The sequence below is a fragment of the Prochlorococcus marinus XMU1419 genome, assembly GCF_017695955.1.
Classification (GTDB): domain Bacteria; phylum Cyanobacteriota; class Cyanobacteriia; order PCC-6307; family Cyanobiaceae; genus Prochlorococcus_A; species Prochlorococcus_A marinus_AD.
Map to the genome: position 1 here is coordinate 227642 of NZ_JAAORO010000003.1, position 112019 is coordinate 339660.

Annotated in this window: 142 protein-coding genes, 2 tRNA genes and 1 pseudogene (2 of these 145 running past the window's edge); 75 read left to right on the forward strand and 70 right to left on the reverse strand. The window is 30.8% G+C overall.

From position 1 onward, the window contains the following. Window positions 1-146, forward strand: the 3' portion of a protein-coding gene (locus tag HA151_RS07280; protein WP_209106813.1) for a hypothetical protein. 67 nt of this gene lie to the left of the window's left edge; the window shows 146 of its 213 coding nt (coding positions 68-213); its start codon lies beyond the left edge, outside the window; its stop codon occupies window positions 144-146. On the opposite strand, the gene HA151_RS07285 is transcribed toward HA151_RS07280, so the two are convergent. From HA151_RS07285 to HA151_RS07300, 4 genes are all read right to left on the reverse strand, one after another. Then, window positions 141-398: a hypothetical protein gene (locus tag HA151_RS07285; RefSeq protein WP_209106814.1), complete on the reverse strand. Its 258-nt coding sequence runs from the start codon at window positions 396-398 to the stop codon at window positions 141-143. The two genes, HA151_RS07280 and HA151_RS07285, sit on opposite strands and share 6 nt — an antisense overlap. A 56-nt stretch (window positions 399-454) precedes the next feature. Next, complete coding sequence (locus HA151_RS07290) at window positions 455-700, reverse strand: hypothetical protein (protein WP_209106815.1); 246 nt, start codon at window positions 698-700, stop codon at window positions 455-457. A 54-nt stretch (window positions 701-754) separates the two neighbouring features. After that, the gene (locus HA151_RS07295; protein WP_245151629.1) at window positions 755-1012 is read right to left on the reverse strand and encodes a hypothetical protein; all 258 of its coding nucleotides are present in this window, start codon (window positions 1010-1012) and stop codon (window positions 755-757) included. A gap of 193 nt (window positions 1013-1205) precedes the next feature. Then, on the reverse strand, window positions 1206-1481 hold the full coding sequence (locus HA151_RS07300; protein WP_011132955.1) for an HU family DNA-binding protein: 276 nt from the start codon (window positions 1479-1481) through the stop codon (window positions 1206-1208). A gap of 627 nt (window positions 1482-2108) precedes the next feature. Between HA151_RS07300 and HA151_RS07305 the strand changes: the two genes are divergently transcribed. Next, window positions 2109-4145 (forward strand): glycogen debranching protein, encoded by a 2037-nt coding sequence (locus tag HA151_RS07305; RefSeq protein ID WP_209106817.1) that lies wholly within the window; start codon window positions 2109-2111, stop codon window positions 4143-4145. Here HA151_RS07305 and HA151_RS07310 read toward each other — a convergent pair. Next, window positions 4146-4216: transfer RNA gene (locus HA151_RS07310), tRNA-Gly, on the reverse strand. Between the two features lie 112 nt (window positions 4217-4328). On the opposite strand from HA151_RS07310, the gene HA151_RS07315 reads away from it, so the two are divergent. Genes HA151_RS07315 through plsY form a run of 5 tightly spaced genes read left to right on the forward strand, consistent with a single transcriptional unit; the run spans window position 4329 to window position 8494 of the window. Next, window positions 4329-5675, forward strand: a complete 1347-nt coding sequence (locus tag HA151_RS07315) for an MFS transporter (protein WP_209107151.1) — start codon at window positions 4329-4331, stop codon at window positions 5673-5675. Between the two features lie 9 nt (window positions 5676-5684). Beyond that, window positions 5685-6440, forward strand: a complete 756-nt coding sequence (locus HA151_RS07320) for an MlaE family ABC transporter permease (protein WP_209106818.1) — start codon at window positions 5685-5687, stop codon at window positions 6438-6440. Window positions 6441-6444: 4 nt separating this feature from the next. Further along, window positions 6445-6849, forward strand: coding sequence for a DUF3119 family protein (locus HA151_RS07325; protein ID WP_209106819.1), 405 nt, complete (start codon window positions 6445-6447; stop codon window positions 6847-6849). 35 nt (window positions 6850-6884) lie between these two features. After that, a complete protein-coding gene (locus tag HA151_RS07330; RefSeq protein ID WP_209106820.1) occupies window positions 6885-7895 on the forward strand; it encodes a DUF3086 domain-containing protein in 1011 nt (336 codons plus the stop codon). 5 nt (window positions 7896-7900) lie between these two features. Next, entirely contained in the window at window positions 7901-8494 is a 594-nt protein-coding gene (gene plsY, locus HA151_RS07335; RefSeq protein ID WP_209106821.1) for a glycerol-3-phosphate 1-O-acyltransferase PlsY, read from the forward strand. Here plsY and pyrF read toward each other — a convergent pair. Genes pyrF through HA151_RS07350 form a run of 3 tightly spaced genes read right to left on the reverse strand, consistent with a single transcriptional unit; the run spans window position 8478 to window position 10794 of the window. Further along, window positions 8478-9206: an orotidine-5'-phosphate decarboxylase gene (pyrF, locus tag HA151_RS07340; RefSeq protein WP_209106822.1), complete on the reverse strand. Its 729-nt coding sequence runs from the start codon at window positions 9204-9206 to the stop codon at window positions 8478-8480. The two genes, plsY and pyrF, sit on opposite strands and share 17 nt — an antisense overlap. Window positions 9207-9212: 6 nt before the next feature. Continuing rightward, window positions 9213-10451 carry a tyrosine--tRNA ligase gene (tyrS, locus tag HA151_RS07345; RefSeq protein WP_209106823.1) on the reverse strand — a complete coding sequence of 413 codons (1239 nt, stop codon included), beginning with the start codon at window positions 10449-10451 and terminating at the stop codon, window positions 9213-9215. 19 nt (window positions 10452-10470) lie between these two features. Further along, window positions 10471-10794, reverse strand: coding sequence for a DUF1825 family protein (locus HA151_RS07350; RefSeq protein ID WP_011376972.1), 324 nt, complete (start codon window positions 10792-10794; stop codon window positions 10471-10473). A gap of 150 nt (window positions 10795-10944) precedes the next feature. Here HA151_RS07350 and HA151_RS07355 point away from each other — a divergent pair, with 150 nt between their 5' ends. Beyond that, the gene (locus HA151_RS07355; RefSeq protein ID WP_209106824.1) at window positions 10945-11556 is read left to right on the forward strand and encodes a hypothetical protein; all 612 of its coding nucleotides are present in this window, start codon (window positions 10945-10947) and stop codon (window positions 11554-11556) included. Window positions 11557-11580: 24 nt separating this feature from the next. After that, window positions 11581-13053, forward strand: a complete 1473-nt coding sequence (locus HA151_RS07360) for a leucyl aminopeptidase (protein WP_209106825.1) — start codon at window positions 11581-11583, stop codon at window positions 13051-13053. Between the two features lie 11 nt (window positions 13054-13064). Here HA151_RS07360 and msrA read toward each other — a convergent pair whose 3' ends face one another. The 7 genes from msrA to purC are packed head-to-tail and all read right to left on the reverse strand — an operon-like array spanning window position 13065 to window position 19917. Then, window positions 13065-13667: a peptide-methionine (S)-S-oxide reductase MsrA gene (msrA, locus tag HA151_RS07365; protein ID WP_209106826.1), complete on the reverse strand. Its 603-nt coding sequence runs from the start codon at window positions 13665-13667 to the stop codon at window positions 13065-13067. 16 nt (window positions 13668-13683) lie between these two features. After that, complete coding sequence (gene lpxB / locus HA151_RS07370) at window positions 13684-14862, reverse strand: lipid-A-disaccharide synthase (RefSeq protein ID WP_209106827.1); 1179 nt, start codon at window positions 14860-14862, stop codon at window positions 13684-13686. After that, complete coding sequence (lpxA, locus tag HA151_RS07375) at window positions 14859-15695, reverse strand: acyl-ACP--UDP-N-acetylglucosamine O-acyltransferase (RefSeq protein WP_209106828.1); 837 nt, start codon at window positions 15693-15695, stop codon at window positions 14859-14861. Before lpxA ends, lpxB begins: the two co-directional genes overlap by 4 nt. 4 nt (window positions 15696-15699) lie before the next feature. Further along, window positions 15700-16158, reverse strand: coding sequence for a 3-hydroxyacyl-ACP dehydratase FabZ (gene fabZ / locus HA151_RS07380; protein ID WP_209106829.1), 459 nt, complete (start codon window positions 16156-16158; stop codon window positions 15700-15702). 17 nt (window positions 16159-16175) lie between these two features. Further along, a complete protein-coding gene (lpxC, locus tag HA151_RS07385; RefSeq protein ID WP_209106830.1) occupies window positions 16176-17012 on the reverse strand; it encodes a UDP-3-O-acyl-N-acetylglucosamine deacetylase in 837 nt (278 codons plus the stop codon). After that, complete coding sequence (locus HA151_RS07390) at window positions 17013-19142, reverse strand: BamA/TamA family outer membrane protein (RefSeq protein WP_209106831.1); 2130 nt, start codon at window positions 19140-19142, stop codon at window positions 17013-17015. It lies immediately after the preceding gene. A 46-nt stretch (window positions 19143-19188) separates the two neighbouring features. Continuing rightward, the gene (gene purC, locus HA151_RS07395) at window positions 19189-19917 is read right to left on the reverse strand and encodes a phosphoribosylaminoimidazolesuccinocarboxamide synthase (protein WP_209106832.1); all 729 of its coding nucleotides are present in this window, start codon (window positions 19915-19917) and stop codon (window positions 19189-19191) included. A 136-nt stretch (window positions 19918-20053) separates the two neighbouring features. Between purC and purD the strand changes: the two genes are divergently transcribed. Further along, window positions 20054-21385: a phosphoribosylamine--glycine ligase gene (gene purD, locus HA151_RS07400; protein ID WP_209106833.1), complete on the forward strand. Its 1332-nt coding sequence runs from the start codon at window positions 20054-20056 to the stop codon at window positions 21383-21385. 4 nt (window positions 21386-21389) lie between these two features. Continuing rightward, window positions 21390-23456, forward strand: a complete 2067-nt coding sequence (locus HA151_RS07405; RefSeq protein WP_209106834.1) for a HAMP domain-containing sensor histidine kinase — start codon at window positions 21390-21392, stop codon at window positions 23454-23456. Here HA151_RS07405 and kaiC read toward each other — a convergent pair. Continuing rightward, a complete protein-coding gene (gene kaiC, locus HA151_RS07410) occupies window positions 23453-24982 on the reverse strand; it encodes a circadian clock protein KaiC (RefSeq protein WP_209106835.1) in 1530 nt (509 codons plus the stop codon). The genes HA151_RS07405 and kaiC overlap by 4 nt on opposite strands. 71 nt (window positions 24983-25053) lie before the next feature. Then, window positions 25054-25371 carry a circadian clock protein KaiB gene (gene kaiB, locus HA151_RS07415; protein ID WP_011376985.1) on the reverse strand — a complete coding sequence of 106 codons (318 nt, stop codon included), beginning with the start codon at window positions 25369-25371 and terminating at the stop codon, window positions 25054-25056. Between the two features lie 145 nt (window positions 25372-25516). Between kaiB and rplU the strand changes: the two genes are divergently transcribed. Both rplU and rpmA read left to right on the forward strand, forming a co-directional pair. Continuing rightward, the gene (gene rplU, locus HA151_RS07420) at window positions 25517-25957 is read left to right on the forward strand and encodes a 50S ribosomal protein L21 (protein ID WP_209106836.1); all 441 of its coding nucleotides are present in this window, start codon (window positions 25517-25519) and stop codon (window positions 25955-25957) included. A gap of 9 nt (window positions 25958-25966) precedes the next feature. Next, window positions 25967-26227, forward strand: a complete 261-nt coding sequence (gene rpmA, locus HA151_RS07425) for a 50S ribosomal protein L27 (RefSeq protein WP_209106837.1) — start codon at window positions 25967-25969, stop codon at window positions 26225-26227. Here rpmA and HA151_RS07430 read toward each other — a convergent pair. Then, entirely contained in the window at window positions 26211-26894 is a 684-nt protein-coding gene (locus tag HA151_RS07430) for a class I SAM-dependent methyltransferase (protein ID WP_209106838.1), read from the reverse strand. The genes rpmA and HA151_RS07430 overlap by 17 nt on opposite strands. A 142-nt stretch (window positions 26895-27036) precedes the next feature. Here HA151_RS07430 and truB point away from each other — a divergent pair, with 142 nt between their 5' ends. Then, window positions 27037-27954 carry a tRNA pseudouridine(55) synthase TruB gene (gene truB / locus HA151_RS07435; RefSeq protein ID WP_209106839.1) on the forward strand — a complete coding sequence of 306 codons (918 nt, stop codon included), beginning with the start codon at window positions 27037-27039 and terminating at the stop codon, window positions 27952-27954. Window positions 27955-27958: 4 nt separating this feature from the next. Here truB and HA151_RS07440 read toward each other — a convergent pair whose 3' ends face one another. Further along, entirely contained in the window at window positions 27959-29344 is a 1386-nt protein-coding gene (locus tag HA151_RS07440; RefSeq protein WP_209106840.1) for a SpoIID/LytB domain-containing protein, read from the reverse strand. 88 nt (window positions 29345-29432) lie between these two features. On the opposite strand from HA151_RS07440, the gene rnz reads away from it, so the two are divergent. Continuing rightward, window positions 29433-30371 (forward strand): ribonuclease Z, encoded by a 939-nt coding sequence (gene rnz, locus HA151_RS07445; protein ID WP_209106841.1) that lies wholly within the window; start codon window positions 29433-29435, stop codon window positions 30369-30371. Between the two features lie 74 nt (window positions 30372-30445). Further along, complete coding sequence (locus HA151_RS07450) at window positions 30446-31006, forward strand: pentapeptide repeat-containing protein (RefSeq protein WP_209107152.1); 561 nt, start codon at window positions 30446-30448, stop codon at window positions 31004-31006. A gap of 9 nt (window positions 31007-31015) precedes the next feature. On the opposite strand, the gene HA151_RS07455 is transcribed toward HA151_RS07450, so the two are convergent. The 4 genes from HA151_RS07455 to serA form a co-directional block, all read right to left on the reverse strand. After that, window positions 31016-31384, reverse strand: a complete 369-nt coding sequence (locus tag HA151_RS07455; RefSeq protein ID WP_209106842.1) for a hypothetical protein — start codon at window positions 31382-31384, stop codon at window positions 31016-31018. A gap of 78 nt (window positions 31385-31462) precedes the next feature. Further along, window positions 31463-31762, reverse strand: a complete 300-nt coding sequence (locus HA151_RS07460; protein WP_209106843.1) for a ferredoxin — start codon at window positions 31760-31762, stop codon at window positions 31463-31465. Window positions 31763-31896: 134 nt separating this feature from the next. Beyond that, window positions 31897-32808 (reverse strand): 50S ribosomal protein L11 methyltransferase, encoded by a 912-nt coding sequence (prmA, locus tag HA151_RS07465; RefSeq protein ID WP_209106844.1) that lies wholly within the window; start codon window positions 32806-32808, stop codon window positions 31897-31899. 18 nt (window positions 32809-32826) lie between these two features. After that, window positions 32827-34413, reverse strand: coding sequence for a phosphoglycerate dehydrogenase (gene serA / locus HA151_RS07470; protein ID WP_209106845.1), 1587 nt, complete (start codon window positions 34411-34413; stop codon window positions 32827-32829). Window positions 34414-34512: 99 nt separating this feature from the next. On the opposite strand from serA, the gene HA151_RS07475 reads away from it, so the two are divergent. From HA151_RS07475 to HA151_RS07495, 5 genes are all read left to right on the forward strand, one after another. Next, window positions 34513-35079: a hypothetical protein gene (locus HA151_RS07475; protein WP_209106846.1), complete on the forward strand. Its 567-nt coding sequence runs from the start codon at window positions 34513-34515 to the stop codon at window positions 35077-35079. After that, window positions 35080-35871, forward strand: a complete 792-nt coding sequence (locus HA151_RS07480) for a photosystem II S4 domain protein (protein ID WP_209106847.1) — start codon at window positions 35080-35082, stop codon at window positions 35869-35871. A 49-nt stretch (window positions 35872-35920) separates the two neighbouring features. Further along, a tRNA-Val gene (locus tag HA151_RS07485) sits at window positions 35921-35992 on the forward strand. A gap of 67 nt (window positions 35993-36059) precedes the next feature. Continuing rightward, window positions 36060-36677: a methyltransferase family protein gene (locus HA151_RS07490; RefSeq protein WP_209106848.1), complete on the forward strand. Its 618-nt coding sequence runs from the start codon at window positions 36060-36062 to the stop codon at window positions 36675-36677. Beyond that, the gene (locus HA151_RS07495) at window positions 36670-37221 is read left to right on the forward strand and encodes a pyridoxamine 5'-phosphate oxidase family protein (RefSeq protein WP_209106849.1); all 552 of its coding nucleotides are present in this window, start codon (window positions 36670-36672) and stop codon (window positions 37219-37221) included. The genes HA151_RS07490 and HA151_RS07495 overlap by 8 nt, the downstream gene beginning before the upstream one ends. 239 nt (window positions 37222-37460) lie before the next feature. Here the strand turns inward: HA151_RS07495 and HA151_RS07500 are convergent, their stop codons facing one another. Continuing rightward, entirely contained in the window at window positions 37461-38012 is a 552-nt protein-coding gene (locus HA151_RS07500; RefSeq protein WP_209106850.1) for a DoxX family protein, read from the reverse strand. A gap of 136 nt (window positions 38013-38148) precedes the next feature. Further along, on the reverse strand, window positions 38149-39303 hold the full coding sequence (locus HA151_RS07505) for an FAD-binding domain-containing protein (protein ID WP_209106851.1): 1155 nt from the start codon (window positions 39301-39303) through the stop codon (window positions 38149-38151). Window positions 39304-39579: 276 nt separating this feature from the next. Between HA151_RS07505 and HA151_RS07510 the strand changes: the two genes are divergently transcribed. Together HA151_RS07510 and HA151_RS07515 are read left to right on the forward strand one after the other, a co-directional pair. Further along, window positions 39580-40329 (forward strand): NAD-dependent DNA ligase, encoded by a 750-nt coding sequence (locus tag HA151_RS07510; RefSeq protein WP_209106852.1) that lies wholly within the window; start codon window positions 39580-39582, stop codon window positions 40327-40329. Window positions 40330-40436: 107 nt separating this feature from the next. Then, window positions 40437-41366: an oxidoreductase gene (locus tag HA151_RS07515; protein WP_209106853.1), complete on the forward strand. Its 930-nt coding sequence runs from the start codon at window positions 40437-40439 to the stop codon at window positions 41364-41366. Here the strand turns inward: HA151_RS07515 and HA151_RS07520 are convergent. Continuing rightward, window positions 41361-41627 carry a hypothetical protein gene (locus HA151_RS07520; RefSeq protein WP_209106854.1) on the reverse strand — a complete coding sequence of 89 codons (267 nt, stop codon included), beginning with the start codon at window positions 41625-41627 and terminating at the stop codon, window positions 41361-41363. The two genes, HA151_RS07515 and HA151_RS07520, sit on opposite strands and share 6 nt — an antisense overlap. Window positions 41628-41725: 98 nt before the next feature. On the opposite strand from HA151_RS07520, the gene murD reads away from it, so the two are divergent. Next, a complete protein-coding gene (murD, locus tag HA151_RS07525; RefSeq protein WP_209106855.1) occupies window positions 41726-43126 on the forward strand; it encodes a UDP-N-acetylmuramoyl-L-alanine--D-glutamate ligase in 1401 nt (466 codons plus the stop codon). A 116-nt stretch (window positions 43127-43242) separates the two neighbouring features. Then, window positions 43243-43557 (forward strand): MATH domain-containing protein, encoded by a 315-nt coding sequence (locus HA151_RS07530; RefSeq protein WP_209106856.1) that lies wholly within the window; start codon window positions 43243-43245, stop codon window positions 43555-43557. Between the two features lie 13 nt (window positions 43558-43570). Here the strand turns inward: HA151_RS07530 and HA151_RS07535 are convergent, their stop codons facing one another. From HA151_RS07535 to HA151_RS07555, 6 genes are all read right to left on the reverse strand, one after another. Further along, the gene (locus HA151_RS07535; RefSeq protein WP_209106857.1) at window positions 43571-44302 is read right to left on the reverse strand and encodes a pirin family protein; all 732 of its coding nucleotides are present in this window, start codon (window positions 44300-44302) and stop codon (window positions 43571-43573) included. 87 nt (window positions 44303-44389) lie between these two features. Further along, window positions 44390-44518 carry a hypothetical protein gene (locus tag HA151_RS09355; protein WP_011863480.1) on the reverse strand — a complete coding sequence of 43 codons (129 nt, stop codon included), beginning with the start codon at window positions 44516-44518 and terminating at the stop codon, window positions 44390-44392. Window positions 44519-44600: 82 nt separating this feature from the next. Beyond that, window positions 44601-45137, reverse strand: coding sequence for a DUF1643 domain-containing protein (locus HA151_RS07540; RefSeq protein WP_209106858.1), 537 nt, complete (start codon window positions 45135-45137; stop codon window positions 44601-44603). Then, window positions 45134-45619, reverse strand: coding sequence for a DUF2214 family protein (locus HA151_RS07545; protein WP_209106859.1), 486 nt, complete (start codon window positions 45617-45619; stop codon window positions 45134-45136). The genes HA151_RS07540 and HA151_RS07545 overlap by 4 nt, the downstream gene beginning before the upstream one ends. Before the next feature lie 88 nt (window positions 45620-45707). Further along, on the reverse strand, window positions 45708-46457 hold the full coding sequence (locus HA151_RS07550; protein WP_209106860.1) for a GAF domain-containing protein: 750 nt from the start codon (window positions 46455-46457) through the stop codon (window positions 45708-45710). Window positions 46458-46576: 119 nt separating this feature from the next. Further along, on the reverse strand, window positions 46577-47821 hold the full coding sequence (locus HA151_RS07555; RefSeq protein ID WP_209106861.1) for an NAD(P)/FAD-dependent oxidoreductase: 1245 nt from the start codon (window positions 47819-47821) through the stop codon (window positions 46577-46579). Window positions 47822-48006: 185 nt separating this feature from the next. On the opposite strand from HA151_RS07555, the gene HA151_RS07560 reads away from it, so the two are divergent. Next, window positions 48007-48243: a hypothetical protein gene (locus HA151_RS07560; RefSeq protein WP_025954851.1), complete on the forward strand. Its 237-nt coding sequence runs from the start codon at window positions 48007-48009 to the stop codon at window positions 48241-48243. A gap of 138 nt (window positions 48244-48381) precedes the next feature. Then, window positions 48382-49254, forward strand: coding sequence for an EamA family transporter (locus tag HA151_RS07565; RefSeq protein WP_209106862.1), 873 nt, complete (start codon window positions 48382-48384; stop codon window positions 49252-49254). 196 nt (window positions 49255-49450) lie between these two features. Here the strand turns inward: HA151_RS07565 and HA151_RS09360 are convergent, their stop codons facing one another. Further along, a complete protein-coding gene (locus HA151_RS09360; RefSeq protein ID WP_012008254.1) occupies window positions 49451-49585 on the reverse strand; it encodes a hypothetical protein in 135 nt (44 codons plus the stop codon). A gap of 118 nt (window positions 49586-49703) precedes the next feature. Between HA151_RS09360 and HA151_RS07570 the strand changes: the two genes are divergently transcribed. Both HA151_RS07570 and HA151_RS07575 read left to right on the forward strand, forming a co-directional pair. Then, the gene (locus HA151_RS07570; RefSeq protein WP_209106863.1) at window positions 49704-49979 is read left to right on the forward strand and encodes a cupin domain-containing protein; all 276 of its coding nucleotides are present in this window, start codon (window positions 49704-49706) and stop codon (window positions 49977-49979) included. Between the two features lie 91 nt (window positions 49980-50070). Then, a complete protein-coding gene (locus tag HA151_RS07575; protein ID WP_209106864.1) occupies window positions 50071-50241 on the forward strand; it encodes a hypothetical protein in 171 nt (56 codons plus the stop codon). 63 nt (window positions 50242-50304) lie between these two features. Here HA151_RS07575 and HA151_RS09365 read toward each other — a convergent pair whose 3' ends face one another. Next, on the reverse strand, window positions 50305-50436 hold the full coding sequence (locus HA151_RS09365) for a hypothetical protein (protein WP_257008698.1): 132 nt from the start codon (window positions 50434-50436) through the stop codon (window positions 50305-50307). 284 nt (window positions 50437-50720) lie between these two features. On the opposite strand from HA151_RS09365, the gene HA151_RS07585 reads away from it, so the two are divergent. The 3 genes from HA151_RS07585 to HA151_RS07595 all read left to right on the forward strand — a co-directional run bounded on the left by HA151_RS07585 (window position 50721) and on the right by HA151_RS07595 (window position 52066). Then, entirely contained in the window at window positions 50721-50903 is a 183-nt protein-coding gene (locus tag HA151_RS07585) for a hypothetical protein (protein ID WP_209107153.1), read from the forward strand. Between the two features lie 593 nt (window positions 50904-51496). Then, the gene (locus tag HA151_RS07590; RefSeq protein WP_209106865.1) at window positions 51497-51661 is read left to right on the forward strand and encodes a hypothetical protein; all 165 of its coding nucleotides are present in this window, start codon (window positions 51497-51499) and stop codon (window positions 51659-51661) included. A 69-nt stretch (window positions 51662-51730) separates the two neighbouring features. Beyond that, window positions 51731-52066, forward strand: a complete 336-nt coding sequence (locus tag HA151_RS07595) for a DUF805 domain-containing protein (RefSeq protein WP_209106866.1) — start codon at window positions 51731-51733, stop codon at window positions 52064-52066. A 3-nt stretch (window positions 52067-52069) separates the two neighbouring features. Here the strand turns inward: HA151_RS07595 and HA151_RS07600 are convergent, their stop codons facing one another. Continuing rightward, a complete protein-coding gene (locus HA151_RS07600; RefSeq protein WP_209106867.1) occupies window positions 52070-52396 on the reverse strand; it encodes a restriction endonuclease subunit S in 327 nt (108 codons plus the stop codon). A gap of 210 nt (window positions 52397-52606) precedes the next feature. Between HA151_RS07600 and HA151_RS07605 the strand changes: the two genes are divergently transcribed. From HA151_RS07605 to HA151_RS07615, 3 genes are all read left to right on the forward strand, one after another. Next, window positions 52607-52825, forward strand: a complete 219-nt coding sequence (locus HA151_RS07605; RefSeq protein WP_209106868.1) for a M protein — start codon at window positions 52607-52609, stop codon at window positions 52823-52825. A gap of 85 nt (window positions 52826-52910) precedes the next feature. After that, entirely contained in the window at window positions 52911-53066 is a 156-nt protein-coding gene (locus HA151_RS07610) for a hypothetical protein (RefSeq protein ID WP_209106869.1), read from the forward strand. 81 nt (window positions 53067-53147) lie between these two features. Beyond that, window positions 53148-54254 (forward strand): fatty acid desaturase, encoded by a 1107-nt coding sequence (locus HA151_RS07615; protein WP_209106870.1) that lies wholly within the window; start codon window positions 53148-53150, stop codon window positions 54252-54254. Between the two features lie 3 nt (window positions 54255-54257). Here HA151_RS07615 and HA151_RS07620 read toward each other — a convergent pair whose 3' ends face one another. Next, entirely contained in the window at window positions 54258-54410 is a 153-nt protein-coding gene (locus HA151_RS07620; protein ID WP_209106871.1) for a hypothetical protein, read from the reverse strand. 237 nt (window positions 54411-54647) lie between these two features. Between HA151_RS07620 and HA151_RS07625 the strand changes: the two genes are divergently transcribed. Continuing rightward, the gene (locus tag HA151_RS07625; RefSeq protein WP_146629779.1) at window positions 54648-54857 is read left to right on the forward strand and encodes a hypothetical protein; all 210 of its coding nucleotides are present in this window, start codon (window positions 54648-54650) and stop codon (window positions 54855-54857) included. After that, window positions 54850-55002: a hypothetical protein gene (locus HA151_RS07630; protein WP_209106872.1), complete on the forward strand. Its 153-nt coding sequence runs from the start codon at window positions 54850-54852 to the stop codon at window positions 55000-55002. The genes HA151_RS07625 and HA151_RS07630 overlap by 8 nt, the downstream gene beginning before the upstream one ends. A gap of 127 nt (window positions 55003-55129) precedes the next feature. Here HA151_RS07630 and HA151_RS07635 read toward each other — a convergent pair whose 3' ends face one another. Beyond that, complete coding sequence (locus HA151_RS07635) at window positions 55130-55282, reverse strand: hypothetical protein (RefSeq protein WP_209106873.1); 153 nt, start codon at window positions 55280-55282, stop codon at window positions 55130-55132. 187 nt (window positions 55283-55469) lie between these two features. On the opposite strand from HA151_RS07635, the gene HA151_RS09370 reads away from it, so the two are divergent. The 3 genes from HA151_RS09370 (at window position 55470) to HA151_RS07645 (ending at window position 57291) form a co-directional block, all read left to right on the forward strand. Further along, a complete protein-coding gene (locus HA151_RS09370) occupies window positions 55470-55601 on the forward strand; it encodes a hypothetical protein (RefSeq protein WP_257008834.1) in 132 nt (43 codons plus the stop codon). Between the two features lie 243 nt (window positions 55602-55844). Next, window positions 55845-57011, forward strand: a complete 1167-nt coding sequence (locus tag HA151_RS07640) for a fatty acid desaturase (RefSeq protein WP_209106874.1) — start codon at window positions 55845-55847, stop codon at window positions 57009-57011. Between the two features lie 118 nt (window positions 57012-57129). Next, window positions 57130-57291, forward strand: coding sequence for a hypothetical protein (locus HA151_RS07645; protein ID WP_187149184.1), 162 nt, complete (start codon window positions 57130-57132; stop codon window positions 57289-57291). A gap of 51 nt (window positions 57292-57342) precedes the next feature. Here the strand turns inward: HA151_RS07645 and HA151_RS07650 are convergent, their stop codons facing one another. Next, window positions 57343-57960 (reverse strand): DUF938 domain-containing protein, encoded by a 618-nt coding sequence (locus HA151_RS07650; RefSeq protein WP_209106875.1) that lies wholly within the window; start codon window positions 57958-57960, stop codon window positions 57343-57345. Between the two features lie 583 nt (window positions 57961-58543). Between HA151_RS07650 and HA151_RS07655 the strand changes: the two genes are divergently transcribed. After that, window positions 58544-58651, forward strand: a complete 108-nt coding sequence (locus HA151_RS07655) for a high light inducible protein (RefSeq protein ID WP_011132751.1) — start codon at window positions 58544-58546, stop codon at window positions 58649-58651. Continuing rightward, window positions 58651-58791, forward strand: coding sequence for a high light inducible protein (locus HA151_RS07660; RefSeq protein ID WP_025952053.1), 141 nt, complete (start codon window positions 58651-58653; stop codon window positions 58789-58791). The genes HA151_RS07655 and HA151_RS07660 overlap by 1 nt, the downstream gene beginning before the upstream one ends. A 601-nt stretch (window positions 58792-59392) precedes the next feature. Here the strand turns inward: HA151_RS07660 and HA151_RS07665 are convergent. Further along, window positions 59393-59599 carry a high light inducible protein gene (locus HA151_RS07665; RefSeq protein WP_209106876.1) on the reverse strand — a complete coding sequence of 69 codons (207 nt, stop codon included), beginning with the start codon at window positions 59597-59599 and terminating at the stop codon, window positions 59393-59395. A gap of 991 nt (window positions 59600-60590) precedes the next feature. On the opposite strand from HA151_RS07665, the gene HA151_RS07670 reads away from it, so the two are divergent. After that, window positions 60591-61796 carry an LptF/LptG family permease gene (locus tag HA151_RS07670; RefSeq protein ID WP_209106877.1) on the forward strand — a complete coding sequence of 402 codons (1206 nt, stop codon included), beginning with the start codon at window positions 60591-60593 and terminating at the stop codon, window positions 61794-61796. 432 nt (window positions 61797-62228) lie between these two features. On the opposite strand, the gene HA151_RS07675 is transcribed toward HA151_RS07670, so the two are convergent. Continuing rightward, window positions 62229-62372: a hypothetical protein gene (locus HA151_RS07675; RefSeq protein WP_209106878.1), complete on the reverse strand. Its 144-nt coding sequence runs from the start codon at window positions 62370-62372 to the stop codon at window positions 62229-62231. Between the two features lie 330 nt (window positions 62373-62702). Here HA151_RS07675 and HA151_RS07680 point away from each other — a divergent pair, with 330 nt between their 5' ends. Further along, window positions 62703-62861, forward strand: coding sequence for a hypothetical protein (locus tag HA151_RS07680; protein ID WP_209106879.1), 159 nt, complete (start codon window positions 62703-62705; stop codon window positions 62859-62861). 74 nt (window positions 62862-62935) lie between these two features. On the opposite strand, the gene HA151_RS07685 is transcribed toward HA151_RS07680, so the two are convergent. Next, window positions 62936-63412, reverse strand: a complete 477-nt coding sequence (locus HA151_RS07685) for a carbon storage regulator CsrA (protein ID WP_209106880.1) — start codon at window positions 63410-63412, stop codon at window positions 62936-62938. A 197-nt stretch (window positions 63413-63609) separates the two neighbouring features. On the opposite strand from HA151_RS07685, the gene HA151_RS07690 reads away from it, so the two are divergent. Next, complete coding sequence (locus HA151_RS07690; protein WP_209106881.1) at window positions 63610-63987, forward strand: DoxX family protein; 378 nt, start codon at window positions 63610-63612, stop codon at window positions 63985-63987. 32 nt (window positions 63988-64019) lie between these two features. Here the strand turns inward: HA151_RS07690 and HA151_RS07695 are convergent, their stop codons facing one another. After that, on the reverse strand, window positions 64020-64178 hold the full coding sequence (locus HA151_RS07695; RefSeq protein ID WP_245151630.1) for a 3-phosphoshikimate 1-carboxyvinyltransferase: 159 nt from the start codon (window positions 64176-64178) through the stop codon (window positions 64020-64022). 2838 nt (window positions 64179-67016) lie between these two features. Between HA151_RS07695 and HA151_RS07700 the strand changes: the two genes are divergently transcribed. The 3 genes from HA151_RS07700 to HA151_RS07710 all read left to right on the forward strand — a co-directional run bounded on the left by HA151_RS07700 (window position 67017) and on the right by HA151_RS07710 (window position 67812). Further along, the gene (locus HA151_RS07700) at window positions 67017-67187 is read left to right on the forward strand and encodes a hypothetical protein (protein WP_209106883.1); all 171 of its coding nucleotides are present in this window, start codon (window positions 67017-67019) and stop codon (window positions 67185-67187) included. 205 nt (window positions 67188-67392) lie between these two features. Beyond that, on the forward strand, window positions 67393-67557 hold the full coding sequence (locus HA151_RS07705) for a hypothetical protein (RefSeq protein WP_209106884.1): 165 nt from the start codon (window positions 67393-67395) through the stop codon (window positions 67555-67557). Between the two features lie 114 nt (window positions 67558-67671). Beyond that, the gene (locus HA151_RS07710; RefSeq protein WP_209106885.1) at window positions 67672-67812 is read left to right on the forward strand and encodes a hypothetical protein; all 141 of its coding nucleotides are present in this window, start codon (window positions 67672-67674) and stop codon (window positions 67810-67812) included. Between the two features lie 124 nt (window positions 67813-67936). On the opposite strand, the gene HA151_RS07715 is transcribed toward HA151_RS07710, so the two are convergent. Continuing rightward, window positions 67937-68206 carry a hypothetical protein gene (locus HA151_RS07715; RefSeq protein ID WP_209106886.1) on the reverse strand — a complete coding sequence of 90 codons (270 nt, stop codon included), beginning with the start codon at window positions 68204-68206 and terminating at the stop codon, window positions 67937-67939. Window positions 68207-68544: 338 nt separating this feature from the next. On the opposite strand from HA151_RS07715, the gene HA151_RS07720 reads away from it, so the two are divergent. The 8 genes from HA151_RS07720 (at window position 68545) to HA151_RS07755 (ending at window position 72775) form a co-directional block, all read left to right on the forward strand. After that, a complete protein-coding gene (locus HA151_RS07720; protein ID WP_209107171.1) occupies window positions 68545-68802 on the forward strand; it encodes a hypothetical protein in 258 nt (85 codons plus the stop codon). A 420-nt stretch (window positions 68803-69222) separates the two neighbouring features. Then, on the forward strand, window positions 69223-69741 hold the full coding sequence (locus tag HA151_RS07725) for a hemagglutinin (RefSeq protein ID WP_209107154.1): 519 nt from the start codon (window positions 69223-69225) through the stop codon (window positions 69739-69741). 1 nt (window position 69742) lies between these two features. After that, on the forward strand, window positions 69743-70603 hold the full coding sequence (locus HA151_RS07730) for an LOG family protein (RefSeq protein WP_209106887.1): 861 nt from the start codon (window positions 69743-69745) through the stop codon (window positions 70601-70603). Between the two features lie 253 nt (window positions 70604-70856). After that, complete coding sequence (locus HA151_RS09380) at window positions 70857-70988, forward strand: hypothetical protein (protein WP_306822734.1); 132 nt, start codon at window positions 70857-70859, stop codon at window positions 70986-70988. A 148-nt stretch (window positions 70989-71136) separates the two neighbouring features. Next, a complete protein-coding gene (locus tag HA151_RS07740) occupies window positions 71137-71292 on the forward strand; it encodes a hypothetical protein (protein ID WP_209106888.1) in 156 nt (51 codons plus the stop codon). A gap of 146 nt (window positions 71293-71438) precedes the next feature. Next, window positions 71439-71729 carry an inward rectifier potassium channel gene (locus HA151_RS07745; RefSeq protein WP_209106889.1) on the forward strand — a complete coding sequence of 97 codons (291 nt, stop codon included), beginning with the start codon at window positions 71439-71441 and terminating at the stop codon, window positions 71727-71729. Between the two features lie 15 nt (window positions 71730-71744). Further along, a complete protein-coding gene (locus tag HA151_RS07750) occupies window positions 71745-72041 on the forward strand; it encodes a heat-labile enterotoxin alpha chain (RefSeq protein ID WP_209106890.1) in 297 nt (98 codons plus the stop codon). After that, window positions 72038-72775, forward strand: coding sequence for a type 1 glutamine amidotransferase (locus tag HA151_RS07755; RefSeq protein WP_209106891.1), 738 nt, complete (start codon window positions 72038-72040; stop codon window positions 72773-72775). Before HA151_RS07750 ends, HA151_RS07755 begins: the two co-directional genes overlap by 4 nt. A 63-nt stretch (window positions 72776-72838) precedes the next feature. On the opposite strand, the gene HA151_RS07760 is transcribed toward HA151_RS07755, so the two are convergent. The 3 genes from HA151_RS07760 to HA151_RS07770 form a co-directional block, all read right to left on the reverse strand. After that, window positions 72839-72946 (reverse strand): high light inducible protein, encoded by a 108-nt coding sequence (locus tag HA151_RS07760; RefSeq protein WP_025890855.1) that lies wholly within the window; start codon window positions 72944-72946, stop codon window positions 72839-72841. Window positions 72947-73119: 173 nt separating this feature from the next. Then, window positions 73120-74514, reverse strand: a complete 1395-nt coding sequence (locus HA151_RS07765) for an autotransporter outer membrane beta-barrel domain-containing protein (protein ID WP_209106892.1) — start codon at window positions 74512-74514, stop codon at window positions 73120-73122. Between the two features lie 389 nt (window positions 74515-74903). Continuing rightward, window positions 74904-75281, reverse strand: coding sequence for a DsrE family protein (locus HA151_RS07770; protein ID WP_209106893.1), 378 nt, complete (start codon window positions 75279-75281; stop codon window positions 74904-74906). 300 nt (window positions 75282-75581) lie between these two features. Here HA151_RS07770 and HA151_RS07775 point away from each other — a divergent pair, with 300 nt between their 5' ends. After that, a complete protein-coding gene (locus HA151_RS07775; protein ID WP_209106894.1) occupies window positions 75582-75851 on the forward strand; it encodes a hypothetical protein in 270 nt (89 codons plus the stop codon). 504 nt (window positions 75852-76355) lie between these two features. Further along, complete coding sequence (locus HA151_RS07780; protein ID WP_209106895.1) at window positions 76356-76505, forward strand: hypothetical protein; 150 nt, start codon at window positions 76356-76358, stop codon at window positions 76503-76505. A gap of 316 nt (window positions 76506-76821) precedes the next feature. On the opposite strand, the gene HA151_RS07785 is transcribed toward HA151_RS07780, so the two are convergent. Further along, window positions 76822-77403, reverse strand: coding sequence for a hypothetical protein (locus tag HA151_RS07785; RefSeq protein ID WP_209106896.1), 582 nt, complete (start codon window positions 77401-77403; stop codon window positions 76822-76824). 308 nt (window positions 77404-77711) lie between these two features. Here HA151_RS07785 and HA151_RS07790 point away from each other — a divergent pair, with 308 nt between their 5' ends. After that, the gene (locus HA151_RS07790) at window positions 77712-78170 is read left to right on the forward strand and encodes an EVE domain-containing protein (protein ID WP_209106897.1); all 459 of its coding nucleotides are present in this window, start codon (window positions 77712-77714) and stop codon (window positions 78168-78170) included. A gap of 6 nt (window positions 78171-78176) precedes the next feature. On the opposite strand, the gene HA151_RS07795 is transcribed toward HA151_RS07790, so the two are convergent. From HA151_RS07795 to HA151_RS07805, 3 genes are all read right to left on the reverse strand, one after another. Next, window positions 78177-78428, reverse strand: coding sequence for a DUF2811 domain-containing protein (locus HA151_RS07795; protein WP_209106898.1), 252 nt, complete (start codon window positions 78426-78428; stop codon window positions 78177-78179). Window positions 78429-78738: 310 nt separating this feature from the next. After that, window positions 78739-79110 carry a DUF1818 family protein gene (locus HA151_RS07800; protein WP_209106899.1) on the reverse strand — a complete coding sequence of 124 codons (372 nt, stop codon included), beginning with the start codon at window positions 79108-79110 and terminating at the stop codon, window positions 78739-78741. A gap of 2 nt (window positions 79111-79112) precedes the next feature. Beyond that, on the reverse strand, window positions 79113-79349 hold the full coding sequence (locus HA151_RS07805; protein ID WP_209106900.1) for a DNA-directed RNA polymerase subunit omega: 237 nt from the start codon (window positions 79347-79349) through the stop codon (window positions 79113-79115). A 98-nt stretch (window positions 79350-79447) separates the two neighbouring features. Here HA151_RS07805 and HA151_RS07810 point away from each other — a divergent pair, with 98 nt between their 5' ends. Beyond that, a complete protein-coding gene (locus HA151_RS07810; RefSeq protein ID WP_209106901.1) occupies window positions 79448-81016 on the forward strand; it encodes an Hsp70 family protein in 1569 nt (522 codons plus the stop codon). Window positions 81017-81041: 25 nt separating this feature from the next. On the opposite strand, the pseudogene pyrR reads toward HA151_RS07810, so the two are convergent. Then, window positions 81042-81560, reverse strand: a pseudogene (pyrR, locus tag HA151_RS07815) (bifunctional pyr operon transcriptional regulator/uracil phosphoribosyltransferase PyrR). A 138-nt stretch (window positions 81561-81698) separates the two neighbouring features. On the opposite strand from pyrR, the gene gpmI reads away from it, so the two are divergent. Continuing rightward, window positions 81699-83321, forward strand: coding sequence for a 2,3-bisphosphoglycerate-independent phosphoglycerate mutase (gpmI, locus tag HA151_RS07820; protein ID WP_209106902.1), 1623 nt, complete (start codon window positions 81699-81701; stop codon window positions 83319-83321). A 24-nt stretch (window positions 83322-83345) separates the two neighbouring features. Further along, window positions 83346-83573 carry a preprotein translocase subunit SecG gene (gene secG / locus HA151_RS07825; RefSeq protein ID WP_209106903.1) on the forward strand — a complete coding sequence of 76 codons (228 nt, stop codon included), beginning with the start codon at window positions 83346-83348 and terminating at the stop codon, window positions 83571-83573. 71 nt (window positions 83574-83644) lie between these two features. Here secG and groL read toward each other — a convergent pair whose 3' ends face one another. Together groL and groES are read right to left on the reverse strand one after the other, a co-directional pair. Further along, the gene (gene groL / locus HA151_RS07830) at window positions 83645-85282 is read right to left on the reverse strand and encodes a chaperonin GroEL (RefSeq protein WP_209106904.1); all 1638 of its coding nucleotides are present in this window, start codon (window positions 85280-85282) and stop codon (window positions 83645-83647) included. A gap of 51 nt (window positions 85283-85333) precedes the next feature. Further along, a complete protein-coding gene (gene groES, locus HA151_RS07835) occupies window positions 85334-85645 on the reverse strand; it encodes a co-chaperone GroES (protein ID WP_209106905.1) in 312 nt (103 codons plus the stop codon). Between the two features lie 219 nt (window positions 85646-85864). On the opposite strand from groES, the gene atpD reads away from it, so the two are divergent. Further along, complete coding sequence (atpD, locus tag HA151_RS07840; RefSeq protein ID WP_209106906.1) at window positions 85865-87325, forward strand: F0F1 ATP synthase subunit beta; 1461 nt, start codon at window positions 85865-85867, stop codon at window positions 87323-87325. Between the two features lie 41 nt (window positions 87326-87366). Continuing rightward, window positions 87367-87771 (forward strand): ATP synthase F1 subunit epsilon, encoded by a 405-nt coding sequence (gene atpC, locus HA151_RS07845; RefSeq protein WP_209106907.1) that lies wholly within the window; start codon window positions 87367-87369, stop codon window positions 87769-87771. A gap of 2 nt (window positions 87772-87773) precedes the next feature. On the opposite strand, the gene HA151_RS07850 is transcribed toward atpC, so the two are convergent. The 3 genes from HA151_RS07850 to HA151_RS07860 form a co-directional block, all read right to left on the reverse strand. Then, window positions 87774-88241: a 30S ribosomal protein PSRP-3 gene (locus HA151_RS07850; protein ID WP_209106908.1), complete on the reverse strand. Its 468-nt coding sequence runs from the start codon at window positions 88239-88241 to the stop codon at window positions 87774-87776. A 107-nt stretch (window positions 88242-88348) separates the two neighbouring features. Continuing rightward, window positions 88349-88507 carry a hypothetical protein gene (locus HA151_RS07855; RefSeq protein ID WP_209106909.1) on the reverse strand — a complete coding sequence of 53 codons (159 nt, stop codon included), beginning with the start codon at window positions 88505-88507 and terminating at the stop codon, window positions 88349-88351. A gap of 60 nt (window positions 88508-88567) precedes the next feature. After that, window positions 88568-89893, reverse strand: coding sequence for an aminopeptidase P N-terminal domain-containing protein (locus HA151_RS07860; RefSeq protein WP_209106910.1), 1326 nt, complete (start codon window positions 89891-89893; stop codon window positions 88568-88570). Window positions 89894-89967: 74 nt separating this feature from the next. On the opposite strand from HA151_RS07860, the gene HA151_RS07865 reads away from it, so the two are divergent. The 4 genes from HA151_RS07865 to HA151_RS07880 are packed head-to-tail and all read left to right on the forward strand — an operon-like array spanning window position 89968 to window position 94469. Continuing rightward, window positions 89968-90945, forward strand: coding sequence for a CNNM domain-containing protein (locus HA151_RS07865; RefSeq protein WP_209106911.1), 978 nt, complete (start codon window positions 89968-89970; stop codon window positions 90943-90945). Between the two features lie 3 nt (window positions 90946-90948). Beyond that, a complete protein-coding gene (locus HA151_RS07870) occupies window positions 90949-92190 on the forward strand; it encodes a GTP-binding protein (RefSeq protein WP_209106912.1) in 1242 nt (413 codons plus the stop codon). Between the two features lie 6 nt (window positions 92191-92196). Further along, window positions 92197-92775 carry a nicotinate-nucleotide adenylyltransferase gene (locus HA151_RS07875; RefSeq protein ID WP_209106913.1) on the forward strand — a complete coding sequence of 193 codons (579 nt, stop codon included), beginning with the start codon at window positions 92197-92199 and terminating at the stop codon, window positions 92773-92775. Next, the gene (locus HA151_RS07880; RefSeq protein WP_209106914.1) at window positions 92772-94469 is read left to right on the forward strand and encodes an NAD+ synthase; all 1698 of its coding nucleotides are present in this window, start codon (window positions 92772-92774) and stop codon (window positions 94467-94469) included. Before HA151_RS07875 ends, HA151_RS07880 begins: the two co-directional genes overlap by 4 nt. 5 nt (window positions 94470-94474) lie before the next feature. Here HA151_RS07880 and HA151_RS07885 read toward each other — a convergent pair whose 3' ends face one another. From HA151_RS07885 to HA151_RS07935, 11 genes are all read right to left on the reverse strand, one after another. Next, entirely contained in the window at window positions 94475-95524 is a 1050-nt protein-coding gene (locus HA151_RS07885) for a DUF3326 domain-containing protein (protein WP_209106915.1), read from the reverse strand. Between the two features lie 27 nt (window positions 95525-95551). Further along, entirely contained in the window at window positions 95552-95743 is a 192-nt protein-coding gene (locus HA151_RS07890) for a hypothetical protein (RefSeq protein WP_209106916.1), read from the reverse strand. Beyond that, complete coding sequence (locus HA151_RS07895) at window positions 95740-96066, reverse strand: 2Fe-2S iron-sulfur cluster-binding protein (RefSeq protein WP_011819064.1); 327 nt, start codon at window positions 96064-96066, stop codon at window positions 95740-95742. Before HA151_RS07895 ends, HA151_RS07890 begins: the two co-directional genes overlap by 4 nt. Window positions 96067-96082: 16 nt before the next feature. Continuing rightward, on the reverse strand, window positions 96083-97033 hold the full coding sequence (locus tag HA151_RS07900; RefSeq protein ID WP_209106917.1) for a F0F1 ATP synthase subunit gamma: 951 nt from the start codon (window positions 97031-97033) through the stop codon (window positions 96083-96085). 18 nt (window positions 97034-97051) lie between these two features. Continuing rightward, the gene (atpA, locus tag HA151_RS07905) at window positions 97052-98569 is read right to left on the reverse strand and encodes a F0F1 ATP synthase subunit alpha (protein WP_011863563.1); all 1518 of its coding nucleotides are present in this window, start codon (window positions 98567-98569) and stop codon (window positions 97052-97054) included. A 30-nt stretch (window positions 98570-98599) separates the two neighbouring features. After that, a complete protein-coding gene (gene atpH, locus HA151_RS07910) occupies window positions 98600-99142 on the reverse strand; it encodes an ATP synthase F1 subunit delta (protein ID WP_025915067.1) in 543 nt (180 codons plus the stop codon). After that, on the reverse strand, window positions 99142-99654 hold the full coding sequence (locus HA151_RS07915) for a F0F1 ATP synthase subunit B (protein WP_025882323.1): 513 nt from the start codon (window positions 99652-99654) through the stop codon (window positions 99142-99144). The genes atpH and HA151_RS07915 overlap by 1 nt, the downstream gene beginning before the upstream one ends. Beyond that, a complete protein-coding gene (locus HA151_RS07920; RefSeq protein WP_209106918.1) occupies window positions 99651-100112 on the reverse strand; it encodes a F0F1 ATP synthase subunit B' in 462 nt (153 codons plus the stop codon). The genes HA151_RS07915 and HA151_RS07920 overlap by 4 nt, the downstream gene beginning before the upstream one ends. Before the next feature lie 68 nt (window positions 100113-100180). Further along, entirely contained in the window at window positions 100181-100426 is a 246-nt protein-coding gene (atpE, locus tag HA151_RS07925) for an ATP synthase F0 subunit C (protein WP_002805169.1), read from the reverse strand. A 164-nt stretch (window positions 100427-100590) separates the two neighbouring features. Next, window positions 100591-101316 (reverse strand): F0F1 ATP synthase subunit A, encoded by a 726-nt coding sequence (gene atpB, locus HA151_RS07930; RefSeq protein ID WP_209106919.1) that lies wholly within the window; start codon window positions 101314-101316, stop codon window positions 100591-100593. Window positions 101317-101339: 23 nt separating this feature from the next. Next, entirely contained in the window at window positions 101340-101816 is a 477-nt protein-coding gene (locus tag HA151_RS07935) for a hypothetical protein (protein WP_209106920.1), read from the reverse strand. Between the two features lie 267 nt (window positions 101817-102083). On the opposite strand from HA151_RS07935, the gene HA151_RS07940 reads away from it, so the two are divergent. The 3 genes from HA151_RS07940 (at window position 102084) to HA151_RS07950 (ending at window position 105336) form a co-directional block, all read left to right on the forward strand. Beyond that, window positions 102084-103310: an FtsW/RodA/SpoVE family cell cycle protein gene (locus tag HA151_RS07940; protein ID WP_209106921.1), complete on the forward strand. Its 1227-nt coding sequence runs from the start codon at window positions 102084-102086 to the stop codon at window positions 103308-103310. A gap of 82 nt (window positions 103311-103392) precedes the next feature. Then, on the forward strand, window positions 103393-104049 hold the full coding sequence (locus HA151_RS07945) for a cytochrome c biogenesis CcdA family protein (RefSeq protein WP_209106922.1): 657 nt from the start codon (window positions 103393-103395) through the stop codon (window positions 104047-104049). Then, a complete protein-coding gene (locus tag HA151_RS07950; RefSeq protein WP_209106923.1) occupies window positions 104050-105336 on the forward strand; it encodes a cytochrome c biogenesis protein ResB in 1287 nt (428 codons plus the stop codon). On the opposite strand, the gene queF is transcribed toward HA151_RS07950, so the two are convergent. After that, on the reverse strand, window positions 105333-105743 hold the full coding sequence (queF, locus tag HA151_RS07955; RefSeq protein WP_209106924.1) for a preQ(1) synthase: 411 nt from the start codon (window positions 105741-105743) through the stop codon (window positions 105333-105335). The genes HA151_RS07950 and queF overlap by 4 nt on opposite strands. A gap of 177 nt (window positions 105744-105920) precedes the next feature. On the opposite strand from queF, the gene HA151_RS07960 reads away from it, so the two are divergent. After that, a complete protein-coding gene (locus tag HA151_RS07960; protein ID WP_209106925.1) occupies window positions 105921-106166 on the forward strand; it encodes a hypothetical protein in 246 nt (81 codons plus the stop codon). A 24-nt stretch (window positions 106167-106190) separates the two neighbouring features. Next, complete coding sequence (locus HA151_RS07965; RefSeq protein WP_011377098.1) at window positions 106191-106529, forward strand: P-II family nitrogen regulator; 339 nt, start codon at window positions 106191-106193, stop codon at window positions 106527-106529. 1 nt (window position 106530) lies between these two features. Here HA151_RS07965 and HA151_RS07970 read toward each other — a convergent pair whose 3' ends face one another. Beyond that, window positions 106531-107343, reverse strand: a complete 813-nt coding sequence (locus HA151_RS07970) for a TlyA family RNA methyltransferase (RefSeq protein WP_209106926.1) — start codon at window positions 107341-107343, stop codon at window positions 106531-106533. A 283-nt stretch (window positions 107344-107626) separates the two neighbouring features. On the opposite strand from HA151_RS07970, the gene purB reads away from it, so the two are divergent. After that, on the forward strand, window positions 107627-108922 hold the full coding sequence (purB, locus tag HA151_RS07975; RefSeq protein ID WP_209106927.1) for an adenylosuccinate lyase: 1296 nt from the start codon (window positions 107627-107629) through the stop codon (window positions 108920-108922). 49 nt (window positions 108923-108971) lie between these two features. Continuing rightward, entirely contained in the window at window positions 108972-110357 is a 1386-nt protein-coding gene (locus tag HA151_RS07980) for a class II fumarate hydratase (RefSeq protein ID WP_209106928.1), read from the forward strand. An 11-nt stretch (window positions 110358-110368) separates the two neighbouring features. On the opposite strand, the gene HA151_RS07985 is transcribed toward HA151_RS07980, so the two are convergent. Beyond that, window positions 110369-112019, reverse strand: partial view of a DEAD/DEAH box helicase gene (locus HA151_RS07985; RefSeq protein WP_209106929.1) — the 3' portion only. It continues 1073 nt past the right edge of the window; the window shows 1651 of its 2724 coding nt (coding positions 1074-2724); its start codon lies off the right edge, out of view — the gene reads right to left on this strand; it ends in the stop codon at window positions 110369-110371.

Here is a 112019-nt window from a genome sequence, read left to right on the forward strand (position 1 = left end):
GAACATTAGGCTCTTTCATTGATTATCCTCTGTATAAAAATAAAATTTACTTAGAAGGAAGTATATATCAGTATCTTACTTTCACAATTACAGCGATAATATCAATAATAAGTGCAAAGTTTTTTTATAAAAAATTTGAATTATAAAAATTTGTACCTAAATTTCTTAATAATTTTTGCTTGCTCTTTTTTGTCATTTGATTCGTATAGTATCCACTGATGTGTCTCAGTATCATGATCACAACCATAATTTCCAGATATGTTATCGTAACTTGAAAGATATGAATGACAATTTTGGTCTGCCTCAAAAGCAGAGTCATAACCTGTGAGAAAGTATATTAAAAAGAGAAGTATTACTAACAAAAAAAATACTTGGAAAACTAAATTTACTACCTTCATAAGATATTCTAAAATTTTAATATATCATTTAAAAAATTTTTTCGATCTAAAAATATTTAACGACCAACATTAAAAACAAAGTCATGAAATTCTTGATTCTTTAAGTAAAGGATGACTAGCAATATTAAAATCAAATTTAAGCCTAATACTATTGATCCAAAAATATTTATTTGTTTTTTACCTGGCAAAGTATAAGTAAATTTCTTGCCTTTAAGAAAAGCTGCTAAGCCTTTTTTTTCTTTTTTTGATTCTTTTATTTCAGCATCATTTTTTACTTCATTATCAGAGAAACCTTTTACCATTAATACTTAAAATCCAAATTTATAATATTCCAAAAAAATAAAATTTTTTAATAATTAACAATTTTTAATCACATATGGGATCGTAAATGAAATTCTTTCATTTGAGAAATTTTTTAAAAAATAAGCTTCTATAATTGCTGACTGCATCCCCAATAAACTTGATTGACATTTGAATCTATTTTGGTCAAATACAAGTAATTGCAGTTTTTCTATTTCAAATATTAACTCTTTACAAACTTGGGCTTGATAATCTCTAATACAATAACTTGCTTCCTTAAAAATCTTGGACTTTGTTGGAATTGTTTCTGCCATAACAAAACCAGATAAGAACAAAAAATTTAGGGAAAGAATAGTTAAACATTTCATCACATATAAAGACTTCAAAATTTGGGATACTTGGTTAAGAGTTTTGAAAATTCAACTAATATAATTCTATTGAGATTTTAAAAAAAAAGATGCCCTAAAAGAGCACCTTTGCATTTAAGGAAGAAATAGACTAAAAAGATTAACCTTGAACTCTATCCTTAAAAAGTTTACCTGCTGAGAATGTTGGAACTCTTTTAGCAGGAATTGCTATTTTTTCGCCTGTCTTAGGGTTTAATCCCTGTCTTGCAGAACGATCTCTTGGCTCGAAAGAACCAAATCCTAGTATGGAGACTTTTTTGCCTTCCACTACTGAATCAACAATAGTTTCAATAGCTGCATCAACAACTAAAGAAACATCCGTTTTTGTGAGCTCTGTACGAGCAGCAACAAGATTTACTAAATCAGCTTTGTTCATTGAATTGTTTGTAAAGCAGAGATTCAAAAGACATGAGTTTTAATCAAGTCAAAAAAACCTCGAACTTGCACATCATATGGAGCAAATACGAATACGGCAACCGAAAATGCCGGCGGCGCAAAGCTTTATACAAATTTTAGGGACATTTTTATCGCAATTATTTATTTTTTTGCCGCAAATTTTTCTTATTTTTAAAAAAACTTCTTTAACCAGCAAACACCTAAACCCATTGGCAGCACTGGACTTATCCTTAAGTAACCTAACTTCATTCATCAAAGGGAATAATTTCAAAGGGCAATTAAATTAAGAATTTGCTCTTTATATTATGTTTTATTAATTTTCAGATATATTTCCTTCTCATCACATGAAACAGCATAATTTGTATTTTGAAATCAAGAAAAATCTAGTTAAATCAATATTAAACTTTCTCTCTAAATCGTTTTATGGACTGAGCAAAAGGATGGATGATTTGTAATTATTTAGAAAATTAATACTCTAAAAGTCCCTATCAAGTTGATTAGTTAAACCTTAAATTTAAGTTTTTTTTTTGATTTTGCATCTATTATTCAAATATCAGTAATTCAAATGATTTATCTCTATATTTAACTAATCAATGATAAGGATAAAGTGACTCATATCAATAAAGGTAAACCATTCCCTCTCGGAAGCTCTTTAACTTCAAAAGGGGTTAATTTTTCACTAATTGCCACAAATGCAGAATATGTAGAAATCCTATTGTTTGAAAAAGAGGACTCTATTACACCAAAAAGTATATTTAAACTAGATCAGAAGAATCATAATACTGGTCCCTACTGGTATGCAGAAATAAAAAATCTAGATCAAGGTTGTATTTATGCCTTTAGAGTAAAACAAAAAAATAATACGATCAACAGTAACTATGAAAAAAAAGTATTACTCGATCCATGTTCAAGGGGTATAACTGGGTGGGGAAGATATAAAAGAGAAAATGCATTAAAAACGCAAGAAAATACTGATAGTTGTCTTAAAAGCGTTGTTTGCGATAGAAAATTATTTAATTTTAAGGATTTTCCAAGACCGAATCATTCTTGGGAAGAAACAATTATTTACGAACTCCATATCAAATCCTTCACTGAACCAAATGATAAAACTGAAAGTTGTTTCAAGAAATTTTTAAAAAAAATTCCATATCTCAAAGAACTGGGAATCACCTCAATCGAATTACTGCCAATTTTTTGTTTTGATCCAACTGATGCACCAAATGGTTTAAAAAATTTTTGGGGTTATAGTCCAATTAATTGGTTTACGCCCCATTATGAATACCTTTCGAATGAATCACCTGAAAAGAATAGGGAGGAATTTAGAAAATTAGTAGAGGAGTGTCATAAGGCAGACATTGAAGTTATTTTAGATGTCGTATACAATCACACTTCTGAAGGCGATGACAAAGGACCTGCGATAAGTTGGAAAGGTATAGATGAAAACCTTTATTACTTTATTGGGAAAGATAAAAATTATCAGGATGTATCTGGTTGTGGGAATACTATTGCAGCAAACAGAGGATTGGTTAGAAAACTAATAATTGAATCATTAAAGTGTTGGGCGAGTGAATTTGGAGTAGATGGTTTTAGATTTGATTTAGGTATTGCCTTATCAAGAGGAGAAAATCTCTCGCCACTCGATAATCCTCCAATTTTTGATGATATAGAATGTGAACCAGAACTTGTTGATATAAAGTTTATAAGTGAGCCATGGGATTGTGGTGGTTTATATAAATTAGGTGATTTCCCATCAAAGAATATTTTTACTTGGAATGGTCATTTTAGAGATGATTTGAGAAGATTTTGGAAGGGGGATAAAGATACAGCTTGGAATATGAGCGATAAAATCAAAGGTACTCCATCGATTTATAAAGACGATACTATTTTCCCAAAATCAATAAACTTTATTACTTCACATGATGGATTCACTCTAAAAGATTTAGTAACTTTCAATAGAAAACATAATTTTGCCAACAGAGAGCAAAACAGAGATGGTGATAACCATAATAATTCTTGGAATCATGGTATTGAGGGACCAACTACAAACTTATTAATTAATGATTTAAGAAAAAGACAACAAAAAAATCTTATTCTTAATTTACTTATCTCTAAAGGTGTTCCAATGATACTTATGGGTGATGAGATAGGAAGATCGCAAGGCGGTAACAATAATTCTTGGTGCCAAAATAATTTATTAGGCTGGATGAATTGGGAACATGGTCAACAAGATTTGGAATTATTAAAATATTTTAAATACGTAATAAAAATCAGAAAAAAACTAATAAACATTTTTAATCCATCATTCTTCCCAAATAATCAAACCAATGAAAATATTCCAACTTATCATTGGCATGGAACAAAGTTAGATAATCCCGATTGGAGTAGTTGGTCTCACACAGTTGCTTTTAGCATTAACAAAGGTAATTCTAATCCGCTGGTCTGGATAGGTTTAAATGCATATTCAAAAAGTATCGATTTCCCCTTGCCAAAATGTAAATATAATTGGTTAAAAGTTATTGACACTAGCATGTCTGAGATTTTTGAACCCATAACTATCAATGAAAAATCTGTTTCAATAAAGAGTAGAAGCTCTTTATTAATCATTTCAAAAGAAGTATTTGGGGCAAAAAATAATTTATTCTAAAGCGGGCGGCGGGAATCGAACCCGCATCTTCAGCTTGGAAGGCTGAGGTTTTACCACTAAACCACGCCCGCATTAAGTAATAGAATTACCATTGCAATAATACATTATCAAACAATCAACAAATCAAAAAGATTGGAAAATTCACACTCGAAAAAAAATATTACTAAGTCAACAACAAGATTAATGTTCTCTTATGGGCTAGGAGATGCAGGCACAGGTTTAGTAGCGACGCAATTTGGTTTTTTTCTGTTCAAATTCTTTATTTCTGCTGGTTTGCCAGTAATAATTGCAGGTTCATTATTAATGTTAATAAAGATATGGGATGCAGTAAATGATCCGTTAATTGGATGGTTAAGTGATCGTACAAAATCAAGATGGGGGCCTAGAATCCCTTGGATGGTAGTAGCATCTGTTCCTCTTGGTTTCTCTTTAGCTGCGATATGGTGGACACCCACTGGTTCCATGCTAACCAAGACTTTTTACTATGCCATAATTTCTATAATCGTAATGACTGCTTATACAAGTATTAATCTTCCTTTTGCAGCTTTATCTACTGAAATTTCTGAAAAAACAGAAATAAGAACAAGACTAAACGCTTCTAGATTTACTGGCTCAATAATTGCAGGACTAACTGGTTTAATAATTGCTGGAATTGTATTGGGTTCTGAAGGATCCGCAAATAATGACTATTTTTTAATGGGTAAAATAAGCGGATGTATTGCAGTTGCTGCGACATTAATTTCTTGTTGGGGATTGGCTCCATTTGCAAAAATAGCAAGAAGGCCTTCTGGAAAAGCTGAAGCTATAACACTTCAATTCAAAAGGATCTTCAGAAATAAAAAATTTCTAAAAGTTATTACGCTTTATATTCTTCTCTGGTGCGCACTACAATTGATGCAAACAGTAGCGTTAATTTATGTAGAGGATGTATTGAATGTACCAACATATATAGCTAAGTGGATCCCGATACCTTTCCAAATTAGCGCTTTAGTGGGTTTACAAATATGGACAAGAGTATCAAATAAATTGAACAGGATTTCAGCTTTAAACTATGGAGCGATTATGTGGATTATTTCATGTACTGCAACTTTATTTTTACCTTCATTATCCAAAATTTCAGGAGTTGGAGATAGTTTATTTCTAAATGCCAGCAACATATTTCTCTTCATCCTCTTAATTTTCATAATCTGTCTTATTGGAATTGGAGCTTCAACCGCTTTTCTTATCCCTTGGTCACTACTTCCTGATGCAATAGACGAAGACCCAGAGAAACCGGCAGGATTATATACTGCTTGGATGGTACTTATTCAGAAGATTGGCATCGCTTTTAGTGTTCAATTATTAGGATTTTTATTGTATTTATCAGGATATCAATCATGCTTTGTTGATAAAGATGGTCTAAATATTATTGAACAATGCTACTCAGCACAATTAACTATTAGATTATGTATTGGTTTTATACCCTCAATACTCGTAATAATTGGTCTTTTAATCATGAGAAAATGGGATCGAAAATTAATTACAAACTAATATAATGTTATGTATTATCCTAATTTTCTCAAAAGACTTCTAAGCAGCTTAATCATTGGAGGGCAAGCAATGAATTTTATCTTTAGAGGTAAAATTTCCAAAAATGATCTCTTTGACCAACTTATGGAGTCAGGTCCTGGAAGTTTATTAATTGTATTAATTACAGGAATTGCCGCAGGGACAGTTTTTAATATTCAAGTCGCATCACAACTCACAAGTATGGGGGTTTCAAGTGAAATTGGAGGCTTATTAGCAGTAGGCATGGCAAGAGAAATGGCTCCCCTTCTAACTGCTACTTTAATGACTGGAAAGGTTGCCACTGCATATGCTGCTCAACTGGGTACTATGAAAGTCACAGAACAAATTGAGGCAATAACCATGTTAAGGACCGAACCAGTCCAATATTTGGTAGTCCCAAGGTTACTATCGATGGTAATAATGTCTCCAATACAGTGTCTTTTATTTTTATCTGTAGCTTTATGGAGCGGACAAATTTGGAGCACAATTTTTTATAAGGTTCCTCCAATAGTTTTTTGGACATCTGTAAGATCAGGTAATGTGAGTTTAACCAGTACAGACTTAACTTCAATGTTAATAAAATCTGTAGTGTTCGGATTACTTATTTCAATAATTGCTTGTGGATATGGACTCACAACTAAAGGTGGTCCAAAAGAAGTTGGAACAAGTACAACAGGCGCAGTTGTAATGACTCTCGTTACTGTATCTTTAATGGATGTATTTCTAACACAAATTTTATTTGGATGATCCAATGTTTAACACTAAATCAAAAAAAGAGGAGCCAGTAATAATATCTCCATCATTTCAGTTGCCAATCATTTTAATAATTTTAAGTTTTATGCTTTTGTTTTTGAATATCGGTTCTTTGCCAACGATAGTTTTTGCTTCTTTTAGCTTTTTTTTATTACTTCAATCATTCACCTTAAGAATAAAAATAACAAATGATGATTTTATCGTTTTACAATTAGGTAAAGAGATTAGAACTTTTCCATTCAAGAACTGGATATCATGGAAATTCTTTTTCCCTATAATCCCTGGTATTTTTTATTTTAGAGAAAAGTCGAGTCCTCATTTATTACCAATTTTATTTAATCCAAAGCAATTAAAAGATGAGCTCATAAAAAAAGTTGACTCCCTGGAAATTAAAAATTCTTAAAATTCAGACTTAGCTTATTCATCAAAATTATTTAAATGACTAATAAAGAAATTTCCGACAATAATCCTGAAAAGGAATTAATAATAGATAAGTCAATTTCAGATGATAAAACCAATCAAATTAGTAAAAAAAATATAACGCAAAATAAAGAAATTACACCAAAAAAAGACAAATCAACTAAATCTTTTGATGAAATTTCTAATGAAATTTTTAGAGATCTCGTTTCAAAAAAAGACTCTTTAGTAAAAGAAATAAAAGAATTAGAAACCAAAAAACATGAAATAGAAAAAGATATTGAGTCAAATTTTAAAGGACAGTCAGATAATATTGCCAAAAGAGTTAAAGGCTTTCAAGAGTACTTAACTGGAGCTTTGCAGAATCTTTCACAAAATGTAGAGAAACTTGAATTAGTTTCTGAACCAATAATCGTAAAGCCTTCTCCCCTTGATGAGAAAAAGCAAAACAATAGCACAAATAATATAATTAATGTTCCCGCTCTTTCTGAAACATTTAAGCCAGATGAAGATATTATAAAAAGTTGCTTTTCAAGTTTTACAGAACAACCTGACTTTTATGCAGAACCTTGGAAATTAAGACGGAGTCTTGATTCATCAGATATTGAAATTATGGATGATTGGTTCTTTAACATGGGCGGAAGAGGTTCTCTTGAAAGTAGAGGATCTCGACAAAAAAATGCCTTGTTATCAGCAGGTTTAATATCGATTCTTGGCGAATTATATGGAGATCAGTTTCAGACTCTTATTTTAGCTTCGGAGCCTGAAAGATTAGGTGAATGGAGAAGAATTCTTCAAGATTCGCTTGGTCTCACAAGGGATGACTTTGGACCTAGTAGTGGTATTGTTCTTTTTGAAAGGCCTGAAGGTGTTATCGAGAGAGCTGATAGATTAGAAGCGAATGAAGAATTGCCATTTATTATCATTGATGCAGCAGAAACATCTGTTGAAATTCCAATACTTCAATTCCCATTATGGGTTGCATTTGCTGGCTCAGATAATGAAATTTACGATGATCTTGAATTAAACTAAGCTTTATGACTATATTAATAATTTTTATAAGCTATCTTTTAGGATCACTTCCGACAGGTTTTTTAATTGGAAAATATCTCAAAAATATAGATTTAAGAACTATAGGTTCTGGATCTACAGGTGCCACAAATGTCTTAAGAAATGTTGGGAAATGGCCAGCACTTTTTGTATTTATCATTGACGTTGGGAAAGGCCTTATTGCAGTAAAAATTGCTCAAAATTACACAGATCAAGGATTAATAGAAGTTATAGCAGGGATATCAGCCATCTCAGGACATATTTGGCCAATATGGCTTAGAGGTAAAGGAGGGAAAGCTGTTGCAACTGGATTAGGTATGTTTTTAGCTATTTCTTGGAAAGTTGGACTCGCATCTCTTGGTATTTTTTTAATAGTCCTAACAAAAACTAAATTTGTTTCTTTATCCAGTATTTCAGCGGCAATCTTACTTCCTATTTTTATGTTTTTTTACCTAGGTAAATTTATGCACTCATATTTTTTTATAAGTTTAATTGTGGCATTATTAGTAATCTGGAAACATAGAACAAACATAACAAGATTGCTTAATGGAGAAGAATCCAAAATTAATCAGAATCAATAGATTTAAATATTTCTATTAGAGCTTTATTAGGATCTATAGCTTTTGATATTGATCTACCAATTACTAACTTAGAAGCGCCATTATCTAAAGCTTCATAGGGAGTCATAATTCTATTTTGATCATTTTTATTGTCAATATTAAGTCTGATGCCTGGTGTAATAAGTTCAAAATTATCCTTATAAATTGATCTCAACATTTTTACCTCCCAAGGGGAACAAACACATCCATCTAATCCGGCATCAAAAGACAATTTTGCAAGTCTCAATACATTTTCTTCAATTGTATTATTTCTATCAAGATCAGTTTGAAAATCTTTAAGAGAAAAGCTTGTTAAAACAGTTATTCCTACAACAAACGGAGGATTAACACTGACAGAGGAGGCTCCTTCCAAAGATGCTTTCTTCGAATCCCTTAGAGCTTTTAGACCTGCTGAAGCATGAATTGAAATTATATCAACCCCTAATTTTGAAACTTGGAAACATGCTGAACGCATGGTATTAGGGATATCATGAAATTTTAAGTCTAAAAAAATTTTTTTATTTAAACCTTTTAATACTTCAATAACTCTTGGACCTTCCCTCACAAAAAGCTCTAAACCAACTTTCACCCACTTAATATTAGGACATTTTTTCAAAAGTAATTTTGCTTGACTTACATCTAATCCATCAATTGCCAATATTATTTTATCTTCTGAATTAAATCTTTTATTCATAAATTTTCAGTTTTCAAACCTCTTAATTATTTTTTTTCCAATTTGCAAAATTTTCCCTTCCAAATCATTTTTTGAATTAAAAACTAAATCAGGATTTATTAATTTCTGACTATCAATTTTTACACCCCCACCTTTAATCGATCTTTTGGATTCGCTGCTAGATTTAAAAAGTTTTAGAGCACTCAACAAGTAAAAAAACTTTACTGGGAAAATTACTTCTTTTAAAGAAATATTTGGAATTTCTCCAACTTTTTCTTTCTGTCCAAGGAATAATTTTTCACAGTTTGATTGCGCCTTTAATGCTTCTTCAGGCCCATGGAATAAGGTAGTAACTTCTAAAGCCATTCTTCTTTGTAATTCACGAGGATTTGAGTTTTCAAGAAAACTTAAATCTACTTCAGTAAGTAATTCAAAATAGGTAGGTATTATGTTATCGGGTACTTTTTCTAATTTTGAATACATTGAAAGAGCATCTTCAGTTAAACCTACAGTATTAAATTCAGATTTACTCATCTTCTTAATTCCATCTAAACCTGTCAAAATTGGTAACAGAACACCAAATTGAGGCTCTTGTTTAAAATGCCTTTGAAGATCCCTTCCTATTGCAATATTAAATTTCTGATCTGTACCTCCCAGCTCAATATCTGATTGAACAACAACCGAATCATAACCTTGTAATAGCGGATATAAAAATTCATGCAAAGAAATTGGAACTTGTGAAGTATATCTTTTATTAAATTCCTCTTTAGCTAACATTTGACTAACTGTTGCACTCCCCATTAATTCAATTATCGAATTCAGATTTAATCCTTTTAACCATTTACTATTGTATCTAATTTCTATTTTATCTTTTGAATCAAAATCTAAAATAGATTCATTAGCTGGCTTGCCCATTCCTAGTTGGGTTAGATATGTTTTTGCATTATCTTTAACTTGTTTTTCGGATAACTGCACTCTTGTTTTATTTTTTCCAGTTGGGTCACCTATTTGAGCAGTAAAATCACCAATAATTAAAACTGCAATATGTCCATTATCTTGGAATGCCCTAAGTTTTTTAAATAAAATGCTGTGCCCAAGGTGAATATCGGTTCCAGTTGGATCGATACCTAGTTTAACCCTTAATTTTTTATTATTCTTTTTCGCATTATTAATTATCTCTGAAAAAGTTTTATCTATTCCCTTAATTGGAAAGTACTCGTCTATTCCTCTTGACAGCCATGATGGCAATATTGATTTATCAGACATAAAGCTTTAACAGTTAAGTTTAAGAAGTTTTATCAAGTTCATCCTTCATTCTTATTAAGGTTTTGTTCATCTGATCAAACATCTGATCAGGAGTAATCCCAAACTGACTTAACTGTGTCTTTAATTGCTCCACTGTCATTTTTGCTTGAAAATCTTCGGACAATTCAAATCTCTTCATAAAAACTTTATAACGATCCATAAGAGATTCCATTTTTTTTATAAACATTTTTTTCCCCTCTCTATCAAATTTTCCGTAATCAGATCCAAGCTTCATGAGGTCTTGGTAATCAGTAAAAAGCTTTTTAGCTTCTTCTTGTACTATGTCTGACTCAAAAAATCCCATTTCTATTTTAACTTCACAAGATTTAGGCTCAATTACAACATAACAAGAATCTTATGAATTGATTAGAACATTAATAAAATTTTAGTTTATAAATAATTCTATGATTTATTTATATTCAGAATTAAATTTAAAAAACATGTCTCGAGATTTTTGGAAAACTTCAACTTGAATAATATTTCAAACCAAAATAGACAAATTGAATTATTTGGTTCAAATGTAAGTACATCAGCAACTTTTCAACACACAAAAAATCTAAAAATCAAAAGCGAAATCCTAACTGAATGGAGAAATAAAATATATAATCACCAATTCAAAATTTCAAAAGATACTCACAATAAAACTTTTCACCAAACAAGTCTTTCTATAAATAATATTTCAAAAGAAAGAAAAATTGATCCGTTTTCCCTGCAGCCATTATCATTGAACTTCTGGAGAACCAATCAATATATACACACTGGTCCAGCAATGTATTTCGTAGTTGACTCGATGGAGAGTTCTAAAATAATCTTATATATAGGAGAAACAAATTCAGCTAATAAAAGATGGAAGGGAGAACATGACTGCAAAAATTATCTCATGAACTATAAAGAAGCCCTGGCTCATAACAAACTCTCAAGTCGCCAAGATATTCGTTTCTTCTTAGATGTACCTAAAGACGTAAAATTAAGACGTAAATTAGAACAGCAACTGATATATTTATGGTTACCACCTTTTAATAAAGAAACTCGAGATAGGTGGGCTACTACTTTCACAAACAACTAAAAGTTAATTAAATCTATTTTACAAATGCAATTTTCCACATTCCAAAACAATCTTGATAACTGGCAAGGTGCTTTATTAATTTTTGGAGTTTTAGAGGAAGAAATTGCAAGCCAACTTGAAAACATAAAATTTGTTATTGACCCAAAATTATTACTAAAAAAAGTTACTCAAAAAAAATTCAAAGGAGAAAAAGGGAAAACTTTAAGTTTTGAATTTTTAGATCAAAAATTAGAAACTTTAATCATAGTTGGTCTTGGCAAATCAAAAGACCTAAATAAAAGTGATATAGAAAACTCTATAGGAAAACTAGTTAGGGAAACTGTTGATAAAAATGAAAAAGTCAGTATCTTACTACCTTGGGAATTAATAAATCCACAATTAACAATAAATCAATTAGCAGAGTCAGCTAGATTATCCGCCTATAAAGACAATAGATTCAATAAGAAAAAAGATGATAAGAAAGTTCTTAAAGAAATAGAGTTTTTGAATTTAAAAAAATTTGAGAATATTAGCTTTGAAGAGACAGCACAAATATGTGAAGGTGTAGAACTAGCTAGAAGACTTGTAGCCGCCCCTCCAAATAGTCTTACCCCTCAGGAAATGTCTATACAAGCTTCTCAAATTGCTAAAGATCATGGTTTGGAAGTAAAAATTCTAGAAGCAAAAGATTGTGAAGATTTAGGAATGGGTGCATATTTAGCTGTAGCAAAAGGGTCTGATCTAGATCCTAAATTTATACATCTTACTTTAAAATCAGAGGGTCCCATAAAAGAAAAGATTGCGCTTGTTGGTAAGGGTTTAACCTTTGATTCTGGAGGATACAATCTGAAAGTAGGAGCCTCTCAAATTGAAATGATGAAATATGATATGGGCGGAAGCGCTGCAGTTTTAGGAGCAGCAAAAGCAATTGGAGCAATCAAACCAAAAGGATTAGAAATTCATTTTATTGTTGCATCTTGCGAAAACATGATAAATGGATCTGCAGTACACCCTGGAGATGTAGTTAAGGCATCTAATGGTAAGACAATTGAAATAAATAACACTGATGCAGAGGGTAGACTGACATTAGCTGATGCTTTAACTTACGCATCCAATTTAAAACCGGATTCAATAATAGATCTTGCAACTTTAACAGGAGCTATTGTTGTTGCATTAGGGAATGATGTAGCTGGATTCTGGAGCAATAATGATGATTTGGCAAATGACCTAAAAGCTGCATCAGTCCAGTCTGGAGAAGAATTATGGCAAATGCCTTTACAAAAATCTTATAAAGAAGGGTTAAAGTCTCATATAGCAGACATGAAAAATACAGGTCCAAGAGCAGGCGGATCAATAACTGCTGCTTTGTTCTTAGAGGAATTCTTCGATAAAAAAATTAGATGGGCTCATATTGATATTGCTGGGACTTGTTGGACTGATAAGAATAAAGGAATTAATCCATCAGGTGCAACCGGTTTTGGAGTTAAAACTCTTGTTCAATGGATTAAAAATAAATAACTATATTTAAATCATTCATTCCAAAGATTTGTTGATCTAGCGTTATCACCCCATAATTTATCCAACCTCTGATCTCTCCCACATGAGAATCTATAGAACTTATATTTTAATTCATTTCTCTCAGCAAAATCCTGATGATATTCTTCAGCCAACCAAAATTGATCTTTTGATTTTAGTTCTACAGATATTTTTTCTAATGGTACACGCAATTCTTTAGAAGCGGAAAAAATTGCATTTATAGCATCACTTTCCTCAGTTGCACCTTTGAAAAAGATCACTGGCCTATAAGAATCTCCACGATCACAAAATTGACCCTTGCCATCCAGAGGATCAATATTTCTGAAATAGAGCCTAAGTATATCGGGTAAAGTTACCAACTTGGGATCATAATTAACCAAAACAACTTCTTGATGCCCATCATGATTTTCGTATGTAGGATTTTGAAGATTTCCTCCTGAGTAGCCACTTTGCACAAAATTTATCCCCTTTAAAGACTCTAAATCATGTTCTAAACACCAAAAACAACCTCCTGCAAGAATCAATTCTTCTGCAAGTGTATTAAGAGGGTTAATGAAAATTGAAAAGGCAATTATTAAAGGTAAGAAATATTTCATTCATTTATTATAGAGTTCAAATAATAGAATTAATAATCTCTTTAGCAGCTCTTTCGACTACACCCTCTTCTCCTAATTCTTTCTTTAGGAGAGCATAACCTTTTTTGATTTTTACTTTTTCTGATGTCAGATCTAGATATCTGCAAGCTTGGTGAAAAACTTTCTTTTCATTAAAATTTTTCTGGACGAACTCAGGTATTACTAATTTCTTTAATAGAAGATTCACAGGTGAAATAAATCTCACCTTGAAATTAAGAATTTTTCTTGCGATAAAGGCAGTAACTCTACTAACCTTATATCCAACAATCTGTGGTATGCCATATAAAGCCAATTCCATATTCACTGTGCCTGATTTACATAAAGCTAGTTTTGTTAATGAATAAATATAAGGCTTCAATTCAGAATCATCCTGCTGAGAAATAACTTTGCCTTTAATTTCATATTTTTCTAAACCCTTTCTAAATTGTTCATCAAAAACCCTCCTACAGGATGGAATATAAACGACAAGACTTGGGTATTTTAGTTGCAATTTTTTTGCAGTTTTCAAGAAAGTGGGCAAGATGTATTTTAACTCTTGAGATCTTGATGCTGGCATTAAAAGTAAGATATTCTGGTTTCCTCGAAGTTTGAGAATTGTTCTAGAGTCTTTCTTGGAAGGCAACCTTCTTGCTAAATCAATCATTGGGTGACCCACCCAAAAAACATTTCCGCCTCTTCTTCTATAAAACTTTGCCTCCTGTTTAAAAATTGCAAAAATTTTATCTGAAAATTTAATTAAATTTGTGGTGCTATTATTGCCAACTCTCCATGCCCATTCTTGAGGAGCAATATAATAGTATATTGGAATATCACTTCTTGATCTTTTTAATTTAGTCCCAATTTTAATATTAGGTCCCATGTAGTCGATCAAAATCAAGCAATCTGGAGGATATTTCTTTAGTAATTTATAAAATTTTTTTTGAATTCTTAATGTTGGGAGAATAAGAGGTAAAGCCTCCCAAATTCCTATTGCACTAATTGAAGTAGTATCTTGAAGAATTTTTACACCTTCCTTCTTCATTCTTTCACCACCTAATCCACAAATTTCTAAATCTATAGATTTTTTTCTGGCTTCATCAAATAAAGCTTTTGATAACAAACTTCCGTGCAAATCTCCAGAAACTTCTCCAGTACTTATAAAAATCTTTTTATTCATAAATTCACTAAAGGCATTGGACCGCGCCTATTCTTAGATATTGATTCTTTTAAAAAAATACATAATTTTGAAGATGAAAGATCTAATTCTCCTTTCATTATATTTTCTAAAGAATTAGAAATTGGATCATCAGATTTAAAAAGAAGATTCCAAGTACTTTGAAGTAATTTCAAGTTAAAATTTTTGTTTTCCATCAAACCACTTCTTTTGATTCCAATTCTATTCAAACCTCTTAATCTACCTGGATGACCTTCGGCCAAACAGAAAGGAGGTACGTCCCTATCTACTCTAGTCATTCCTCCGATCATCGCTAAATATCCTATATGGACAAATTGATGTATACCTAAGCACCCACCAATAATAGCTTTATCTTCTACCTTTACATGCCCAGCGACTTGGACACTATTTGACAAAACAATTCCATTGCCAAGCTCGCAATTATGGCCTATGTGACTGTAAGCCATTAACAAATTATTGCTCCCAATAATAGTTTTTTCCCCTTCATCAGTTGCCTTATTGATAGTTACACATTCTCTGAAAGTATTGTTATCCCCAATAATAACTTCAGAATCTGCACCTTTATATTTAAGATCTTGGGGATCAAGTCCAATAAATACATTAGGAAAAACTTTATTATTACATCCAATCTGAGTTCTCCCAGTAATAACTGCATTTGAGCCTACCTCGGTTCCCTTCCCGATAGTCACATTCGGACCGATAGTAGCTCCTTGAGAAACAATCACACCTTCGTGCAATTTAGCACTTGGATCAACAAAAGCATTTGGGTGCACTTTTACACCACTAAAACTTGAATTAAATTGAGTATTTTCCATATCTCTAATCCACTAATGAAAACATTAAATCTCCAGAACAAACCAACTTTCCATCAACATGAGCCTCTCCTTTCACTTTGCCAAATCTTTTTCTTTTAATACTCAATAACTCGCAAGAAATTAGCAGTTGATCTCCAGGCACAACAGGTTTTCTGAATTTAACATTATTTATTCCAGCAAAAACAAAAAGTCCTTTAGGAAGATCAGGCATTTGCGTAACTATTATTCCCCCAACTTGAGCCATTGATTCAACTATAAGTACTCCTGGCATTAAGGGCCTTTCGGGGAAATGTCCTTGAAATTGAGGCTCATTTATAGTTACATTCTTTACTGCAACAGCCCGCTCTCCAGGAATATGCTCTATTACTTTATCCACAAGAGCAAAAGGATATCTATGGGGTAAAAGCCCTAAAATATTCTCAGAAGAGAGTTGATTTTTTTCAATAGATGATTTCTTTTCCAAAACAATTAAATTAAAAGTTAATTTTTTAGTGATGAGGCCAATAAAGCATTTAAAGAATGTGATCCTTTGTAAACCAAAATTTGGGCCTTAGGTAACCCTACCAAAGCCAAGTCCCCAATGAGATCTAAAATTTTATGTCTTATTGGTTCATTATCAAATCTTAATGGGGGATTAACCCATCCATCTCCATCACAAACAAGTGCATTTTCTAAACTTCCACCTTTTATTAATCCGAGTTCACTTAACTCCTGAAATTGATCCTTAAAACCAAATGTTCTTGCTGGAGCAACCATTTCAACGAAACTTTTTGGATTTAAGTCAATTACAAAAGTTTGATTACCAATTGCTCTGTAAGGGAAGCTTATGGTCGATATGATTGTAGTTTTTTGACATGGGGTAGCAGCTATTATTGAATCATCTTTATTTAAAATTATTGATTTATTAATCTCCCTAAAGAAATTATTTGGTTTAGGTGCTTTTTTAATACCCACCTCTTCAAAAGCTTTTACCCACTGAATTGCTGAGCCATCTAAAAGTGGGATTTCCTTTCCATCAACTTCAATATGTATATAACTTAAGCCGCAACCCGAGAGTGAAGACAATAAATGTTCAATTGTATATAGATTTCTTCCACCTAATTTAATTGCCGTACAAAGCATCGTACTTCCAATTAAATCTTGAGTTAGTTTGAAAATCTCGTTGGGTTGATCCCTGAAAGAAATATAATATCCCTCTTTTTCATAGGAAGAAATTTTAACTCTTGTTTTTTCTCCACTATGAAGTCCTATACCTTCTCTGGAGACAACCCCAGATAATGTATAGCAAGAATCATAATTAGTTGGCCAAGAAAACACTTAAAACTTCCATCCAACTCCAAGTGTATATCGCCAATCTCCACTTAATTCCTTACTTGCAACATCTAATCTTAAGGGACCAATTGGCGTTTTCACTCCAACTCCACCTCCAATCGAATAACCAGAACCTGATTTCTGCAATAATTTACCAGGCCTTCCAGGGACATCCTCTTGAGAGCCCAAGTCACTTCCAGCATCTACGAATAAGGCTCCTGAAATCATTCTCCAAACAGGGAATCTATATTCTATTGAGCCCTCAACAAAACTTTTACTAACAGCTAAATCACAAGATCCCCAACCTCTTACAGATGAAGTTCCGCCAAGACAGAATGCTTCATAAGGAGGTAATTCTCCAATTATAGTTCCTGCTGTTAATTGAAAACCTATTGCTTGAGGACAATCCTTGCTTGAAGAATTACTAGACTTACATGCTTTGGTTAAATTTATCAATTTTGTTGGTATGAAAAATGAATATTTGGCTCTCGTTCTATTAAAAGTTGGAGAGTTTTCCCCCACAGAAACAAACTGCTCAGTCCCAAAACTAAATTTATTTCCTGAAGTTGGGTTTGCAAAATCATTCAAATTATTTCTAGTTGTACTAGCGATTACACTTACCAATGTATTTTCCTCAGGACATAGTCCATCATTGGAAGTAAACCCAATACAAATAATATCGTTTATGTTGCCTGTAGTTGGTGTCATATCTCCATATGGTCTTATATTCCCACTACCATCAATCATCTTTACTTTCTTAAAATTCATCCCTGCAAGAACTTTCCATTTAGAAACTTTAAATGGGTCCCCACCATTAAGAGGCCTTGAGAAAGAAAATCCACCTCCTGTTTTCTCTAAAACTATTGTTGAAAAAGTATCATTGTTTGTAGTATTAGTATCATCAACAGCGTATATTTTATTGTTTTCACCAATAAATTCTTGTGGATAATCCCTACTCAGAAAAATATTTGTTCTAAAAGAAGTTTTATGTTTATCTCCTTTAATCCATGGGTCAGATATAGAAAAATTGTAAGTCGTTGAATATTCTCCAAAATTTAGATTTAAATTAGTAGACCAGGCTCTACCTAAAGTATTTGTTTCCTGCAAGCCAACTGTGGCAAAAATACCTGAACCATTACTGTAACCAAGACCACCAGTCAATGATCCTGTTCTTTGCTCGCTCAAGTCTAAAAAGATAACGACTTGGCCAGGATTTAAATTATCAGGACCAAGAGATACTTTGACATCATCAAATAATGATGTTGCATAAAGTCGACGTATATCAGCCTCTAAAGTTTTTCTATTAAAAATGGTTCCTGGTTGTGATTTCAATTCTCTTTTTATGACCCAGTCTTTTGTTTTCCCTTTTCTAGGTTTGCCATCGATGACAGATTCACCATCAGATCCTGGAAATCTTAATTTGATATCAGATATAATTCCTTCAGACAATTTTAATGTTACTATTCCATTTTGTGAGATTCTATCTGGGCCAAAAATTCTAACTAAAGAGTAGCCCTCATTTTCATAACGTTTTTTTATTATTTCTATCTTGCTTTGAAGTTCTTTTAGATTAAGAGTGGTTCCGTAGTAATTATTAAAAATACTATCTAAATACTTATCAGAGATTAAAGAGTTTACAGGTTTAATTTCAACTTTCTTCAAAATTGGATTTGGTACTACACTTACAATTAACCTCACTCCTAATGGACCATCTTGGGACTTTATTTTAACGTCTGAAAACCAACCACTAGCGTATATTGAATTAAGATCTTGATTTAAAATTTGATTATTAACAATACTTCCTGGCTTTATACTCATAGAATCATATGCAGCCAATTCTAGTTTTCTGCCCTCGGGATGATTTTCCCAACCTTCGATAATTATTTCTGAAATGAGGACACTCTCCTGATTAATATTTTTTTTATTCTCTGCAATAATGAGATTTTTCTCTTTTTTAGTTTTAAGTCCTTGAAACAAATCAAAGTTTTTGTTAATTTTCTCGAGATTTGATATTGATTGATTAAAGTCATTTGGCAAAAACTTAGCTGCCAATTCTGAATTATTAGCTATCAAAATCAAAGGTGGGCAAGCAATATTTGTAAAAACCTTTCTGAATTTTAAAAAATGTTTTTGCATAGTCTTTTTTTAATATGGCGAAAGAAGCATTATTCTTTAAATTGAGTTAAATGAAATTGTTTATTCTTCGGTTAATTTCACTATAAGCTTCAATAAAACCGCCTAAGTCATTTCTAAATCTATCTTTGTCTAGGCTTACAATCATATCATTTTTTTGATCGAGATCCCACAATCTACAATTATCGGGACTTATTTCATCCCCAAGAAGTATATTGTTCTTTAAATCATAACCAAATTCCAACTTGAAATCTACGAGATTTAGCTGAATGTTTCTAAAAAAACTCTTGAGGATTTTATTAATTTTTAAGGTTAAATTTATTACGTAATCTAAATCTTTAGCGCTTAATATGTTCATTAATTGAATCCTGTCTTTTGTGATTAGCGGATCATTAAGTGCATCATTTTTAAGGTAGATATCAATTAATGGCTTTTCTAGTACAGTGCCTGGTTTAATATTTGTTTGTTTACATAAAGATCCATAAGCTGTATTTCTCAGAACAATTTCTAAGGGAATTACTTTTATTTTTTGTGCAATCATTGTATTTTCATTTTTAAGTTTAATAAAATGAGTAGGGATATTTTTCTTGATTAGAAGTTCAAAAATTCTTGCACTTATTTGACAATTAAGCCTTCCTTTACCTTCAAATTTAGCTTTTTTCAATGCATTAAATGCTGTAGCATCGTCCTTAAATTCAATTATTACTTTATCTGAATCATCATGAGTAAAAACTTTTTTTGCTTTGCCTTCATAAATAAGTTCATATTTATTATTCATAAATTTAGGGCCTCATTTTATTACTAAAATTTAAATTTGTAATTAACATATTTATTAGAGATCAATTTTTCAGATTAGTTTATTACATTTTAACTGATTATTCATCGAAACCTCATAACCTTCAAAATACAAACTTATGAGTATTAATTCAACAAGTTCTAAGAGTTTAAATAGACTTGAAAATGTTTTAATAATTGGAAATGGAGGAAGAGAAAACTCTTTGGCTTGGGCTATTCAAAAAAATGATTTAGTCAAAAAAGTTTATTTAATCCCAGGAAATGCTGGATCAGAAAGAATTGATAAATGTGAAAGATTAAAAATTGATATTAATAAACAAAATGAATTAGTTGAAAAGCTTTATTTTTTGAAAATAGATTTGATTGTAATTGGACCAGAAATCCCTCTTGCAAACGGACTAGCCGATTATCTCCGCGAAAAAGACTTTAAAGTATTTGGCCCTGGCAGAGATGGAGCAAAATTGGAATATAGCAAATCTTGGGCCAAGGAGTTTATGCAAGACGCAAATATTCCGACTGCAAAATTTTGGAAAGTAAATTCTTTTGAGGAAGCAAAAAAAATTATCTATTCATCCTCTATACCACTTGTAGTGAAAGTGGATGGATTAGCTTCAGGAAAGGGTGTTTTTATTCCCGAATCAACAAAAGAGTGTCTTGAAGCAGCAGAATCAATCTTCAACGGTAAATTTGGTAACACCAATAATTTAGTAGTCTTAGAGGAAAAAATTAAAGGTCCGGAAGTTTCAGTTTTTGCGCTATGCGATGGGAAGAAATACGTAATACTTCCGTCCGCACAAGATCATAAACGTCTAAATGAGAAAGACAAAGGTCCAAATACAGGAGGGATGGGAGCATATTCCCCAGCTCCTCTCTTAACAGATTTTTACCTTGATAAAATAATTAAAGAGATAATTGAACCAACAATAGAAGAATTAAATAAAAAAAATATTGACTATAGAGGAGTAATTTATTTTGGATTAATGATCACAGAATCTGGGCCCAAAGTTATAGAATATAACTGTAGATTTGGAGATCCAGAATGCCAAACAATAATGCCTTTGATGGATCAAAATTTTGTATTTCTTCTAGAAAAATGCTCGATGGGAAATTTAAGTAATGATGAAAAAATTAAAACCTCAAATAAGGTCAGTGGTTGTGTAATAGCAACCTCAGAGGGTTACCCTAACGAATATAGAACTGGCTTGCCAATAAAAATAGGAGAAATTGACTCTTGCAATTGTCAAGTTTTCGACTCAGGCACCTCACTAAGTAAAAATGGGGAATTATTAACTGATGGTGGAAGAGTCTTAAGTATTGTCTGTCAAGATAAAAATTTCGATATTGTTTTTGAAAAGGCATATAAAAATTTAAAAAAAATACATTTTGATGGCATCTACTATAGAAATGACATAGGCCACCAAGTGAGAAAAAACCTTTCTGAGGAGAATTAGGCTTATGAAAGATACCAATAATCAAGAAAATAGTGGTTATCACATAGCCGATAACAAAGATATTAATAATAACTATTGGATTAATAGGCTTTTTGCCTGGTGGAGTGGGTTTAGTTTAAGAACAAAATTATTAGCGATAGCTACTCTTGTTGTAAGTTTACTAATGACAGGAATAACATTTTTTGCCCTAAATAGTATTCAAAGAGATGCAGGAATGAACGATACTAGATACGCAAGAGATCTAGGATTATTATTATCGGGGAATGTCACAGAATTAGTTGCTAATAACCAGAAAAAAGAAATATCGAATGTAGCTGAAAAATTTTGGAGATCAAGCCGAAATCTACGTTATATATTCTTTACTGATGCCGAAGATATTGTTCAACTAGGCATACCAATTAGTGCCACTCCAACAAGTTCAGATAGTGAATTTCAGCTTACTCGAAGATTAAAGTTACCAGCAGAGTTAAAGAAAAGACCGCAATTCCCTTTAGTTAGGCAACATGTTACACCACAAGGTCAAGTTACAGATGTATTTGTTCCAATGTTGTGGAAAGGGAAATATCTTGGAACTTTAGCTTTAGGAGTTACACCCAATAAAAAAGCTTTAGCAAGCGCTGCACTTACAAGAGAACTCACCATAGCAGTATTCATATCAATTTGGGTTTTAGTGATACTTGGAGCTGTATTCAATGCTTTAACAATCACAAGACCTGTAAGGGAATTAGTAAGAGGTGTCAGAGAAATTTCAAAAGGAAACTTTAAATCAAGAATTTCTCTACCTATGAAAGGGGACTTAGGAGAACTTTTAAATGGATTTAACCGAATGGCTACTCAATTAGAAAATTACGATGAGGCAAATATTGAAGAACTTAAAGCTGCTCAAATAAAACAGCAATCTCTTATAGCAACTATGGCTGATGGAGCAATATTATTGGATTCCCAAGGCAGGATTGTACTAACTAATCCAACAGCGAAAAGATTATTTCGTTGGGAGGGTAGATTCCTAGAGGGAAAATATTTTTTAAATGAGATTCCTGAAATTCTTTCTAATGACTTACATATAAACATAGAGGCACTATTAAACAGAGAAAAGGAAAAAGACGACTTGAGGTTTAGCTTAGGTGAACCAGCTAGAACCTTAAGAATTGTCTTGCAATCAGTATTGGATACAAATAAAGTTGAATTAAAAGGTATTGCCGTCACAATTCAAGATCTAACAAGAGAGGTAGAACTCAATGCAGCACAAAACAGATTTATTAGTAACGTTTCGCATGAATTAAGAACTCCACTTTTTAATATTAAGAGTTACGTAGAGACATTACATGATTTAAAAGATCAGCTCTCTAATGAAGAACAACTCGAATTCTTAGGTATTGCAAATTCAGAGACTGATAGGCTAACACGACTTGTTAATGATGTATTAGATCTATCAAGACTAGAGTCAGGGAAAATAATTCAACTTGAGGAAATGGATATTAAACCAGCAATAGAACAGACTCTCAGAAATTACAGATTAAATGCCATAGAGAAAAATGTCACATTGGCACATGATATTGAAGAAACTATCCCTTCAATTCTGGGAAATTTTGATTTACTTTTGCAAGTTTTTGATAATTTATTGGGTAATGGACTGAAATTTAGTCCGAAAAATAGCAATCTTACGATAAGAGCTTATACTTGGCCAGATTCATGTCCTGCCCTCCCTCCTAACACAAAAAATGATGAAGCTCCTCAATGTGAATTAGTTTCTCCATTACCAAAAGTAAGAATTGAGATCGCCGACACAGGCTCAGGAATATCTCAAGCTGATCAAGAAAAGATATTTGACCGTTTTTACAGGGTGGAAAACTCGGTACATACTGAGCAAGGAACAGGCTTAGGCTTGTCTATAGTACGAGGTATAATTGAAAAACATGGAGGAGAGATTCGCATGGCTAGTGAATTAGGAGTAGGAACAACCTTCTGGTTTGATTTAGCCTTAGCACAATCTGATAAAGATGAGTTATTAACTCAGGCTATTAATAATACAGATAATTTCTCAAGCTCTGAAATTAAGGAAGTTATCTAGTTATTGTCTAACCCTTTAAAAACATTTTGTACATTTTGATCAGGAACAACTCTATGAGGAGCGCCACTAAATATTTGTTCAAAGTTAGAAAAAGAATCTTTTATTTCAGGTCCTCGATTTGTAATAATAAATTCTCTTATGCGTTTATCATGCCATGATCCACGCATTTTAAAAACATTTAAAGCTCTAGCCATCTCTCCTTTTATTTCTACATATTGAAGTAGCAATATAGTATCAGTAATTGTAGAAATATGAGAGTCAGTAATAGAATGGCTTCCCATAAACTCTTCTGCAGTATTGGTAAAAAATCCTGCAATTTCTTCTTGTTTTGTATAACCAGTTACTGCAATTACAAACTGTCGAAATGCGTTCAAACTTACACCCCTGGCTAATGCAGAGAGAGAATCTATTGCCATTCTCTTTGGTTTAAATTGATTAATTTGCGTTTTTATAATTTGCAAGTGATCTTCTAAGCCAGTTGATTCGGGATAAGCACAAATAATTTTTAATAAACCATCACTTTCCATCTTTTCAAAGTCTATGCCCCAACTAGTAGCATTCCTTAGCAATTGAGCCCTTGATTCTTCATATGCAAACAGTATCGCTCTTTCATTATTGTTATACGCATCTTCTACAAATTTTGATACAAGCATTGTTTTACCTGTACCAGTTGCTCCTGTAGCGAGGATGATGGAGTCTTGAAAATAACCTCCTCCACACATATCGTCAAGATCTTTAACTCCAGAGCTAATCCTAATATTTGAGGATCTCTGCGTTAATCTCATTGCTCCAAGAGCAAACACACTTATACCATCCATACCCATAGTGAATGGATATTCACCTTTCATATGTACAGTGCCTCTCAATTTCAGAACTTCTAGGGTTCTTCTTCTCTTCTCTGACTCAAGAACATTTCTCAATAAAACAACATTATCAGACACAAATTCTTCTACTCCATATCTAGCGATTGGGCCGTAGTCATCTACCCTTTCAGTAGTCATAACTGTTGTCACACCTATCTCTTTTAATCTAGCTATCAGTCTAAATATCTCTCTTCTAACAACGTAAATCGCATCATACTGTTGAAAAACCGCAGTTATTGAATCTATTGCAACTCTCTTAGCTTTATATTTTCTAATCGCATAACTAATTCTCTCAATAAGACCAGATAAGTCAAAATTACCTGCGACATCTTGACCGTCAGGATCTGGAGAGGCATCCAATATAAACAATTTATTTTGGTCAATTAATTCTTGTAAATCCCATCCGAAGCTAGCAGCGTTTCTTATTATATCTAAAGGCGACTCTTCAAATGTGACGAAAATACCTGGTTCATCAAAATTGCAAATTCCATGGTGTAAGTATTGAAGAGAAAAAACAGTTTTGCCAGTCCCTGATGTGCCGCTGACAAGAGTGCTTCTAGATACAGGCAGACCTCCTCTGCAAACATCATCAAACCCCTCTATACCAGTAGGTAATTTTTGGACTTGCATTTTATTTGATTTGCCAAATTTCTTTTCTTTCATAGTTTTATTCAAGAAATTTAAAATAAAAATAAACTTTAAATTTATCCTTAATTATAAAAGTTTTCTATGTGTTATTTATCTCCACTATATTCAGTTTCAGTTAATTCATCAAAAAGTAAATCTAAACCAATTAAAACTTTCTCTCTATCAGAAAGATCACCAATAATTCGTCTGACAGGTGGAGGCAAAATTTTAGCTAATGTTGGGGTAGCTAAAATCTTATCTTCCTCAGCAAGTTGAGGCTGCTTTAGTACGTCGATAACCTTTAAAGCATAAACACCTTTAAATTCATTTTCTAAAATTTCTCTTAAAGTATTCAAAGCCCTCATTGAATTGGGAGTATTCCCCGCAACATAGAGTTTTAAAATATATGTTTTTCTTGCTGCCATAGTTATGGTTCCTCACTTTGGATATAAAAGATTTAAAACAATCCTTGACTTATTACACTACAAAATAAGAAAATAGACAAACAATTATGATTGCTCATTAGGCGTAATCAAATTAAAAGTTTGAGCCTGATAGCGTCCTTAAGATATGACAAATTCTAAAAAATCTTCAGACAATTCTTCAAAAAATAATGAGTTATACGCAATTGCGGAAACTTCTGGTCAACAATTTTGGTTCGAAGTCGATAGATACTATGATATTGACAGACTTAATGCAAAAGAAAAAGATAAAATTACCTTAGAGAAGGTTCTACTATTAAAAGATAAAAACTCAATCACTATTGGTAAACCTTATATAAAAGATGCAAAAATTGAATTAGAGGTAGTTTCTCATAAGAGAGATAAGAAAATTCTTGTATATAAGATGCGCCCCAAGAAAAAGACAAGAAGAAAGATGGGTCATAGACAAGAACTTACGAGAGTTATGGTAAAATCTATATCAATAGGGAAAAGTTCTCCAAAGCCTTCTACAAAAAAGGAAACTGTTAAAAAGGAACTTAAACCAAAATCAGAAAAATCTACAAATTAAAATTTTCCAATGGCACATAAGAAAGGAACAGGTTCTACAAGAAACGGAAGAGATTCCAATTCCAAAAGATTGGGCGTAAAAGCTTATGGTGGAGAAAAAGTAACTGCTGGCTCAATTTTAATTCGTCAAAGAGGTACATCCTTTCTACCAGGAATTAATGTAGGCAAAGGCAAAGATGATACACTTTTTGCACTCAAAGAAGGAACCGTAAATTTCGAGAGCATAAAAAGAAATTTAAGGAATAGAAAAAGAGTTAATGTTGTAATCTAACTTTCTTATAAGCTCTTGTAGTTATCAATATAGGATGAAAAACTTCTAAAAACTCAGATTGAAGTTTCTCAAAAAACTTATCCACTAATTGAACATCATCAATATGGAATGGATATTCATTATTTTCTCCTTTGTAGAAATACCAGTTAAATAAAGCAATGGAATTATAATCCATAAATTCGTGGAAAATATCAATTTGAGCAGCTGGATCTGCGAGATGTTCCAAAACATCTAGGCAAATTATCGTATCAAATTTGGATATTTTTGTATCCTTGATCGTCTTGCAAAAAGATAGTTTTTTTTTGACCCCTAATTTCTTAGCTCGATATTCAACAAAATTTCTATTTTTTTCATTAATGTCTACAAAAAAAACATGTTCAACTTTTGGAGACATTGCATTAGCTAAGGCGTGCGTTCCAATACCTCCTCCAAAATCTAAAACTAAATCTCTAGAAAATTGCTGCTGAAGTTTTAAAGTATCAGCGATGTAATCCTTGCTTGAAATATGCCAGGCAGCTAAATCTGCTATATGCCTCTCTCCAACAATTTCAGTATAAAAATCTGAAACATCACTTAAAACATCACCAGGATGTAAATTTGCTAAATTCATCTTTGCATTTGCTAAGAATTTATCTAAATTACATTCTTTAATAGATAAGTATTCCATTAAATGTGATTTTAAATTAAAAGCATTATCTATAAACTCTTTTAAAATAAAACTATTGTTGTTCAATTTCGTACTTTAAAATTTCAATACAAAAATCATAGAATAGTAATAAATCTTTCTCAAAATATTCTTAATATTAAAAATGGAAACTATAAATGGATTCTTAGTAATTAATAAAGACAAAGGATGTACTTCTCATGATTGTGTTAGACAAATAAGGAAGTTACTAAATACAAAAAAAGTTGGGCACACTGGAACCCTAGATCCAGATGTTACCGGAACATTACCCATTGCAATAGGCAGTGCCACAAAATTTATTCAATATCTTCCTCAGGGTAAAAGTTATATAGGACAAATTAAATTAGGGATAAGAACTAAAACTGATGATATTCAAGGAGAAATAATTAATCAAAAAGATTGGCCCATAATCACTAGTGAGCGGTTAGATCAATATTTAAATCACTTCAGAGGAATCTTTAAACAAATTCCACCAAAAGTATCTAGCGTTCATGTAAATGGTGTAAGGGCTTATAAAAAATCTTTTAATAATGAAGATTTTGAATTAACACCAAGAGAAGTAAAAATAGACGAGCTAATATTACTGCGATGGGATCAAATAAACGGAATCATAGAAATAAAAATCCAATGTTCAGCTGGTACATACATAAGGGCAATTGCGAGAGATCTTGGGAGAATTCTCAATTCTGAGGGCTGTCTTCTTCAACTAAAAAGGATTTCAGCTTGTGGCTTTAATGAAGAAGAATCTATAAAAATATCTGATATGGAAAAAAATAAACACAAAACTAAAAATTTTATTATTCCAACAATTTCTGCCCTTAATCACATTTCAACATTAGTCTTAAATAAAAAAGAAGAAATCAATTTTTGGCAAACTGGAAGAGCAATAAAAGTTGATATTAATTACTTAAATAAAAGCATAAATTTTGATTATAAAAAACCTGTAAAGGTTATAGATAATAGAAAAAAACTCTTAGGTATAGGCTTTTTTAGCAAAGCACAAACTTACTTAAATCCAAAATTAGTCCTAGATGCAAAATAACTTTTTATAAAAAATATTTTTTAAATGGTTTTATTTCAACTCCTTTATAGAAATGTTTTAATATCTTATCTGCTTTTTCTCCCCTACTCGCCATATACTTAGCACCCCATTGACTCATCCCCACGCCATGACCAGATCCATATCCTGAGACTAACAATAACTTTTCTGAGGAGTAGGAGGAATTAAGAAGATTTCTTGGAACTAATAATCTTTGACCTATATTTATTAATGATGAATTTTTAATATTGTTCAAGGCGACTAATTCGTCAATACTTACGTCATATTGATCAGCAATCTCTATCAAGGTTTCTCCAACTCTCACAATATGGGTAAGAGGTTCATTTTCTAATGAATTTGTCGACAATAATTTAAGGTTTTTATTACCAGGTTTGGTCTCATTATCTTCAATAAATTTAAATCTTACTAGAGTACTTTTAAGGTTCATTCTTTTTCGAATATCAACACCTGAAATTTGATCAGTTCCAAAATCACCATTAATAATTACATTTTTAACTCGCCCAGTGCTTGTTACATTTAAAATTTCTATTTGATTTATTCCTCCTATTCTTGGAAATAGTTTTTTCAACTGAGATTTTGAGAATTTTTTATTCCATCTAAGTTTTGGATTATCACCATCAAAGTCTTTAACACTTGATAAATATGGATATTTATTTTTCCATACATCTTGGCTATTTTCCGTCATACCACCAGAACTACTATGAAATAAAGAATTAATTAATTTATTTTTATAAGTCAAAACTAATGATCTTGTAGAGTTTACTGCCCTTTGCGTTTTATATGTCCTAGCCTCTAGTCCTATATAGACCTGATTCCTATTTGTAGAATCAATATCATAAAGAGAATTTCCTTTTTGCTTTAAAGCATAAGTTCTTGATGCGATAGCTTGAGCTTTTAATGCTTCTAAAGGCCATTTAGCGGGCATTTCTGAACCAACAACACTACCGAGATACTTTTCAATCCCAAGAACATTAACTACCAATATGTCATTTTTATTTATGAAAATCTTTAATTTACCTGCATATCTTTTTTGACCAACCCAAATACCTCTTCTATCTAAGGAACGAACTTCAAACTTTTCTCCATTTTTCAAGTCATAAATTTTCTGCTTATTCTTATCAAACAATAAAGTAGTTCTTTTGTTTTTTTTTGTTAAAGTTAAACCTTTAATTTTATTATTAGAAAATCCTTGACCTTTGATTATTAATGGAATTGACCTATCTGACCTAATTCTAATTTTTTTGTCTTTTATTATAAGAACATTTATAGTAGGTTCTGCTAAAGCCGAAACAGTTCGATTCTGGAGAAAACAAAAAATGACGATGCTTGCTAAACAAAATTTATGAGAATTTTTTAAAATTTTTAATATCACTTTGTTTTAAAAACAAATTTTGAAATTGCCTTAGTCTGACTAGAAGTCTAGATTTAATCCATATAAAAAAACAACAATATTAATATAAGTGAACATCACTTTCCTAGGAACAAGCTCTGGAGTACCAACCTTAACAAGAAATGTCTCCTCCTTAGCACTAAAATTATCTCAAAGTGCTGAGGTGTATCTTTTTGATTGTGGGGAAGGAACACAACATCAATTAATGAGAAGTAAAATCAAATCTTCTCAAATTAAGAAGATATTTATTACGCATATGCATGGTGATCATATATATGGATTGCCTGGCCTTTTAGCCACCTTAGGTTTATCAGGCAAAAGTAAGGGTATTGAAATTTACGGCCCTTCAGAGCTGAAAGATTTTATAAATTCTGCACTTCGTAGTAGTTTCTGTAAATTATCATTCCCATTACATTTCGTGGAAGTTGAAAATTTTGCATCAGAAAATAAAATTTTATTTGAAAACAATAATCTAAAGGTTAATTGTGCCTGCCTCAAACATAAAATACCTGCTTATGGTTATCGAGTTAGCGAAAAAGATAAGCCGGGTTTATTTGATATCAAAAAAGCAGAGACTCTGAGAATAGCACCTGGACCAATCTATTCTGAATTGCAACAAGGTAAAAAAGTCTCTTTAGCAGATGGGAGATCCTTCGATGGGAAAGATTTCTGCGGCCCTCCAAGGAGGGGAGAAAGTTTTGTTTATTGCACAGATACTATCTTTAGCGAATCAGCAGTATCTTTATCAAAAAATGCCGATTTACTAGTGCATGAATCAACATTTTCTCAGGAAGATGAGATTATGGCATATGAAAAACTACATTCCACAACAGTCATGGCTGCGAGAACAGCATTATTATCTAATACAAAAAAATTAATTATTACTCATTTTAGTCCAAGATACACTAACAAAAATTCAATTACGCCAAGCGATTTGCTTAAAGAGGCTCAAAAAGTTTTTCCAAATACTCACCTTGCAAAAGATTTTCTAACTACTGAAATTAAATAAACTGCAACAGTTCGTGAGAAGAAGGGTCGTAAATGACCAACCCATGGAATAATAGTCATAGGTTTTCTATATTGATGTTGATCGAAATGGTTTCTATTTTTTCATCACTACATAAGTCTTGTAAAAGACTATTAATTTTTCTCCCTTTAATTATTGGTTTACTTATTAATCCAATCTCTGCGAACGCACTCTATCCTAGTGATCCCTCATCAGTTGACGTACTAAAAGATGATCTTCACGGTGCAGACCTCCATAATACTGAATATGTTAAATATGATTTATCTAATCAAGATTTAGGAGAAGCTAATCTTCAAGGCGCATATATGAGCGTAACAACTGCAAAAAACTCTAGTTTTAAAGGAGCTAATATGACTGACCTCATTGCATACGCAACTCGCTTTGATAATGCTGATTTTACTGATGCGAATCTTACCAATGGTGAACTAATGAAAAGTGTTTTTGATGGGGCAATTATTGATGGAGCAGACTTTACTGATGCAAATCTTGATCTTTCTCAGAGAAAATCATTATGTGAAAGAGCTAGTGGAACTAACTCACTAACTGGAGTTAATACAATTGATAGTCTTGAATGCACTGGCTTAAAAGGTTACATGCCTCCAAAACCAAAAGCTTAATATTTAAAGCTAACTGACTTCAGAAGGGAAGATATTACCAGGCTTTTTTGAGCCTGGTTTTTTGCTATACCACCATTCTTGTATATCAGAAGAAAATTTCTTTGAAAAAAGAGTTATAACTGTCTCAACAGGTTTTGATCCAGGCTCCAAAATCTGTACTGAGTAAGATGGGCATTTTCTAGAAGCCATATCCGCAACGAACCTAGAACCTATTCTTCTCCAACTAGGCTCCTTACTTCTCCAAGCGAGCCTTGAACAGGGCCAGGGTAATTCTTCTCTATCATAAAGTCTGCAACATGGTCCAATTACCTTATAACTGTACTGACCTCCATAACTTGATTGAACACTACCTGTCTTGAAAAATTCAAATTTATTCATTTATAAAAAAAAACCACCTTCATAGAGGGTGGCAAAGAAATAATGAATAATCAACTTAGAAAAGTTAATTTTTTATAATTAATACAATTCTTCCTCTGCATGAGTTGTAATTGTTACGTCAGATGTTGGGTACGCAACACATGTAAGAACAAAACCAGCTTCTAGTTGGTCATCATCCAAGAAACTTTGATCTGATTGATCGACAGTGCCTGAAGTAACTTTTCCTGCACATGTTGAACATGCTCCAGCTCTGCAGGAATAAGGAAGGTCGATACCTTGTTCTTCAGCAGCATCAAGGATGTACTGATCATCAGGTACTTCAATAGTTGAATTGAGACCTTCACCCTCACTGATTAGTGTAACTTTGTAAGAAGCCATTTAAAAAAAAAATTGTTGGTAATTAATACCTATCAACTACATTTTTAACATCGATTGGGTCGATATGTGAGATTTTGAAGTAAAAAATGACACAATAAAATGTATTAATGAATATCTATAAGAAAAACTTATACTTATGTTTGATCGGTAGGTTTTTGAGCAGAAATGCATACCCAATCTTTTCTAGTTGATACATCCAATAATTTCAAGTCATTCTGAATTAATGTTTTTATAATTTCATCTTTTTGTGAATCTAGAATTCCACTAAAAATGACTTCCCCATTGTTTCTCAAGCACTTATAAATATTTGGAATCATTCCTTTTATTACTTCTGCAAGAATATTGCATAAAACAAAATCAAATTGTGTGAGTTGATTTTTTAAAATTACCTCACTAAAAGATCCCAAATATGTATTTAAATTGTTTAAATCACCGAAATTTAGTTGGAAATTAGATTTTGTTGAATTTATAGCTAAATAATCATTATCCACTGCATAAACCTCTTTAGCGCCAAGCAATCTTGCGGCGACACTCAAAATCCCGCTACCACTCCCAATATCTAATATCTTTTTATCAGAAAAGAAAATATTCTCCATTTTTTCTAAGCAAAGATAAGTCGAAGGGTGACTTCCTGTACCAAAGGCTGCGCCAGGATCAATTTTTATGATTTTTTTATCTTTAAATTTCTCATTTAAATTCATCCAACAAGGCAATATTAAAAGATTATTTCCTACTAATTCAGGTGCCCAATATTTCTTCCAGCTTGTCAACCAGTCCTCCTCTTTAATAATACTCCAATCAAAAAATTGATTCTTCGGGGCATTAATATTTAGAAGTTTGCTAATTATTTGTTCAAAATCACACTTAGAACTTTCACCCCAATCATCGACTGGAAGCCATATATTCACCTCTTTTTTATTTTCATTTTTAATTAAATATTCAAATGAAAAACTAAATATTCCCAGCTCATTTAATTTCCAAATAATAATTTCTTCTGAATCACTTTCTATCAGAAAAGTTAGTTTATACCAATCTTTAATTGCCATTATATAGAGCTGGCCTCTTTATAAAGTAACTGGATTAGCGTTGGTAATTCCCTCTACTTCAATAATGGTGTCAAGCAACTTATTAGGAATTGGATCATCAATACTTAGAACCATAACAGCTTCCCCTCTAACAATTTTGCGCCCAACTTGCATCGAGGCAATATTTACATTGTTGCTACCTAATAAAGAACCAAGCTTGCCAATAATACCAGGCATATCCCTGTGCCTAGTAACCAGCATGTATCTACTTGGTGATACATTAACAGGATATTGATCAATACTTATAATTCTTAATTCCCCATCAGCAAAAATGCTACCTGCTACGCTATGGTCTCCATTATCTCCATAAGTGGTTAACTGAAGCGACCCACTAGCAAATTCAGGTCTCGCCTCATCTTTATTCTCGACTACCGAAATACCTCTTGAATCTGCTTCTAGAGAAGCATTCACATAATTAATCCTATCTCCCAAAGCTTTACTTAGAAGGCCTTTTAGACTAGCTATTATTAATGGCTGAGAAGGATGTTGAACAAATTCACCTTGAAGCTTTACTTCTAGTTTTTGAATCTGCCCACCTGAAAGCTGGCTTATAAGCAGACCCATTGTTTCAGCCAACTGCAAATGAGGTTTTAGACTATCCATAATATCAGGGCTCAAACCTGGAATATTTACTGCAGTTCTAGCAGATAAACCAAGCAATACATCTCTTATTTGTTCTGCAACATCAACAGCTACATTTTCTTGTGCTTCCCGTGTAGATGCTCCTAAATGTGGGGTAAGAATAAGATTCTTTTCAACCTTCAAAAGTGGTGAATTAGATTCCAAAGGTTCTTTAGAAAAGACATCTATTGCAGCACCTGCAATCAATGATTCATTTAAAGCTTCTGCTAATGCTTCTTCATCAATTAAGCCTCCTCGAGCACAATTAATCAATTTTGCACTACTTTTCATACTTTTAAGTACGTCTATATTTACTAAATTTTCTGTATCTGGTGTGCGAGGCAAATGCAAAGTTACATAATCAGATTGTTTGAATAAATCCTCTAGTTCAGATAGTTTAACTTGTATTTGTTGAGCCCTTTCAGTTGAGACAAAGGGATCATATCCGTAAACATCCATTCCTAATGCATTAGCAACTTTCGCTACATGAGCACCAATTTTCCCTAAACCTACTACACCTAATTTTTTCTTATAAAGCTCATTACCAACAAATTTCTTTCTTTCCCATTTACCTGACAAAGTACTACTATTAGCAATTGGAATATGTCTAGATAAAGCCAACATCATAGCTATGGTATGTTCAGCAGCAGCTATTGTGTTGCCCCCTGGAGAATTAACAACAAGAACTCCTTTTTGCGTTGCAGCCTTAACATCTACATTATCAACTCCAACTCCTGCTCTTCCAATAATTCTCAGTTTACTTGAAGAGTTAATAATTTCTCCGGTCACTTGAGTACCAGAGCGAATCATTAAAGCATCATAATCTTTAATAATAGAAGCTAGCTCAGAGTCTGAGATTCCTATCTTCTGATCAACCTGAGCAACTTGTGAAAGAATATCGATTCCTGTTTGATCAATTGGATCTGTAATGAGAACTTTTGTCATTTAAGATTGGTTCTTTAATCTTTTACTTTAACTTAATCTATAGTGTATGTATCTTATTTTATTAATTTGAATAACACACAAACATTTGAGGATTGAAATTTGACTAAAAGTATTGTGATATTTGAAGACATTGATAAATGTATCCAGCTATTTGATGTTTTCAAAGAAAAATCAGTAATGCTCTCTGAAGCTATTTTGATCCCACCAATAAGTGAGAAAATATCATCAGACGAAACAGAATTGCTCAATGCGAAAGCAAATATCTTATTCAAATCTCAAAATTTTGAAGATATAAGAATCTTAAATCCTAAACTTGATAGAAAGATTAGACAACAAGATATGAGTAGATGGCTAATGCCATTTGGGTTTATAGCTGGAATAGCTTTTTCAAATATGACAAATTTATCTACCTTCAGCTTTCTTGGTTTAAATAATATCGGGCAATCATTAATTGGAGGTCTTTTAGGAATGGGTTCAGGATATTTAGGAAGCATTGTTTCTTCTGCAAGTATCAACATTAATAGAAATAAAGAGTTAAGATCGATCATTAATTTTAATAAAGAGGGTAAATGGCTTGTTCTACTTGAAAATCAAATTGGAGCTGAATTACCATGGGCTTTGATAAAACAATCAGAAGCAAAAGATGTAATTTTTTTAGAAGGCTAAATGATTGACTTAAAAGAGATCTTAATAAATTCAAATTACAAAAAAGAAACTGAGGAATTAATAAATATTGCTAACTTAGCCTACAAACACTGGGAAACTTATTGGACTGGGTTTAATTCAACTTATGTTTGCGAAGAGATTTTAAAAGATTTTGAAAATTTAAATGATTTCAAATTTTTTATTTATGGAGGATTCTCCTCTGCCCAAAGATCTAGGATAGCTTGCTTTAGAGGAGATAATGTTCCTGAAGAGGATGCGCTAAAAAGTAATTTTCCAGCTCAAGGAATAAAAATTAATGGAAATTTTTTATTTGATAATGCTACACAAGACGACTTTAGATCCCTCCTAATTGAAAATGGGGTTAATCAAATAAAAGTTGGAGATATATGGACTATTGGCGATAGGGGAGCACAAGGGATAATAGATAATTCAAATATTAAGCATCTAGATGAAAAGATTTTTTATTTAAGAGACGTAAAAGTAAAAGTTAATGTAGTAGGTATAGATGAATTACAAATACCTGCTGGAAGATCAAAAAAACTTGTCAATACAGTAGAAGCTTCAACAAGATTAGATGCTATAGCTTCAGCTGGATTTAGGGTATCACGAACCAAAATCATTGAAAGGATAGAAAATGGAATGCTCAGATTAAATGGAAGCAAAGTTAATAAGCCAACAATTAATCTAAAAATTGGCGACAAACTAGAACTTGAAAATAAAGGATTTATTGAAATTCTAAATTTAGAAATAACCAAAAGAGAACGATGGAAAGTTAAATTACTTAGAAAATGAAACGCAACCTGCTATTTTCTTATAAGGGGGATTAAAAATTCCTCAATTTGGGCGATTAGCTCAGTGGTAGAGCACTACCTCGACACGGTAGTGGCCACTGGTTCGAATCCAGTATCGCCCATTAAAACTTTTGACGAACTAGGTTATATCCACAGAAAATAATTTCATTTTTTAGATTGTTAAAAAAGATGAAACTTAATCAAATAATTAATCTACATAAGGGGCTCACTGCATTTGTAGTGATAGGTCTTATGATTTTTTTTGATAATTTTACGATTGCTCCCTACGTTTATTTAGCACTGCATGGTACTTATGGATTACTTTGGCTTCTAAAAGAAAAGATATTCCCAGATCCTTATTTTAAAGAAAAAATCAATTTTTTAACTTCAGTTACTGGTTTTATTTTCCTTGGAAGTTACTGGGTAGCTCCCTACATTCTTATCTCATCTCAGAAATCTGTTCCAAATATCGTAATAGCTGTATCTGTGTCTATAAATATAATTGGTGTGTTTCTACACTTTGCAAGTGATGCCCAAAAATATTTTTCTCTTAAATTAAAAAAAGATCTAATTAAAGAAGGATTTTTCAAAAATATAAGGAATACAAATTATCTAGGAGAAATACTAATTTATCTATCATTCGCCATACTTTCAATGAGTTTCATACCATTAGTAATTCTTGCAATATTTTTCTCTATAGTTTTTCTACCAAGAATGATAAAAAAAGATAAATCGCTTTCAAAATATGATTCATTCGAAGAATACAAAAAGAAAAGTGGCCTTATATTGCCTAAATTAAATGCCTGATAACAACTTACCCAGTTGGAGGCAAGATTTAAAATCTTCTAGAAAAAAAGAGGGCAAATCACCCTCTAATAGATGGATACAGCTTGCAACAGTCAGCGAAGAAAATGAGCCAAGATTAAGAACAGTTGTTTTCAGAGGATGGCACAAAGATAGTTCAATGATTATTTTTACAGATAGAAGAAGTGAAAAAATTGGACATTTAAAATCCAACCCCAATGCAGAAATATTATGGTTCTTTTTGAAAACCAAATCACAATATAGATTCAAAGGAAAAATACATGAATTAAGTGATAACAAAAATTATTGGGATTTATTATCAGAAAAATCAAAATCTTCTTGGTTTTGGGGATCTCCTGGAGAGAAAATAAACCCTAAAGTCCAATCTTCTTATGAAATATTATCCAATCTTCCTAAGTCAGAAAATTTTGCAGTTCTAAATTTTGAAATCGATTCAGTAGATCTTCTTAAATTAGAACAGCCTGTTCATAAAAGATATCTTTGGGAAAAGAGTAAGAAATGGGAAAAAGTTGAAATTAATCCTTAAATATTTCTAAATTGTATATTTAGGTTGAAAAACATATAGTGATCAGTCAGTTTTAAAAAAGAAGTATTATTCATATGAATTTCTCAGAAATTCCAGAAAACCCTTTTATTTTTTTATCTTGGGTGACTGCTATAGGGCTATTTATAAGTCTTTCTGAAGCAACAATTAAAATAAAACTTGAGAAGAGAAACAGTTATAGAAAAAGGTTAGAACTAATCAATAACCTTTATCCTAAAAAGTTAGCTTGAAGTATCTGAGAGTATGTTCGCTTGCAGAAATTGAAATAAGCCTCCTTTACTTGCTTCTTCTTTAACTTCAACTTCCCTAGAATTTTTTGATTTTGTTGAAGGAATGATTTCCTCTTCATCTTCAGATTTCAAAATTCTAATAATAACTTCATCTAAGGAGAAATTACCAGGCCCTGTTAATGCAATTGAAGTTGCTGAAGCGAAATACAAAAGTAAAAGCTCTAGTAAGAAAATATTAAAACCTGAAGTGACAAGTGCATGGTATATAGCGACAGAAATTGTTCCCACAATTGCCAAAGCCCCGAATCTTGTAGCTAATCCGATAATTAGTAGCCAACTACCACCTATTTCGGAGAATGCTGCTATGTATGATAAAAATATTGGGAATGGGAGATGTAAAGGTCTGACAAAAGCGTCAGCGAAATTTTCTATATTTGCTAATTTCTCATAACCGTGATGAATAAGAACAGTTCCAGTTATAACCCTAAGAATTAATAAAGCAGTATCTTTGCTAAACGACTTGGTAAGAATTGTTGAAAGCACTATAAAAAAATTATCCTTAAGTAAAAATAACTAGTCACGGTATCCATCGTGGATTAAACCGCAAAAGTCGCGCCTAATTAAGTATTTATACTTAGTACTCTAATAAATTCTTATCCTGATTAGGAAGTCAACTAAGTTAAAAATTATTTTTTGAATAATTTTCTAATATTATCTGATTGATTTTCGGAATATTTTCTTTAAATTTGAAAAACCCTTTTTTGGCGAATTTCCAAGCAAATAAATCTTCATCTCTAACAAGGTTAAAAATTTTTTTATGGTGTAAATTTTTAAATTCAGTTATGAAATCATAATTTTCTCCCACTCCAGGATAAATAATGTCTATTTCATTAGTATTTTTAAAAGTATTTTCCAATGAATAAGGATCAATCTGTTCAACATTATCAAATTGCTCTACAAATTCAGAGACCAAATCTTGTTTAAATTTCAAAACAGATTCAGACAATTTAATTTGTCTTTGTTCATTTTTTAAAAGGATAATAAATACTTTTTTATAGCTTAGAAGTAAATTTTTAAGGGTTGCAAGGTGCAGATCATTTTCAAACATAATCAGATTATCTGATTTAGGATCCATATCATTTTTATAAATCTCATCTTCAAATGGTATTTGATTAGATTCTTCAAGAAAAATTTGTTGATTACTTATTTTTTCTACATTAAATCTATTATTTGAAAACTTTCTGAGGTTTGATGATGAAAAAAGATATTGTTTTCCCTTCGTTTGCAATCCTCCTACCCATCTCCAGCTAAGGAGATTAGATGAAGCATCTCCATCAAAAAGATATTTAAAGAAAAACTTTGCTCCCAATTGCCATGGGAGGCCTAAATTAAATATCCAAGTACTCGCAAACCACATTCTTGTATGGTTATGCAAATAGTTGTACTGCTTTAATTCATGGACCCAAGAATTAAAAAAATCTAATTCTGTATTACCATTAATTGCACTTTCATATAGCTCATAATCAAAATCGAGATTGTTTTCTGAAATAAAGTTTTTCCAAACTTTAGGTCTATTTTCCAACCACCCTTTCCAGTAAACTCTCCAAAATATTTCTTCAACAAATTTAGTTGAATTTTTGATTTTGTACTTACTTTTAATATCATGTATCAGATCATATTCCGATAATATTCTGTGAGTAATGAAAGGCGATAATTTTGAAACTGAACTTTCGTTATTTGGCCCAAAATCAAAATTTCTTAATTTTGCATAATCATTGATTTTGTATTTCGCAAAATTTTCCCAGGTTTTTTGAGCTTTTAATAAAAATGACATTTCTCCTAACTTTAAAAAATTTTTTTTGGTATTGATAGAAATTTCAAAAATTTGATTTCAAATTTATCCTTAAAATTTTCTATTTCACTTTTAAGTAAATATGTTTGATTGAAGTATTTAATTTAAACGTCTTATAAGTACATTTTATACTTTTAAATCGCTCTCTGCGTAGGAGGATATTTAGTGGTCAATTACTTTTTAGATCTAATTTTTATTTTCAAATCTTTATTTAAATGATTTTTTCTAAAAGATTTTTAAATATTTATCAAAATTATTATGAATAATTTATTAGTGAGAGATGTTAAGTATCTAGATGAACAATACAGAATAGGTGAAGGCATAATTTCGGATGATGCATTTAAGCAACTTGAAAAGCTCTTTATTCCTGTTGATCCAGAGCCTGACTACTTTAATCAAAAAAATAATAAACTTTTGCCAAAATTAGCCAAAGAAAACTATAAAGAATTTTTGGAAAGTTTATTAACAAAAACAAGATTAAGCATTCAACCAAAAATTGATGGCTGTGCTATTGCAATTAGATATATAGATGGCAAGTTTAATAAAGCAATTACAAAAAAAGGATTAGATGTTTCAAGCAAAATTAAACAAATTAAAAATGTCCCCGATTGTATTCCTATCAAACGAGATTTTCAAATTAGAGGTGAACTATACGCTACAAACCAAGTTGCCGGCATTTCCCAAAGAATTACAAGAAAATACCTCAATGATAAGAAAGGGATTGGAGAAAGTCTCCGCTTTTGCTGTTTCCAAATACTTAATGGAAGACTTAATCAATACGAAACCCTTAACTATCTTAAAAAATGTGGCTTCAGCACCCCTGACAGTTACTTCACAAATCATACAAGCGAAATCCAAATATATAAAAAAAATTGGTTAGAGAAAAAAATATTTGCGAAATATCCAACTAATGGGATAGTTATAAAAATAAATAGTAGGAAATTACAGTTACTTAGAGAGAAAAGTTTATCTCAAAATAACGAATGGCAATATGCCATTGAAAAATAATATTGAATAGTATCTTCAATAAGAGCTCACGATACTAAATTCCATTATTTACAGTAGAAAGTAATTAAATTTTGGTTAAATTCCAAAACAATCTGCAGGATTACTAAATGACTGCCACTATTTCAAGACCTAAAATCTCTAACTGGGAAACATCTAATATTCCAAATCTTACAGGCAAAACAGCGCTAATCACAGGTGCGAATAGTGGTCTTGGATACTACACTGCTAAGGCCTTAGCAGAAAAAAATGCTCATGTTGTTATAGCTTGTAGATCGCTTGAAAAAGCTAATCAAACTATCAAAAAACTTAAATGTCTTAATCCTGAAGGATTATTTACACCTTTAGAATTAGATTTGTCAGATTTAAAAAATATTATTGAAATTCAGTCCAAAATTTTTGATAATTTTGAAAATTTAGATTTACTAATCAATAATGCAGGCATTATGCATCCGCCTAAAACTCTTAGTGCTCAAGGATATGAAATACAATTTGCAGTTAATCATCTAGCTCACATGCTTTTGACTTTAAAGCTACTTCCAATTATTGAAAAAAAAGAAGAATCTAGAATAGTGACGGTAACTTCCGGAGCACAATTTTTTGGCAAAGTTGGTTGGAAAAATCTGAAAGCCGAAAACTATTACAACAAATGGGAATCTTACTCCAATAGCAAATTGGCAAATGTAATGTTTGCTTTGGAACTAAATGAGAACTTAAAGCACAAAAATATACTTTCTTTAGCTGCTCACCCAGGAATTGCAAAAACAAATCTCTTTACTGCTCAAAAACCTAACCCTGGTCCATTAGAAACATTCTCATTAGAATTATTTAGTCCTATTTTTCAAACTGCTGAGATGGGTGCTCTACCTCAGCTTTTTGCAGCTACTTCACCAGACGCAAGAGGCGGTGATCATTATGGTCCTAGATTTAATTTCAGAGGTCATCCAAAACTATCCCCAACTTCTCCTTTCGCCATGAATAAAAAAGAAAGAAAAAATTTATGGGAAAAAAGCCTTGAAATACTTAGTAACTTCCTATAAATTTTTCATTTTTACTAACTTTAAAAAATATTTCAAGATATGTAATTCACTCTCTGAGAGTTTCATAAATTCTGTTAAGGCATCATAATTCTTTTCATCAATTTTTTTTGACAATTTAATAAAATTATCATGGTTTTCATTAACAAAGCGCTCAGCAATCTGAGATGGAGTTAAACCCTGCTCAATTAATTTACCTGGAGCATTTTTCTCCCACTTTTCATAAAACCAAGAGAACCAATATTTTGCAGTATTATCTTCCATGGAAAACTTTTCTTAGGCGAAACTATAAATACTGAAGAAAGATCTCATGATTGAATTACCCCTTAAACACAATTAATATAAATACAATTATAAATTAAATGATAGATAATCATTCAAGTAAAAGAAATATTAATCTTGTAATTGGATTAGGTAAATCTGGATTTTGGGCTGCCAAGTATTTGAGAAGCATCAATAAAAGAGTAATTGTTTGGGAAAGTAAAGATGGGAGAGACTTCTTAGAAAGAAAAACAGAATTAGAAGAGCTTAATGTACTAGTTTCCCTGAAAAAAGAATTTGTATTTGAAGAAATTCAACCTTTTGTGAAAGAGATTGAATCTGTTGTTGTAAGTCCATCAATACCTTATGACCATATAACTATTATTGAATTAAAAAAAAAGGGGATTCAAGTAATTGGAGAAATTAATGTTGCATGGGAAATTTTAAAAGACACTAATTGGATAGGTATTACTGGCACTAATGGCAAGACTACTGTTACTCATCTACTAAGCCATATACTCTCCGATAATGGATTATATGCTCCTTTTGCTGGAAATATTGGTACACCTTTATGTAAATATGCTCACTCCAAAAAACATGAAAAAATTGATTGGGTTGTAGCTGAATTAAGCAGTTATCAAATAGAAATATCTCCAGAAGTAAAACCTAATATTGGAATATGGACAACCTTCACAGAAGATCACCTTGAAAGACATAAAACACTTGAGAACTATTTCAACATAAAAAAAAGCTTGCTAGAAAAATCTGATTTTAGAATTTATAATTATGACGATGAAAACCTCAGAAATCACTGCAGTTCGCTATCAAGAGGGGTTTGGATAACAACTAGTTTCGATAAATCAAATTTTATTCAATGCGATTATTGGATAGATGATCAAGCATACATTGTTGAGAGAGGAAAGAAATTATTCAAACTTGAATATTTTTCTTTAAAAGGAATGCATAATCTTCAAAATCTTTTATTGGTAATTGCAGCAGCAAGAAAAGTTGGATTATCTGGAAAGAAGATTAAAGATTCTTTATCTAATTACAAACAATTACCCCATAGGATGGAAACAATTTATAAAAATAATGATCTGGAAATCATTAATGATAGTAAAGCTACAAATTTTGACTCATCTATTGCAGGAATAAGTTCAATTGAAGGTCAAATAATAATCATTGCTGGTGGTAGATTAAAAGGTAATGAATATAGTGAGTGGATAAAAGTTTTAAAGAAAAAAGTTAAATGTGTTTTTCTTTTTGGAGAAAGCTCAAAAGTCCTTAAAATGGCTCTTATAAAGGAAGGATTTAAAAAAAATATTTTTGAATTTTCAGAACTAAAAGAGCTTTTAAATTTTGTTTTTCATTATTTACAAAATAATAGGGTTGGAACATTATTATTCTCACCATCATGCTCTAGTTTTGATCAATTTAAAAATTATGAAGAGCGTGGAGATTATTTCAAGAAACTAATAAGTGAAAAATTAAAGGTTAATTAATCCATTTTTTGTTCAAGTATCATTTCGTAATTTTCAGGTCGGTCATCACAACCGTATACCCTCTAGCAAATATTCACTTAATTAGTTAGATTTCGATTATAAATTAATCACTAGCAATGAGTGAATCTAACAATTTACCTCAAGCAATAAGTCATAAAAAATTAAGCTACTTGATGCTTAAGGCACAAAAGGATTCTTATTTTTCTGATGAATTAGCAAAAATAGAAAGCCCTGAAAAAAGAGAATTTGAAGAATTAATCAACAACTGGGAAGCTTCAACTAAGAAGGTAGTTAATGAGTTATCAAAAAGAAAAGAGATTTTACTAAAAGATAAATCACCAAATTCTTTAATTGCACTTGGTGCCATGGAAGTTCACCTTAATATGGCTTTGCAAGCCTTAAATGCATTTAATAAAGGAGTTGATGAGTAAAATAACAGTTAAATTATAAGGAAGGCATCGAAAATAAGAGAAAATCTAAGTTTTTTTCAGTATCTAAAGAAACATCATCATAATAATTAACTTCAAAACCCAAGCCATCTCCAGATTCGAGAAATATATTTGATTTAGAGTCTTTACTTTTTAATAAAAGATTACCTTCTATTATTTGTATCCAATTATATTTATCGATTTTTAATGGCAATTTTTTTTCTTTAATTGGCTTATATTTACAACGCCATAAAGAGATACTTTGATTTAGAAAAAGCTTATTATTTTTACCTTCTTTGTAATTAAAAATAAGATTGTCCCACAACTTTTCATTTAATGAAATTTGATCATATCGAGGTTTGATATTTTCTTTTTGAGGGTATATCCAAATCTGGAACAACTTACAATTCACATTTTCTTCATTCTTCTCGCTATGAGAGATTCCAGTACCTGCAGACATAACTTGTACTTCATCTTTGTGAATTTTCCCAAGATTGTTTAAAGAGTCTCTATGAGTTATTGCTCCTTTTGTTACGACAGTAATTATTTCCATATTTGCATGAGAATGTGTATCAAATCCTGCATTAGGAGAAATAATATCTTCGTTTATAACTCTAATTTTCCCAAAATTATCCCATTTTGGATCTCTATGCTCTGCAAAAGAAAATGAATGCATCGAATTTAGCCATTCTCTAGTCGATCTAAATCTTTCGTGCGATTTCCTTATTTTAATTATTTTCAAAGACATAAATACCAAGAAATAAATATGTTGTATTTGTGTAAATTAAATATTTTTGAAAATTATAATTTATGAATAAGTGAAATTACTTTTTATTTATTTGTTGATTTTACTTTGTGCTTTATTTGCTTTATTAATTATTTTTTTTGCTTCTTCTCTTGTAGAACATTTTTCTGCCTCAACATTCAAGTTTTTTAGTTTATTTAATTGCTTTGAAATTTTCATATTAGGTTAACTTAACAAATAGAAATTAACACATATTTAATGGATTAGCTAAAAATACTGGTTTGCATTTGAGCCTTGCTACCTAAAAATAAGATTGGAGGATGGAATAATCAGAACAATATAGAGGGTGTATTGGATTATCTTTGATTGTTTTCTTAATTAAAAGCGGTCCAAGAGGATTATCAAAATTACTTTTCCTAATTGAGTTATATTGCATTATTTTTTTTGATATTCTTTTATTTCTATTTAGAAATTTACCTTTGTTGCCCCAACCTAACCATAAATCACAATTTTTACTTTCAGACCAGTGTTTTAAGTTTTTATAAATATGATTATTGTTTAGGTACCCCACAGGGTTTTTATGTTTAAAAAGTTTTTCTGGTTTGCTTGAAATAAGAGCAAATAGATTTATTAATTTTACTTTGCCGTAATTATTGTTTTTCGAAATTTTGATTATCTTTTTTGTTGTGTTGTCCAAGAAAACTTCATCCGATAATGAGGGATTTAAACCAATAAAGATAATCTCTTTTTTAGATTTAGAAATCTTATAACTTAAACTCCATCTATATAGTTTGTTTGCACTTATTAAACAATTTCTTTCTAGAAATAAATAATTCAACCTAAACCTACACCTCTAGCCATGAGAGTGGCAAAAAAAGGTATAGTTGCAAAGCCCACTAATTCAGTAGTAATGATTATTCTGAACCTATTGACTAGATTTTCAGATATTTCAGGTAATTTATTCTTACTTAATGGAATGGCCCATAAGATATAGGTTGTTGTTGGATATAAAGAAAGTAATCCCACAAGAATATAAAGAGAAACCTTTATCCAAAACACAGGATTACCTGTATAGAAATCACCTCCTTGACCAAAATACTTAACACGCAAAATCCCAGTAACTAATATCGCAACTCCTGCTAAACCATAAACCACATCTGCAATTATCATTGAGATCGTCTCATTTCTATTAAGACCTACTTTGAGAGTCAATCTTTCAAATAAAAGAGAACCGAAACACAGTATTATTCCTAAATAATGAACATATGCTACTAATGCACTTTTAGCAATTTCACCTGTCAATAAAGTTCCTAATAACATTTTCTAGTCAAAATTTATACAATACTAACCACCAAATAAAGAATTTGTTTAGAAAATAAATTAAACAATAAAAAGTTAGGTATTGAATCTAGGACTCTAAAAACCTTTTTTGACCATCTTCAAAGAAATCCTTTTTATTCCATACTTCGATTACATCTGGGAAATGTTTTTCCATACAATTATCACAAACCCCATGACTGAATCTAATATCACTAATTTTCGAAAGATATTTTTCTAAATGCATCCAATCGCCCTCCTTATTTTTCACTTCTCTGCAATATGAACAGACAGATAAAATACCTTCCTGTTTGTGCAAGTTAGACAAAGCATCTAGCAAGTTCAATGACTTTTTTCTAAGCTCTAAGAATGAAACTATTTGCTTGGATAATAATTCCATAATATTGAATTGTTGTGTAGTTAGATTTCCTGGCTTTCTGTCTATTACACAAAGAGTTCCAAGTTTATTACCATCACTATTTCTAAGGGGGAAACCTGCATAAAAACGAATCTTGGGGTCTCCTGTTACCAATGGATTATTTATAAACCTTTCATCTTGGAAAGCATCATGAATAATTAATGGACTATTTTCTTTTATTGCATGGGTACAAAAAGACCAATCTCTTCTAGTTTCTGATATTTGAAGTCCTATTTTGGATTTAAACCATTGTTTATCTTTGTCTACCAATGTCATTAAAGAAATAGGCACATTACAGGTTGTAGCAGCAATTTTTGTAATATCGTCATAACATGATTCTGGCTTGGTTCCCAAAATCCTATATTCTGCTAAAGCTTTTAATCTTCTTTCCTCTCCTTCTTTTTTTGATACAAGATTCTGCATTAATCTTCACCAATAATTAAAACTTTAAAATTAAAGTTTCTCCAAAAAACTTTTTCCGTCTAATACTTAATAAAAAAAAGATAAACTTATTGAATTGTTACTTACTGATTTATTACTTATTAATTTAATATTGATTGATTTAGCTTTGAGACTGCCATCCCAGCGATCCATCCACTTGTCCAACAATGTTGAAAATTAAATCCACCAGTGATCCCATCAACATCCAAAACTTCTCCAGAAAAAAATAACCCTGGACAAATTAAGCTCTCCATACTTTTAAAATTAACCTCATTAATTTTTACGCCTCCGGAGGTAACAAATTCCTCTCCAAATGGACCTTTGCCCGAAATTATATATTTATCCCTCATCAGAGTATTTATCATTTTCTCTCTTTCATCCGCCATTAAATCAGCCCATTTTTTCTCTTTATCAATACCTATTTTATTTAACAAAAAAATCCATAATCTTTTTGTTAATAGTGGAACAGGTCTACTATTAATAAGATTCATCTTGCCTTTATTTAATCTTAAATAATTAATTTTTTCTTTTAACTCCTCATAACTTAAAGAAGACCATTTAATGATTAAATTAAATTTATATTTTTGGCTATAAAGTTCCCTTGCTGCAATTGATGAAAGTTTTAATACTGCTGGCCCACTAAACCCCCAATGCGTTATTAGTAAATCGCCTCTATTTTGAAAATTCTTATTGTTTAAATTAATTTCTATATCTATGGCCCTTATCGATACACCACTACATTCATCCAAATTTGGTTCTTTTGTGGAAAAAGTAAAAAGTGATGGCACGGGTTTAACAATGGTGTGTCCAAGATTTTGAGCTAATTTATATCCGCTTGGATTACCTCCAGTTGAAAGAATAATATTTTTTGCAGTTACCTTTGCTTTTTTAAGACTAAAAATATTAAATATATTATCTGGAGTTTTTGCAATTTCTTTTACAAAAAATTTTGTTATAATCTCTACGTTTTTTGATAAAGCACTTTTTCTCAAACAATCAATAACATCCGAAGAAGAATTAGACACTGGGAATACTCTTAGATCTTCCTCAATTTTTAATTTTAAACCTTTTTTCTCAAACCAATCGTATACATCTCCAGCGGCAAAACGATTAAATGATTCTAAGAGCTGAATTCCACCTCTGGGGTAATTCTCAATTAGTTCATTCGGTATCCATGTCGCATTAGTGACGTTACATCTTCCCCCTCCACTAATCCTTACTTTCTCCATAAGTTTTGAAGTTCCTTCAAGAATTATTATTCTTTTTACTCCATTTTCAGCAGCAGTTATTGCTGTCATAAAACCGGCTGCACCGCCTCCAACAACTGCTAAATCAAAAGGTTCCAAAAACTTATTATTTAATATGCTTCAATCTGATAATAGCAAGTAGTTATAAAGAAAAATTAGTCCAACAACCATAAAAAAATAAATATAAAACTTTAAAACTACATAATAAATTGCTACGTTTCGCTAATTTTGTAATTTCTAGAAAAATCAACACAGTCGTTATTTTTATGCTTTAAGTTAATTAAATGAGTCTGTTATTTTCTTACGTTAAATATTCTGAGGCCAGTTTTCCTATGACTGGTCAATATACTGCTCTTCTTTTAATAACTTCTGTTATTTGGGTTCTACTTTGGTTTGGATATAGACAAAATAAGATAAATGATGAGATCAAGAAAAAAGAAAAAGAAGAAAGAATTAATGCGAAAGTTCAAAGAAGAAAGAAGTTAGAGAGTTTGTACCCTACTAATAAAAAAACTGTTTAAAATAAACAATTTTAGAAACATGAAAAAAAATAATTTCAAATCACTAATTCAGTACTTACCGGGAATTTTGATTCTTATTTATGTATTCTTTTTAGCATTTACTCAATTTATAAAATAAAATTTTAAAAGTTATTCGTTTTGATTGGAATCCTTTCTGCTTTTGGAGCTGCTACATCTTGGACATATGCGTGCTTTATTTGGCGCTCGCAAACTCAAAAATATAAATCAATAGATATTAATTTAATAAAAAATATAATAGCTTTTTTAATTTTTATACCTGCTTTTATCAATCTAAGTTCTACAACTGAATTAAAAAACATATTTATCCTACTAATTAGTGGAATAATAGGTATTGGTTTAGGTGATACTTTCTATTTAAAGTCACTACAAACAATTGGCACAAGAAAAACTTTATCTATAGAAACTCTTTCTCCGTTAATGGCAGCTTTATCAGGAGAATTTTTTATTAATGAAAATTTAACAACTAAATCATGGGTTGGAATAATTATAGTAACGATTTCGCTATTCATAATTCTCAGAAAAGATAACGATTTTAAAGAGGAAAACTCCTCTTTCTCAGAAAAAAATAACTTTAAGATTTTTGCTTTTCCTTTTTTATCAGTTTTATGTGCTGTTCTTGGAGGTCTTTTATCCAGGATTGTTTTCCTTCAAAGCAATTTATCTCCTTTCCTTACAACTGAAATAAGATTATTAGGTGCAATAATTTTTTTAATTAGTCTAAAAGGATTTAAGATTAATTTTTTCTTAAAAAATATAGACAAAAAACAACAAAAAAGATTTTTTATTTCAATACTTCTTGGAACAAATGTAGGAATATTTCTACAACAAGTTGTGTTTAAAACCCTTCCCATTGGAGTAGGTTGGGCTTTATTAAGCATATCTCCAGTAATTTCCTTATTTTTTGCTAAGACTGAGGAAAGAGAAATTACCAAAAAAATAATATTTTTTACTTGTTTTTTATTTTTTGGCTTGACATTAATAATTCTTTAATCTCTTAGTTAATGTAAAAAATACTCATGTTAATAAAAATCAAAATAAATAAAATTACCCTATAAACACTCAAAACAATGAAAGCATTAAAGAAAAAAAGACTCGGCACGTTGGAAGTTTATGTTATTTTTTTAAGCTGCATTTATGCAGGCTTTATAAGTTATAAATCTCTATTAAATGTTTTATTTACTTGGAATTAATTAATTCTTTCTAATGATTTAATCAACTTACCTCCATCTTGGTCATCATCATCATTTGAAGCGAAAAATAAAAAAAATATTCCTAAAGAAGCTATAGATAGCGAAATTGACAATACAGAAAGCTCATCCATAAATTAGAAATTTTTTTTATGATAAACGAAAAAAAATAAAAGACAGTAAAGAAATACACATTCTCGAAAATAAATATTTCTTTTATTTGTAAAATGAAAAACACATCCGAACTATTTCGTGAAAGTTCTAATAACTTCCCCCTGTAGTGCAAGCTTAATAATTCAGTATGGAATAAAAAGTTGGCCTATTTGGGAATGTGAGCCAAGCAAATTTCAATGGAGTTACGATGATAAGGAAATTTGCTTAATTATTGAAGGTCAAGCGAAAATAAGTACTCAAAACGGTGACATATACGTTATTAAAGCTGGAGATCTTGTTGAGTTTCCTGCTGGACTTAACTGCGAATGGGAAGTAACCAAAAGTATTAAAAAACATTATCGATTGGGTAGCTAAATTTAAGAAAAAAGATTTTTTCTTCTTTACTGTTAAGTCAATGTAGATAAAATATGGTTAATAGATAACTTTCAAGAAGGAAACTAATATTATGCCTTTTACTGATCAAGAATATTTTGAGGTTATTGAAAAAAACGAAATAGTAAAAAATGCCTTTGAAAATATTAAGCAAATTTGCATTGATTTACAAAAACAAACAAATTGTCCTGAAGAGGATCTAAAAGATTTTCTTGAATTTATTTCTAAACAATGGAATAAGTAATAATTAAAAAGCCTTTTAAATACTAAATTTAAAATTTCAATTTAATTTCTGAGACAATAAGTTCTAATCTAATTCCTTTTTTGGTTTTGTATTGATACTGGAAGTTCCCTTAGCAGCAGAAACGAAGAAAAAGAAGCCTACAATTCCTGATATACCAAATATCGCAGCCAAAGGATCAAAAGTGAAAGAAAACATAGAATTTATAAAATCAAGATAAATAATAGTTTTTGAATCAAAATTGTACAATTATTGTTAAGTATAAAAAATAACAATCGCGCGATTCATTATGTCATTTTTAGTTTCTCAGTAGGTTCAAAAAAATTATTATTCAAATTGAATTTAAGAATAAAAATATCAATACATACCAAATATCTATTCGTGCTAAAGAGAAAAGTTTTTAAAAAATATTTATAGAAATATTGAATAAAACACTACCCAGAGGATCCACAATTGTTGTTTCTTTAGATTATTATCAATCTATGACAGAATTTTATTCAGCTTCTTCCTTAGTAAGTCCTTTTACAGCGATACTATGGTGCCTTTATCCAGTAGCTGTACTTGTAATCATTGAATTACTCCTGGGGGGTGGGTTTGATGATGACAATAATGACGATCAAGATGGTGGAATGCTAATACCTGCTTACTCTAGATCAGACGTTTGAATTAAAGTCTCATAAGTAATTTAATTAAATTGGCGGACATTATTAATACAACTCATATTTCCCTAATTACACTTACCATCCTTATGATTTCCTCTCTAACCTGGCTCGTCTTAAAAACCCTTAAGGAAGGTAGAAAGGCTCTTATAGAAATAGATAAGGATAGATCGTGAAATACAATAAACATTCAATAATGTAGAATTTGATTAGATTTATAAAACTCTTAGATTTATAAGTTTTACTTACTAAAAAGATATATTTCTAATATCTAAAACTTTTCATTCTCAAATTTTGGGAAAAGCATAAAAAACTTAGATAAATACTAGAATTTGTCTGATTGCTAAGTCAAAAAATTACCAATCTGTTGAAATCCCATTTTTATGAAAGGACTTCTTTGTTATTACTTTAATAAATAAAAATGCATCTAAATTCTTTACTTTATATTTGTTCTATATCTTTATTCATTTATATAATGGCGCTGTTTTGGAGAGACTTGCCAAATCAAAAAAAGTAAATAAATAATTAATATTAATTTTGTTGCTTATAAAAAAAAATTGAGTTATTAATTTAATATTGGATTTAATTTTTTTATATAAATGCTGAAAGAAACTTCAAATAACAATAACAAAAACATATTTTCAAAAACTAACGGTATTGCAAAAGAAAAGATGATTTGCAAAGACGGATTCTGTTCATTACCAAATCGAGATGAGCTCCCAAAACAAGATTCAAATGATATGAATTTATTTGATCCTATTTAGTAAATAAAAAAAATTTTTAAAAAATTGAAGATTAAATTGATAGTGTTAAATTATTTGAATTTTTAATTTATGCTTAATGACTTTTTGAATGCATATAAAGAGTTTTGGATTAAAGCTACAGAATTCAAAGGATTCACATCTCGATCAGACTGGTGGTTAGTTCAATTAGCCAATCTTATAATTTCTTCCCTAACTATCCCAATATTTTTAAAAACGTTTGGTTTTAATGCTTATGGATTAGTTTGTGTCATTCCTCAAATAGCTATTGACATAAGAAGAATCAGAGACTTTGGGAAAGATTGGAAATGGATCTTTATTAATTTAATACCAATCTTCGGATGGATCTTGTGGTTTATCTGGTTAGGCTTTGGTAAGAAAGGTAATGGAAAAAATAAACTTCTATAGAAATTAACTTTTTATTTTTTTTCTTTTTTTAAAATCTACAAATCTTATCTTGTTTCTTAACTCTAATTGTTTTTCAAGAATTCTAAACACATGCATCTCGCATTCGGTTAATTTAAGAAACTGATCGAGTGTATCTTTATCTTCTTCATCAAAATCTTCGAAAACTTCTGAAATAGCAATACTATTTCTAGATATAAAATCCTCTGCTACATCTCGTGGATTTTTTCCTGATTCAAAATCCTGAAAAGCTTCATAAGAATTAAGTTCCCTCGTTAACCATTTAAACCATGGTTCATTTTTATTATGTTTTTTATTTATGATTTTCTTCATAAAAAATTTTTTACTAGTTTAATCATTATTAGTTATTCATTCTTTGACAGCTGTACAATTACTTATTTTTAAAATTTAATTAAAAATAAACCTAATTTATTTTTTTAAAAATAACTAGCATAATTACCCTTAAAGCTATGTAAAGAATAAGTATTTATTACTCATTTTTTTGTTTATGACATAGCTAGAATTTGTTTTTAATAAAGAACATTGTCAATTCCTTTTTATGACTTTCCTTCGTCTCCAATTTTAATAATTGGTGCTCTTGGCATTGCAGTCGCAATAGCAGTTTTTTTTGTCTCTTACCAAAAATATTTCAATTCTCCTTTGAACAAAGAGCGTGCAGAAAAGAAAAAATCCCTAATTAAGGAACAAAAAGAATTAAATAAAAGATTAGAAAAAATAGAACAAGATTTAAAAAGTTTATAAAAATTACTATTAAATAGAGACGAGTGAATGATCTCGAATTCAAGACCATAATTTCTTAAGACGGAATTTTGGTCTATAAGTGAATATGGATAAAGATCATCTTATTGATTTAATTTCTAATAGTCTTCTTACTGAGATCAAAGATTCTGAATCAAGTAGGAACATCAGTGATTTCAAGAATTACCTAGAGAAATTAAATTTAGAACAATTAAGGACTATGTCTAAAGAATTTATTCTTTAGTAATCTGTAGTAAAAATTAGATTTAATAGTTAATAATCAAAACTTCATTAAATTTGTTATCTTCATTAGAAAAGGTGGAATATGCACGATGTAAAAAGAAGTGACTTTTCAATAAAGCCATTCCTTAAAAGAAATAATTTTAGAGCTCTTTATCAAATTCTCACTACCATTATTCCAATAATTTCTATTTGGTTAATTATTTACCAAATAATAAATCATCCTTTTTCTTCACTTATTAAATGTCTTTTATTGATACCTATTATCTGTCTTCTGACGCTGTTCTCTTCTAGAACATTCTCATTAATGCATGATTGTGGTCATAATTCTCTTTTTACAAAACGTAAATTAAACCGCCTTTTTGGATTTTTGCTGGGTTTGATTAATGGTATTCCACAGAAATCATGGTCTATTGATCATGCATTTCATCATAGAAATAATGGTAATTGGGAGATTTATAAAGGTCCCATAGATGTTTTAAGTCTTGAAGAATATAATTCTCTCTCTAAGAGAGAAAAGATATTTTACAAAATAAGTCGTAATTGGATAATGCTTTTCCCAGGCGGATTCTTTTACTTAGTTTTAAAGCCTAGATTAGGACTTATTATTATTATTTTTAATTTAACTAAAGATATAGTTAAAGAAACTTTTATCAAAATAAAAAACAGGAGATTTTCAGAACTTTTAGCTATTAATTCGAGAGTAAAGCCGCCTTTTACAGATTATGGGGATAACTTTAGTGAATTATTTGAATTAATCATTAACAATGTAGTTGTAATAATTGGTTGGATATTTATGTGCAGATGGTTAGGTTCAGTTTTTTTCTTATCATTTTATTCCTTGGTAACTACACTTTCAGCCGCAATCCTAATATGTGTATTTTTCGTACAGCACAACTATCAAAATGCATATGCTAAAAATACACAAAATTGGGATATAGTCGATGGAGCGATTTTAGGTAGTAGCAATTTAGATATACCTAATTGGCTAAATTGGTTTTTAGCAGACATATCTTTTCACAGCATTCATCATCTCTCCGAGAGAATACCAAATTACAATTTAAGAGATTGTCATAAAGCAAATATGCATTTGCTTCATAAATCAAAGTTTTTAAAATTAAGAGATTTTCCTAACTGTTTCAGATATATTATTTGGGACAGTAAGAATGAAAAATTAATTCCAATAAGCTAATAGTTAATTCAACCTTCTTCTCAATTTTCTTTTTAGAGGAATATTGCTATATGCATGAGTACCAATAGATGGTGGTAAGTCATTCTTTAATGGATGCATAAAAGCATTTGCCATACTCTCTAACATTTTCGAAAGCCAATTAATTAATGATTTCATTTGAAAATATAAAAGTGTACTTTTTATCTTCTAACTAAATTACTTAAAAGTAAATCAGTCTTTATACTGATTTGATGAAAGATTAACTTATAAAATTAATATTGAACAATTAAAAGTGTTTCTTTCTTTTATCTTTTAAAAAAAATAATAATACTACCTTTTCAAAGGCAAACTAGGTGAAATATAGCTTTAGTAAATAATACTTATTTTTTCTAATTCACTTAATAAATTAAGTTATTGAACATAAATTCGTGCTATATCTCTATTCCAAATAAATTAGACAATATTATGAATGATTCATTTGTTTCTACTAACCAAAACACAGAAATAGATTCTATTAATTCATATTTTGAGTGTATTACTGAATGCAGTATTGTGGATGGTCATCAAGAATGTATTACTCGTTGTTTAGAAGTTCATTTAAAGGGGGGTGAGCAAAATGAATAAAAATAATTCACCTCAAAGAAAAACAACTTTAAAATGGAACTCGAATGGAGAGCTTTCCGAAATTGATATGTTAAGAATTTTAGAAAAAATATCATCTCATGATCTTAATCAATGTGAATTAACATGCGATTCTGATAAAAATTAAGTTGTTTTTTAAATATATTTAGCAATACTGCTGATAAAAAAGCAGCTTATGGGATTTTTGTAATATATCAATTTTAATTAAACAGATTTCAATTAAGATTTAGAACATTTTCGAAATATCATAAGTTTTATTTTAAAAAATTAATTTTAGAACTTCTAGTTTTTTTTAAGAATGTTTTACTAATTTCTTTTTTTGTTAGTTGAATTGGTTTTACAAAACCTGAATCTCCGTGGGTTGGACAATAATAAGTCATAAGCATCCACTTTTTTTCTTCATCCATAACTAATTTCTTTATAAATAATGATTAAGTAAATAGGATAAATTAAGAAAATTGATTTTTTTTAATCTTTTTTTCTTTTTTACTTAATAATTTATAAAAATTTTGAATCCATTCTCACAAAATAGATATAAATACGCATGACTTTAAAAAAAAATCCTGCTATTTATAAATAAACTCAAAATTATTCATGTCTCTAGAATCGATATTGATGGTAGTTGCTCCAATCTGTCTTTTTACCGTAGGAGTTATTGTTTTACCTATTTTAGTAAAGCCACGTAAACAATCTGGTTTACCTAAGAGGTATATACGCGGTCTTTAAATTAATTAAGCTTTAAGGAAGAGCATAGACAATCAGCATTAGAAAAAAAGAAATAATTAATAAGATTGCGATAAAAGAATAATAAAAAATGTTTGGCACAAATAGTTTTATTTGCAGATGAAATTAAAATCTCAAAAACTGTATCAAAAAAAAATTATAAATTCTTTCATTATGAGATTCTGTGATGGATAATAGAATATATAAATTCACTTTTATTTAACAAAATTGTAAACAAAAAAAAATTTGAGTAAAATAAATTTTTCAGGTCTTAAAGGCCAAGCGCTTGTAATAGAGGATAAAGATATTCCAAGCATAAAAGAATTTCAGGATGTTATTCCAGATCACTACTTTAAGTGCAATACCAAAACTTCATTGAGGTATCTTTTACAATCAGCTTTAATTCAATCATTAGTAGTTGCGATTGGGGTATCTATTCCATTTACCCCCAAAATGATCCCAATTTGGATTGTTTACGCATTACTATCAGGTACCACTGCAATGGGATTCTGGGTAATTGCCCATGAATGTGGACATGGAGCATTCTCTAAAAACAAAACATTGGAATCTATAACTGGTTATTTACTACATTCATTACTTCTAGTGCCTTATTTTTCTTGGCAGCGTTCTCATGCAGTTCATCATAGATTCACAAATAACATAACCAATGGAGAAACTCACGTACCTTTAGTAATTAAAGGGAATGGAGTTACAGAAAAAGTTGGCGGAGAAAAAGAATTACATTTTTCAAATTCCTTAGGTAAGAAAAATTATGGAATTCTTCAACTTGTTTTACATCTAATATTTGGCTGGCCTGCTTATTTACTTACTGGAAGTACAGGAGGTGTTAAATATGGCACGTCAAATCATTTTTGGCCAATTAAACCATTTTCTAAAGCATTATGGCCATCGATTTGGGCCAAGAAAGTCTGGATATCAGATATTGGTGTAGGTTTGACATTATTAGGAATTGTTTATTTAGTTCTAAAGTGTGGAATATTTCCAGTAATTGCTTTATATTTTGGTCCTTTATTAGTGGTTAATTGTTGGCTAGTAGTTTATACATGGCTTCATCATACAGATTCTGATGTACCTCATCTTTCAAATACGGAATTTTCCTTTATGAGAGGGGCATTTCTCTCTATTGACAGGCCTTACGGTAAAGTCCTTAATTTTCTTCACCACAATATAGGTTCTAGCCATGTCGTTCATCATGTATGTCCAACGATCCCTCATTATCATGCAAAAAAGGCAACTGTCTTAATTAAAAAAGCCTTTAAAAAAGCATATCTTTTTAATCCCGATCCAATACACAAAGCACTATGGAATATTGCTTGCAATTGCGTTGCTGTTAAGTCAGATATCAAGAGAGGAAGATATATATGGCAATCTTCATACAAAATGGTGGATTAAAATATAATAAGCATCAATTTTTTATCACATTAATTTACGCAAATCTGAAAAGAATATAAAAGAATTAGCAATAACAAATTTTTCATCTTAGATAAGTACTCACAAACTTAGTAATTCTATGAGTGGCGACAATTTACATGGTAAACAGCCTATTAAATTTTATTCGGAAAAAATAACACTTACAAAAGTTGAATTATTAGAAAGACAGTTGAGTTTAGGCGAAAAAATTTCAGATTTAGATCAAAAGCATAAAGAATGGAGCAAAAAACTATCAGGTTGATCATCTAATAAGATGAATTTTAAGAACTTATTGATATTTATATTTTCCTTATCAAGAAACTTTTCTGTAAATTATTGAAAAATTATTTGCAGGCATTCTAATAATATCCTCTTGAGAAAAACCATTTTTCTTACTCTCATCACAAACTTCCTCAAGATTTTTAATACCCCAAAGATCATTTTGCATTTTTAATGAATTATCGAAAAAATAATTACTTTCACTTATATGCTTATTACAAATTTTAAATGGACCATACAAAATCAAAAATTGTCCCTTATTCAGTAATTTTCCTGACTCTCTAAAGAGTGCTACAGTACAAGACCACTCTGCTACATGAATCATATTTATAGAGACTATTCCTTGCAAAGAATTAGCTAAAATAAGTGGAATTTTCCAAGGAATTTTTTCTACATCAATCTCAAGAGGCTGGGGCATTTTCTTAGAGAGGTCTTCATACTCAATCCAAGAACTTATACTTTTTCTATGCACCAATTCCGGATCACTTGTTTGCCAAATTATTTCAGGAAAGCGTTTTTGAAAAAACACTGCATGTTCACCACTGCCACTCCCGATTTCCAATACTGAACCTTTTTTTATAATTCTGGATAGTACATCACCAATGCAGTCTCTATTTCTTTGAGTTGCCGAAAAAAAAAGTCTATTATCCAAAATTAAAAAAAATTGGGCGCTTCAGTAAAAATAATAATTCTAAAATCCTTGATTATTTAACCTTTCTCAATTTAGGAGTCTTGAAAAACATTATTTTAAGGCTAAAGAATAATATTGAAATTGTAAGAGCAGGCAAGATATAAAGTATTAAATCAGAACTCATTAGAGAAGGAATCCTTCCAAAAATTAAATGCATGTAGTAGGTCGCGAATGACATAAATTCAAATATATCTAATTTATTAATAGCAATTATTTGAATTCTAAAAACTACTTTTAGTCAAAAATCAAAAATTCGCAAAAAAAAGAGTCAGCCTGTATCCCTACTAGCTGACCCTTCTATTATATTAATTTAAATTACCTCTAAATGAGGATATAACTCTAAAAAAACAAGGTGAAAAAGCTTAAATTTTTTTTTTTCAAATTTAAAAAATAAAAACAAAAATAAAAACATCGATAAGGTATATTTCGACACATATATGTAGCAGAATTTCAAATTTCCCTGATAAAGCAAGGAATAATTCCTGATTTTTCTTTACATTATTAAATAATTATGTTATATTTGTTAACAAATTACATAAACAAAATGACTCCAGAAGCAGAACGTTTTAATGGTTGGGCAGCAATGTTAGGTTTCGTTGCAGCCGTTGGTGCATATGTCACAACAGGTCAAATCATTCCAGGTTGGTTCTAATGAAAAATAACGAACCAAAATTAGTTGAAAAAGAAAAAATCGTTGCTGAAAAGCTTAACGGTAGATTCGCAATGTTAGGTTTTGTTGCTCTGGTTGGAGCATATTTAACTACAGGTCAAATCATTCCTGGTTTTATCTAATATAAATTTTTTTAATTCTCATCAAAAGTCTAATTTAAAATTAAATTAGGCTTTTTTTAACGGGATTTTATTGATAAAAAATTATCTTTATTAATTAAAGTTGGAATAATCCTATTTGTAACAAAATAGTATGCTAAAAATCAGCATAAAAACAATATCTCATTCCTAAAAATTAGATTCGGAGTTTTTTGTGGCAATTTTATAATCTATATATGCGGGAAACAAATCAAACTAAGAAAGTCTTCTAGCAATAATATAAAAAACATAATTTTTACTGCTGGAAAGCTAAAGAAGGAAAATAATATCTTAAAAAACATTTTAAAAAAAATATTAATTTGATTATTTTTCTTTTTTAAAACTTAAATTTATTTGTTAATTGATGCTATCTTTTATCCAGATAATTCGAAGATTGAATGAGAGTAAAGCTTGAACCAGATACAGCATTCATTGGCAAAAAGTTTGCTTATATATTTTTAGGAATAATATTTAGCCTAAATGCTATAACTTTTATTTGGTTTTTTTTATTTTCAAATTTAAATTAAGAACTAAATTTTCGTTTAAAACGGTTGAATTATATAGCTTAAAAAAAGTTATCTAGGTATTAAAAAACTCCTGGAATGATCTGACCGGTTGTGACATAGGCTCCCATTAGTGCAACGAAACCAACCATAGCCCATCTTCCATTTACTTTTTCTGCATTTTGGGGATATCCATCGTAAGAAACAGTTTCATCAATATAAGGCCTAGTTTCTGATGGGAACATATTCTGTCTTCCACCTGATTCTGTTGTAACTCCTGATTTTGACATTAAAAAGATAATAATTGTTAACTAAAGTAACACAAATATTAACTTATGTAAACCAAAATCTCCAATGATTTTCCTCTGATTATTTTTATTAGGAGTTAATATGAGACATTTCTGCTTAAAAAATCAACAAGCTACATTTTTTTTTAATCAAACCACTTTTTTTATCAAATTCGCAATAAATCTTTAAAAATAAGCATTTATACCCACACTAAGTAATTTTACTTATTAGGATAGTTATAGCATTTAGGAAGTGCTTAGCTGGTTAAATCAGAAATCTGAATTAACTATGTCGTCATGAGCTTGTCAGTGGGATACTTGCAAGCTCTTTCAATTTTAAAGAAAGCAAATATACTAATTATTAAAAAAATTATTTGAATTATTAAAAAAAATCTTTGAGATAAGCAACCTATGTCAAAGATTTATTTATTTGCTAAATAGATAATAGACCTAACAAAATTTATGTCTTTAGATTTTATTCTCATACCATCTTGTATTTTGATTATCCTTTTTCTTTTAAATCGAGAAAATATGATCTATAAAAAACATCAAAAAGTTAAATAATATCATTTTTCAAAAAAATACTTAATACTAAAGGTCTAGAGATCGTAAAAAAATTTTTTTTCCTGAAAATAATAAATTTCAAAAAAATGCTTTAATAAAGTTTGAAAAGCTTAGAGAGTTTAGTAGAGAAACTATACTAACTTTTTTCTTAAAATTAATTTTTCCCAATATAATTTTGAATTATTAATTTGATTTAGTTTTTGTTGGCAGTGTATGCAATTGCATTCATTTAATAAAGTTTTAGTTTTCATTAAATATCCTTTTTATTTAAAAAAACAAATTTTTTACTTTTCTGCAAGAATAAATAAATAATTTTTTTGTTTTAAGTATTGAATAATTCTATTTACATTAACCAGAAAGCAATATTGTTCTCTAAATCATCAATAATTTATAATACAAAAATAGACAGTACAAATTAAATAACCCTCTTTTGAAACTTTTTAATCAATTGCCAATAAAAAAAACTATAAATAAAATAATTTCTCCTTGGTATTCAATTCCTTTAATAGATAGATGGCTATTAGGACAAATAGTGCCACCTATGTTATTTGCCATTTCTGCTTTTACTGTTATTTCATTATCTGTTGGAGTCATGTTCGATCTCATAAGGAAAATAGTCGAGTATGGCTTACCTGTATTACAAGCTTTACGAGCTTTATTTTTTAGCCTGCCTAGTTTTTTAGTTTTATCATTTCCAATGGCTGTTTTATTGTCTACATTATTATCTTATGGAAAACTTTCAGCCAATTCTGAATTACTAGCTTTAAGGTCGTTAGGAATTACTAAATATAGATTTATAGCTCCAGCTATTGCAGTTTCAATATTCATGACAGGATTAACATTTTATTTCAATGATAATTTAGTGCCCACTAGTAATAGGCTTGCCGAATCAACTTTAAGATCAGGAATAGGAAGTTCTTTTAATAAAGGGAAAAATAAATACAACATCATTTTCACTCGAAAAGGATCAAGGATAGACTCTAATACTAATAAGCCAACGAAAGTAAATACTTATACAACTCACATTTTCTATGCTTCAAGGTTTGAAAAAAATATTATGAGAGATGTTACAGTCTTAGACTTTTCCAGAGAAGATATAAGGCAAATCCTTACTGCGAATAGTGCCATCTTTGATAAAGATAATTCTTCTTGGATATTTAAAGATGGAAGTATTGTTACAACTGACTCTATTGGTCAAACAACGAATATTAAATTCAAATCATATACATATCCATTTGTAGAAGGTCCATTAGATCTCGCAAAAGTCCCCAAAGATGCAAGCGATATGTCTTTAAAAGAAGCTTTAGATGCTGAAAAAATTTATAAAAAGATAGGAAATCTTAAGGAGACTAGAAAGATTCAAGTACGAATTCAAGAAAAATTCACTCTTCCTTGTGCATGCTTAGTATTTGGATTAATAGGAAGTAGTTTAGGGGCAAAATCTAATTTAAGATCCTCTAAAAGTCAGGGATTTGGGTTAAGTGTGATACTTATATTAATTTATTATGTAATGTCATTCGTGTTCAGCTCATTTGGAGTAAAAGGTTTAATAAATCCGATTTTTGCTGCTTGGTTACCTGTCTTAATCTCTATCGGGGGTGGAATTTATTTCTTGAGAAAATCAAGTTCTTTATGATCCTTTGAGAAGATTAATAAGCAAAAACTATTTTAAAAATTAGCAAAATTGTACAAATTAATAATGGCAAGACTTTCTCTAAAAATTATTTACTTTTTATAGCTGTCTATATGTAATCCTTACAAAGTTTAGAACCAATCTCTTCTTAAAGTACCAAATATATCATTAATTTTTGAACCTATATCTCTTCTTAAAGTACCAAATGTATCCTTAATTTTTAAACCTATATCTCATCTTGCAACATTTAACTTTACATTAGCTTGATATGCTCTGCCTACAAGAACAACCAAAAAAAGAAATACTTTTTTTGTAATTTCCAGTATGTGAAAATAATATTATTGAAACTTAATTTAATTCTTAAAATGAATAAAAAGTTAATAAAGAATTTTTATAATTAATTTAATTAATCTATTTAAATGATAGATTCATAGACTAATTAAACCAACCTTTTTTCTTTGTTTTAACTTCTGGCAATGTCTTAATTTTGGGAGATTCGTCAACTCTTCCCTTAATAATCATAAGGGGGACAATTGCCCATAAGGATAAAAATAAAATCCAGAATAAGTAAATGTTCATAGTGTAAAGCGATCAAATACATTTTAAAGTCGACCAAAATATATTTGCGAATTTCTTTTTAAAGTTCCAATTTAAATGTATAATTCTTTTTTTTGTAAATTTTTTCCAAAAATTCATTCGCAAAACAAATAATAATTTGAATTTTAATAATTAGTAAATTGGAAAAATTTATAAAATCAATTTGAAAGATTTGCACTCAACATGACCACTGCTTTGCTTCAGCTAATCAGGAGTGCAATATCTATAATGACATTATAAAAAAGAAATCGTGAATGTTGCTAACCCTTATCAGTTTTTATATTCATAATTTTTAAGCAAAAGTTCAAATTAATGAAAAATTGTAATTTATGTCATAAGCCAGATAGAGTTCATTACAGGGTTAAATCTAAAATTTATACTGAATGGATTTTTTGTTGTAAAGAATGTTGGAATATAATTTCAAAACATAGCGAATATTCCTATGGTGGGACAAGGAAATTAAAAATATAAAATAATTAGTACCTATAAATAAATTGGATTAATTATTAGCCAAACTTCTTAACAACAAAAAATAAATTAATTTTCTAAAAGAGATTGTTAATTTCTTTTTTTATAGATTTATAATTTGAATCCATATCTTCAATAAATTCATCAACTTCTTTTCTTACATCATTATATTTATTAATTTTTTGTTTGCTTTTCTGATATAAAATTGATGAAAATGTCCCTGGATTGATACTTTCAACCCAATATCCTGCCAAACAATAAAATTGATTGGGTATAAAAGTAATAATAAATACTCTCTTAGAATTTTTATATTGATTGATTATCTTATTAGCTAAATCTCCCCTAGTTTTGTTAGCTCCAAGTAAAGTGATATCTTTTGCAAAATTCTTAAACTTTGTTGATACATTTTTACTTTTTTCTATTAAATTTTTAGAAACTATTTTTTCAAAGGAATAACAATAATCAAACAAAAGAGTATTTTCATTTTTAGAAGGATAAATTGTTATAAAAGAACTAAAAAGTAAAAAAAAAGGAAAAAGTAATTTATTTAACATTTTAATCTAAGTTAATTTTATTATTGCATAAAAATAAATCAGCAAGTCAAAAGCCGGTCTCAATTTAATTTAAAAGATTAACATTTAGAATACTTCTATTATCTAAATAATTCCTTAAAAAAAAAATTTACGTGATTTATAACTAGTTAATTGGTTAAGCACTTATCTAAATTCATAAAATTTCTTATAATTACATTATGAAGATTCCAAATCTTAAAAATAAAGGTGTCAAATCTTTTTTAGATTTTTTTTCAAGAGTATCAATTTCGGCAATATTTATTTCAGCCATTCCAGGCAAAATAAATGGTTTTGAAAAAACAGTTGAATATATTGCTTCAAAAGGTATTCCTGATCCAATTTCATCTATTCTTCTAGTAGGGGCGATTATATGTCTTATCTTAGGTTCGGGATTTTTTATATTTGGAGAAAATCAAAAAATTGGTTCGATTTTTTTATTACTTTTTCTGATTCCCACAACAATAATTTTCCATGTGTTCCCTTTTCATCAAAGAGCAGTTCTCATGAATCTAGGATTAATTGGTGGATTAATTATTTGTGCATTAAGAGAGCCATGATAATTAGCTTTATCTGGTAAACTCAAATATTTTTATTTTTCCTGCCTTAATTCTGGGAAGCAATTTGCAATATGGATTAATTCATAAACCTCTTTGTTATCATATTTTTTATTAGGAATTCCACTACCTACTTGGATTCCTCTCTCTTTCATCTTCTTTAAGATCAATTCTTTTCTTTCAATACTAGACATAGATTTGAATCTTTTTATTCGTTCTTCTTTATTCACTAGATATTTAATTAATTAGGTTTAAGTAAAGTGAATATCATTTAGCGATTCATTATATATGTAAGAAATCCAGTAAATGTAAGTAACTTAAATCCAATAAAGAAAGGTAAATATTTTTTGACCTTTTTGCCAACAGGCAATAACTTGTTGAATGAATTCACTATAGTTTGCATTAGTAATTTCTTTATAATGTATATTAACGAATTTTTTTTAAAATTATCAAAGCTACTAATGGTAATACTATTTGTGGGTAGCTCTTTTATAAATTTATTTTTTTAATGCAATAAAAATGGAAAATAAAGATTACCTAACAACTATTTTTATTTGAAAAAATTACTTTCTTGCTAGGTAAGTGATTCTCAGGTAAAAATATAAACTTTAGATAGGCTAATGCCTACATCTAAAGCTAATAAAGCGATTAGTAACTTACTCATTTTTTAGAACTCTCAACTATTTTTTTGTAAAGTTCTTCAGAAATAGGTCGCATAACCTTCTATAAATTTTCTTACAAATTAGTTATTTATAGATTAATTTCTCGTAACAATATATACGAATATATGAATTTTCAAATAGGCAAAAAATATCTGCATAATAAGTTTTTCTTATGAGGTATCAATTAATACTGAGTTAAAAAACTTCGTTAAATACCTAAACTTTTTTAAAAAGAATTTGATTAGTAATAAAATTATTTAATTTTTTTAATTTTAATTTTAATTTTGATCAATAAAACAACTTACATATTCATTAAAAATACGTCTAGTGTCATCAGCAATAAAAACCTATATATTAATCAAAGGCAATAATTTTTTTAAAAAAACTTTTAAATACCATCATTGTTAGATGTCTGAGAAAAAATTAAAAATCTTATTTCAAATAATTAGATCCTCTGTAAGTAAGCTTTATCAAATTTTCTTCTAGTTTTCTACAATATACGAATGTTTTTCCATTAAAATACATTCTTACCATTATGCAGCTCCTGGAATTGCTCAAGTCCCCGTCCTGTGGCTTGAGTCGTACTGCGGTCTATCAGATGGTAGATCGGACGATTTTGTAGCATTTACTACAATCCCTTTTTAAAGTATTTTTACTTACTTGTCAACCATTAATAAAAACTAAATTTCAATTTAAAATTGAATTCTTCTCTCATAAACTCCCTAAAAAGAATAAAGAACATATAACTACGAGTAACTCCAATAAAAATTGAAATAAATGCTAAGAAAACACAAATTGGGCAATGTGGGAACCCCACTATGAATTTTCCAATATAAATATTAGTTGAGCCTCTGCACTGAGAATATCAATTCTTCTTCCTAATATTTTAAAAAATTTAATTATTTTGTTCAAAATGAAACCTTCTTTAAAAGACAATGATATTATTTAAAGAATGAATCTAGCAATGAGCAAAAATACTGAATCTATTGATATAAAAGAAGTCTTATAGCATTTTTATAAAATTTGTAACTCCAACATAAACTCAGATACTCTTAATCTAATTAACCGATAATGACTTATGCATATCAAATATAGCAATTACAAATCTAGTTTTCTTGCAGTGAAAATTTTCTTTTGCTAAAGAATAGAGCGGGCTAAAGTCCAATACTCCAAGAAGTTTTAGTCCTCCTCTTATAGCATGAGAGTAAAACCCTTGTATTAAATAATATAAAATCTACGCTATTCTAAGATAAATATCTTGATTAATTGATAAATTCATTTTGTATATTGCTATTACAAAATTTTTAAGGTTTTTTAGATTAGTTACTAAATCCTCGTGGAGAAAGCTTTAGTTAATTTTTTTTATTGGTTATTAATAAGATCAACCGAATCCCATTACGGCGAATCATTGGTTTCAGTAGAAGTTCCATCTAATTCGATCAAAAGTTTTTCTTGATTTTAGAAAGTTTTTATTTATGGGTTTAATTAACTAAATTCAAAGCTTTCCAAAAAAGCTATTGCTCTCACTTCATCAATTTTTTTCTAATACCTCTTGATTCAAAAAGCAATTTTTAAAAATATTCTTGCAGGGGGCTTCTCTTGTTTTGGCTAATTAAAAAGCCCTTTTTTTATAGAAGCAAAAAAGCTAAAATATAAAGTGATTGACAGTTGATCTAAACTTAGGGGAAAGTACTCTCTATTTTATTTTCTAGTTTTTTATTTTTGCAAAGATAATTAATCTTCTTATTTCTCTTATCAGCTTATGAATATCTCCCCACACCTATTGATTGATGCTGTTATATTAAGCGCTGCCCTTACAATAACTTTGGTATTAAGAGCAAAAGGTAATGCTGTCAGAAAAGAAAAAGGAAATAAATGATTACTAAAGAAGAAAAAAATAAATTTAAAAAACTTAAATTATATAAAATTTGGAACTTCCTTATTTATGGAAGTTCAGTTGCTATTGGAGTTTTCTTAGTTTACCTATATTCTGCCTATGTCTTTATAAATAAATGACACACTTATACAGCATAGCGATTACTTATGGGTTTCTGAGTTTTTTACTGCTTGGTGTATTTGCATACCTTACTTTTAAAATAAAACTCTAATTTTTATGTCGTTTGCATAAAAAAACTAAAGATCGTACTCCTTTTTTACATAACCCTTTTAAAAATTTCAAAATTTTCACAATCAGTATTTTTGCTCTAGGAAATTTCAGTTATTACATATAAGTTAGTTCTAATAATTAAGGTTTAACTTAATGAGTACATATAAAACAAAATACTTTAAAAAAACAAAAAAGATTGACAACACTTTATGGTTGGACAGATTAATTAATCAACTTGAAAAAAAAGAGAAGGAATTTTGACTATGAATACTTTTAGAAATAAACAATTCAAAAATCAATTAGATCCCAAGTATGCCTTCTATGATTGCCTTCGAAGCTGCGAACTAGAGAGTCCCTCTGAAAAATTATTAGAAGAATGTGTAGAGACTTATGATTGGGGGTCTCCATCAAAACATTCAAATAACGAAAAATAATAGGGCATTTTGCCTCTTAGAGTCGTATGCACATCACAATCTACAAAATCGACTAAGTACTTTTGAATCCTTAATAATTTCTACTCTTATTGAATTGATAAAGATAGTCGTGACAACCATAATAAATTTATACTCGGGTAATAATACTCTATTAATTTCAAGTTAAAAGGAGGATAATAAAGATATAGAGATTCAAGGAGGTTTTATGAAACTCACTACTCCATTCAATGCTCTCAGAAATGCGACTTCAGATATCTGGAGAATGCATGATTTCAATTATCAATTACCCAAAAAAGAATTAAAAAAATATTGGGATCAAGAATGCGTAGCGCATCCTACTCATAGTCATTGCAAACTTTATTGTGATTAATATCCAATCTATTTTAAGTGTTCTTACCATTGATTTTTATATTAAATCCTTACTAAAACTCAGTTTTTAAAAAGGAGGAAAAGTAGATGACCAATTTAAGTTTAGAAATTATTTTTGGATAATCTTAATTGCATATCTTGGATTAAGGTTGAATCAAACTTGGAATGCCTACAAACAACAATATTAATAAGAGGACAAAATAAAACTACTAATGCAACTCACTTTTCAAACAAAGATTTGAAAGGTCTTGATTAGCTAAGAAAATGCAAACTTTAGAAAAAACTCTAAAAAAAATAAAACTTCACTACTTGCTCCTGTATAAAAAACTATAAAAAAAGTTCACTTTTTCTTATAAATATTTACTTTTATAATTAAGAATTTATCGTTTCGATGCTATTAATTTTAAAAGTTCAGTTTGAATTTCAGAATTTTTAGCTATGGAAGATACACAAGCTAATGCTGAACTTGCAGATAATCCAAAAGCACCTGAGACAAATAACACATCTGGTCTCGCGTAGGGTTTATTAAATTCAGTCAAGGAGAATATTATTGTCCCAATAGAGAAAACAGCTCCTGAAATACTTATAAAATCGGTAACCAAACTAATCTTTGATTTCTTTTTAGATGCTTCTTCAATTTGCGCTTTCATTTGAATTAAGAAATTATTTATTTTATTTTACTCTCCAATTTAAAATTGATTTCTTCCCAAGAGACTTATCTACCACTTATTTCCTTCCCAACATCCAAATTTTTTTTGAATCTCCATACTTTTTCGTAATCTCTAAAGTTATTGGGTCCATATCGAGCCTGAACCAAGAAAGAAAATCGGCTGGTTTTTGAACTCGTAAAAGATACAAGTCTTGCGATTTACTAGGATCTCAAGGATTTGTAATTTTCTATCCAAACTTTACCCAGACTTTTTTAAATTTAAAATTAAAACCTTTGAAGATATTTTTCTGATTATTATTTTTACTTTGAGAGTTTTTTTTGATCCTTAATCCGTACAATTTTGTTCCTCTAACCGCACACATAAAACTTGAGATTAACTATTCAAATGAATTAGAACATAATTGTAGGCAAGAGGTAAGTCTTATGGCACTAAACGACACATTCACTATCCAAGAGATGGACTTGGATACAAAAAATCTTTCATACGATATTAAAACAAAAGAACTTAAAGCTTACTGGAATAAAGAATGCGAACAGCATCCTAGTAATAACCATTGCAAAATTTTTTGCGATTAATACTCGAACTTTTTAAGTATTCTTACGCTTGATTTTTATATATTATCCGTACTAAAGAATAGTTAGCTAGAAAGGAGGACAAGCAGATGACCAATTTAATTATAGAGATTTTATTTTGGGCAATTTTAATTTCTTATTTAGGATTAAGGTTTTCTATAACCCGAGATAGCTTTAAAAAACAGTATTAACTAGGAGGAAGAAATGAAACTTCAAACACAATTAACAGTTCCGAACAAAGCTCTGCGTGATCTTGATTATGTTAATAAAGTAGAAGTCTTAGAAGAAACTTTTAAGAGATAATATCAAGATCACCCAACTTAAGAAGATTATCTAGTTTGTTGTAACTGACTATTCATTAATCAGTTTTCATAGCTTATAAATTCTAAAAATATAAATAAATTTTTAATGAGAGGTTTAACTATGAAATTAAAATTCATGCCAACAACAATTTTTAGAGAAACCCCAAAAGTGACATTCTTTGATGCAGGTTTGGAGGAATCTAATGGTTGTGATGTAGTAATTCACTCTGAAGAGGCAATATCTCCTCCTGATGATTTTAAAGATGAACAATATTACGTTCACAATCATCAAATTGATCACAACTTAGTTATCACTGGAGAAAGAACGTTTGTTTTAATAAATCCTTCATGGGATGAACCACATCATGTGATTTATTTAAATAGATCTATGGGGGCATTAGAAATTCCTATTGGGACTTATCACAGATCAATTTCAGGAAAAGAAGGTAGTATTGTTTTAAATCAACCCAAAAGAGATAAATTATTTGATCCCGTTAAAGAATTTATCCCACAAAAATTAGACAAAATAAGTTTAATTAAGGCGAGAAAGAGTCCTGCTGTTTATTGGATTTACGAAGATAATCAAATTAAGCGAGTCAGCTTTAATCCCTTAGAACGAAAAATTGAGACCCTTGCTTGATATGAACAAAACAAAAAAAGTTCTTTCAACCAAACTTAATAATTCAAAGAATCTGAATTTAATTATTAATTCTGATACATATAAATTGGCTTATGAAGATCTTGGTTTTCTCAGCAGAAACGAAATGCGCGGAGTCAGAATGCTGCTTGAAATTACTAAACCAGATTTAATCCTAGAAGCAAATAAAATTCTTTCAACCATTATAATTTTTGGAGGTGCAAATATCGCTGAAGAGTCAAAAACAAGAGAGAAAATTGACGATATAAAAAAGTTAATTAAAAAAAATCCTTCATCTATTTTGCTTAAACGCAATTTAAATAGATTAGAAAATTTGTTATCAATGAGTCACTATTATCAATCCGCAAGGGAGTTTTCTAAACTTGTTTCAATTGATAATCAAAGTAAAGTATGTAATTCGCATGTGATCGTAACAGGGGGGGGCCCTGGGATTATGGAAGCTGCTAATAGAGGCGCGTTTGAAGCAAATTGTAAATCTATTGGGTTAAATATCAGTCTTCCCAATGAACAAATCCCCAATGCTTTTATAACTCCAGGTCTTTGCTTTAAATTTAATTATTTTGCATTACGAAAGATCCATTTCGTAATGCGATCAATAGGAGCTGTATTTTTTCCTGGGGGTTTTGGAACGTTAGATGAATTATTTGAACTACTAACACTGCGTCAAACAGGAATGAAAAATAAAATCCCAATAATACTTTTTGGAAGAAAATATTGGGATAAGATAATTAATTTCGAATATCTAGCTGATCTTGGATTAATTTCAGATGAGCACTTAAATCTTTTTGAATATACGGACTCTGTACCCGAAGCATGGGAAATTATAAAATCAGCAAATATCTAGGATTAGGATAGGTATCCAAAAAATAATAAAGTTTCCCCGTACCATCACCACCCATCAATTTCCTAAATAGAAACTTTGATGGATAATAAATTTATATTCATAAAGGTTAGAATAGCGCTTATTTCGATCTTTAAAATCGAACAAATCCTTTGATATGAACGAAGAAAAGTTTTTGCTAATGAACCATACTCCAGTATTCATAGCAAGGGTTTTAAAAACCTATAAAAAATGTTCACGATAGGATCACGATTTAATGGCTTCACCTTCGAGTTGGGAATTCTACAAAGAAGAACAAACTAAGATTTTATGGGTCCATATTTGTACCCAATATTTAACAGGCGTAGCTATTTCAATTAATAAATGGTGGAAGACGAGATATCCATAGTTCAAAATGAGAATAGTTTCTAAAAAAGAATATGAACATATAAAAATGCAAAAGCAGCAACAGCAACAATAAAATTAATCTTTGGTAAATTTTGATGCTGAATATTTTATTTATGCAGCTAGGATAATCCCAGTATATTAATGAATAAATGAATTCCGCATTTACAAAAGTCTCAAATTTGAAAGTCAAGAGGGTTTCTAAAATAGCCATTACTATTGCATCATCAACTTTCTTCTTATACGCATTAGGTCAAGCACCAATTTTTAAAAATATCCTTGCAGGTGCTTTCTCTTGTTCTGGCTAAAAAATACTTTTTTACAAGATGCTTAGATTCTTGAATAGTACTGATTAACAGTCGATCTAAACTAAGGGGCAATTAGCTCCTTTTTTTTTATCTTGCTATACAAGTACTAGAGGATAATTTAACTTTTCCTTCTTTAATAAAATATTGTGGAATTAACTGAGCTAATCAAAGATTACGTGGCCACAGAATTATTATCAAGTATTGAACTTGATTTTCTTGAAGGAGAGTTATGGGAAACTACTCAACATATTGCTGAAATAAATACAGTTTTTAAAGCCCCAAAAAAAATATGCGAGAAATTAGACCTAGATGAAAAATCTTGTTGGCAATTATGTTGTGCAGCCGTACTTGACTCCTCAAGACCTTTAAAGAACGGACAAAAAAGAGCTGATGATTTTAAAAAATTAATTAAACAATATAAAATTAACTTCATATAAAAAACAGAATAATCGATGAAAAATTTACTTATTACATTAATCCTTTTTTTTATACCTTTAGGAGCTTTTGCTGATGAAAGGCAAAGACAAATTGAGTACGAAGCTATAAACCTTGTTATTAAAAAATATGGAAAAGGCTTAGAAAATAGATTAAAAGGAACTGAATTAAATCCCAATTATCGAAGTTGGTATGAGAATGATTGTTTTGTAAGTGTTGCTGCTGGTACATACCAAGAAAGTAATTGGTCCTCAATGGAGTGGTTTAGCGTTAATATCTGTTCTGATTCTGCTGAAATAATTGAAAGTGAATGAAGGGAATAAAACGACTATTAGTTTTGCAGCATTTAGAAATAGAAGGACCTGGTCTTTTTCAACAATTCGCTGAAGAAAGAAATTTAAAAATTGAAATTATTCGTTTGGATAAAAATGATAATCTTCCTAAAACAAAAGAAGGTGATTTAATTTTAATTATGGGTGGACCTATGGGAGTCAAAGATATTGGAAGCGATAAATACTCATGGCTTAAGTTGGAGAGAGATTTTATAAGAAGAGAATTAGAGAATAATAGACCTACAATCGGTGTTTGCTTAGGTGCCCAGTTGATTGCGAGTGCTGCTGGGGGAGATGTTGAAATTTTAAAATATGGATACCCTCCAAAAGAATTACCAGAAATTGGATGGTCTCAAATTTTTATTGATAAATCAAATAGCGACTTTAAAGCAATTTTTGAAGACCCTTTGTATGTACTGCATTGGCATGGAGATAGGATTTTATTACCTAATAAAGCATTACTCATTGCAAGCAGTGAACGTTGTAAGGAACAGTTTTTTAGGATTGGTGATTATGCTTACGGATTACAATTTCACATAGAGACAACGGGAGCAATGATAAATAAGTGGATTAAAGAAGATAAAGAATTTGTCTTTAAAGGATTGGGACCAAATGGTCAGGAAATTTTAAGAGAAGAAAATGAAAAATATAGTGATAAGACTTTTTTAAAAAGAAAGCTTTTCATAAAAAAATTGTTTGAATTATTAGAAAAATAAAAATTTCTAATCAAATAAAAAGGGGTTAATAAAGCCCTTAAAAATTTTAAAAAATTGTTTTATTTAGAAAATACCTGGAACTATTTGACCTGTAAAATAATAAGCCCCTATTAGAGCAAACATTCCAAGCATTGCAGCTTTCCCGTTAAGCTTTTCAGCTTTTTCAGTCATGAATTTTTTAGCGAATTTCATAATTATTCGAGATAGATTTATATTTACAAATTAATTATTCCTAATAAGTAATTGATGTAGTATTGCCTACCTAAATCAGATTTTTTCTAAAAATTTTATTTTTAATTTATTTTTCATTAATATTAGAAATTTAGGGAACACACTTTTTACTATTAATAACACCATCTAAAACCTCCTCCGAATGAGAAGTCATTGCCTCCTGAAGATAGACCATATTTGGCATTCAGATTAAACATTAAATCTTGTCTTAATAAAAAATCAGCCCCAATTTTTGCGGAGCCATAATCTTCATCAAATAAACGAGCAGATGAATGAGTAGAAGCATTAGAATTTCCCGTTATGACAGCTTTAATATTTCTATTTTCATGATTAGCTAATCCATCATACTCATAATTAAGTGCAAAGAAAGGAACCAAAACCCATTTTCCTCCTCCCATTTCTATTTCTTTGTCAACAGAAATTCCCGTCTTGAAAACTAAAGATTCTGCCTGATTAGAATAAACAGTCACAAGATTACCTGTTCCTGTTTCGCTGAATTCATCTTGAGTATGAGCCGAGAAAGCTAATCCTAGAGAAGGTTTGAAACGCATTGGAGTTTTAGAACTTTTAAGGAACTTTTTTAATTTCCATATTCCATTTATTTCAACCATAAATCCATCTGTGTCGTAAGAAGATTTAGCAGCTGTTACTGCATCATTTCTCGTCCCCTTGTAATCAAGATCAGAACCTCCAATCAACCCCTTTACTGTAAATTTATCACTAACTTTCTTAACTCCATAAATCGCATAATGAGTATTATTAGAACTTAACGTCGAAGTTGTTCCTGAAAAGTTGTAGTTGCTTAAATAAGATGTTCCAGTTCCATAAGATATACCAGCTTTCCATTTCTGACCAATATGTTTTTCTATATTAAAAGCGCTATTAAAACTATCAACATTATATGACCCCAAAACACTAGTTCCATTTACATAAGAATTTGAATTAGAGGCTAAGGCATGAACACATAAATCTGTCCCATCAACAACCCATCCATAGTTATTACATTCTCCAGCACTAGCTAAAACAATATCCCTTTGGTTCTTCATAGAACCTAAGCCAACAGTCTGCATGGCTGAATATGGTTGAACCCATGAAGATTCAACAGATGAAGGGATTGCAAGAGATCCATATGCAAAATTACTTATATAACCATCTACTGTGAAAAAATTACCAAAAGCTGCCGTTGTGTGATCATGGACTAATTCTCCTCCAGGTGCATGCGATGCGTGCCAGCCATATGATTGAAAACTAGTTCCATTATCTGAAATAGCAAATTCTGGACCGTAATATGTATTATTAGAGTTAGGGGAATTATTACCAAGATTCATTTTTACAGCCTCCACAAATATTTGAGCAGCAGAGGCATCTCCCCACCAAGGAGAAGCCTGAATTAAATCTTTACCATCGTTATAGATTCCACTATGAATTTGTATTGTAAAAGTGTCACCTTGATATTCAACGTCAAAGCTATCTGCATTGACTTTTATTACAGGTAATGTAGCCAGCAACAAAAATTTATATATAAACCTAATATTTTTATTCAAATTTAATAGAGCAAACTAACCAATCATTTTTAGTTTATAAATAAAACAATTGTTATTGGCTTTTAATATCTATGATTTAAAACATAAAAAGATGTAAATACGTTTCCTAATCGAAATCGTTACTTTCATAACTAGTAAATTCAATGGATAATAAATTTATATCCAAAAATTTTGTTCGAGCTCTAAATTTCGGTAAGACCATTTGACATGAATGATACTAACTATTGGCTAATGAACGATGTTCCAGTAGTCATAGCAATGGATTTCGAAAATCAGCTAAATTCCGTCCACACCTCGTCAACACTTTTCGTGATTGACAATCGATCTACAATAAGGAGCAATTAGCTCCTTTTTTAATAGCAAAGTACGCTATCCGCTTTAATTGATTCTTCAACTAGAACATCTGGCATAACAAACTCTGCAGTGTATCCATCTAAAAGCTTCTCATCGTAACCCCTAGATTTAGCAGACATTCCTGAGACATATATGGTAATTTTTGAATTCTTTAAATTTTGAAGATGTTCGTATAAATCTCCAGTCCCTTGACCAACTATTTCACCAGCTTTTTTACAATTTAATATTTGTACTCCATCTCCTGCAAGAAAAAGTGTTACTTTATGATCGTTTTTTTCTGCAGTAAGGGCAACCAATAAACCTAAAGTTATTTTATTTTTGGATTCTAAACCGCTGTAAATATGAACTAACACTCTATTGTCGGTAATGATAGACATTTAATCCTCCCTAAATTTTGTTTTTATATCCTAAATAAAATCTATTTTCATTAGCTGTTTTTTTTATGAAACGCTTACTACTTGCACCTCTTTCTTATTGGCAGATGGCTATTAAGTATTAAAAATAACTCCTAAAAAAAGAAGTCTTCTTCCAACCTTTTTCCATAAATGATTGCGAATAATAAATTTATACACCTCTATATTATTGCCAATTTTCTTGCTATTTCCTTATTTTTTCGTAAGTATGCGTATATAGGCTCTAATTTGCTCTAAAAAACTGTCATATGGGGGTTAACGATTATGGAAATTCCAGACGGAATGTTGAAAGAAATTAGAGAAAGTGGATACGATCAAGAGCTTGTATATAACTACATAAGAGAACTATTAAACAGCGATAAACAAATGAATGAAAATAACAATCTAGATCTTATAGACAATTACTTATTAGACAAAGATCTACAAGAACCTGCTGCTGAGATACAGATAGCAGCAGAGCTTATAGACAATTACTTATTAGATAAAAGATTTATGAGAGAACTTGAAGATGATAAAGATTATGATGCTGCTTAATTAGATAAAGTACCTATTTTTTCCTATTTATTTAAAGGTTATTCTTTTGAGCAAATAACAGGATCAAAACAATGATGAAACTTGCAATAATTTTTTTACCAATTTTATTTGCAGTTATTTGGGCTGCTTTTATAGGGTTAAGAATAAATAAAGTAGAAACTAGAGATGGAAAAAGAAAATTAATTAATTACTAATTGATTGACAGTCGATCTAAACTTAGGAGCAATTAGCCCCTTTTTTATAAACACACTCATCATTTCAACTTTTAGCTGCACATTTGAGGAATTTAAAAATAACGTTACTAATTTATTTCTTGAAGAAATGTGCAAAGAGTTTGTTACTGATTATGAGTTTGTAAAAGTCAATGAACACAAATCTCATTTATTAATGAACTGTACTGACTTAAAAAATTAGGAGCAGAAATGGAATCGCCTTTTGCAAAGGAATGGGATAAAAAAAATAATTGTAAGGATACTGTCTATTCAATTGAACTTGTTGGATGATATGAAACGCTTACTAATCCCACCACTATTCAAACTATTCAGAACGAGGACTTTCCTTGCATCACTAAATCAAAATACCTGCCCTGTTTTAGATTCAGATGAGATAAAAAAACAAGAACAGAAAGAAGCTATTGAAAAGTTATATCCATAAAATTTCAGCAGAAATTTCTTAGTTCATATTTAAAGCTTTAGAACGATCGTATGTCACCTATACCATCCATTACTTCCCTTAATAGTGACTTTGATGGATAATAAATTTATAATAAAAAAGTTTGGGTAACGCCTCATGGAAGCCCAAAAAATCGCCCAAATCCCTTGACATAAATGAAGAAAAATTTTGGCTAATGAAAAGTACACCCGTCTAGCTATGACTGGGATATCAAGGAATCGTAATTTTTTATTCAAACTTTACTCAAACTTTTTTAGCTAATAAGAGATATAAAATCAATTAGAAATAATCGACTTATCTACCAAGTATTTCCTTCCCTACATCCAACTTTTGTTGAATCTCCACACGTTTTCGTAACCTCTCCAGTAATTGGGTCCATATCGAGCCTAAACCAAGTAAAATAAAAAGCTGGTTTTTCAACTCGTAAAAGATACCAGTCAAAAAATTTACTGGGATATGAATAAACAGAATAACAACTGGAACTGTTTATGGCTTTAAATGAATACCATTTATAAATAGGTTTTTGCCTAAAACTCGATGAATCTAAAAAATTAGTTGTTTTACCCTCATTGGCTCTTATTATGCATTCTTTAACACCATTTACCATCTGGTTTTTAATAGCTGAAGCTTGAGCAGAAGGATTAGGTCTACCTAACCATTCCAGATAAATAGGTGATGACAAAATAAACGTCAATAATCCTATAAAGAACCAAGCACGATAGACAAACTTTTTCTTTTTAAATACTTTTTTTAAAAAAAAATATACTGTGGTTGAAAATATCAGACCTAATACACCAATTGGAATAAATCCAATAAAAGCAATTGGTAGATACTCGTTAATTCTTTTTTTTATAATCATTTGATTTTCTCTTTTAATCATAAAACAAAACATTATTAAAATTTGCAATCAAATTAAGGGATCTGCCGTCCAGCTGCACTAGACCGCATCAAAGCCCTATTTATTAAATTAATAAGATCCTAAATTTTGGCAGAAAATTGTGAAGTATTTTCTATACATTTTTTGAAAATAGATTTTACCCTAATACCACCTATCACTTTCCTAAATAGGTTCTTTGATGGATAATAAATTTATAGTTATTTATTGCGCAGTTCAATCTATAAATTGTCACTTTGACTAGCAAGTGACTAGCAGATAACTTACTTACTTTTTCCTTCAAACCTTTTGATATGACTGAAATAAATTACTGGCTAATGAAAAGCGAACCTCATGCCTACAGTATCGATAATTTAAAGAATGATGGGGTTACATTATGGGATGGCATAAGAAATTATCAAGCTCGGAATTTCATGAGAAAAATGAATAAAGGAGATAAAGTTTTTTTCTATCATTCAAACTGCAAACCCCCAGGCATTGTTGGACTTATGGAAGTGATAGATTTAAATATCGTTGATCCTACGCAATTTGATAAAAATTCAAAATATTTTGACCCAAAATCAAAAGCTGAAAATCCTAGATGGGATTGTGTAAAAGTAAAATATATATCTACCTCAAATAAGATGCTAAGTTTACCTGAATTAAAAATTTTATTTAGTGAGGATGAATTATTAGTTGTAAAGAAAGGAAATAGATTGTCAATATTACCTATCCGAAATGAGGTAGCAAAAATACTATTAGAAAAAATATAAAAAATTTTAATCCTTAAAATTCATTGAAAACATATTTCCAATATAGAGTCGCGTTAAATCTCTATTTTGAAACCCTTTTTGCATCAAAAATCCAGCAATCGCGGCTTGTATTATCCTGTATTGATCCCAGTTAGGATGTTTTTCAACAAATTCTTGCATAGCCCTTTGGAGATTTTCTTGAAGTTCGCATTTGAAACTAATTACCTCCTCTTTTTGATTTATAACTATTGGGTTCGAATCGTAATTAAACTTTTGCATATTCAAATAATTAATTGAATTAAAATTTATAAAATTAAGTTTTCTTCAAAATTACTAAATCGTCAACAAGAATACTTATGAGACAGTCTTAATTAATAGAATGATGAGAATTAAGTCATAAAGGGGAGGTTCATGAAAATCAATTTTCTAAAAATAAATCTCTTTTAAATATTAATATTTGTATAAAATCAGAAGTTTTCCACATAATTAGATCAGTAGATATTTTTTAAAAAATAGTTGTGGAAAAGTTGTGAAAAATTTTTTTGTTTACGGGGAAATATTTCCAAAAAATTCCAAATTTTTTTATCTTTTAATTCATTGATTCCCACATGTTTTTTATTTCATAAAATAAATTTTGTGCTATAGGTATCGGCCAATACATTTCGAAAGATCTATTTTGGCCTTGACTATCAAAAACAAACCTTAAACTCCAATCACTTTTTGTACCCTCTAACTCAACATACCAGGGCAGTTGTTCTAATTCTAAAGTAATGGACTCTTCATCCATTAATTCATTTTTGATATCCAATATTTGTTGATTAATTCTTATAAGTAAAAGACAAAGTGAATCAAATTCACTTTTTTGCAACTCAATTGACCAATTATCAACCCCAATCAAAAAACAAAATTTACCTTTTTTAAAATCTTTAAGTAATCTCCATTTTTTTTTGTTTTCTAACAAAGTTAACCTGGAAGTAAATCTGGTTGGTCTTGCTCATCGCTAAGTTCAATTATGGATCTCTGAACAGGTTTTATACTTGACTCCTCCAATAACCCATCAAAATCATCAAATCGTCTTTGTTTAGCTCTAAAAGCAATTCTTACCGTTGTTAAGTATCTATTAGTTGATTTTCTTATTAAACTTTCACCTCTTTTAGCAAGATCATTTGAGTCAATACCAGCTTTATTTGATATGTTCATAAAATTTCTTTTTGTTTTACAATATATTTTACAGTTAATTGGCCCTATTCAAAACATAAATTACAAAACGAACTTAAATTGATTCAAAAAAAATTTATATGGAAAAGAACTTATGTGGAACGCTTGCTATTGATTTAGGAAATACTAATACTGTAGTTGCTTTTCAAGATCAAAAGGATCTAAATTCTGCATTAGTTGAAATACCAAACATAACATCATCTCCAGGAGTTATACCTACAGCAATTTGGTTTGAAGAATCTTCAAAAATTCCAAAAATAGGTATTAGTGCTCTAAATATGAGAGAAAATGCAAATTCGGATTTGTTTTTTCATTCGAATTTTAAAAGATTAATTGGAAATCCCTTCGAAAAAATTAATAAGAAAAATATCTTAAAACCTACTGAATGTGGCGAAAAATTTTTTAAATTTCTATGGGCTAACATTCCTCAAAAATATTTAATAAAGAGACTTGTTTTAACTGCACCTATTGATACATACAAAGGTTACAGAGAATGGTTAATAAATCTTTGCGGAGAAATATCTGTTGATGAAATAGCACTAGTGGATGAACCTACTGCAGCAAGTTTAGGAATAAAAGTACCATTCGGATCCAAAATTATGACATTAGATATTGGAGGAAGCACAATCGATATGAATATAGTCAAAATAGAAGGCGGGGAAGGAAAATCTGGTCCAATAGCTGAACTTCTAAGATTTAAAGGAAATGATATAAGCTCAATTTCAAAACAAAAGATAAGATGTGCTGAAATTATAAGTAAAGCAGGCTCAAAAATTGGTGGTAAAGATATTGATCAATGGATTGTTGATTATTTTATCCCAAATAATAAATGTTCAATAAATCTATTAAAGGCAGAGGAAATAAAATGTAAACTCAGCTCACCTGAAATCAAAAATGAAAGCAAATATCCAATAAAATTTTTCTTTGAAGGAAATCAAGAAAAAGAATATTTCCTAAGTAAAGAAATATTTGAGAATATTGTTATCGAAAATAATCTTCTTAATCACCTAGATTCATTACTTAAAGATTTATTAAATGAAGCACGAGGAAAATTTTGCACAGTCGATGACTTAAATGTAATCATTTTGGTTGGTGGAGGTACTCAAATTCCATTAATTAAAGAATGGATAAAAAAAAAGATTTCAAATATTCAAATCCAGTCACCTCCTCCAATTGAATCGATAGCTTTAGGTGCATTGGCAATGACTCCAGGTGTAAAAATTAAAGACATATTAAACAAAGGTATTTCTATAAGATTATTCAATAAAAGGGAACAAAAACACTTCTGGCATCCAATTTTTTGCAAAGGTCAAACATGGCCAACAGAAAACCCATTAAAACTTATCCTGCAAGCCAGTAAAAATAATCAGCAAATTTTTGAAATAACAATTGGAGAAACTAAAATAGAAAGAGAATATGATGTAATTTTTGAAGACGGATTACCAAAATTATCAGAGATTCAAAGTCAAGAAGAAATTATTAAATGGAAAAAAAACCCACTCAAAATAGTGCTAAAAAATAAATCTAATATTGGAATAGACAACTTAAAACTTTTCTTCATGATAAATAAAAAAGGTTATTTATTAGTTGAGTGTTTTGATATCAAAGGTGAATTTTTAGGAGAATATAATTTAGGAAATATCATATAAACTAAAGTCATATTAGAGAAACTACTTATTCATTATCAACATTATTTAGACTTAAAAAAATACTTTCATTCTTACTAGTAATGACTTCCTTACCACAAAAATCAGGTTGAATGGGCAATTCTCTATGACCTCTATCTACCATTACTAATAACATGACTCTTTTAGGTCTCCCCCATGAATAAAGAGCATCCATTGAAGCTCTAATTGTTCTGCCTGTGTAAATGACATCATCTATCAATAGAATTTCTTTTTTCTCAATAGGAGTTGGTATACTCGTGGCTTTTATAAGGCGAGTTCCAACTTTATCTTGATCATCTCTATAAAATGTTGGATCAATAATTCCTTACATTATTTTTATTCCCGTTTTATGGAATAACTCATTTTCTAGAATTTCGGCCAGATCCATTCCTCTAGTAGGAATACCAATCAAAAGAAGGTTTTCAATATTTTTTACTTTTTCGATAATTTCGGAAGTTAAACGTGACAGGGTTCTTTTAAACTCATCTTCAGAAAGTATTATGATCCTTTTTGTTTTATTGGACATGATTTTCCAAAAAATAAAATATCTTTAATATTTTCATAAATTAGCAAAAGCTAACTATTTAAAATATAAATTGTTAAAGAGTATCGTTTAAAGCTAAATTTAATAATAGATCACTTAAAAAGGAATTTGATCTAAAATATGTCAATGATTAGAAGCAAAAATATAAATAGGTTTAACACTCCCCAAAGTCCAGTAGTTCTTGCAATACTGGATGGATGGGGACATCGAGAAGATATTGTTGACAATGCTATAAAAAGTGCCTCGACTCCAGTCATGGATTCTTTATGGCATGCCTATCCTCACACTCTAATTAGTGCAAGTGGAGCTGATGTAGGCCTCCCAAATGGTCAAATGGGTAATTCAGAGGTAGGACACCTTACTATTGGTTCGGGAAGAATAATCCAACAAGAACTTGTAAGGATTTCAAATGTTGTAAAAAATAATCAGTTGAGCATAATCAGTGAATTAAAGGAGATAGTTGATTCATTAAAAAAGAACAACTCTACTTTGCATATCACTGGATTATGTTCTGATGGAGGAGTGCATAGTCATATTGATCATTTATTAGGTTTAATAAAATGGGCATCTGATAATGACTTAAAAAAAGTAGCTATTCATATCATTACTGATGGAAGAGATACTCCCGCAAAAAGTGCATCTAAATATATAAATCAAATAGAGTCATGTATAAAAAAATGTAATACAGGCGAGATAGCCTCAATATGTGGAAGATACTGGATAATGGATAGAAATCTTTTATGGGAAAGAACACAAAAAGCGTACGCTAATTTGACTGATCCAGATATCAAATCAACAAATATTTCTCCCCAAGATTACATTGAAGAAAGTTATAAAAAAAACACTACTGATGAATTCATAGAACCTATAAGAATGACCGAAAACTATTTAAAAGATGGGGATAGTTTAATTTGCTTTAACTTCCGTCCAGATAGAGCTAGACAAATAATAAAATCACTTTCACAAAAAGATTTCTCAGATTTTGAACGAAAAATTGTCCCAAATTTAGATTTGGTTACCTTTACTCAATATGACATAAACTTCCCCGTTAAAGTTGCATTTCCTCCCGAATCTCTCAATAATTTTGTCGGCCAAATAGTTTCAGAAAACGGTCTCAAACAATACAGAACAGCAGAGACAGAAAAATATCCTCACGTAACATATTTTTTCAATGGAGGAGTAGAAATTCCTTTACCGGGAGAAGAGAGACATTTAATTCCATCTCCAAGAGTCGCAACTTATGATATGAAACCTGAAATGTCTGCCGAGGAACTAACTATAAGTTGTTCTAATGCAATTAAAAGTGGAAACTATGCTTTTGTTGTTATAAATTTTGCCAATCCAGATATGGTCGGTCATACAGGCAATATGAATGCAACAATAAAAGCAATAGAAACAGTAGATAAATGTATTGGTCAAATAGTAAATGCTACTGGAGAAATGGGTGGGAGCATTCTCATAACAGCTGATCATGGTAATGCAGAGGTGATGAAAGGGCCTGCAGGAGAACCATGGACAGCACATACTGTAAATAAAGTCCCTTTAATTTTTGTTGAGGGAGAAAAAAGAAAAATACCGAATATGGGAAATAAGATTGATTTAAGGAACAATGCTGGCTTGGCGGATATAGCACCAACTATATTACAATTACTAGGTCTCCCAATTCCAAAAGAAATGACAGGAAAATCCCTTATTAAAGAAATCGAGTTGAAAGGTTATAATAAGGTTGTACAACATGTTTAAAGGTAATAAATCTTTATTTAAGCAATGATTCAAATTTTGAGTTGGATATGGGTATTTTCTGGAACTCTTCTAATACTTTTAGTTTTACTTCATAGTCCCAAAGGCGACGGGATGGGAGGTATCGCTGCTAGTGGAAGTTCAATGTTTAATAGCGCAAGTAGTGCTGAAGCATCTCTTGACAAAATTACTTGGATTTTCTTAGCAATATTTTTATCTCTAGCAATTATTCTTAGCGCTGGTTGGATTTCGTAAATTTAACAAAAAAAGAGACCACTAACGTGATCCCTTTAAATTAAAAATAAAATTAGATTACTACTATTAAATTAATAATCAAAATCACCACCCATGCCTGGTGCACCGGCGGGTGAAGCTGAATCTTTTTTCTCAGGTAAATCTGCAACAATGCATTCAGTGGTAAGGACCATTCCTGCTATTGAAGCTGCATTTTGCAATCCTGAACGAGTAACTTTTGCAGGATCAACAATACCAGCGGAAGACATATCAACATATTCTCCAGTAGCAGCATTAAATCCATCATTAAATGGCTTAGATTTAACATTTTCAGCAATTACAGCACCATTAGAACCTGCATTTTCTGCAATTCTCATTAGAGGAGCGGTAAGTGAAGCCTCAACGATGTTAGCTCCAATAAGTTCTTCTCCTGCCAAATTTTTATCAGCCCAATCTTTTAAAATTGGGGACAGATGAGCAAGAGTTGTTCCTCCTCCAGGTACTATCCCCTCTTCAACAGCAGCTTTTGTAGCATTAATAGCATCCTCAAGACGAAGTTTTTTATCCTTCATCTCTGTTTCAGTTGCAGCTCCAACCTTAATTACTGCCACTCCTCCTGCTAATTTGGCGAGACGTTCTTGAAGCTTTTCTTTATCATAAGATGAATCTGTTTCATCCATTTGCTTTTTAATTTGATCACATCTAGCGGTAACAGCTTGCTCATTACCCTCAGCAACTATTGTTGTAGTCTCTTTATTAATAGTAATCCTTCTCCCAGTTCCAAGCATATCCAAGGTAGCATTTTCTAATTTCAAGCCTGCATCCTCAGTAATGAGTTGACCATTAGTAAGGACAGCCATATCTTCAAGCATGGCTTTTCTTCTATCACCAAATCCAGGAGCTTTTACTGCTGCAACATTTAAAACACCTCTTAATCTATTAACTACGAGAGTAGCTAAAGCCTCTTTTTCTATATCTTCTGCAATAATGACTAGTGGCTTACCAGTTTTAGCTATTTGTTCCAAAACAGGTACTAAATCTTGCACTAAAGCAATTTTTTTATCGGTCAGAAGAATATATGGTTCATCTAAAACAGCCTCCATTCTTTCTGTATCTGTTGCAAAATATGGAGAAATGTATCCTTTGTCAAAGCGCATACCCTCAGTAACTTCTAATTCAGTAGTCATTGATTTTCCCTCTTCTAGAGAGATAACACCTTCTTTACCTACTTTATCCATAGCATTGGCAATCATTTGACCGACCTCTTCATCATTACCAGCAGCAATAGTTCCACATTGAGCTATAGCATTACTATCGCTAATAGGTTTGGAATTCTCCTGGATTTTGCCAACAAGAAATTCTGTAGCTTTATCAATTCCTTTTTTTAAGGTTATTGCATTTGCTCCTGCAGCAACGTTTCTCAAACCTGCCTTAACCATTGCATGGGCTAAAACAGTAGCAGTTGTAGTTCCATCTCCAGCAGCATCATTTGTTTTAGATGCAGCTTGCCTGATTAAAGCAACTCCTGTGTTTTCAATGTGGTCTTCTAATTCAATTTCTTTAGCGATTGTTACACCATCATTAATAATTTGTGGAGCACCAAATTTTTTCTCTAAGACAACATTTCTTCCTTTTGGTCCAAGCGTAACAGCTACAGACTCTGCAAGGATATCGATTCCTCTCTCGAGCGCTCTTCGAGCTTGCTCATTGTAAATAATTCTTTTAGCCATGTTTAGGCAGCAATTTAGTAATAAGTTTTAATAATTTTTGAAACAAATATTTTAGCTTACTACAGCTAAAATATCCTTTTCTGAGAGCAAGACATATTCATCTCCTCCCAATTTAATGTCTGTTCCAGCATATTTGCTGTACAAAACTTTATCGCCAATACTCACTTCTGGAGTTTGTCGAGAACCATCTTCGTTAAGTTTCCCAGGACCTACCTGAGCAACTTCTCCTATTTGTGGTTTTTCCTTGGCTGTATCGGGCAAAAGAATGCCCCCAGCAGTTTTTTCCTCAGATGCGGAAACTTTAATAAATATTCTATCTCCCAGTGGTTTAACTGTAGAGACTGTAAGTGAAACAGCTGCCATAGATTAATGGAGAATCATGATTGAGACGCTATGCGTCATAAAATTAGAAAGAGAAATTCTCTATCCGTATCATCAACAACATAATCTGCTAAGCAGCAATTAAACCATACTTCAACTGTGCGGGTGGCCGAACCGATTTAACGAATCTACCCATGAGGTGGTAGTATTTTCGGATTATAAGCTGTATAAAATCAGCTATTCATCACCAAACAATAAAAAATGGTAGCAACTCCATCAACTTCTTCACAAACAAAAGGCGTAGTTCGCCAGGTAATTGGACCAGTCTTAGATGTAGAATTCCCAGCCGGAAAATTACCAAAAATATTAAATGCTTTAAGAATTGAAGCAAAAAATCCTGCTGGGCAAGAAATAGCACTTACTGCAGAGGTGCAACAGCTTCTTGGTGACCATAGAGTAAGAGCAGTCGCTATGAGCGGCACAGACGGTCTTGTAAGAGGCATGGAGGCAATAGATACGGGTGCTCCAATATCAGTGCCTGTAGGGGAAGCAACTCTAGGAAGAATATTTAATGTTTTAGGAGAACCAGTAGACGAACAAGGTCCAGTAAAAACCAAAGATACTGCGCCAATTCATAGAGCCGCTCCAAAATTAACTGACCTTGAGACTAAGCCAAAAGTTTTTGAAACTGGAATAAAAGTTATCGACCTTTTAGCTCCTTATAGGCAAGGAGGAAAAGTTGGATTATTTGGAGGAGCTGGCGTTGGGAAGACCGTTTTGATTCAAGAATTAATTAATAATATTGCGAAAGAACATGGTGGAGTTTCTGTTTTTGGAGGTGTAGGAGAAAGAACAAGAGAAGGGAACGATTTATACGAAGAATTTAAAGAATCTGGCGTTATCAATGCAGATGATTTAACACAATCAAAAGTTGCTTTATGCTTCGGACAGATGAATGAACCACCTGGCGCAAGAATGAGGGTAGGCTTATCTGCACTTACAATGGCTGAACATTTTAGAGATGTGAACAAGCAAGACGTTTTACTTTTTGTTGATAACATTTTTAGATTTGTGCAAGCCGGCTCTGAAGTATCTGCTTTACTTGGAAGAATGCCTTCAGCTGTTGGATACCAACCCACTCTAGGAACTGATGTTGGTGAATTACAAGAAAGAATTACTTCTACTTTAGAAGGTTCAATAACCTCTATTCAGGCTGTTTATGTACCTGCAGATGACCTAACAGATCCTGCTCCAGCTACAACTTTTGCTCATTTAGACGCTACTACTGTACTCGCTAGGGCTCTTGCAGCTAAGGGAATTTATCCAGCGGTTGACCCACTAGATTCGACAAGTACAATGCTTCAACCATCTGTGGTTGGCGATGAACATTACAAAACTGCAAGAGCTGTTCAATCAACTTTGCAAAGATATAAAGAGCTTCAAGACATTATTGCTATTCTCGGTTTAGATGAACTTTCTGAAGAGGATAGGTTAACAGTTGATAGGGCTAGAAAAATTGAAAAATTCCTTTCACAACCTTTTTTCGTAGCAGAAATATTTACAGGCATGTCTGGTAAGTACGTAAAATTAGAAGACACGATAGCTGGTTTTAACATGATTTTATCAGGTGAATTAGATGATTTACCTGAACAGGCATTCTATTTAGTCGGAAATATTGATGAAGTCAAAGCAAAGGCTGAAAAAATAAAGGCAGAAAAATAAACATCTATAAAAATATTTAACCCTCAATAGTTTTTAATTTAATGGCAATTTCTCTTAAAGTTTTAGCTCCTAACAAAAATGTTTATCAAGGCGAAGCTGAAGAAGTAATCTTACCCAGTACAACTGGCCAAATTGGTGTACTACCAGGACATATTTCTTTAGTTACTGCTATTGATATTGGCGTTTTAAGGCTAAGAATGAATTCTCAGTGGAAATCTATTGCTTTAATGGGTGGCTTTGCTGAAATTGAATCAGATGAAGTCATAGTTTTAGTAAACAACGCTGAAATTGGTTCTGAGATTAATATTCAAAATGCTGAAGAAGATCTTAAAGAAGCAAAATTAAAAATTAGTAAATACTCTGAAAATGAAAAAAATCCAGAGAAAATTAAAGCCTTGAAAGAAATTTCAAAGGCTGAAGCCAGGATTCAAGCTGCTAAAAACTAATTTTAAGCAGTTCCACAAAAAGTTACTTCAGGAAACTTTAGTTTCGCTTCTTCTAGTTTTTTTGTTTTACCCTCTTCTTGCCAATAATTGATTACTTCTGTAGCTTTATTCAATATTTCGACCCTTTCATTATCTGTAATCCAGCCCTTATTCTCTAATTCTCCTTTTAATTTTTCCCAAGCATCATCCCTCGGCCAAAAATAATAAGCAGTTAAAGGACTTGGACCACCCCCAACTATTTGATCAACAGCTAATGCGACATTATCTGGTAACCAGAGTACTTTAATAATAAATCTTCCTTCGTCAGGTTTAGGAGTATAACCAGAAGGGACCCCATCTTCATCAATTTTGGCAGCAGCTAGTACAGCTGAAGCTCCTAACATTCCTGAATTAGGAGAAGAATTTTTAGATTTTGGGTCATCACTAATTTTTTCTTTTGAATTTTGATTTAACTTATCTGATGAAGTCATTCACTTAATTATCTTTCATAAATAATTTATCAGTTTATGGTCACCTTTTGATTGATTTATTCAAAATTTCTTGATTTTAGTTATTCATACTTTTTTTAAAAGTATTTTTATCTATCATGAGGAACTTTATAAAAATCATAAATTGTAGCTTCCAAGGAATCCCAAAGATCTTTAGGGATGTCGTTTTCTTCAGCAAACATACCAAGCTGACTAGCCAAACCTCTTGCTTGCAAAAGTTTTGAATCATGGGAATCTGACTTATTCATATTCATATTTGAACTTTAAACTTTATAAAAAATAAATCTATTAATTAGATAAGTCAAATTTTAAAATTCTAAATCAGAAATTTCTTTTAGTGCAGCAATACTTAAAACTTCTGGTTTTGTGTCTTGGACCAGAACATCATCTTCTATTCTTATCCCAATGCCTTTCCATTTCTCGTCAATGAGAGGTTGTCCTTCAGGGACTGGGATCCTATCACTTATATAGATCCCAGGTTCTACGGTGAGAATCATTCCATTCTGTAATGGAACTTCATAGTCCCCCATTCTATATGCTCCAACATCATGCACATCTAATCCAAGCCAATGCCCAGTTCTATGCATGTAAAGATGTTTATAAGATTGATTCTCAATTATCTCCTCAGTACTGCCTGCCAATAACCCGATTTCTTTTAATCCTTCAATCAGAATTTTTAAGGCAACATTATGTACAGCATTAGAATTGGATCCAGTTACTGCACTTTTTATTGCATTTTTCTGCGCACTCAATACAATTTCGTAAATAACTTTTTGCTCTTTAGAAAATTTTCCGCCTATTGGGATAGTTCTTGTTATGTCTCCATTGTAATAATCAGTTAGTGAGCAGCCAGCATCTACCAACAACAAATCTTTCTTGTTCAATTGACAGTTATTTGAAGTGTAATGCAAAATACATGCATTATCGCCTGAAGCAACAATAGAGTTATAAGCGGGACCTCTTGCACCTTTTTCCAAAAAGAATCCTTCTAGAAGCCCCTGTATTTGTCTTTCATTTTTCTTTGTTGAGATAGATTCTCTAACTAGTTCATGAGCTTCTGCTGAAATTTGTATAGCCTCTCTCATACGATTAATTTCAAATTTACTTTTAATTAATCTCATCTCATTTAAATAAATTTCTGGAGATTTTATAGAATTTGCACCAATCCCTAATCTTGAGCGATTTTCAAGTTGTTGTGAAAATATCTCCAGTACTATTTTCTCGATTAATGGATACTTACCAATCGAAAAAACAAGTTCATCACAACCATTTATATAACTAGGAAGCAAATCTTTTAGCTCGGTTATTGAGTGAGCCTTATCTGCCTTAAACTCATTTTCAGCGCCTTCTAAACCCCATCTAAAGCCGTGCCATACTTCACTGATGACATCTTTAGGAGAAACAAACATAATAAATCTCTCTCCCTTTGGCTTATGAGATAAAAAAAGAGCGATAGCATCAGGTTCATCGAAACCAGTTAAATACCAAAAATTACTATCTTGTCTAAAAGGATATTCACAATCAGCATGGTGCTTTACAAGATTAGCTCCAGGAATAATAGCAGCTTTTCCACCTAATCTATTTAGGAAAATTTCTCTTCTTTCTTCAAAAACTTTATTGTCTTGTTTAAACATAAATTGTGTATTGGCGTGTTTAAAAAAAAAATGGAAGAATGAGTTAAAACAGATTTAGTACTTATTCTATTTTAATGGAACCAAGTGTTTACGGTTTAATTTTGCTCATTATTATAATTTTAATTGGCTCTGCATGTTGTTCGGGAGTAGAAGCGGCTTTTTTAGCTGTAAATTCAATTAGAATTCTAGAAATAGCCTCAAAACAAAAGCCAAAAAGTTCTGCGAATCAACTCCTTAAACTTAGAAAACATCTTGGAAGGACATTAACTGTAATTACTATCACTAATAATGGATTTAACATAATCGGAAGTCTTATTTTAGGCGTATACGGAGCATTAGTAATTAACAGTAGTTATGGTTTAACCCTATTTTCAATTGTTTTTTATATATTAGTTGTTTTGGTAGGGGAAGTACTACCAAAAGCTCTTGGCACAAGATTTTCAGTCCAAATAGCAATATTATCCGTTCCTATCTTGAGAATATTAAATACTCTAATGAGGCCATTCTTAATATTAATAGAACAAATATTTCCTGTTATTACTGCAGAAAATGAAATTTCAACTGATGAAGAAGAAATTAGGCAAATGGCCAAAATTGGAAGTCAGAAAGGTTTGATAGAAGCTGATGAGGCAGCAATGATATTTAAAGTTTTTCAACTAAATGATTTAAAAGCTAAAGATTTAATGATCCCTAGGGTGTCAGCACCTTGCCTTGATGGGTCTTCTAATCTTGATGAAATCTCAAAACTCATAATGTCCGATAACTCTCCATGGTGGGTTATTTTGGGAGATAAAGTTGACAAGATACAAGGGGTAGTTAAACGTGAAAAAATGTTAGCAGAGTTAGTTAATGGGAAAAATAAGAAATTATTATCGGAAATTTGCGAACCTGTGGACTATATTCCAGAAATGATTAAGGCAGATCAATTATTAACAAGATTTGACAAGAATCATAAAGGAGTGAAAGTAGTAGTAGATGAATTTGGGGGATTCGTGGGAATTATTGGTTCAGAAGCTGTTCTATCTGTTTTGGCGGGTTGGTGGAAAAAATAAATCATGAAACAATTTAAAATTAATAAAAATTATTTACTTTTAAAAAATTGGTGGGAATCTATTGACCTTACCAATTATGAAAAAAGTCTTTTAAATAGAGAAATAATTTCTTTTAATCAACAACTTTTTAGACTCAAAGAAAAAAAAATAAGAATTGGAGTATATGGAAAATCAGGAGTAGGAAAATCCACAGTTTTAAATTCTTTATTAAAAAAAGATCTATATAAAACTGATATTATTAATGGAACTACAAGAGAAATACAAGCTGAAGAATGGAATATTAGAGATAAAACACTCAACGGTATAGAATTGCTAGATTCTCCAGGATTTGATTTCTGCGATATTAAATCCCCAGATAAAGTTTACTCCTTCATAAATCATACAGATATTATTTTATTTATAGTCTCAGGTGACTTAAATAGAAATGAATTAAATGAAATCAAATCCTTAATTAAAGATGGGAAAAAAATTATTGTAATTTTAAATAAAATCGATCTTTTTAATAAAATTGAATTAAAAGAAATAATAGAAAGTATAAAATTTAAGCTTCCAAAAGATTTAAATATTCCGATAATTACTAATCATGAAAACAATCTTAAAAATTACATGACAAAAATAATAAATAAATATGGTGAGATATTTTTAACACTAAATTCCCTTCAATCAGCTGACAAATTGTTTCTGCAAATAAAAGAGCAAAGATTGAAAAGAAGGCAGAAATTAGCACAGTCAACTATTGGTAAATTTTCGACCATAAAGGCATCAACAGTAGCTCTTAATCCTTTTATTATGTTCGATATTGCTGGTAGTTTTGCACTAGATACAGCATTGATTAGGGAATTAAGTAAGATTTACGGCTTAAATCTAAAGGGTGAATCTACCAGAAAAATATTTAAAAATATATCAATTAATAATTTATTTTTGGGAGTCACTCAAGTCGGCGTCAATACCTCTTTTAACCTCATAAAAAAAGTAATTATTTTAACAGCACCTTTCACTAACGGGCTTTCATTATTGCCCTATGGACCCATAGCAATTATCCAGGCAGTAATCGCAGTTTATTCCACAAAAATTCTTGGGCAATTAGCAGCAAAAGAGATATTTATAAGAAGCAAAGCTTCTTTTATAGAGCCTGCTATTATGCTCCAAAAAATGAACTTTAATGATCCAGAGATTTTTAAACACATAAATATTTATTTTTCAAATAGAAATTTAAATAATAATTTTGTTAGCATTCTGCCTTAAACTTAAATGGGAAAAAGCATCGCATTATTTGGTACCAGTGCAGATCCACCTACCATTGGACATAAAAAAATTCTTGAAGAATTATCCAAAATATATGCTTTTACAATTGGTTATGTTAGTAACAACCCCAACAAAAATCACAAAGAAGATATCTTAATTCGTAGCCATTTATTAAAAACTCTTATTGAAGATTTAGATAATCCTAAAATTTTATTTAATCAAAGTGTTAGTAGCCAATGGGCCGAAGAGTCAATTAAAAAATGTAAAAGAATTTATGAATTAAATAATCTAGATTTTGTTATTGGTAGCGATTTAATTAAAGATATTTTCTACTGGAAAAATTTTGATAAAATTACTGATGAGGTTACTTTTTTAGTAATTTTAAGAGAGGGATATCCTGTTGAATCAAATACTCTTAAAATGTTAGATACTTATAAAGTAAAATTTAAAATTTCAACCATAAAAATCCCAAACATTTCAAGTTCTACGCTCAGGTCAAATTTCAATTATTCTCATTTACCAACTTCATTAATAGATATTGTTAAAAAGAATAATTTATATGAATCCACTAAATTAGTTGAATGAAGTTTTTACTTGCTCAAATTAATCCAGTAGTTGGTGATTTAGAGGGTAATGCAAAAAAAATACTTTGTACTGCTTCGAAAGCTAGCTCAACTTTTGCTGATTTAGTTCTTACTCCAGAATTATCACTATGGGGATATCCAGCAAATGACCTACTTCTTAAAAAAAATTTAATCAAAAATCAATATCAAATTCTTGATCAATTAGCCTTAGATATTAATAAAAAATACGGAAGCTTGAGTATCACAGTAGGGATAGCTGAGATAATAAATGATTCTTTTTTCCCAAATCTTTATAACTCTATTGCATTGCTTGAGCGCGGAGAGTGGAAAATAATTGCTCGTAAAATTATCCTTCCCACCTATGAAGTATTTGATGAGAAAAGATACTTTAGGTCAGAAGAAAAAGTTTCCGTATTAACAAAAGAAATTAATAATAAAACCTGGCGACTTGGCTTCACTATATGTGAGGATTTATGGGTCAACAAAAATATAGAAGGTAGAGGAATTCATAAAAAAAATCCTATTTTTGATTTAAAGAAAAAAAAAGTTGATATCTTAGTGAACTTATCGGCCTCCCCATATACCTTCAAAAAGTTAGAGCTAAGATCCAAAGTTTCGAGTTTTGCTGCTAAATATCTTCAAGTACCGCTGATATATGTAAACCAGATTGGAGCAAATGATAATTTAATTTTTGATGGAAATAGTTTTATTCTTGATAAGAATGGATCTAAAATTAAGCAATTAAAATCTTTTTCAGAAGACCTCTCCAGTTGGGATATTAAACAAACAAAACCTCAAAAAAATAAATTTAAAAATTCTGAGATGTCATCAATTTTTGATGCATTAGTCCTTGGTGTTAGGGATTATGCTCAAAAATGCAGTTTTAAAACAGCTTTAATTGGACTAAGTGGTGGCATTGATTCAGCACTAGTTTCAGCAATTGCGACAGCTGCTCTAGGCAGTAATAACATTCATTGCGTTTCAATGCCCTCTAAGTGGAGCTCATCTCATTCAAAGAGTGATGCGAAAGATTTAGCGAGAAGATTAAAAATAAATTTCAATAGCATCCCAATTGAAAAATTGATGAACTCTTTTGAAGAATCTTTTATAAATACAATATCTTTCGAGATGGCTGAAATAACAAATCAAAATATTCAATCAAGAATCAGAGGAACTCTTCTTATGGCTTTAGCAAATCAAGAAAAGCATTTATTACTCTCAACAGGAAATAAATCAGAGCTAGCTGTAGGATATTGCACACTTTATGGTGATATGAATGGGGGATTATCGGTAATCGGGGATTTATATAAAACTAATGTTTTTAAATTATGCAATTGGCTTGATAGTAAAGATTCAATTAATCATAGAAAGTCATATATGTTAGATACTAATGTGGAAATAATTGGAGAAAATATACGTACGAAGGCTCCAAGTGCCGAATTAGGTCCTGATCAATTAGATACTGATTCTCTACCACCTTATTCTATTTTAGATAATATTCTTAAAGGAATTATTGAAGAGAAAAAAGATTTACAACAACTAGAAAAAGATGGTTATAAAAAAGATTTAATTTTAAAAATTATCTCACTCATAAAAAAAGCGGAATTTAAAAGAAAGCAGGCTCCTCCAATCCTAAAACTAAGCAGTCAATCATTAGGAAGTGACTGGAGAGTTCCCATAGCAATATCTTATTAATCACTTTAAATACACTGTTGGATTTTTTTTAAAGGCCGTTTAACTGAATCAAGGTTGATACCTTTTTTGATAGCAAGAATTATGCCTGCAGCTTCTAAATAATTATCCACTTCGAAAAGATTGGGATATTCATAAAACTCATTTGTCACTTTTAATGTATTTTGATTTTTTACAGAGATAATATTTAAACCTTTTTCAATCCCTGCTAGTACTGCTTCTCCACCTAATGCACCATTAGGAACAACAATAGATTCAATCTGATCAGGGTGTAGTGAGAATGATTCATTTTTAGTAGGCAATTCAACAATGTCAGGAGCATTACTTAACCCAATCAGTACTGATGGTAAAAAGGTGTATCCTATTTCTTCTGCAGCTGCACGAGGATCTAAATTTTCATTTAATTCAATTGGATTTAAAGCAGGTGCGTGAGCACAGGGAACTTTTAAAAATTTGCTTATTAAATGGCTTATAACTGCTTCGACTCCAGCAATAGGATCTACCCCTCTCCCCTCTCGATAGATATTTGTTTCTAAAGAATCTGGATCATCTGGAAATTTTGCCACAATTGCTATTGCCGTAACTCCTCTTTCTATTAAACATTTTCCAGCATCAATTAGAGTATCAGGATTTTCAATTATGCCACCACTGATTTTTGAAGAATCAGAATCAATAACTATGTTTAATGGATTTTTTGTAATCACATAAGAATGAACATTAATCCCTAAAGTAGAAACACATGCATCAGCAACTTGTAAATGTCTCACTAATATTTCTTTTTCAATGGCCGAATCAAAAATTATCCCAATTTTCTGTTGCTTCACCTTTTTTAAAGCGATTTCACCTTTAGCAAGTCGGTCTAAACTATAACCCTCAACATAAAAAATATTTTTATCTTTTTCTGAAAGAGTACCGCCATTCATAACATTTGGATGAGTAATTAAACATCCACTTGCCGATGCTAATAATTTAGCGGTAGGAAGTGCATCCCCTGCAAAACCTCCTATTTCACAACCAATACCAGTTGGAACAATGAATATTGTTGGTGAATTTTCCATTATTAGAACTATTTCAATTTATATTTTTTAATTAGCTAAGACAGCTTTAATTTTAAGTTGTTTTGTTCCAAAAGAGTCAATTGAATTTTGAATATCAACAATTGACCATCGAATTAAATCACCTTTTTTTTCTAAATTTGCAATGATAAATTCCCTTAAATTTTTTAATTTTATTGAAACTGGCCAATCTAAATAAAAATCAACTGAACTTAATTTCATTTTTGATATTTACCAAATTGATCATTATATAAATCATCTTCTACTTCTTTACCAATAACAATATTCAAATCTGACTTGGGATATGCCACACATAAAAGTGCAAAGCCCTTTTCCCTCAAATCATCGTTTAATCCCATGGCATCTTCTTGATCTACAGATCCTTCCAATATCATGGATGCACAATCTGTACAAACTCCTGAACAACAACTACTTGGTAAATCTATTCCATTCATTTTTGCCGCTGAAATAATATCTTGATCTTCAGAACATAAAAAACTAAAAGTCTTTTGCTCAAATTGAACTTTGATATTATATTCAGGCATTTCCTAAATCTTATTGCTAAACTGCAGAACCTCCTACTACTTCTAATATTTCTTGCGTAATAGCTGCTTGTCTGGCTTTGTTGTAGGTTAGATTCAAAGTACTTGCTAATTCTTTAGCATTATCACTCGCATTATTCATCGCAGTCATCCTGCAGGCTAGTTCTGAAGCTGCCGACTCTTGAAGAGCTCTAAGTACCTGATTCTGTAAATATAATGGTAATAACGAATCTAATAGTTGATCAGGACTCTGTTCAAAAACAATATCTGATGGCAACTTCTCTGAATCACTTTTTTCAATATTTGATTTTTCAACAAGTAACTTACTATCTTTTGTAGTCAACCTAAAAATCTCATCTTTTTCCTCAGCAATTCCTTGAGGGTCAAGTGGCAATAGTGTTTGAACGACAGGGGCGCAGCTAACAAGAGTGATGAATTTCGTGTAAATAATTTCCACCCTATCAGAATTTTCTGAAAGAAATTCAGCTAAAATCTCATTTGTAACTCCTTCAGAGTCCTTAACTGTGGGTACTTGTTCTAGTTCTTTGAAAGTACTTTTAATTACATATCTATCCTTTCTATTTTGAAAATATCCAATAGCTTTCTTCCCTACCAAAATTAAATTTGGCTGATACCCTTGTTTGACTAATTCTGCGTATCTTATTTCTACCTTTTTTATTATATTTGTGTTGTAACCACCGCATAAACCTCTATCCGCAGTTATGCAAACCAAGCTGATGTTCTTTACTTCTCTCTTGCTTAATAGAGGAGAATCGACAGCCTCAAATTGTACTCTAGATTGAATATTTTCTAATACCCGTGCAAGTTTATCTGCAAAAGGTCTACTCTTAAGAACTTGATCTTGAGCTCTCCTAACTTTTGCAGCTGCAACAAGTCTCATGGCCTCCGTTATTTTTCTCGTATTTTTAACGGAAACGATTCGATCTCTAATCTCTTTCAGATTTGCCATTGTATCTCCTAAATAAATTTAAACTGTGGCAAGCATTGATGATTTAACTTCATTTATCACCTCTTTTAGTGTCGCTTCTAATCCATCATTTAATTTCTTTTCTTTAAGAATCTCTTCTATAAATTCTGCTTTATTTAACTTTAAATATTCCCTAAGTTCAGTAGCAAATTTAGTAACATCTTCAACAGGCACCTCATCAATAAGACCTTTCACTCCTGCATAAACAACTGCAACTTGTTCTGCAAGGTTTAATGGAGAGAATTGAGGTTGCTTTAATAACTCTCTTAGTCTTTTACCTCTTTCAAGTTGTTGCTGAGTTGCTTCATCAAGATCAGATGCAAATTGAGAGAAGGCAGCCAGTTCATCAAACTGTGCGAGTTCTAATTTTAAAGTTCCTGCAATTTTTTTAATTGCTTTTGTCTGAGCAGCTCCGCCAACACGACTAACAGAAATACCAACATTAATAGCTGGTCTTAATCCTGAGTTAAATAAATCTGCACTCAAGAATATTTGTCCATCTGTAATTGAAATAACATTGGTTGGAATATAAGCAGAAACGTCCCCTGCCTGAGTTTCAATAATTGGGAGAGCTGTCATAGAACCCCCTCCCATTGCATCAGAAAGTTTCGCAGCTCTTTCTAGTAATCTACTGTGTAAGTAGAACACGTCTCCAGGATAAGCCTCTCTTCCTGGTGGTCTCTTTAAAAGAAGAGACATTTGTCTATAAGCCTGCGCTTGCTTTGTTAGATCATCATAAATAACAAGTGTTGCTTTACCCTGATACATAAAATGTTCAGCAATGGCCGCGCCAGTATAAGGTGCTAAGTACTGTAAAGCAGCTGGTTCTGAAGCTCCTGCACTAACTACGACTGTATAATCTAGGGCTCCTCTCTCTCTTAAGACCTCTACGATGTTTGCAACTGATGCTGACTTCTGACCAATAGCTACGTAAACACAAACTACGTCTTGACCTTTTTGATTGATTATTGTGTCAATAGCAATCGCAGATTTTCCAGTTTGTCTATCACCAATAATTAATTCTCTTTGACCTCTTCCAACAGGAATCATTGCATCAATAGATGTGATACCTGTTTGCATTGGTTCATGAACTGATCTTCTCTTGATTATTCCAGGAGCCATTTCTTCAATCAACCTAGTATCACTTGTTGGAATTTCCCCTTTCCCATCTATTGGTTGTCCTAAAGGATTAACAACTCTCCCCTGCATCGCTTCACCAACGGGAACAGATGCGATTTTACCTGTGGACTTAACGTTACTTCCTTCTTGAACACCAAGTGCCTCTCCCATTAAAACGGCTCCAACATTATCATCTTCAAGATTTAAAGCTATACCTTCGGTACCATCCTCAAATTCCAACAACTCACCTGCCATGACCTGATCTAAGCCATATATTCTTGCAATGCCATCACCGATTTGCAGAACAGTTCCTACATTGCTAACACTTACAGATTGGTCATAATCAGTTATTTGTTGTTTTAAGATTGAACTGATTTCATCAGGGCGTATAGATACCATGGATTTAAGAATTTAAGGTTGATTTAAAAGTTACTTGGAAAGAGTTAAGCCAAGTTTTCTAATTTGTGAAGCAAGGGAAGCATCAATTACTTTTGATCCTACACTGGCGACGAAACCACCAATAAGAGATGGGTCGATTTTAGTTACAAGTTCTAATTTTTCTGTTCCAGCAATATTGATGATCTTTTTGGTGATTAAACCTTTCTGTTCATCAGTAAGCTCGACTGCAGAAGTAACAGTTGCCAAAGCAATATTACTATTTTCTCGGTAAATCTCTAAAAACCTATCAAGAATTGAAGTAAGGATTCCAATTCTTTGCCTATCGGCCAATAATTTTAAGAAATTTAGTAAAGAAGAATTAACCTTATTTGAAAAAATTTCAATAATAATTTTCTTCTTAGCATCTGTCTCAAGAATGGGAGAAGATAGTGCCTTCTCTAATTCAGGGGAATCATTTATTAATTCCAAGAGTTGTTTAACCTCAGAAACCATCTCTTCAGTTTGCGAATTTTCATTCACAACTTGAAGTAATGCCTCGGCGTATGGTGTAGTAACTGAATTTAAAAGTGGCATTAGTTCACCTCAATATTGTTAATTGATTGAGTTACCAAATTTTCTTGTGTTGTTTTATCAAGTCGATTTGGGAGAGAATCTAAAGCTTTTTTAATTGCCAGTTCAACAGCTTCTTTTCGAAGTTGAGAAATTGCTCTGGATGCTTCAGAGCTCTCATCAGAGATTGCACTTTGTTTAATTCGTGCCATCTCCTCTATCGCTTTTTTCTCACTTTCCATTCTGATTGATTCAGATCTTTTAAGGGAATCTGCTTTTATTTGAGAAGCTTTTTCTTCTGCTGAAGATAAATCTTTCTTCGCCTTTTCTAAAGCTTGAGTTGCATTTAGGAGTCGATCTTCAGCATCTTTTAATTCAAGAAGGATTCCTTCTCTCCTTTTTTGAAGCATTTTACCTAGGAAACCAGGCAAAAATTTATAAAGACCGAAAACTACTACAGCCCAATTAAGGATATTAGTTTCAAATAAATTGAAATTCAATCCAAAACCTTCTGTAGCTAAAAGAGTTAAATTCATTTTTCTAGAATCAATCTATTAACAATAAGTTCGCTTAAATCATCAGCCTGTTTAGAAAGTTGATCACGCGCAGCAGATGTCTGACTTTCAATTTCTAGTCTTGCTTTTTCTTTTGAAGCATTTGCTTCATTGTTAGCAAGTTCTAGCGCTTCTTTATAGAGCTTATCAGATTCATCCTCAGCTTCGCTTACTATTCTTTGGGCTTCTGAACGAGCACTTTGAAGCTGAGTTAATAAATCAGCTTCTAATTTTTTAACCTCAGAAAGTTTATTTTTGGCCTCAATAATATTATTACTTACAAACTTTTCTCTTTTCTCTACAACATTGCCTACAGGCTTAAAAAAGAGAGAATTTAATATGTAAGTAAGCGCAACTACTTGTATCGCCATTAGTGGCAAAGTGGCATTTATATCAAATAATCCACCTTCTGTAGCACCAAAAAAATTAAAGGCCAACATATGATTCAGTTGAAGTTAAAAAATTAAATTTAGATATTGCTAATAAGGATTAGAAGCAATATTAACTTTTAGGAAAAAGGATTCGCAAAAAGTAGTACCAAAGCCACAACTAATCCGTAAATTGTTAATGACTCCATGAAAGCAAAAGATAAAAGAAGAGTTCCTCTGATTTTACCTTCAGCTTCTGGTTGACGGGCAATACCCTCAACAGCACCTTGAGCTGCGTTTCCTTGTCCAAGACCTGGGCCAATAGCACCTAGACCAACTGCTAAACCAGCAGCTACAACTGATGCAGCGGAAGTAATCGAATCCATAATTTTGAAATAAAGAGCTTAATACTTGTGATAATCTTTTTTGTCATACACGCCTGGACATCCTTTCTTTTAAGAATGGGTCTGATATTTTCAGACCTACGCGATTAGATATTTTGCCAGATTACAGACCCTTTGTAAAAGCGTCTGAATGTATTAGAAGACAGCTAATGATGTTCTTCAACAGCTTCTCCAATGTAGTAGGCCGCTAAAGTTGCAAAAATCAATGCCTGTATTGCACTAGTAAATAATCCTAAGAACATAACAGGTATTGGGAGAATCAGCGGAACTAAAAAGACTAGTACACCAACAACAAGTTCATCAGCCAAAATATTTCCAAATAGCCTGAAGGAGAGTGATAAAGGTTTCGTAAAGTCCTCTAGAATTTTGAAAGGAAGCATAATAGGAGTTGGGTGAACGTAATATTCAAAGTATCTCCATCCCTTATTGCTTAAACCTGCATAGAAATAAGAAAGTGAAACCAACAAAGCCAAGGCAATAGTTGTATTGATATCTGCAGTAGGTGCACCTAATTCTCCACTTGGCAACTTAACCAATCTCCAAGGAATTAAAGCTCCCCCCCAATTACTAACAAAGACGAATAAAAATAATGTACCTATAAATGGCATCCAATCTCTATATACTTTTTCACCTATTTGCGTCCTAGCAAGGTCTCTTATGTAATCCCATAGGAACTCAAGCAAGTTTTGAAGGCCTTTAGGATCATTTTCCATTTTCTTAGTTCCTAAAGAAATAAAAACTAATAACGCTCCTAATAAAATCCAAGATGTTAAAAATACCTGCCCATGAAGTCTGATATTTCCAACTTGCCAATAAAGATGTTGACCAACTTCTAATGCTGCAAAATTTGTTATCAAGGAATTAAAAAACATTTGTTTTGAATAAAAAAATTTACTTAAGAACGTGAAAAATAAAGAATGAGTGAAGGTTTATAAATGAAAAAACCTATCATTGCAGGAAAAATATCCAAAGATCCTAGCTTGCTTGCAAAAATAAAGAGGCAAACTGGAACTAAAAGTTGCAATTTTGATACACCTGAAGATTCTTTACCAAGTTTCCCTATACTTTTGGCAAGCAAACGTAGGTAAAAAATGCCGGCAATTGCACCTATAAAAATACTAAAACCAAAAGTAAAGCCAAGAAAAATTCCAGTTATTGATGCTAATAAAATAGAAACAATAAAAGTAACTCCAAAAATTGTTAATTGCAATTTTGTGTATTCATCATTTTGAGAAAGCAAATGATTTATTTGATTGGCAATGCCAGATTTACTTTCTTTTATGATCGAATTATTCAGGGATTGAGAAAATTGAACATTCTCATTAGAAGGATGCTCAAGTTTTTTTCTATTTGAGTCCACTGATGTGAACATAGTTTAGAAACCCTCTCTGAATGGTTTGAAGTAAGTATATAAACTCACGGAATCTATCACGGAGAGGTGCCTTTTAGCTAGTTTTTTTTCATAAAAAATTAATTCTTAAGATTTATGTTGAATCTGTAAACCATTTTTTACTTGATTCTTCAAAAATAAAATTTATGAAAAGTCATCTTTTTAATTGCTTTAACACTTTAAAACGTTAATAAAAGACTTGGCAAAATCTCATTTAAACGTCTCAATAGTACATATACATCTAAAAAATTGGAGATAAGTCAAGAAAAAATAAAATATAAAAGAATTTCTAAAAGAAAAAAAACCTACAATTCTAATTACAAAAAAAATTTAACAGACTCTATATTTCCCTTACCCTGGACGATATGGCCTTATGAGGCAAAAATCCTCATTGTCCTAATTGGAATTTGGTCAATATTAGGAATATGCATACTAGGATCATCGAGTTGGTGGGTAGCTAGTAGGGAAATGGGAAATTGGGCTTATTTCTTAAAAAAACAAATTATTTGGACAATTCCAGGCATTGGTCTATTTTATTCTGTTCTTAATACGAACATTAGAAGTCTTTTAAAGTTTTCAAGAATTATTTTTTATATTTTATTTTTTTTAATTTTTCTAACCAATATTACTGGAATTACAGTTAATGGCTCTTCAAGATGGCTAGTAGTAGGTTTTTTACGTTTGCAACCATCTGAATTAATAAAACCTTTTCTAATTCTTGAAGCTTCTAACCTTTTTGCTCATTGGAATCTGATAAAGAATGATAAAAAATTAATTTCAATATTCTCTTTTGGTTTATTAATTTTATTAATACTTAAACAACCTAATTTAAGTACTGCATCATTAACTGGAATTCTTTTTTGGGTAATGGGTTTTTGTGGAGGCGTAAAACTTAGCTCTCTTTGCTCATTTGCTTCATTAGGATTCGTAACTGGATGCATTAGTATCCTCAATAATGAATATCAAAAACTTAGAGTTACTTCATTTATTAATCCTTGGAAAGATCAACAGGAAAGCGGATTTCAATTGGTTCAGAGTTTATTAGCTATAGGTTCAGGTGGTCTATTTGGCCAAGGTTTTGGACTTTCTATGCAAAAATTACAATATTTACCGTTTATGTATACAGATTTTATTTTTGCCATTTTTGCAGAAGAATTTGGTTTGTTGGGTTGTACTTTATTCTTAGGATTTTTAGCAGTTTTCTCTTTAATAAGCCTAAGAATTAGTCTTAAGTGCAGGAACAACTATACAAAATTAGTTGCTATCGGATGTGGTGTATTGTTAGCAGGTCAATCGATAATGCATATTGCTGTGGCAACAGGATCCATGCCTACTACAGGCTTACCACTACCTTTCATTAGTTATGGTGGAAATTCTTTAATAGCATCTTTTTTTATTGCAGGAATGTTACTGAGATGTTCATTAGAATCAACAGGATTCATAGGTATGATTAATACACGAAAGTCCCTTAATTAGTTAGAATTTAAAAGAATTAAGTCAGGTTATCGAATCATTTAATTTAGTTATTTCAGAATTATCTCAGAAGGGTATTCTGCTTATGCAGAATGGTCTTAATAATCCTGGCCCATTTACTATTTTTTTGGTTTTCAGCGCAGGACTTCTAACGAGTCTTGGTCCATGTTCATTATCATTATTACCTATCACTATTGCTTATATAGGAGGAACAGAGAAAAATAAATTTAAACTTATTAGTTTTTCAGGAGGAGTCGTTTTTTCACTTGTTGCCCTTGGTGCTGCTAGTGGATTCTTGGGTAGAATATATGGGCAAATCCCATCTTATTACACTTCGGTAGTTGCCTTGATAGCAATAATAATGGGTTTAAATTTACTAGGGATTCTAAAATTTCAGTTCCCAAATGGACCTGATATAAAAATTATTGAAGATAAAATACCAACTTTTATAGCACCTTTTGCAATAGGGACTACTTTTGGACTAGCTTCTTCACCATGCATTACTCCAGTTTTAGCAACTCTTTTGGCTTGGGTATCGCAAGCTAAAAACCCTACAATTTCTATTATTTTTTTATTTTTCTTTGGGATAGGCCAAGTAACCCCTTTAATTGTTGCAGGAGCTACTGCAGAAAACTTAAAACAATTTTTAGAGCTTAGAAAATTTAGTCAAATAATTCCTACTTTAAGTGGGATATTTTTAGTTTCCCTAGGGTTATTAAATTTATTTTCAAGTTGGATTTAAATGATTATTTTTAAGAATCTAATTTTAAAAATATCAAGTTTAAGATTCGCCATATTACTAATAATCTTCATAGCTATTACTAGTGGCATAGGTACTTTTATACCTCAAGGAAATAATTATAAATTCTATATTGATAATTTCGATAGTGCTCCCATTTTTGGATTTTTAGATGGTGAAAAAGTCTTAAAACTTCAATTGGATCACATATATACAAGCTTTTGGTTTTTATTTACATTAATTCTTCTTTGCATGTCGCTAGCAGCTTGCAGTTTCAGGAGGCAAATCCCTTCATTAAAAGCTTCATTAAAATGGATTGAATACAAGAGCGAAAAAAAATTTAGCAAACTACAACTAACTACTAGTCACCCAATCAATCAAAATGGAGACCATTTATCAAAAGTAGATTTATTACTTAAAAAAAAAGGATGGAAAACTTACAAATTTAAAAGTCATATTTCTGCAAGAAAAGGTTTAATTGGAAAAATTGGACCTTTAGTTGTACATATCGGATTAATAGTCTTACTTATAGGTTCAGCATATGGAAGTTTTACAAGTCAATCAAAAGAACAATATTTAATGCCTGGAGAAAGTTTGGATCTCGTTAATGAGAGCGCAAACTCAAAAGCAAATGTAAAATTAGTCGATTTTTCTATAGAAAGAGAGAGTGATGGAGTACCCAAACAGTTTATTTCAAAATTAAATTTTTCTTCTAAAGACCTAAATTTAAATAAGATAAAAACTGCCAAAGTTAATAACCCAATCAGATTTAAAGGATTAACTATATATCAAGCTGATTGGGCAATATCCAATGTTGTTTTAGAAATAGATAATATACTTTATCAATTACAATTAAAGGAGATTCCAGAAATCGGTAATCAAGTTTGGGGAGTTTTAGTTGAATTAGGATCGGAGACAAAGAAAAATTTCCTTTTAACAATAGATAATGAAAATGGTCCACTTAAAATTTCAAATTTAGAAAATTTTTCCGGGAATAATCTTTATATCAATGACAATCCTTTGGAAGTAAATTCTTCAAAAGTATCTTTAAAAAAAATAATTCCCAGCAGTGGATTAATAATTAAAAATGATCCTTCAATACCATTTATTTATTTTTCTTTTATTTTAATAATTTTTGGAACAATAATAAGTCTCGTCCCAACTAACCAATTATGGATTCTTGTAAATCAAGAATCACAAAAGTTATCTATAGGAGGTCTTAGCAATAAAAATCTAGTTGGTTTTAAAAAAGAATTTTTTAAGATATCAGAAGAAATAAAAAATTTTTAATTTTTTTTCTGTCCACTAAAAATATCTAATTGCATAGAAACATTACCTCTGGGGTTAAATGAAGCATTTAAATGTATCCAGTGAGGTGAGCCTTCATTCACTAAATCATCCATAATTCTATTAACAACTTCCTCATGTGATATTTTTATATCTCTAAAATTATTAATATAAAGTTTTAAAGACTTCAACTCATAGACTTTCAAATTAGGTTGATAAATAATATTTAACTTTGCAAAATCTGGATAACCAGAAAAGGGGCACTTACATGTAAATTCAGGTAACTGGATAGAAATTTCATAAATTCTTTTCTTATTTGGATTATCGAAACAAATTATTTTTGATTCTTCAATAATTCTTTCACCATAAAGTGGTTTTTGCGTCGAACCTTCTAATTTAGCTGTACTCATTTTTAGTAGAACTCATTTACTAAAACTATATAAAAAGATCAAAATCTGCAAAATCCCAAAAAGCCTAAGTATTACAATTGCATACGTCAAAAGCTGCTAAATCTTATTTTTGTATCAGTTGTAACATTCATAATGACGGTTAAAAAGGTTATATGTGTTTAGTTCAATGAAAAATTAATGGACATTTGTTTGATAACAATTGATAGCGACTTAAATAAATCCCTTCAACCTAAAAGCGCAATTGGAATGTTATGGCTTCAAACACACTTTGAGAATGATCAGTGGGAAGCGTTGTCAAATAGTACAGTAATAATTTCTGAAGAAAATTCCCAATTATTAATTGAAGACGCTTTGGATGCAGGCCTTAATATTAAATGTTTTTCTGATATTTCAATGTTGGATGTTTTCCCAAAAAACAATTAAAATAGGAATATTCAATCTTTAATCATGAAGAAAATTGAAGCAATCATACGTCCATTTAAGCTGGAGGATGTAAAAATTGCATTAGTAAACTCTGGTATTGTTGGAATGACAGTTAGTGAAGTCAGAGGTTTTGGAAGGCAAAAAGGTCAAGTTGAAAGATATAGAGGTTCCGAATTTACTGTTGAATTCCTTCAAAAACTCAAAGTAGAAGTTGTCGTAGAAGATGAGAAGGTTAATTCAGTTATAGATGCAATTGCTGAAGCAGCAAAAACTGGAGAAATAGGTGACGGAAAAATATTCATCACATCAATTGATTCTGTTGTGAGAATTAGAACTGGTGACAAAGATGAAGAAGCTCTTTAATTCAAAGAGTTTCTTTTACCAAATTTTGTATATATTCACTATTAATCCTTTTATTTGAACGACTTCCTAAGGTCATCCATGCCAAATACTCATGATTTCCAGCAGGACCTACTAGAGGAGAAGCGATCAAATTCTTTATATTCCATTGGGAATTCTGAGCAGCAGAAATAACAGATTCTATAGCCTCAGTATGGAATTTAGGATTGCGAACAACACCTCCCTTACCCACTTTATCTTTACCCACCTCAAATTGAGGTTTAATTAAAAATATTCCCTCAATACAATCACCTTCTAATAAAGAACCAATAGATTTAAAAACTAACTTTAATGAAATAAAAGACAAATCAGCAACCACAAAATTTGGTAATTTATTACTTCTAGATAAAAGATCATTAGGTTTTAAATTTCGAATATTAGTTCTTTCAAAAAGTATGACTTTTGGGTTATTTCTAATCTTCCATGCAGTCTGTCCATAACCAACATCTATCCCATAAACTAACTTTGCTCCTTGTTGCAATAAGCAATCAGTAAATCCCCCAGTAGAGATTCCTGCGTCAATACATATTTTATCTTTTACTTTAATTTCAAGTTTTTTAAATGCCTCCAGTAACTTATCGCCGCCCCTTGATACAAACATAGGTTCGGAATCAATAAAAAATTCAGATCCAATTAATACTGGTTGTCCAGGTTTGTCCAATACTTTTCCATTGATATCTCTAACCTTGCCAGCAAGAATTAAACCTTGAGCTTTTTGACGAGTTTCACATAAACCTTTATTTAGAAGATAAAGGTCTAATCTACTTTTTTTAATCATATATTAATCAATAAAAAACTAATAAATAATGAACTTTCACAAGATAAAGGTCCAAATTCTTTAATACCTTACAATTTTAAATTAGAACTAAATAATTACCCATTATTAAAGAAAGGAATAAAACGCAAACATTTTAATATTTAAGCTTTCTTTATTAGCCAGTAAAACGTTACATAAGAAAATAATAATCAGACAAATATGTTCAATGGCAAGTACATCTTTAAGGTATAAGGCAATAATTCGATTTTGGTTATAAAGTTTAAATTGATAATTAATAAAAATTGTGATCGAGCGTTACACATTACCCAAAATGGGAAAAATCTGGACTGAAAGCGCAAAATTCCAGAGTTGGCTTAAAGTTGAAATAGCTGCATGTGAAGCAAACTTTTCTCTCGGGAAAATTCCTGAGAATGCCATGAAAGAGATACGTTCAAATGCGAAGTTTGATGAATCTAGAATTAGAGAAATTGAGAAAGAAGTTAAACATGATGTCATAGCATTTCTTACAAGCGTTAATGAATTTGTAGGAGATTCTGGAAGATTCATACATGTTGGTATGACCAGTAGTGACGTCCTTGATACTGGCTTATCTCTTCAGTTAAAAGATTCTTGCGAATTGCTATTAGAAGAAATTGAGAACCTAGAAAATGAAGTTAGATTATTAGCAAGGGAGCATAAAAATACATTAATGATTGGCAGATCTCATGCGATTCATGGGGAGCCAATTTCCTTCGGCTTTAAACTAGCTGGTTGGTTAGCAGAAATTATAAGAAACAAAAAAAGATTGTTAACCCTGAAAGAATCTATAGCAATTGGGCAAATAAGTGGTGCAATGGGCACTTACGCTAATACGAATCCCAAAGTAGAACAGATAACTTGTGATTTACTTGGCTTAAAACCAGATACAGCAAGTACGCAGGTTATATCTAGAGACAGACATGCAGAATATGTACAAACTATTGCACTAGTTGGCGCTTCTCTAGATAGATTCGCAACTGAAATAAGAAATTTGCAAAGAACTGATGTTTTAGAAGTTGAGGAGGGCTTTACAAAAGGGCAAAAAGGAAGTTCTGCAATGCCTCATAAAAGAAATCCTATTCGAAGTGAAAGAGTAAGCGGTTTAGCAAGAATTTTGAGGAGTTACGTTTTAACAGCACTCGAAAATGTTCCACTTTGGCACGAAAGAGATATAAGCCATAGTTCAAATGAACGTATCATGTTACCTGACGTATCAATCTGTTTGCATTTTATGCTCAGGGAAATGAAAGATATAGTGAGCAATTTGGAAGTTTATCCAAAAAATATGCTCAAAAATTTAAATATATATGGTGGTGTAATCTTTAGTCAGAAAGTTTTACTTTTGCTTGTAGAGAAGGGCATGTCTAGAGAAAAAGCTTACAGCTTAGTACAAAAAAATGCGCATCAAGCCTGGAATACCCAGAATGGTAATTTCAAACAAAATATAGAGAGAGATGATGAAATAATGGATTTTATTGATCAAAGTGACTTAGAAGAATGTTTTAATCCTTCAATTCATCTCAATAATTTAAGTGTAATATGGGAGAAGTTAGGTATCTAGGATTTACTGAAAACCTTATCTAAGTTCAACCAGTGTTTTCAGAGGAATAATGACAAAAAACTTTAGGATTGAAAAAGATAGTATGGGAACAATAGAGGTTCCCATGGAAGCTTTGTGGGGTGCTCAAACACAAAGATCGATAATAAATTTTTCTATTGGAGAAGAATTAATTCCAATTGAGTTAATTTATTCACTCGCTCTCATAAAAAAAGCTGCTTCAATTGCGAATTTCAATTTAGGGTTAATAGATAAAAGAAAAAAAGATTTGATTGTAGAAGCATGTACAGAAATACTTGATGGGCTTCATGATTCGCAGTTCCCCTTAAAGGTTTGGCAAACAGGTAGTGGCACGCAAACAAATATGAATGTTAATGAGGTAATTTCCAATATTGCAGCATTAAAAACAAATTCAGAGCTTGGTAGTCATCAACCAATTCATCCGAATGATGATGTAAATAAATCCCAGTCAACTAATGATACTTTTCCTGCTGCTATTCAAATATCTGTAGTTAATGAAATAATCAAAAATTTAGTTCCAACGATAAGAGAACTTACGAAGATCCTTGATAAAAAAAGTGAAGAATGGAAAGACCTTATAAAGATAGGAAGAACCCATTTTCAAGATGCAGTGCCCCTTACTTTTGGGCAAGAAATATCAGCATGGTCAGAGCAACTTAAAGATGCTGAGAATGCAATTATTAATAGTCTGAATGAATTGTATTTCTTACCTCTGGGAGGAACTGCAGTTGGTACAGGGATTAATTGTCCAAAAGGATTTTGTGAAGAGTCTATAAAATCAATTTCCAATGATACTAATCTAATGTTCTATAAATCAAAAAATAATTTTTCTATCATGGCCTCGCATGATCGTCTAGCTCAAGTAATGAGTCAGCTAAAAATATTAGCAGGTGCATTATTTAAAATTTCAAATGATATAAAAATTTTATCTTCTGGTCCAAGATCAGGAATATATGAATTAATTATCCCTCAAAATGAACCAGGAAGTTCTATTATGCCTGGCAAAGTGAATCCTACTCAATGCGAAGCTTTATCAATGGTTTGCACTCAGATAATGGGTCTTGAATATGCAGTTTCAATGGCTAATTCTAGCGGCACTTTACAGATGAATGAATATAAGCCTCTTATTGGGTTTAATATCCTTACAAGTTTAAAATTACTCAAAAACGCAATAGAAAACTTCAGAATAAAATTAGTTGATGGAATGGAACCTAATCAAAAGAAAATGAAGTTAAATTTAGAAAATTCACTAATGTTAGTTACAGCCATAGTACCAAAAGTTGGTTATGAAAAAGCAGCTGATATCGCAAAACTTGCTTTCAAAGAATCATTAAATTTAAAAGAGGCAACACTTAAGTTAGGATATTTAGATGAGGATGAATTTGATGAGGCCATGAATATTGATTCAATGACTTGATGGAAAACTTACTAATTATTGTCAATTCTTTTTGTTGCTGGATTAATATCGTCAGAAACTTTTATAAGATCATTTGATTCAGTAACAGGGAACCGGTTAATAGCTTTTAATGCAAGCTTTGCTTTGCTTTTTAATTTATTACTAACCCCAATACAGTATTGAACTTGCGATAGAACATCGATTGATCTCCTAATGATCCTTACTACATCACCTTCGTCTAATGAAGTATTAAAAACCAAATCTTTCCATTTTCTACCCCTTGCCCATTCAAGAATAATTCCAGTCAACTCTGTTTCAAGATAGATTGGGATATCAACATTATATTTATTTTGTTGAGAAGCAACTAATTTTCTTAAAACATCTAATTCATTAAAAACATCTATTACCTTTAAAGAGGGCTTGAAATTACACCAAAGATTAGGTCTCCTTATGTCAACACATATAGCTTGAATAATTGCAGCTAATTCAGGAGGGTCTAAATCATCTAAATAACCACTGACCAAAACAAGACCAATCCATAATTCATTTTCACTTCTTATTGCACCAACTGTTTGTCCAACTTCTGTTAATTCCAAATCATTCAGACAACCAAAGTGATTCAAAATTTTAATCAAATTGGTAAAAGTCCTCCAGTTATGATTTTCTTTATCCTCAAGAAGTTTTTTTCTCATATTTATTTCTTGTTCAACATCGACAATTCTTTTTCTATATTTCTTTAATTTCCTGGAGTCTCCAAATCTATGTGCGGGATGATCAGTTACTATTTCTTCTAAATTATTAATTTGCTGCTGTTGTGCTAAAACTTCCGTTGTCAAGTCATATTGTGGAGTTTGTAAATCAATTTTTTTAGAAACTTCTAAAATTCTATCTGCAAAAAACTGCGAAATATCATCTCCCGTAATAACCTCTCCAGAAAAATACATCTTTGGTGCTTCAAGTTCTAAGACATCAATTGCGTCCAAATCATTAAAAATACTTACTATGTAAGAAGGTTTTATAAGAATAAATAAATTATCAATTGTCAAACACAACAAACTTTTTATTTTTTTGTGTTCATATATTTTCTTACAAATTAATCCTGGAACAATTTTTCTTTTAATTTGAGGTGCTTTAATTGAAATTAAGCTTCCTTCATCAATATATGGGAGTGCATTAGTGATCTCTTCTGATAATTTTTCTGCAGCCTGTTTTTCTAAAATTTTTAAGAGTCTTCTCTCTTCTTTAAGACGATTTTTTAACTTTTCGTAGGCATCAAAATCTTTCCATGAAAAGTTAGATGTAATTTTTTTTAATTCAATTAAATCCTTATCTAAATTTTCAAGAATTACATTCTCACCTAAGGATTCACCTGCATATAAAAAACTACCAAAACTTCTTTTAATTAATTCTTTTGACTTCTCTAGCGTATAACTTTGTAAAAGATTAAGTACCATTCCATAGCTTGGAGTGAATTGACTTTCTAGAGAATTTGGTTTGCTAATAGCCAGTGCACTCGCTTCTTTAGCACCTTCAAATCTTGTTTGCAATGTAACAACATATCCTTGAGTATCTTTTCCTCTTCTTCCAGCTCTTCCTGACATTTGCAAAAATTCGCTGCTAAATAATAATCTATGCCCATCTTCTGTCCTTTTTGATAAAGAAGAAATAACAGTGGTTCTTGCA

Bases quoted from the DNA above. Each gene is read 5' to 3' on its own strand.
- HA151_RS07285 (WP_209106814.1), bottom strand. From the start codon at position 398: ATGAAGGTAGTAAATTTAGTTTTCCAAGTATTTTTTTTGTTAGTAATA.
- HA151_RS07290 (WP_209106815.1), bottom strand. From the start codon at position 700: ATGGTAAAAGGTTTCTCTGATAATGAAGTAAAAAATGATGCTGAAATA.
- HA151_RS07295 (WP_245151629.1), bottom strand. From the start codon at position 1,012: ATGGCAGAAACAATTCCAACAAAGTCCAAGATTTTTAAGGAAGCAAGT.
- HA151_RS07300 (WP_011132955.1), bottom strand. From the start codon at position 1,481: ATGAACAAAGCTGATTTAGTAAATCTTGTTGCTGCTCGTACAGAGCTC.
- HA151_RS07315 (WP_209107151.1), top strand. From the start codon at position 4,329: ATGTTCTCTTATGGGCTAGGAGATGCAGGCACAGGTTTAGTAGCGACG.
- HA151_RS07320 (WP_209106818.1), top strand. From the start codon at position 5,685: ATGTATTATCCTAATTTTCTCAAAAGACTTCTAAGCAGCTTAATCATT.
- HA151_RS07325 (WP_209106819.1), top strand. From the start codon at position 6,445: ATGTTTAACACTAAATCAAAAAAAGAGGAGCCAGTAATAATATCTCCA.
- HA151_RS07330 (WP_209106820.1), top strand. From the start codon at position 6,885: ATGACTAATAAAGAAATTTCCGACAATAATCCTGAAAAGGAATTAATA.
- plsY (WP_209106821.1), top strand. From the start codon at position 7,901: ATGACTATATTAATAATTTTTATAAGCTATCTTTTAGGATCACTTCCG.
- pyrF (WP_209106822.1), bottom strand. From the start codon at position 9,206: ATGAATAAAAGATTTAATTCAGAAGATAAAATAATATTGGCAATTGAT.
- tyrS (WP_209106823.1), bottom strand. From the start codon at position 10,451: ATGTCTGATAAATCAATATTGCCATCATGGCTGTCAAGAGGAATAGAC.
- HA151_RS07350 (WP_011376972.1), bottom strand. From the start codon at position 10,794: ATGGGATTTTTTGAGTCAGACATAGTACAAGAAGAAGCTAAAAAGCTT.
- HA151_RS07360 (WP_209106825.1), top strand. From the start codon at position 11,581: ATGCAATTTTCCACATTCCAAAACAATCTTGATAACTGGCAAGGTGCT.
- msrA (WP_209106826.1), bottom strand. From the start codon at position 13,667: ATGAAATATTTCTTACCTTTAATAATTGCCTTTTCAATTTTCATTAAC.
- lpxB (WP_209106827.1), bottom strand. From the start codon at position 14,862: ATGAATAAAAAGATTTTTATAAGTACTGGAGAAGTTTCTGGAGATTTG.
- lpxA (WP_209106828.1), bottom strand. From the start codon at position 15,695: ATGGAAAATACTCAATTTAATTCAAGTTTTAGTGGTGTAAAAGTGCAC.
- HA151_RS07390 (WP_209106831.1), bottom strand. From the start codon at position 19,142: ATGCAAAAACATTTTTTAAAATTCAGAAAGGTTTTTACAAATATTGCT.
- purC (WP_209106832.1), bottom strand. From the start codon at position 19,917: ATGAATAATAAATATGAACTTATTTATGAAGGCAAAGCAAAAAAAGTT.
- purD (WP_209106833.1), top strand. From the start codon at position 20,054: ATGAGTATTAATTCAACAAGTTCTAAGAGTTTAAATAGACTTGAAAAT.
- HA151_RS07405 (WP_209106834.1), top strand. From the start codon at position 21,390: ATGAAAGATACCAATAATCAAGAAAATAGTGGTTATCACATAGCCGAT.
- kaiC (WP_209106835.1), bottom strand. From the start codon at position 24,982: ATGAAAGAAAAGAAATTTGGCAAATCAAATAAAATGCAAGTCCAAAAA.
- kaiB (WP_011376985.1), bottom strand. From the start codon at position 25,371: ATGGCAGCAAGAAAAACATATATTTTAAAACTCTATGTTGCGGGGAAT.
- rplU (WP_209106836.1), top strand. From the start codon at position 25,517: ATGACAAATTCTAAAAAATCTTCAGACAATTCTTCAAAAAATAATGAG.
- rpmA (WP_209106837.1), top strand. From the start codon at position 25,967: ATGGCACATAAGAAAGGAACAGGTTCTACAAGAAACGGAAGAGATTCC.
- HA151_RS07430 (WP_209106838.1), bottom strand. From the start codon at position 26,894: ATGGAATACTTATCTATTAAAGAATGTAATTTAGATAAATTCTTAGCA.
- truB (WP_209106839.1), top strand. From the start codon at position 27,037: ATGGAAACTATAAATGGATTCTTAGTAATTAATAAAGACAAAGGATGT.
- HA151_RS07450 (WP_209107152.1), top strand. From the start codon at position 30,446: ATGTTGATCGAAATGGTTTCTATTTTTTCATCACTACATAAGTCTTGT.
- HA151_RS07455 (WP_209106842.1), bottom strand. From the start codon at position 31,384: ATGAATAAATTTGAATTTTTCAAGACAGGTAGTGTTCAATCAAGTTAT.
- HA151_RS07460 (WP_209106843.1), bottom strand. From the start codon at position 31,762: ATGGCTTCTTACAAAGTTACACTAATCAGTGAGGGTGAAGGTCTCAAT.
- prmA (WP_209106844.1), bottom strand. From the start codon at position 32,808: ATGGCAATTAAAGATTGGTATAAACTAACTTTTCTGATAGAAAGTGAT.
- serA (WP_209106845.1), bottom strand. From the start codon at position 34,413: ATGACAAAAGTTCTCATTACAGATCCAATTGATCAAACAGGAATCGAT.
- HA151_RS07480 (WP_209106847.1), top strand. From the start codon at position 35,080: ATGATTGACTTAAAAGAGATCTTAATAAATTCAAATTACAAAAAAGAA.
- HA151_RS07490 (WP_209106848.1), top strand. From the start codon at position 36,060: ATGAAACTTAATCAAATAATTAATCTACATAAGGGGCTCACTGCATTT.
- HA151_RS07495 (WP_209106849.1), top strand. From the start codon at position 36,670: ATGCCTGATAACAACTTACCCAGTTGGAGGCAAGATTTAAAATCTTCT.
- HA151_RS07505 (WP_209106851.1), bottom strand. From the start codon at position 39,303: ATGTCATTTTTATTAAAAGCTCAAAAAACCTGGGAAAATTTTGCGAAA.
- HA151_RS07510 (WP_209106852.1), top strand. From the start codon at position 39,580: ATGAATAATTTATTAGTGAGAGATGTTAAGTATCTAGATGAACAATAC.
- HA151_RS07515 (WP_209106853.1), top strand. From the start codon at position 40,437: ATGACTGCCACTATTTCAAGACCTAAAATCTCTAACTGGGAAACATCT.
- HA151_RS07520 (WP_209106854.1), bottom strand. From the start codon at position 41,627: ATGGAAGATAATACTGCAAAATATTGGTTCTCTTGGTTTTATGAAAAG.
- murD (WP_209106855.1), top strand. From the start codon at position 41,726: ATGATAGATAATCATTCAAGTAAAAGAAATATTAATCTTGTAATTGGA.
- HA151_RS07530 (WP_209106856.1), top strand. From the start codon at position 43,243: ATGAGTGAATCTAACAATTTACCTCAAGCAATAAGTCATAAAAAATTA.
- HA151_RS07535 (WP_209106857.1), bottom strand. From the start codon at position 44,302: ATGTCTTTGAAAATAATTAAAATAAGGAAATCGCACGAAAGATTTAGA.
- HA151_RS09355 (WP_011863480.1), bottom strand. From the start codon at position 44,518: ATGAAAATTTCAAAGCAATTAAATAAACTAAAAAACTTGAATGTTGAG.
- HA151_RS07545 (WP_209106859.1), bottom strand. From the start codon at position 45,619: ATGTTATTAGGAACTTTATTGACAGGTGAAATTGCTAAAAGTGCATTA.
- HA151_RS07550 (WP_209106860.1), bottom strand. From the start codon at position 46,457: ATGCAGAATCTTGTATCAAAAAAAGAAGGAGAGGAAAGAAGATTAAAA.
- HA151_RS07560 (WP_025954851.1), top strand. From the start codon at position 48,007: ATGAGTCTGTTATTTTCTTACGTTAAATATTCTGAGGCCAGTTTTCCT.
- HA151_RS09360 (WP_012008254.1), bottom strand. From the start codon at position 49,585: ATGGATGAGCTTTCTGTATTGTCAATTTCGCTATCTATAGCTTCTTTA.
- HA151_RS07575 (WP_209106864.1), top strand. From the start codon at position 50,071: ATGCCTTTTACTGATCAAGAATATTTTGAGGTTATTGAAAAAAACGAA.
- HA151_RS09365 (WP_257008698.1), bottom strand. From the start codon at position 50,436: ATGTTTTCTTTCACTTTTGATCCTTTGGCTGCGATATTTGGTATATCA.
- HA151_RS07585 (WP_209107153.1), top strand. From the start codon at position 50,721: ATGACAGAATTTTATTCAGCTTCTTCCTTAGTAAGTCCTTTTACAGCG.
- HA151_RS07590 (WP_209106865.1), top strand. From the start codon at position 51,497: ATGCTGAAAGAAACTTCAAATAACAATAACAAAAACATATTTTCAAAA.
- HA151_RS07595 (WP_209106866.1), top strand. From the start codon at position 51,731: ATGCTTAATGACTTTTTGAATGCATATAAAGAGTTTTGGATTAAAGCT.
- HA151_RS07600 (WP_209106867.1), bottom strand. From the start codon at position 52,396: ATGAAGAAAATCATAAATAAAAAACATAATAAAAATGAACCATGGTTT.
- HA151_RS07610 (WP_209106869.1), top strand. From the start codon at position 52,911: ATGGATAAAGATCATCTTATTGATTTAATTTCTAATAGTCTTCTTACT.
- HA151_RS07615 (WP_209106870.1), top strand. From the start codon at position 53,148: ATGCACGATGTAAAAAGAAGTGACTTTTCAATAAAGCCATTCCTTAAA.
- HA151_RS07620 (WP_209106871.1), bottom strand. From the start codon at position 54,410: ATGAAATCATTAATTAATTGGCTTTCGAAAATGTTAGAGAGTATGGCA.
- HA151_RS07630 (WP_209106872.1), top strand. From the start codon at position 54,850: ATGAATAAAAATAATTCACCTCAAAGAAAAACAACTTTAAAATGGAAC.
- HA151_RS07635 (WP_209106873.1), bottom strand. From the start codon at position 55,282: ATGGATGAAGAAAAAAAGTGGATGCTTATGACTTATTATTGTCCAACC.
- HA151_RS09370 (WP_257008834.1), top strand. From the start codon at position 55,470: ATGTCTCTAGAATCGATATTGATGGTAGTTGCTCCAATCTGTCTTTTT.
- HA151_RS07645 (WP_187149184.1), top strand. From the start codon at position 57,130: ATGAGTGGCGACAATTTACATGGTAAACAGCCTATTAAATTTTATTCG.
- HA151_RS07655 (WP_011132751.1), top strand. From the start codon at position 58,544: ATGACTCCAGAAGCAGAACGTTTTAATGGTTGGGCAGCAATGTTAGGT.
- HA151_RS07660 (WP_025952053.1), top strand. From the start codon at position 58,651: ATGAAAAATAACGAACCAAAATTAGTTGAAAAAGAAAAAATCGTTGCT.
- HA151_RS07665 (WP_209106876.1), bottom strand. From the start codon at position 59,599: ATGTCAAAATCAGGAGTTACAACAGAATCAGGTGGAAGACAGAATATG.
- HA151_RS07675 (WP_209106878.1), bottom strand. From the start codon at position 62,372: ATGAACATTTACTTATTCTGGATTTTATTTTTATCCTTATGGGCAATT.
- HA151_RS07680 (WP_209106879.1), top strand. From the start codon at position 62,703: ATGAAAAATTGTAATTTATGTCATAAGCCAGATAGAGTTCATTACAGG.
- HA151_RS07685 (WP_209106880.1), bottom strand. From the start codon at position 63,412: ATGTTAAATAAATTACTTTTTCCTTTTTTTTTACTTTTTAGTTCTTTT.
- HA151_RS07690 (WP_209106881.1), top strand. From the start codon at position 63,610: ATGAAGATTCCAAATCTTAAAAATAAAGGTGTCAAATCTTTTTTAGAT.
- HA151_RS07695 (WP_245151630.1), bottom strand. From the start codon at position 64,178: ATGTCTAGTATTGAAAGAAAAGAATTGATCTTAAAGAAGATGAAAGAG.
- HA151_RS07700 (WP_209106883.1), top strand. From the start codon at position 67,017: ATGAATACTTTTAGAAATAAACAATTCAAAAATCAATTAGATCCCAAG.
- HA151_RS07705 (WP_209106884.1), top strand. From the start codon at position 67,393: ATGAAACTCACTACTCCATTCAATGCTCTCAGAAATGCGACTTCAGAT.
- HA151_RS07715 (WP_209106886.1), bottom strand. From the start codon at position 68,206: ATGAAAGCGCAAATTGAAGAAGCATCTAAAAAGAAATCAAAGATTAGT.
- HA151_RS07725 (WP_209107154.1), top strand. From the start codon at position 69,223: ATGAAATTAAAATTCATGCCAACAACAATTTTTAGAGAAACCCCAAAA.
- HA151_RS07730 (WP_209106887.1), top strand. From the start codon at position 69,743: ATGAACAAAACAAAAAAAGTTCTTTCAACCAAACTTAATAATTCAAAG.
- HA151_RS09380 (WP_306822734.1), top strand. From the start codon at position 70,857: ATGGCTTCACCTTCGAGTTGGGAATTCTACAAAGAAGAACAAACTAAG.
- HA151_RS07740 (WP_209106888.1), top strand. From the start codon at position 71,137: ATGAATTCCGCATTTACAAAAGTCTCAAATTTGAAAGTCAAGAGGGTT.
- HA151_RS07750 (WP_209106890.1), top strand. From the start codon at position 71,745: ATGAAAAATTTACTTATTACATTAATCCTTTTTTTTATACCTTTAGGA.
- HA151_RS07755 (WP_209106891.1), top strand. From the start codon at position 72,038: ATGAAGGGAATAAAACGACTATTAGTTTTGCAGCATTTAGAAATAGAA.
- HA151_RS07760 (WP_025890855.1), bottom strand. From the start codon at position 72,946: ATGACTGAAAAAGCTGAAAAGCTTAACGGGAAAGCTGCAATGCTTGGA.
- HA151_RS07770 (WP_209106893.1), bottom strand. From the start codon at position 75,281: ATGTCTATCATTACCGACAATAGAGTGTTAGTTCATATTTACAGCGGT.
- HA151_RS07775 (WP_209106894.1), top strand. From the start codon at position 75,582: ATGGAAATTCCAGACGGAATGTTGAAAGAAATTAGAGAAAGTGGATAC.
- HA151_RS07780 (WP_209106895.1), top strand. From the start codon at position 76,356: ATGAAACGCTTACTAATCCCACCACTATTCAAACTATTCAGAACGAGG.
- HA151_RS07785 (WP_209106896.1), bottom strand. From the start codon at position 77,403: ATGATTAAAAGAGAAAATCAAATGATTATAAAAAAAAGAATTAACGAG.
- HA151_RS07790 (WP_209106897.1), top strand. From the start codon at position 77,712: ATGACTGAAATAAATTACTGGCTAATGAAAAGCGAACCTCATGCCTAC.
- HA151_RS07795 (WP_209106898.1), bottom strand. From the start codon at position 78,428: ATGCAAAAGTTTAATTACGATTCGAACCCAATAGTTATAAATCAAAAA.
- HA151_RS07805 (WP_209106900.1), bottom strand. From the start codon at position 79,349: ATGAACATATCAAATAAAGCTGGTATTGACTCAAATGATCTTGCTAAA.
- HA151_RS07810 (WP_209106901.1), top strand. From the start codon at position 79,448: ATGGAAAAGAACTTATGTGGAACGCTTGCTATTGATTTAGGAAATACT.
- gpmI (WP_209106902.1), top strand. From the start codon at position 81,699: ATGTCAATGATTAGAAGCAAAAATATAAATAGGTTTAACACTCCCCAA.
- secG (WP_209106903.1), top strand. From the start codon at position 83,346: ATGATTCAAATTTTGAGTTGGATATGGGTATTTTCTGGAACTCTTCTA.
- groL (WP_209106904.1), bottom strand. From the start codon at position 85,282: ATGGCTAAAAGAATTATTTACAATGAGCAAGCTCGAAGAGCGCTCGAG.
- groES (WP_209106905.1), bottom strand. From the start codon at position 85,645: ATGGCAGCTGTTTCACTTACAGTCTCTACAGTTAAACCACTGGGAGAT.
- atpD (WP_209106906.1), top strand. From the start codon at position 85,865: ATGGTAGCAACTCCATCAACTTCTTCACAAACAAAAGGCGTAGTTCGC.
- atpC (WP_209106907.1), top strand. From the start codon at position 87,367: ATGGCAATTTCTCTTAAAGTTTTAGCTCCTAACAAAAATGTTTATCAA.
- HA151_RS07850 (WP_209106908.1), bottom strand. From the start codon at position 88,241: ATGACTTCATCAGATAAGTTAAATCAAAATTCAAAAGAAAAAATTAGT.
- HA151_RS07855 (WP_209106909.1), bottom strand. From the start codon at position 88,507: ATGAATAAGTCAGATTCCCATGATTCAAAACTTTTGCAAGCAAGAGGT.
- HA151_RS07860 (WP_209106910.1), bottom strand. From the start codon at position 89,893: ATGTTTAAACAAGACAATAAAGTTTTTGAAGAAAGAAGAGAAATTTTC.
- HA151_RS07865 (WP_209106911.1), top strand. From the start codon at position 89,968: ATGGAACCAAGTGTTTACGGTTTAATTTTGCTCATTATTATAATTTTA.
- HA151_RS07870 (WP_209106912.1), top strand. From the start codon at position 90,949: ATGAAACAATTTAAAATTAATAAAAATTATTTACTTTTAAAAAATTGG.
- HA151_RS07875 (WP_209106913.1), top strand. From the start codon at position 92,197: ATGGGAAAAAGCATCGCATTATTTGGTACCAGTGCAGATCCACCTACC.
- HA151_RS07880 (WP_209106914.1), top strand. From the start codon at position 92,772: ATGAAGTTTTTACTTGCTCAAATTAATCCAGTAGTTGGTGATTTAGAG.
- HA151_RS07885 (WP_209106915.1), bottom strand. From the start codon at position 95,524: ATGGAAAATTCACCAACAATATTCATTGTTCCAACTGGTATTGGTTGT.
- HA151_RS07890 (WP_209106916.1), bottom strand. From the start codon at position 95,743: ATGAAATTAAGTTCAGTTGATTTTTATTTAGATTGGCCAGTTTCAATA.
- HA151_RS07895 (WP_011819064.1), bottom strand. From the start codon at position 96,066: ATGCCTGAATATAATATCAAAGTTCAATTTGAGCAAAAGACTTTTAGT.
- HA151_RS07900 (WP_209106917.1), bottom strand. From the start codon at position 97,033: ATGGCAAATCTGAAAGAGATTAGAGATCGAATCGTTTCCGTTAAAAAT.
- atpA (WP_011863563.1), bottom strand. From the start codon at position 98,569: ATGGTATCTATACGCCCTGATGAAATCAGTTCAATCTTAAAACAACAA.
- atpH (WP_025915067.1), bottom strand. From the start codon at position 99,142: ATGCCACTTTTAAATTCAGTTACTACACCATACGCCGAGGCATTACTT.
- HA151_RS07915 (WP_025882323.1), bottom strand. From the start codon at position 99,654: ATGAATTTAACTCTTTTAGCTACAGAAGGTTTTGGATTGAATTTCAAT.
- HA151_RS07920 (WP_209106918.1), bottom strand. From the start codon at position 100,112: ATGTTGGCCTTTAATTTTTTTGGTGCTACAGAAGGTGGATTATTTGAT.
- atpE (WP_002805169.1), bottom strand. From the start codon at position 100,426: ATGGATTCGATTACTTCCGCTGCATCAGTTGTAGCTGCTGGTTTAGCA.
- atpB (WP_209106919.1), bottom strand. From the start codon at position 101,316: ATGTTTTTTAATTCCTTGATAACAAATTTTGCAGCATTAGAAGTTGGT.
- HA151_RS07935 (WP_209106920.1), bottom strand. From the start codon at position 101,816: ATGTTCACATCAGTGGACTCAAATAGAAAAAAACTTGAGCATCCTTCT.
- HA151_RS07945 (WP_209106922.1), top strand. From the start codon at position 103,393: ATGCAGAATGGTCTTAATAATCCTGGCCCATTTACTATTTTTTTGGTT.
- HA151_RS07950 (WP_209106923.1), top strand. From the start codon at position 104,050: ATGATTATTTTTAAGAATCTAATTTTAAAAATATCAAGTTTAAGATTC.
- queF (WP_209106924.1), bottom strand. From the start codon at position 105,743: ATGAGTACAGCTAAATTAGAAGGTTCGACGCAAAAACCACTTTATGGT.
- HA151_RS07960 (WP_209106925.1), top strand. From the start codon at position 105,921: ATGGACATTTGTTTGATAACAATTGATAGCGACTTAAATAAATCCCTT.
- HA151_RS07965 (WP_011377098.1), top strand. From the start codon at position 106,191: ATGAAGAAAATTGAAGCAATCATACGTCCATTTAAGCTGGAGGATGTA.
- HA151_RS07970 (WP_209106926.1), bottom strand. From the start codon at position 107,343: ATGATTAAAAAAAGTAGATTAGACCTTTATCTTCTAAATAAAGGTTTA.
- HA151_RS07980 (WP_209106928.1), top strand. From the start codon at position 108,972: ATGACAAAAAACTTTAGGATTGAAAAAGATAGTATGGGAACAATAGAG.